General features: G+C 37.6%; 93 protein-coding genes (2 of these 93 cut by a window edge). 39 read left to right on the top strand and 54 right to left on the bottom strand.

All coding sequences use genetic code 11. The features are described 5' to 3' along the window. From LUD75_RS10300 to hemL, 5 genes are all read left to right on the top strand, one after another. Nucleotides 1-823, top strand: partial view of a transketolase gene (locus LUD75_RS10300; RefSeq protein ID WP_232705585.1) — the 3' portion only. Its footprint begins 29 nt before the window's first position; the window shows 823 of its 852 coding nt (coding positions 30-852); its start codon lies off the left edge, out of view; its stop codon occupies nucleotides 821-823. Nucleotides 824-844: 21 nt separating this feature from the next. After that, complete coding sequence (locus LUD75_RS10295) at nucleotides 845-1,798, top strand: transketolase family protein (protein WP_232705584.1); 954 nt, start codon at nucleotides 845-847, stop codon at nucleotides 1,796-1,798. Between the two features lie 641 nt (nucleotides 1,799-2,439). Then, on the top strand, nucleotides 2,440-3,354 hold the full coding sequence (locus LUD75_RS10290; RefSeq protein WP_232705583.1) for a pyridoxal-phosphate dependent enzyme: 915 nt from the start codon (nucleotides 2,440-2,442) through the stop codon (nucleotides 3,352-3,354). A 314-nt stretch (nucleotides 3,355-3,668) separates the two neighbouring features. Continuing rightward, nucleotides 3,669-4,733 carry a glucosaminidase domain-containing protein gene (locus LUD75_RS10285; RefSeq protein ID WP_232705582.1) on the top strand — a complete coding sequence of 355 codons (1,065 nt, stop codon included), beginning with the start codon at nucleotides 3,669-3,671 and terminating at the stop codon, nucleotides 4,731-4,733. Between the two features lie 69 nt (nucleotides 4,734-4,802). Then, a complete protein-coding gene (gene hemL / locus LUD75_RS10280) occupies nucleotides 4,803-6,083 on the top strand; it encodes a glutamate-1-semialdehyde 2,1-aminomutase (RefSeq protein ID WP_232705581.1) in 1,281 nt (426 codons plus the stop codon). A gap of 88 nt (nucleotides 6,084-6,171) precedes the next feature. Here the strand turns inward: hemL and LUD75_RS10275 are convergent, their stop codons facing one another. The 7 genes from LUD75_RS10275 to LUD75_RS10245 form a co-directional block, all read right to left on the bottom strand. Then, complete coding sequence (locus tag LUD75_RS10275; RefSeq protein WP_232705580.1) at nucleotides 6,172-7,140, bottom strand: RelA/SpoT domain-containing protein; 969 nt, start codon at nucleotides 7,138-7,140, stop codon at nucleotides 6,172-6,174. Between the two features lie 198 nt (nucleotides 7,141-7,338). Then, nucleotides 7,339-8,553 (bottom strand): hypothetical protein, encoded by a 1,215-nt coding sequence (locus tag LUD75_RS10270; protein ID WP_232705579.1) that lies wholly within the window; start codon nucleotides 8,551-8,553, stop codon nucleotides 7,339-7,341. After that, the gene (locus LUD75_RS10265; protein WP_232705578.1) at nucleotides 8,537-11,137 is read right to left on the bottom strand and encodes a DUF2339 domain-containing protein; all 2,601 of its coding nucleotides are present in this window, start codon (nucleotides 11,135-11,137) and stop codon (nucleotides 8,537-8,539) included. Before LUD75_RS10265 ends, LUD75_RS10270 begins: the two co-directional genes overlap by 17 nt. Before the next feature lie 704 nt (nucleotides 11,138-11,841). Continuing rightward, on the bottom strand, nucleotides 11,842-12,903 hold the full coding sequence (gene namA, locus LUD75_RS10260) for an NADPH dehydrogenase NamA (RefSeq protein WP_232705577.1): 1,062 nt from the start codon (nucleotides 12,901-12,903) through the stop codon (nucleotides 11,842-11,844). Nucleotides 12,904-13,178: 275 nt separating this feature from the next. Then, nucleotides 13,179-13,634: a DUF1569 domain-containing protein gene (locus tag LUD75_RS10255; RefSeq protein WP_232705576.1), complete on the bottom strand. Its 456-nt coding sequence runs from the start codon at nucleotides 13,632-13,634 to the stop codon at nucleotides 13,179-13,181. Between the two features lie 3 nt (nucleotides 13,635-13,637). Beyond that, on the bottom strand, nucleotides 13,638-14,759 hold the full coding sequence (locus tag LUD75_RS10250) for a tetratricopeptide repeat protein (RefSeq protein ID WP_232705575.1): 1,122 nt from the start codon (nucleotides 14,757-14,759) through the stop codon (nucleotides 13,638-13,640). Next, a complete protein-coding gene (locus tag LUD75_RS10245) occupies nucleotides 14,756-16,318 on the bottom strand; it encodes an AraC family transcriptional regulator (protein WP_232705574.1) in 1,563 nt (520 codons plus the stop codon). Before LUD75_RS10245 ends, LUD75_RS10250 begins: the two co-directional genes overlap by 4 nt. Nucleotides 16,319-16,551: 233 nt before the next feature. Here LUD75_RS10245 and LUD75_RS10240 point away from each other — a divergent pair, with 233 nt between their 5' ends. Then, nucleotides 16,552-18,546, top strand: coding sequence for a GEVED domain-containing protein (locus LUD75_RS10240; protein ID WP_232705573.1), 1,995 nt, complete (start codon nucleotides 16,552-16,554; stop codon nucleotides 18,544-18,546). A 120-nt stretch (nucleotides 18,547-18,666) separates the two neighbouring features. Further along, the gene (locus LUD75_RS10235) at nucleotides 18,667-20,277 is read left to right on the top strand and encodes a CTP synthase (protein ID WP_232705572.1); all 1,611 of its coding nucleotides are present in this window, start codon (nucleotides 18,667-18,669) and stop codon (nucleotides 20,275-20,277) included. 73 nt (nucleotides 20,278-20,350) lie between these two features. Here the strand turns inward: LUD75_RS10235 and LUD75_RS10230 are convergent, their stop codons facing one another. Further along, nucleotides 20,351-21,094 carry an SDR family oxidoreductase gene (locus tag LUD75_RS10230; RefSeq protein WP_232705571.1) on the bottom strand — a complete coding sequence of 248 codons (744 nt, stop codon included), beginning with the start codon at nucleotides 21,092-21,094 and terminating at the stop codon, nucleotides 20,351-20,353. Between the two features lie 145 nt (nucleotides 21,095-21,239). On the opposite strand from LUD75_RS10230, the gene LUD75_RS10225 reads away from it, so the two are divergent. From LUD75_RS10225 to LUD75_RS10215, 3 genes are all read left to right on the top strand, one after another. Continuing rightward, nucleotides 21,240-21,548: a helix-turn-helix domain-containing protein gene (locus LUD75_RS10225; RefSeq protein ID WP_232705570.1), complete on the top strand. Its 309-nt coding sequence runs from the start codon at nucleotides 21,240-21,242 to the stop codon at nucleotides 21,546-21,548. A gap of 174 nt (nucleotides 21,549-21,722) precedes the next feature. Next, a complete protein-coding gene (yidC, locus tag LUD75_RS10220) occupies nucleotides 21,723-23,501 on the top strand; it encodes a membrane protein insertase YidC (RefSeq protein ID WP_232705569.1) in 1,779 nt (592 codons plus the stop codon). 348 nt (nucleotides 23,502-23,849) lie between these two features. Continuing rightward, the gene (locus LUD75_RS10215; protein WP_232705568.1) at nucleotides 23,850-24,512 is read left to right on the top strand and encodes an RNA methyltransferase; all 663 of its coding nucleotides are present in this window, start codon (nucleotides 23,850-23,852) and stop codon (nucleotides 24,510-24,512) included. Between the two features lie 9 nt (nucleotides 24,513-24,521). Here the strand turns inward: LUD75_RS10215 and LUD75_RS10210 are convergent, their stop codons facing one another. Genes LUD75_RS10210 through LUD75_RS10200 form a run of 3 tightly spaced genes read right to left on the bottom strand, consistent with a single transcriptional unit; the run spans nucleotide 24,522 to nucleotide 26,007 of the window. Then, complete coding sequence (locus tag LUD75_RS10210; RefSeq protein ID WP_232705567.1) at nucleotides 24,522-25,055, bottom strand: hypothetical protein; 534 nt, start codon at nucleotides 25,053-25,055, stop codon at nucleotides 24,522-24,524. Between the two features lie 16 nt (nucleotides 25,056-25,071). Further along, entirely contained in the window at nucleotides 25,072-25,650 is a 579-nt protein-coding gene (locus tag LUD75_RS10205; RefSeq protein ID WP_232705566.1) for a hypothetical protein, read from the bottom strand. A gap of 6 nt (nucleotides 25,651-25,656) precedes the next feature. Continuing rightward, a complete protein-coding gene (locus LUD75_RS10200; protein ID WP_232705565.1) occupies nucleotides 25,657-26,007 on the bottom strand; it encodes a hypothetical protein in 351 nt (116 codons plus the stop codon). Nucleotides 26,008-26,293: 286 nt separating this feature from the next. Between LUD75_RS10200 and LUD75_RS10195 the strand changes: the two genes are divergently transcribed. Continuing rightward, a complete protein-coding gene (locus tag LUD75_RS10195) occupies nucleotides 26,294-26,854 on the top strand; it encodes a hypothetical protein (RefSeq protein ID WP_232705564.1) in 561 nt (186 codons plus the stop codon). Next, complete coding sequence (locus LUD75_RS10190; RefSeq protein WP_232705563.1) at nucleotides 26,848-27,708, top strand: DMT family transporter; 861 nt, start codon at nucleotides 26,848-26,850, stop codon at nucleotides 27,706-27,708. The genes LUD75_RS10195 and LUD75_RS10190 overlap by 7 nt, the downstream gene beginning before the upstream one ends. Before the next feature lie 6 nt (nucleotides 27,709-27,714). Here the strand turns inward: LUD75_RS10190 and LUD75_RS10185 are convergent, their stop codons facing one another. From LUD75_RS10185 to tsaD, 5 genes are all read right to left on the bottom strand, one after another. Continuing rightward, entirely contained in the window at nucleotides 27,715-28,407 is a 693-nt protein-coding gene (locus LUD75_RS10185; protein WP_232705562.1) for an RsmE family RNA methyltransferase, read from the bottom strand. A gap of 100 nt (nucleotides 28,408-28,507) precedes the next feature. Next, entirely contained in the window at nucleotides 28,508-29,410 is a 903-nt protein-coding gene (locus LUD75_RS10180; protein ID WP_232705561.1) for a DUF808 family protein, read from the bottom strand. Between the two features lie 129 nt (nucleotides 29,411-29,539). After that, nucleotides 29,540-29,944, bottom strand: coding sequence for a hypothetical protein (locus LUD75_RS10175; RefSeq protein ID WP_232705560.1), 405 nt, complete (start codon nucleotides 29,942-29,944; stop codon nucleotides 29,540-29,542). 56 nt (nucleotides 29,945-30,000) lie between these two features. After that, the gene (locus LUD75_RS10170) at nucleotides 30,001-30,558 is read right to left on the bottom strand and encodes a hypothetical protein (protein ID WP_232705559.1); all 558 of its coding nucleotides are present in this window, start codon (nucleotides 30,556-30,558) and stop codon (nucleotides 30,001-30,003) included. 67 nt (nucleotides 30,559-30,625) lie between these two features. Then, a complete protein-coding gene (tsaD, locus tag LUD75_RS10165; RefSeq protein ID WP_232705558.1) occupies nucleotides 30,626-31,642 on the bottom strand; it encodes a tRNA (adenosine(37)-N6)-threonylcarbamoyltransferase complex transferase subunit TsaD in 1,017 nt (338 codons plus the stop codon). Between the two features lie 5 nt (nucleotides 31,643-31,647). Between tsaD and LUD75_RS10160 the strand changes: the two genes are divergently transcribed. The 3 genes from LUD75_RS10160 to LUD75_RS10150 all read left to right on the top strand — a co-directional run bounded on the left by LUD75_RS10160 (nucleotide 31,648) and on the right by LUD75_RS10150 (nucleotide 37,328). Continuing rightward, entirely contained in the window at nucleotides 31,648-36,297 is a 4,650-nt protein-coding gene (locus LUD75_RS10160; RefSeq protein WP_232705557.1) for a translocation/assembly module TamB, read from the top strand. 127 nt (nucleotides 36,298-36,424) lie between these two features. Beyond that, the gene (locus tag LUD75_RS10155) at nucleotides 36,425-36,895 is read left to right on the top strand and encodes an AsnC family transcriptional regulator (RefSeq protein ID WP_232705556.1); all 471 of its coding nucleotides are present in this window, start codon (nucleotides 36,425-36,427) and stop codon (nucleotides 36,893-36,895) included. Nucleotides 36,896-36,959: 64 nt separating this feature from the next. Beyond that, entirely contained in the window at nucleotides 36,960-37,328 is a 369-nt protein-coding gene (locus LUD75_RS10150) for a hypothetical protein (protein ID WP_232705555.1), read from the top strand. Between the two features lie 141 nt (nucleotides 37,329-37,469). Here the strand turns inward: LUD75_RS10150 and LUD75_RS10145 are convergent, their stop codons facing one another. Beyond that, nucleotides 37,470-38,036 carry a HupE/UreJ family protein gene (locus LUD75_RS10145; protein ID WP_232705554.1) on the bottom strand — a complete coding sequence of 189 codons (567 nt, stop codon included), beginning with the start codon at nucleotides 38,034-38,036 and terminating at the stop codon, nucleotides 37,470-37,472. Between the two features lie 63 nt (nucleotides 38,037-38,099). On the opposite strand from LUD75_RS10145, the gene LUD75_RS10140 reads away from it, so the two are divergent. Together LUD75_RS10140 and LUD75_RS10135 are read left to right on the top strand one after the other, a co-directional pair. Further along, nucleotides 38,100-38,603: a DUF6702 family protein gene (locus tag LUD75_RS10140; protein WP_232705553.1), complete on the top strand. Its 504-nt coding sequence runs from the start codon at nucleotides 38,100-38,102 to the stop codon at nucleotides 38,601-38,603. A 56-nt stretch (nucleotides 38,604-38,659) separates the two neighbouring features. Further along, entirely contained in the window at nucleotides 38,660-39,076 is a 417-nt protein-coding gene (locus LUD75_RS10135) for a VOC family protein (protein ID WP_232705645.1), read from the top strand. A 341-nt stretch (nucleotides 39,077-39,417) separates the two neighbouring features. Here the strand turns inward: LUD75_RS10135 and LUD75_RS10130 are convergent, their stop codons facing one another. Further along, nucleotides 39,418-40,824, bottom strand: a complete 1,407-nt coding sequence (locus LUD75_RS10130) for a tetratricopeptide repeat protein (protein WP_232705552.1) — start codon at nucleotides 40,822-40,824, stop codon at nucleotides 39,418-39,420. Nucleotides 40,825-40,972: 148 nt separating this feature from the next. Next, nucleotides 40,973-41,545 carry an ACP phosphodiesterase gene (locus LUD75_RS10125; protein WP_232705551.1) on the bottom strand — a complete coding sequence of 191 codons (573 nt, stop codon included), beginning with the start codon at nucleotides 41,543-41,545 and terminating at the stop codon, nucleotides 40,973-40,975. Nucleotides 41,546-42,073: 528 nt separating this feature from the next. On the opposite strand from LUD75_RS10125, the gene LUD75_RS10120 reads away from it, so the two are divergent. Genes LUD75_RS10120 through LUD75_RS10110 form a run of 3 tightly spaced genes read left to right on the top strand, consistent with a single transcriptional unit; the run spans nucleotide 42,074 to nucleotide 44,576 of the window. Beyond that, the gene (locus LUD75_RS10120) at nucleotides 42,074-42,967 is read left to right on the top strand and encodes a hypothetical protein (protein ID WP_232705550.1); all 894 of its coding nucleotides are present in this window, start codon (nucleotides 42,074-42,076) and stop codon (nucleotides 42,965-42,967) included. After that, complete coding sequence (locus LUD75_RS10115; protein ID WP_232705549.1) at nucleotides 42,967-43,794, top strand: hypothetical protein; 828 nt, start codon at nucleotides 42,967-42,969, stop codon at nucleotides 43,792-43,794. Before LUD75_RS10120 ends, LUD75_RS10115 begins: the two co-directional genes overlap by 1 nt. Next, nucleotides 43,791-44,576 (top strand): hypothetical protein, encoded by a 786-nt coding sequence (locus LUD75_RS10110; RefSeq protein WP_232705548.1) that lies wholly within the window; start codon nucleotides 43,791-43,793, stop codon nucleotides 44,574-44,576. Before LUD75_RS10115 ends, LUD75_RS10110 begins: the two co-directional genes overlap by 4 nt. Nucleotides 44,577-44,649: 73 nt before the next feature. Here the strand turns inward: LUD75_RS10110 and radA are convergent, their stop codons facing one another. Beyond that, complete coding sequence (gene radA / locus LUD75_RS10105) at nucleotides 44,650-45,993, bottom strand: DNA repair protein RadA (RefSeq protein WP_232705547.1); 1,344 nt, start codon at nucleotides 45,991-45,993, stop codon at nucleotides 44,650-44,652. Nucleotides 45,994-46,143: 150 nt separating this feature from the next. Between radA and LUD75_RS10100 the strand changes: the two genes are divergently transcribed. Next, nucleotides 46,144-46,644, top strand: coding sequence for a peptidylprolyl isomerase (locus LUD75_RS10100; RefSeq protein ID WP_232705546.1), 501 nt, complete (start codon nucleotides 46,144-46,146; stop codon nucleotides 46,642-46,644). Nucleotides 46,645-46,767: 123 nt separating this feature from the next. Here the strand turns inward: LUD75_RS10100 and LUD75_RS10095 are convergent, their stop codons facing one another. From LUD75_RS10095 to ahcY, 6 genes are all read right to left on the bottom strand, one after another. Next, on the bottom strand, nucleotides 46,768-49,512 hold the full coding sequence (locus tag LUD75_RS10095; RefSeq protein WP_232705545.1) for a M4 family metallopeptidase: 2,745 nt from the start codon (nucleotides 49,510-49,512) through the stop codon (nucleotides 46,768-46,770). Between the two features lie 228 nt (nucleotides 49,513-49,740). Further along, nucleotides 49,741-52,482: a M4 family metallopeptidase gene (locus LUD75_RS10090; protein WP_232705544.1), complete on the bottom strand. Its 2,742-nt coding sequence runs from the start codon at nucleotides 52,480-52,482 to the stop codon at nucleotides 49,741-49,743. A 139-nt stretch (nucleotides 52,483-52,621) separates the two neighbouring features. Next, nucleotides 52,622-54,064 (bottom strand): aminoacyl-histidine dipeptidase, encoded by a 1,443-nt coding sequence (locus LUD75_RS10085; RefSeq protein ID WP_232705543.1) that lies wholly within the window; start codon nucleotides 54,062-54,064, stop codon nucleotides 52,622-52,624. 107 nt (nucleotides 54,065-54,171) lie between these two features. Then, nucleotides 54,172-54,732 carry an acetate uptake transporter gene (locus LUD75_RS10080; RefSeq protein ID WP_232705542.1) on the bottom strand — a complete coding sequence of 187 codons (561 nt, stop codon included), beginning with the start codon at nucleotides 54,730-54,732 and terminating at the stop codon, nucleotides 54,172-54,174. A 167-nt stretch (nucleotides 54,733-54,899) separates the two neighbouring features. Then, on the bottom strand, nucleotides 54,900-55,292 hold the full coding sequence (yiaA, locus tag LUD75_RS10075; protein WP_232705541.1) for an inner membrane protein YiaA: 393 nt from the start codon (nucleotides 55,290-55,292) through the stop codon (nucleotides 54,900-54,902). Between the two features lie 364 nt (nucleotides 55,293-55,656). Next, on the bottom strand, nucleotides 55,657-56,970 hold the full coding sequence (gene ahcY, locus LUD75_RS10070) for an adenosylhomocysteinase (RefSeq protein ID WP_232705540.1): 1,314 nt from the start codon (nucleotides 56,968-56,970) through the stop codon (nucleotides 55,657-55,659). Between the two features lie 247 nt (nucleotides 56,971-57,217). On the opposite strand from ahcY, the gene LUD75_RS10065 reads away from it, so the two are divergent. Beyond that, the gene (locus tag LUD75_RS10065) at nucleotides 57,218-57,748 is read left to right on the top strand and encodes a pyridoxamine 5'-phosphate oxidase family protein (protein WP_232705539.1); all 531 of its coding nucleotides are present in this window, start codon (nucleotides 57,218-57,220) and stop codon (nucleotides 57,746-57,748) included. Nucleotides 57,749-57,938: 190 nt separating this feature from the next. Here LUD75_RS10065 and fabF read toward each other — a convergent pair whose 3' ends face one another. The 17 genes from fabF to LUD75_RS09980 form a co-directional block, all read right to left on the bottom strand. Then, nucleotides 57,939-59,174, bottom strand: coding sequence for a beta-ketoacyl-ACP synthase II (fabF, locus tag LUD75_RS10060; RefSeq protein WP_232705538.1), 1,236 nt, complete (start codon nucleotides 59,172-59,174; stop codon nucleotides 57,939-57,941). A gap of 118 nt (nucleotides 59,175-59,292) precedes the next feature. Then, the gene (locus LUD75_RS10055) at nucleotides 59,293-59,733 is read right to left on the bottom strand and encodes a PaaI family thioesterase (RefSeq protein ID WP_232705537.1); all 441 of its coding nucleotides are present in this window, start codon (nucleotides 59,731-59,733) and stop codon (nucleotides 59,293-59,295) included. Between the two features lie 59 nt (nucleotides 59,734-59,792). After that, a complete protein-coding gene (locus LUD75_RS10050) occupies nucleotides 59,793-60,503 on the bottom strand; it encodes a hypothetical protein (RefSeq protein ID WP_232705536.1) in 711 nt (236 codons plus the stop codon). A 246-nt stretch (nucleotides 60,504-60,749) separates the two neighbouring features. Further along, nucleotides 60,750-61,511: an SDR family NAD(P)-dependent oxidoreductase gene (locus LUD75_RS10045; RefSeq protein ID WP_232705535.1), complete on the bottom strand. Its 762-nt coding sequence runs from the start codon at nucleotides 61,509-61,511 to the stop codon at nucleotides 60,750-60,752. A gap of 13 nt (nucleotides 61,512-61,524) precedes the next feature. Then, a complete protein-coding gene (locus LUD75_RS10040; RefSeq protein WP_232705534.1) occupies nucleotides 61,525-62,526 on the bottom strand; it encodes an NADP-dependent oxidoreductase in 1,002 nt (333 codons plus the stop codon). Between the two features lie 44 nt (nucleotides 62,527-62,570). After that, nucleotides 62,571-63,164, bottom strand: a complete 594-nt coding sequence (locus LUD75_RS10035; RefSeq protein ID WP_232705533.1) for a TetR/AcrR family transcriptional regulator — start codon at nucleotides 63,162-63,164, stop codon at nucleotides 62,571-62,573. A gap of 137 nt (nucleotides 63,165-63,301) precedes the next feature. Next, complete coding sequence (locus tag LUD75_RS10030) at nucleotides 63,302-66,460, bottom strand: GEVED domain-containing protein (protein ID WP_232705532.1); 3,159 nt, start codon at nucleotides 66,458-66,460, stop codon at nucleotides 63,302-63,304. Nucleotides 66,461-66,468: 8 nt separating this feature from the next. Beyond that, entirely contained in the window at nucleotides 66,469-67,332 is an 864-nt protein-coding gene (locus LUD75_RS10025) for a T9SS type A sorting domain-containing protein (RefSeq protein ID WP_232705531.1), read from the bottom strand. Between the two features lie 152 nt (nucleotides 67,333-67,484). Then, nucleotides 67,485-68,624 carry a hypothetical protein gene (locus LUD75_RS10020; RefSeq protein ID WP_232705530.1) on the bottom strand — a complete coding sequence of 380 codons (1,140 nt, stop codon included), beginning with the start codon at nucleotides 68,622-68,624 and terminating at the stop codon, nucleotides 67,485-67,487. An 11-nt stretch (nucleotides 68,625-68,635) separates the two neighbouring features. Beyond that, nucleotides 68,636-70,153 carry a helix-turn-helix domain-containing protein gene (locus LUD75_RS10015; protein ID WP_232705529.1) on the bottom strand — a complete coding sequence of 506 codons (1,518 nt, stop codon included), beginning with the start codon at nucleotides 70,151-70,153 and terminating at the stop codon, nucleotides 68,636-68,638. 259 nt (nucleotides 70,154-70,412) lie between these two features. Then, nucleotides 70,413-72,071 (bottom strand): ELWxxDGT repeat protein, encoded by a 1,659-nt coding sequence (locus LUD75_RS10010; RefSeq protein ID WP_232705528.1) that lies wholly within the window; start codon nucleotides 72,069-72,071, stop codon nucleotides 70,413-70,415. A gap of 155 nt (nucleotides 72,072-72,226) precedes the next feature. Further along, nucleotides 72,227-73,330 (bottom strand): tetratricopeptide repeat protein, encoded by a 1,104-nt coding sequence (locus tag LUD75_RS10005; RefSeq protein WP_232705527.1) that lies wholly within the window; start codon nucleotides 73,328-73,330, stop codon nucleotides 72,227-72,229. Beyond that, nucleotides 73,323-74,762: a helix-turn-helix transcriptional regulator gene (locus LUD75_RS10000; RefSeq protein ID WP_232705526.1), complete on the bottom strand. Its 1,440-nt coding sequence runs from the start codon at nucleotides 74,760-74,762 to the stop codon at nucleotides 73,323-73,325. Before LUD75_RS10000 ends, LUD75_RS10005 begins: the two co-directional genes overlap by 8 nt. A gap of 147 nt (nucleotides 74,763-74,909) precedes the next feature. After that, nucleotides 74,910-76,355, bottom strand: a complete 1,446-nt coding sequence (locus tag LUD75_RS09995) for a TolC family protein (protein WP_232705525.1) — start codon at nucleotides 76,353-76,355, stop codon at nucleotides 74,910-74,912. Next, nucleotides 76,333-79,527 carry an efflux RND transporter permease subunit gene (locus LUD75_RS09990; RefSeq protein ID WP_232705524.1) on the bottom strand — a complete coding sequence of 1,065 codons (3,195 nt, stop codon included), beginning with the start codon at nucleotides 79,525-79,527 and terminating at the stop codon, nucleotides 76,333-76,335. Before LUD75_RS09990 ends, LUD75_RS09995 begins: the two co-directional genes overlap by 23 nt. A gap of 95 nt (nucleotides 79,528-79,622) precedes the next feature. Next, a complete protein-coding gene (locus tag LUD75_RS09985; RefSeq protein ID WP_232705523.1) occupies nucleotides 79,623-80,708 on the bottom strand; it encodes an efflux RND transporter periplasmic adaptor subunit in 1,086 nt (361 codons plus the stop codon). 162 nt (nucleotides 80,709-80,870) lie between these two features. After that, a complete protein-coding gene (locus LUD75_RS09980) occupies nucleotides 80,871-81,254 on the bottom strand; it encodes a hypothetical protein (protein ID WP_232705522.1) in 384 nt (127 codons plus the stop codon). Nucleotides 81,255-81,397: 143 nt separating this feature from the next. Between LUD75_RS09980 and LUD75_RS09975 the strand changes: the two genes are divergently transcribed. Beyond that, on the top strand, nucleotides 81,398-82,009 hold the full coding sequence (locus LUD75_RS09975) for a 4'-phosphopantetheinyl transferase superfamily protein (RefSeq protein ID WP_232705521.1): 612 nt from the start codon (nucleotides 81,398-81,400) through the stop codon (nucleotides 82,007-82,009). Here the strand turns inward: LUD75_RS09975 and LUD75_RS09970 are convergent. The 3 genes from LUD75_RS09970 to porU all read right to left on the bottom strand — a co-directional run bounded on the left by LUD75_RS09970 (nucleotide 81,985) and on the right by porU (nucleotide 89,471). After that, nucleotides 81,985-84,240 carry an FUSC family membrane protein gene (locus LUD75_RS09970; protein ID WP_232705520.1) on the bottom strand — a complete coding sequence of 752 codons (2,256 nt, stop codon included), beginning with the start codon at nucleotides 84,238-84,240 and terminating at the stop codon, nucleotides 81,985-81,987. The two genes, LUD75_RS09975 and LUD75_RS09970, sit on opposite strands and share 25 nt — an antisense overlap. A gap of 123 nt (nucleotides 84,241-84,363) precedes the next feature. After that, nucleotides 84,364-85,494, bottom strand: a complete 1,131-nt coding sequence (gene porV, locus LUD75_RS09965; RefSeq protein WP_232705519.1) for a type IX secretion system outer membrane channel protein PorV — start codon at nucleotides 85,492-85,494, stop codon at nucleotides 84,364-84,366. Nucleotides 85,495-85,538: 44 nt separating this feature from the next. Beyond that, nucleotides 85,539-89,471, bottom strand: a complete 3,933-nt coding sequence (gene porU / locus LUD75_RS09960) for a type IX secretion system sortase PorU (protein WP_232705518.1) — start codon at nucleotides 89,469-89,471, stop codon at nucleotides 85,539-85,541. A gap of 160 nt (nucleotides 89,472-89,631) precedes the next feature. On the opposite strand from porU, the gene gldJ reads away from it, so the two are divergent. Then, nucleotides 89,632-91,239 (top strand): gliding motility lipoprotein GldJ, encoded by a 1,608-nt coding sequence (gldJ, locus tag LUD75_RS09955; protein ID WP_232705517.1) that lies wholly within the window; start codon nucleotides 89,632-89,634, stop codon nucleotides 91,237-91,239. Nucleotides 91,240-91,326: 87 nt separating this feature from the next. Further along, nucleotides 91,327-92,598, top strand: coding sequence for a UDP-N-acetylmuramoyl-tripeptide--D-alanyl-D-alanine ligase (gene murF / locus LUD75_RS09950; RefSeq protein WP_232705516.1), 1,272 nt, complete (start codon nucleotides 91,327-91,329; stop codon nucleotides 92,596-92,598). A 21-nt stretch (nucleotides 92,599-92,619) separates the two neighbouring features. Here the strand turns inward: murF and LUD75_RS09945 are convergent, their stop codons facing one another. Continuing rightward, nucleotides 92,620-93,231 (bottom strand): NUDIX domain-containing protein, encoded by a 612-nt coding sequence (locus LUD75_RS09945; RefSeq protein ID WP_232705515.1) that lies wholly within the window; start codon nucleotides 93,229-93,231, stop codon nucleotides 92,620-92,622. A gap of 37 nt (nucleotides 93,232-93,268) precedes the next feature. Between LUD75_RS09945 and LUD75_RS09940 the strand changes: the two genes are divergently transcribed. Further along, nucleotides 93,269-93,655, top strand: a complete 387-nt coding sequence (locus tag LUD75_RS09940; protein WP_232705514.1) for an SRPBCC family protein — start codon at nucleotides 93,269-93,271, stop codon at nucleotides 93,653-93,655. Here the strand turns inward: LUD75_RS09940 and LUD75_RS09935 are convergent. The 3 genes from LUD75_RS09935 to LUD75_RS09925 form a co-directional block, all read right to left on the bottom strand. Further along, nucleotides 93,652-94,704 carry an anhydro-N-acetylmuramic acid kinase gene (locus LUD75_RS09935; protein ID WP_232705644.1) on the bottom strand — a complete coding sequence of 351 codons (1,053 nt, stop codon included), beginning with the start codon at nucleotides 94,702-94,704 and terminating at the stop codon, nucleotides 93,652-93,654. The genes LUD75_RS09940 and LUD75_RS09935 overlap by 4 nt on opposite strands. A 60-nt stretch (nucleotides 94,705-94,764) precedes the next feature. Continuing rightward, on the bottom strand, nucleotides 94,765-95,298 hold the full coding sequence (gene lptC / locus LUD75_RS09930) for an LPS export ABC transporter periplasmic protein LptC (protein ID WP_232705513.1): 534 nt from the start codon (nucleotides 95,296-95,298) through the stop codon (nucleotides 94,765-94,767). 80 nt (nucleotides 95,299-95,378) lie between these two features. Then, on the bottom strand, nucleotides 95,379-96,659 hold the full coding sequence (locus LUD75_RS09925) for a hypothetical protein (protein ID WP_232705512.1): 1,281 nt from the start codon (nucleotides 96,657-96,659) through the stop codon (nucleotides 95,379-95,381). Between the two features lie 335 nt (nucleotides 96,660-96,994). Here LUD75_RS09925 and LUD75_RS09920 point away from each other — a divergent pair, with 335 nt between their 5' ends. The 8 genes from LUD75_RS09920 (at nucleotide 96,995) to LUD75_RS09885 (ending at nucleotide 105,727) form a co-directional block, all read left to right on the top strand. Next, a complete protein-coding gene (locus LUD75_RS09920) occupies nucleotides 96,995-98,101 on the top strand; it encodes a DNA polymerase III subunit delta' (RefSeq protein ID WP_232705511.1) in 1,107 nt (368 codons plus the stop codon). A gap of 78 nt (nucleotides 98,102-98,179) precedes the next feature. Then, nucleotides 98,180-98,668 (top strand): hypothetical protein, encoded by a 489-nt coding sequence (locus LUD75_RS09915; RefSeq protein ID WP_232705510.1) that lies wholly within the window; start codon nucleotides 98,180-98,182, stop codon nucleotides 98,666-98,668. A 156-nt stretch (nucleotides 98,669-98,824) separates the two neighbouring features. Further along, entirely contained in the window at nucleotides 98,825-99,457 is a 633-nt protein-coding gene (locus tag LUD75_RS09910; protein ID WP_232705509.1) for a TetR/AcrR family transcriptional regulator, read from the top strand. 34 nt (nucleotides 99,458-99,491) lie between these two features. Beyond that, nucleotides 99,492-100,790, top strand: a complete 1,299-nt coding sequence (locus LUD75_RS09905) for a TolC family protein (protein WP_232705508.1) — start codon at nucleotides 99,492-99,494, stop codon at nucleotides 100,788-100,790. A 21-nt stretch (nucleotides 100,791-100,811) separates the two neighbouring features. Continuing rightward, nucleotides 100,812-101,927: an HlyD family secretion protein gene (locus tag LUD75_RS09900; protein WP_232705507.1), complete on the top strand. Its 1,116-nt coding sequence runs from the start codon at nucleotides 100,812-100,814 to the stop codon at nucleotides 101,925-101,927. An 86-nt stretch (nucleotides 101,928-102,013) separates the two neighbouring features. Continuing rightward, complete coding sequence (locus tag LUD75_RS09895; RefSeq protein ID WP_232705506.1) at nucleotides 102,014-103,594, top strand: DHA2 family efflux MFS transporter permease subunit; 1,581 nt, start codon at nucleotides 102,014-102,016, stop codon at nucleotides 103,592-103,594. A gap of 113 nt (nucleotides 103,595-103,707) precedes the next feature. After that, a complete protein-coding gene (locus tag LUD75_RS09890; RefSeq protein ID WP_232705505.1) occupies nucleotides 103,708-105,210 on the top strand; it encodes a T9SS type A sorting domain-containing protein in 1,503 nt (500 codons plus the stop codon). A gap of 115 nt (nucleotides 105,211-105,325) precedes the next feature. Then, nucleotides 105,326-105,727 carry a hypothetical protein gene (locus LUD75_RS09885; RefSeq protein ID WP_232705504.1) on the top strand — a complete coding sequence of 134 codons (402 nt, stop codon included), beginning with the start codon at nucleotides 105,326-105,328 and terminating at the stop codon, nucleotides 105,725-105,727. A gap of 224 nt (nucleotides 105,728-105,951) precedes the next feature. On the opposite strand, the gene LUD75_RS09880 is transcribed toward LUD75_RS09885, so the two are convergent. Then, nucleotides 105,952-106,713: a helix-turn-helix transcriptional regulator gene (locus LUD75_RS09880; RefSeq protein ID WP_232705503.1), complete on the bottom strand. Its 762-nt coding sequence runs from the start codon at nucleotides 106,711-106,713 to the stop codon at nucleotides 105,952-105,954. A gap of 78 nt (nucleotides 106,714-106,791) precedes the next feature. Between LUD75_RS09880 and LUD75_RS09875 the strand changes: the two genes are divergently transcribed. After that, the gene (locus LUD75_RS09875; protein WP_232705502.1) at nucleotides 106,792-107,352 is read left to right on the top strand and encodes a sugar O-acetyltransferase; all 561 of its coding nucleotides are present in this window, start codon (nucleotides 106,792-106,794) and stop codon (nucleotides 107,350-107,352) included. A 17-nt stretch (nucleotides 107,353-107,369) separates the two neighbouring features. Beyond that, the gene (locus tag LUD75_RS09870) at nucleotides 107,370-108,020 is read left to right on the top strand and encodes a DUF1349 domain-containing protein (protein ID WP_232705501.1); all 651 of its coding nucleotides are present in this window, start codon (nucleotides 107,370-107,372) and stop codon (nucleotides 108,018-108,020) included. Between the two features lie 65 nt (nucleotides 108,021-108,085). Here the strand turns inward: LUD75_RS09870 and ligA are convergent, their stop codons facing one another. The 3 genes from ligA to LUD75_RS09855 form a co-directional block, all read right to left on the bottom strand. Then, the gene (gene ligA / locus LUD75_RS09865; RefSeq protein ID WP_232705500.1) at nucleotides 108,086-110,086 is read right to left on the bottom strand and encodes an NAD-dependent DNA ligase LigA; all 2,001 of its coding nucleotides are present in this window, start codon (nucleotides 110,084-110,086) and stop codon (nucleotides 108,086-108,088) included. An 80-nt stretch (nucleotides 110,087-110,166) separates the two neighbouring features. Further along, nucleotides 110,167-110,952: an AraC family transcriptional regulator gene (locus LUD75_RS09860; RefSeq protein WP_232705499.1), complete on the bottom strand. Its 786-nt coding sequence runs from the start codon at nucleotides 110,950-110,952 to the stop codon at nucleotides 110,167-110,169. Nucleotides 110,953-111,040: 88 nt separating this feature from the next. Then, nucleotides 111,041-111,997 (bottom strand): aldehyde reductase, encoded by a 957-nt coding sequence (locus LUD75_RS09855; protein WP_232705498.1) that lies wholly within the window; start codon nucleotides 111,995-111,997, stop codon nucleotides 111,041-111,043. A gap of 232 nt (nucleotides 111,998-112,229) precedes the next feature. Here LUD75_RS09855 and LUD75_RS09850 point away from each other — a divergent pair, with 232 nt between their 5' ends. From LUD75_RS09850 to LUD75_RS09840, 3 genes are all read left to right on the top strand, one after another. Beyond that, nucleotides 112,230-113,792 carry a M20/M25/M40 family metallo-hydrolase gene (locus LUD75_RS09850; RefSeq protein WP_232705497.1) on the top strand — a complete coding sequence of 521 codons (1,563 nt, stop codon included), beginning with the start codon at nucleotides 112,230-112,232 and terminating at the stop codon, nucleotides 113,790-113,792. A 124-nt stretch (nucleotides 113,793-113,916) separates the two neighbouring features. Beyond that, entirely contained in the window at nucleotides 113,917-114,657 is a 741-nt protein-coding gene (locus LUD75_RS09845; RefSeq protein WP_232705496.1) for a glycerophosphodiester phosphodiesterase family protein, read from the top strand. A gap of 225 nt (nucleotides 114,658-114,882) precedes the next feature. Continuing rightward, nucleotides 114,883-115,343 carry the 5' portion of a 3-ketoacyl-ACP reductase gene (locus tag LUD75_RS09840; protein WP_232705495.1) on the top strand. It continues 253 nt past the right edge of the window, so only the first 461 of its 714 coding nucleotides appear in the window; the start codon lies at nucleotides 114,883-114,885; the stop codon falls past the right edge of the window.

The following is a 115,343-nucleotide window of genomic DNA, read 5'->3' as shown; positions in this document are numbered from 1 at the left end:
CCTTTCAACGCAGATCAGAAGAGACATTCTTAGAATGGTTCACGCTGTAAACAGCGGTCATCCGGGAGGTTCTCTTGGCTGTACAGAATATTTCGTAGCACTTTATGGAGAAATTTTGAACTACAAATTACCTTTCACGATGGAAGGTAAAGGCGAGGATTTGTTTTTCCTTTCCAATGGTCATATTTCGCCGGTATTTTATAGTACTCTGGCAAGATTTGGATTCTTTCCGGTTGCAGAATTGGCAACTTTCAGAAAACTGAACTCTAGATTGCAAGGCCACCCGACAACTCACGAAGGTTTGCCAGGGATCAGAGTAGCATCGGGATCATTAGGTCAAGGCCTTTCTGTAGCTCTAGGCGCAGCTCAAGGCAAAAAGTTGGATGGAGATGATTCTTTGGTTTACACACTACAAGGTGATGGCGAATTGCAGGAAGGTCAGAATTGGGAAGCTTTTATGTATGCCGCGGCAAAGAAAGTCGACAATATCATTTCGACAATAGATTACAACGGAAGACAGATTGATGGCGATACAGACAATGTCTTGCCGTTAGGAGATCTTCACGCAAAACTGGAAGCATTCGGATGGATAGTTTTAGAAGAAAAAAACGGTAACGATCTGGAAGCTGTAACTGCTATTTTGAACAAAGCAAAATCAGAAACAGGAAACGGAAAGCCAGTCGCTATCTTACTTCATACAGAGATGGGAAGCGGTGTAGATTATATGGTGGGAAGCCACGCTTGGCACGGAAAAGCACCAAATGATGAGCAGTTGGATACAGCTTTCAAACAATTGTATCTTGAAGCACCAGCTGATTATTAATCCGTTATAACTACAATCAAAATGAAATATACATACACAGAAAAAAAAGATACACGTTCAGGCTTCGGAGCTGGTTTGGCAGAATTGGCTGACACCAACCCAAATGTTGTTGCACTTTGCGCAGATTTGATCGGCTCTCTGAAGATGGAGAAATTTATAGAAAAAGCACCGGAAAGATTCTTCCAGACTGGTATTGCTGAGGCCAATATGATGGGCTTGGCAGCAGGTCTTACGATCAACGGGAAGATTCCTTTCGCTGGGACTTTCGCCAACTTTGCAACATCCAGAGTTTACGATCAGATCCGTCAGTCAATTGCTTATTCAAACAAAAATGTAAAAATTGCAGCTTCCCACGCCGGAGTTACTTTGGGCGAAGATGGCGCCACACACCAGGTTTTGGAAGACATCGGAATGATGAAAATGCTTCCTGGGATGACGGTGATCAATCCTTGCGATTACAATCAGACCAAAGCCGCAACTCTAGCCGTAGCAGAGCACGAAGGCCCAGTTTATCTGAGATTTGGTCGTCCTGTCGTTCCCGTTTTTATTCCGGAAGATATGCCTTTCGAGATCGGAAAAGGAATTCTTTTGCAAGAAGGTACTGATGTAACGATTGTTGCAACCGGACATTTGGTTTGGGAATCTTTGTTGGCAGCAGACGAGTTGGAAAAAGAAGGTATCTCTTGTGAGATCATCAATATCCACACAATCAAACCGTTGGACGAAGAAATCATCCTTAAGTCTGTAGAGAAAACCGGAAAATTAGTTTCTGCAGAGGAGCATAATTTCCTTGGCGGACTTGGAGAATCAATCGCCGGAATGTTGTCCAGAAGAAGACCAACACCTCAGGAATTTGTAGCCGTTCACGATACTTTCGGGGAATCTGGAACGCCTGCAGAATTGATGAAAAAGTACGAAATCGATGCAGAAGCTGTCGTAAAAGCAGTGAAAAAAATCATCGAAAGAACTAAATAATTCAAAGCAATTATATCATACAAAATCCACCATTTTCGGTGGATTTTTTTGTTATTATGAAATTTTCAGGAGCTTAATCCCGCTTTCCGCTGCAATCTTTTTTGCTTCATGATTTGTTGCAAATATTCATCATACTACATGCAAAAAAGGATTTTCGCTGCAATCGGGGCTATGGGTTTTGTCATCCAAATCAAGTTTTCATATCAGTTGAACATATCAGAATAAATTTTTATTTCGGTGTTCGTTTTCAAACTTTAAGATTGCAGAGATGTTTACTAAATAAAGCAATATTAAAAACCAATATGCCGGTGCTTCGCACCTTTCTCTTTGCGTTGTCAATGTTTCTACCAAGATTTCAGGTCTTCGACCTTTTTAGGAAAATTATCTTTTAAGTTGAGAATTATCTTTTGCGTTGTACAGATCAATTATGCTTGGAGATTGTGTCAATTAGAAATGAGATATAAATTCTTATTATGCTTTCTAAAGCAACGAAGTTGTAAAATGTTGGTAGAAACCGTCAATATATAATAAAAAGGTGCGAAGCACTGACATCTTGGTTCCAGCGTAGGAAAAAACAATCAATTATTTCACTAATTAACTTTTATCATCCATCCTTTCATTGGAAATTTTTACTTTTGAAGATGCTTCAAATCCCGGAACATAAAATCCCCATCACAGTACTCAAAACCAATTTTGATGTCAAGATTTTCATCAAAAGGGAAGACCTCATTCACCCAACAATTTCCGGAAACAAATTTTGGAAACTGTTCCTTAACGTCAACCAATATCTGGAATCAAAACCTGAGAATCCTTTGTTAATAACTTTTGGTGGCGCATTTTCAAACCACATTGCTTCGGTTTCTGCATTCGGAAAAGAGTTTGGAATCAAGACGATTGGAATCATCCGCGGAAACGAATTGGAAAACAATTGGCACGAAAATCCAACACTTTCCGAAGCTTCAAAAAACGGAATGGATTTTCATTTTGTATCAAGAGAAGATTATCAGAATAAAGAAAAGATCACGGAAGAATTTTCAAATCAATATCCAAATTCGCTGATTATTCCAGAAGGTGGAAGTAATGAATCGGCAGTGGAAGGTGTGCAATATATGCTGGGAAACGACACCAAAGATTTTGATTATCTTTGCACCGCAGTTGGAACCGGCGGAACAATTGCCGGAATTTCCAAATTTGCGGAACCTGGTCAAAAGGTTTTAGGCATCAAGGTTGTAAGAGATGATTCGCTGGAAAAGACAATTCTGGAATGGAGCGGAAAGGAAAACTTCGAATTGGTAAATGCTGATGAAAACCGTTATGGCAAAATATCAGAAGAGAATGTCCGTTTTATAAATTGGTTCTTTGAGAAATATCAGATTCCGCTGGATCCGATTTACACAGGAAAGCTGATAAAGACTATTTTTGAATTGGCAGAAAAAGGATTTTTCCCGAAAGGTTCAAAGATTCTAGCTTTTCATACCGGCGGATTGCAAGGCATCAAAGGCGCGAATTTGTTTTTGAAAAGCAAACGAAGAATTCAGATAAACGAATTTCCATAATATTGTCATTCCGTAGGAATCTAAATTATGAGATTGAATTTGTTGAATGGCTGTGTCTAGAGTGAATCCGTCATACCACTTCGTTGGGTTTTCTATGGAATGACAAAAATTCTTTTGGTAGGGAAATGTTGAAAAGAATTTAGAAACCCATAGCCCCGATAGTAACGGTTACCCCACAGCAGGCGATGGATTTAGCCTTGGCGCGAGGAGTAATAGTGGATAGCGGGAAACAGCTCCAAATAAAAAATATTAAGTAACTGTTCGACGTAGTCAAATAGCTCTTGAAAAATTAAAATATTTTGTAAAAAATAAATATGAGAAAGTTATTAGTGATTGGTTTTGTGAGTGTTTTAGGCTTGGTGAAATCTCAAACCTGGAAGACGGAAGACCAATACATCCAGAAATTCGCGCCGTACGCGGTGGAAGAAATGGAGAAATATAAGATTCCGGCGAGCATCACCTTGGCTCAGGGACTTTTGGAAACCGGCGGCGGACAAAGCCGTTTGGCACAACTGGGGAAAAACCACTTCGGAATCAAATGCAAAGAAGACTGGACGGGCAAGACGATGAGCCACACAGACGACGCACCCAATGAGTGTTTCCGTGTGTATGAAGATCCGAAACAATCGTACGAAGACCACTCGGTTTTCCTGGCGACCAGAAAATATTACACAAAACTTTTTGACCTTAATCCGAAAGATTACAAAGCCTGGGCGCACGGATTGAAGAAAGCCGGTTACGCCACAAATCCGAGATATGCGTATATTTTGATTGATAAAATTGAGCGCTATAAACTTTACGAGTTTGATAACACGAGCAAAGATGAGGTGTATTATGCGATCTTGAAATTGTATCCTTCTCTTAATAATGACGCGGTTTTTATGGCTCAGCTGAGTCAGGAAAGACAGAATGACAAAGTGACGCCGCCGACTATAAAAGTGGATTATTCTCATGGTTCTTACGCTAATCAGCAATCGAAAGTTTCTGATATTGTAGATTCCAAAACCAGAACTGCACTTCTGAAAAATATTCTCGTGAAAAATCATCCGAATGATGGTGTGAAATTCTTTGTAATGCCAGTTGATGCTGATATTTCTGAAATATCAAAGAAATTCGGGATCAGCGAAAAACGTCTGATGAAGTACAACGAATTGGAAAGTTCTAAACTGGCGAAAAACGACATTATCTTCCTGGAAGGTAAAAATTCATCTGGCAACAAAGCGACTTACAAAGCCGGAACTGGCGAAACGATGCACGATATTGCTCAGAAATTTGCCATCAAGGAGAAAAAACTGTACAGCAAAAACAGGATGAACCAAGGCGAACAGCCAAAATCCGGACAATTGATTTATCTTCAGAATAAGAAACCGAGGTCTTAGAATTTAGAAACCAGATGTTAGAAATTAGATTTAAAACTAACAACTATCAACCAACAACTATCAACAACAATGTTATACCAAAGAAGTTCAGCGCTTTTTGAAGAAGCGTACAAATATATTCCGGGCGGTGTGAATTCGCCGGTTCGTGCATTCAAATCTGTGGGTGGCGTTCCACTTTTTATGAAGTCTGCGAAAGGTGCTTACCTGACCGATGAAGACGACAGAAACTATATCGATTACATCAATTCTTGGGGACCAGCGATTTTGGGGCACACGCATCCCGAAGTTTTGGAAGCTTTGAAATTGCAGGCTGAGAAAGGATTTTCTTTCGGAGCGCCAACAGAATTGGAAACTGAGATTGCAAAGTACATTGTAGAAAATGTCCCGAATATCGACCAGATCAGAATGGTTTCTTCCGGAACTGAAGCTTGTATGAGCGCAATTCGTTTGGCAAGAGGATTTACTGGAAGAGAGAAAATCATCAAGTTCGAAGGTTGTTACCACGGACATTCGGATTCGTTTTTGATTCAGGCGGGAAGTGGAATGGCAACGTTTGGAAGCCCCAATTCGCCAGGTGTAACGCAAGGAACTGCGAAAGATACTTTGCTGGCTGAGTACAATAATTTTGAACAAGTTGAAGACCTTTTCAAAGCGAATCCAGAACAGATTGCCTGCATCATCGTAGAACCGATTGCCGGGAATATGGGTTGCATCTTGCCGGAGAATAATTTCCTTGAAAACCTAAGAAAAATCTGTGACGCGAATGGTGCACTTTTGATTTTTGATGAGGTGATGACGGGATTCCGATTGGCATTTGGTGGCGCACAGGAAGCTTTAAATGTGAAAGCCGATTTGGTGACTTACGGAAAAGTGATTGGTGGCGGATTGCCAGTAGGTGCGTTTGCTGGACGAAACGAAATTATGAATTACCTGTCGCCAAGAGGAAACGTTTACCAAGCCGGAACTTTGAGCGGAAATCCTTTGGCAATGCGAGCTGGACTCAAAACGTTGCAATTGATAAAACAAGACCCAGAATTTTATAACAAATTAGCAAAAACCACAGAGACCTTGGATTTCGAGATTGGAAAAATCCTGAATGAGAAAGGCATCAAACACAGAATCAACCGAAAGGGAAGTATGATGTCGATTTTCTTTGATGTGACTTCTGCGAGTAATTTTAATGAGGTGAATAATTCCAATATTGGCTTGTTCAACAATCTTTTTCATCAGGTTTTGGAACAGGGAATCTACCTTCCGCCAAGTGGCTATGAAACTTGGTTTATTTCGTCTGCAATTGGCGATGCGGAGATTGATAAGACGCTGGAAGCTTTTAGGAATTTTCAGTATTAGATAAAGAAAACCTTTCCGATTTTGGAAAGGTTTTTTTGTTTAGCGCAAATATCAGAATTGCGGAAATAAAAAATAATCTCCGCTCTTTTTATTTTTTCTCTCTAATCTTCGCATATTTCTCTGCATCTTCAAAACGCATTACACTGCGAATTAAGCCAGCAAATGAATAGTATACGCCAATATCTTCTCTAGGATTCACTGTATTGTTCTTAAGCGCTTCCTTTTCAGCAATCATAACTTCATCTTTCCTTCTCACAATCAGATCTTCTAATTCTTCTGAAGTATCAATTCCAAATTCTAGAATCTCTTTCAATAGTTCACTGTAAGGTTCTTCATCCTTCCGATTTTTGATGGGTAAATTCTTATCTAAAACTATTTTTAGCGTATCAACATTTAGCTTTTCGGATTTATTATAGTCAGTTTTGATTTCCTCATTATATTTCTCACGTTCATTTAATAAACGTTCGTATTCTAAATCCACCATTTCTAATAAAGCAGAAACCCTTCCAATAGATCTAAGTATTTCTCTAGGTGCACTAGTTTTATCCTTATACTGAAGAATATTTGATGTTTCAGCCCAATGATGTTGTGATAAAGTTCTAATTTGAATTTCTCCTGTATATTTTCCAAGGTTTTTGTACAAAGGAACTTTTAACCATTCATCTTTTATTTTAATTGTTAAATGTTTTGATGAATAACCAAATTGATCAGCAGAAAGCTTTTCATCAGTATTGTACTCCTTTAATATTTCGAAATTGTCATTAATAAGTCTTACTATTGATTCAACATCCCTCTTAAAAAGCATCAAAATTCTAAAACCAATTAGATCTTGAAGCTCAAGTATACTTTTCTTCATTGTAAATCTTCCACTTTCGTGTTTTTCCGAGAGTGAAGCGAATGCTTTGATTCTTGATTGTATTGGAGTAGCTAATTTAATGTCATTTTCATTGATTAAAACTGAAATCTGATCTATTACAGCTTTCTCGAATTTTTCAAATTCCTTAATATGATCTTCGTATTCAATTTTCGCTACATCTATATCTACTTTTTTTGCCATTGTTATTTGTTTTTTTTCGAATGTATGAAAGATTATTTATTTAATATATACTTTTTTAATTTTTAAAGTAAATTATATATTTAGATTTATATAAGGTCGCATCTAGGTGTAACGTAACTTTTCTGTTCATATATAAGATAAGCGTGGCTTGCTACAGCAAAAAGAAAAAATTTTCAATATGCTGAGTTTTTTTCTAATCTAATTCTTATTCATATCCTTAATCAATCCCAAAGCAAAATAACCGATAAGCAAAGCTGCTAAAACAATGCAAATCCACATAAACAATGGCGTTTGCCATAAAGTTTTTGCTTGTTCATTTGGTTTTGACTTATCCAGTTTTTCTAAATTCGAAAGCGTTGCGTCGGGATAATTCTGATTAAAATCAATTCCGGAACTGGCCAAATCATATTGCGGTTCCGACCACGCGGAATCGATTTTTAAAGTGTAATTTCCATTCGTTTTCAAATCGGTTAAAATACTGACCGGCGACTGGAAAAGCTGGATTTTTTTGATTTCCAAAACCGGATTGTCTTGATTGTCAATTTCTACAATGAATTCTTTTGCGAGAAAACTTTGAAATTCGAATCTGTTTTTACTTTTGGAATTCAGTTGAAAAGAACTGATATTTTCTTCAAAATGCTCCGTGTTTCTTTTGTGGATTTTTGTTTTATTAATCAAAATCCTGGCGTCACGCAGATAATAACTCGGCGAAGAAATATCGAAACCGATTCCGTCAATCACTTGTGGATTTGGAAACGAAATTATGACTCTTGTTTGCTTAAGTTTTTTATTGGTTTCAAATTTTTGAGTGAAGTTTTGTAATTCAATTTTAGATTGATCAGCGGAATAATTTTCTTCCAAACCAGCTTCCAGAACATTGATTGGCAAAGAATTTTTATCAATGAAATCGAATTTCAGAAACTTGTAATTATTCAATGGAAAAGAAAAATTTCGCTCTACAGACGTTTTTCCGGCCTCGCTTAGGTCAGTTATGATTTTATTGCTTACCAATCCAAACCATTCCTTCTGATCGTTGCTTCCGCTGATACTGTATTTTTTATCGACGTCTGTGTTGGCGATTTTAAACGTCAGATTATCAAGATTCAGTGCGTTTTCGTTGGAAATAATAATGGATGTCGCAACATTCGGAACTGCAGTTTTTGAAATGATGGAAAAGTTTTTGAAGCTGGAATTACTCGATTTTCCATTATAAATAATATAAGGAACTTCATTATTTTTAGAATCGAAAATCCTTACGAAATCCAGATTACTCTGAGATGCAGAACGAACTTCCGGCGTCAGCAATATTTGATGCAAACTATTTTCAGAGACTTTGTTTATTTTTCCCTGATAATTTTGAGCCGATGAAATTCCGATGATTAGACAGGAAAAAAGACTAATTAATTTCTTCATCGTTTGGATTTTTAGGTTCGTTCTTTTCATTTGTTTTTTCAATTTCGTCAGGAATTTCCGGTTTGGTTTCATCAATTACCAGTTTTTTAATTTTTTGATAAACGAATGAAATAATTAAAATCAAAACACCCAACAGAATGAATGCAATGATTTTTCCGGTTTCCGAAACATTTTTGATGTCGTAGAAAAAAAGTTTGATAATCGTAATGCCTAATAGAGAAAGTGCAATAATTCGTAGTTGTTTGTTCTGCTTTTTGATGCCGATAATCAGGAAAACGAAAGACAAAACGCCCCAAAGAATCGGATAACCAATTTTGATGATTTGAACTTTCGCAGCTTCGAATTTATCATCGATAAACAATTCCTTGTCATAATTAAATTCGCCAGCTTTCATTACAGGGAATTTTGCCAATTCTGAGCTGGAAACGATTTCATTTCCGAACATCAGTCCGTGAATCATCACTTCATTACTCAAAACATAAACGATGAAAAATGCGAAAACCCATAAAGCAATTTTGTGATTGAGAAGCGCTGAGAATGAATTTTCATTTCTGAATTTAATCAAAACATAACCGAAATATGCCAGACAAATCAATAAAATATAATGAATGAAATACGCCGATTTGGAAGAAAGATTCAAAGTGTAATTTTCTCTCAATTCGTTGAACGGCAATTGGAAGAAAAATGCGATGTACAATAGAAGATTGGCCGAAGCTAAAATAATGACAAAGCTGTTCCACAGTCTGCTTTTCAACTTTAATATAAAATAAATCAAGCCAACGCTGAAAATAAAATGATACAAAACACAAAACGAAATTCCAGAACTGTAGTTGGAAATGTAATCTTCTGTCTGATAACTGATTTCCAGCATTCCCGTGAAATAGCCAACCAAAATCAGAACACCCAAAATGATATTTCGATAATCTGCCGGATAGAATGTGAAGCCGAAAATTTCAGTCGTATCATTTTCTTTTTTTAATAAAATATAACTCAAAATCAATGAAAATACGGAAACGATTCCTGTGATGAACATTCGGTTTATGAAAGGTTTTAGTTCCATCAAATTTCCGGAATAATATTTTTCCCAATCCATTATCAAGCTGATCAGCATCAAAAGCTGGACGATGATTGCACCAAGTTTGAACGTGCTGATCTTTGATTTCTGAGACAGCCAGAAAAGCAAAACTGCTTCTCCAGCCCAGAATAAAGTGATGTAATTGCCTTTGAACTGGATTGGAATGGCTAATGTAACGAAAGTCAAAGTCAATCCCAATAAGAGATAAATTGCATTTCTGTCCAATCCGAATTTTCTGTATAAAAACAGGGCGTAAACCAGATTGTACAAAGCCAGCGCAACCGTAAACAGACCTTTTAACTCCGGTTTCCAGTTTTCGATAATGGTAATTCCCATTCCGAAATAGAAAAAGGTGTTGGCAACTATGATAAAATATTCCAGTTTTGTAAAAGTTCCTTTGTTCCTGAGATTATTGATGACCGTCGCAACGCTGAAAATAAGGTAGAAAATCGTAGCAAAAAACAAAGCACCACGATACGGTAACTTGTCGTCGTAGAAACCTTTTCCAAACCAGGCTGAATAAAGCAGACAACTGAAAATAAAAGCCAGTAAAGTAACCAAATTCCATTTCTTAAAATAAGCAATCATCAGCATTCCGATATTGAGAATCGCAATGTAGGTGAAGAGAACTTTGTAATTTCCTTCTCCCGTGCTCACCATAAACGGAACGGCAAAACCGCCAATCAGAGACAGAATTGCGAGTTCTTTTCGGTCATAAGAAACGGAAACAAATACACTGAAAATGGTAATGACAACCATTATAATAAACGCCACCGTCTGACTGAACAAATGATAATCGTGGAATGCAATTCCAATCGTGAGATAAAAAATACTAATCGCTCCAGCCACAAAAACCGAACTGAAAGCAGCATAGTTTTTCTTCAGTCTGTGCGCAACACCCATTACAAGTGCACCTGCCAAAACACCGATTCCTACACGCGCAGGCTCATTGATCCAATCTTTATCAATGGCATATTTTACAAAGAAACTGATTCCGAGAACCAAGATCAGAATCCCGATTTTATTAATCAGATTTTCTCCAATGAATTTCTCAATATCCGGATTGTTTTCCTTGAAGTTTTCAATCCAAGATTTTTTTGGCGTAGAAATTTCTCTGAAATCACCATCCAAAGCCCTGATTCTATCTTGAACAGAGAATGCGACTTTTTGCTCTGTTTGAGGCGTTTCAATTTCTGAAGATGGAGATTTTTTTTCTACAACAGGAATTGGTTTTTCAATAATTTCCGGTTGTTTTTCTTCTGTGATCTCTTCTACGACTGGAGGTGATTTTGGAACTGGAACAATGATTTCCGGTTTGATTTCTTCTTTAATAATCGGAATTTCAGTTTCGATCTTGCTAACAGGTTTGGTGTTAATTTCTGCCTTCAATGCATTCAATTTTTCCTGAATCTGCTGAATTGAATCCTGAGTTGCTTTATGATTGGAAGTCGATTTGCTGTGAATGACGATCACAAAAACCAAAATGAGCAAAAGTAAAAATATTTCCATGGCGTGTTTTCTGTAAACAAATATAAGTAAATGAAAGATACAACTAAGTTTGTTGATCCTGACAAGTGTTGCACAGAAAACAAAAAACTTTCCAGAAGAGGAAAGTTAATTTATGATTTACAGCTTTTGCGCTGCTGCGATTGCGGATTAAGTCTGAATATTTAAATATATTTATGAAATAATTTAAAATAATCCTCTAAATATTTTTTATTAATGAAAATAATTGATATTTTAGCAGTTCTATAATGAAATATGTTTTTCGTTAATGGCCGTTCTTTTTCGGAGGACGGCTTTTTTGTTTTATTGATTTTCTATCATCTTCTCAAAAATTCCTGGAATCCAAATGAGTAATAATTGATAAGTACAAATTAATCCGATAAATAATTTTTTGAATACGAAATCTTGAACAGATACAACGTCTTCTTTTAATTGTTTTCGATTCTCCAATTTTTTACTTGTTTCAAATACATTCACGAAGTTTCTCATAAATTGCAATATCACAATTGAAAGAGAAAATATCAGCAAGACGAAAAATAGCTTGTTTGATAATCCGTTGAAAAAATAATTAAAAACAAAAAAGAGTAAACCACAGAAAACAATTGAATAGATATAACTTGGTTTTACAACTCCATTATTATACTTCAAATAAAAAACATAGCTCACAAAAATAAAAAACAGAGAATGTAAGATTTGTGCAAGTATCATTACTTCGCTGGTTTCGCTCTCAAATACTGATGCGGATAGAAATTTTCCTCATCATTTTTCCAAGCTGCCTGAACTGCAAAATATGGATTTCTCAGAATTTCTCTTGCCAGGAAAATCAAATCTGCTTGTCCGCTTTCCAGGATTTCTTCGGCTTGTTCTGCTGTGGTGATGAGTCCAACTGCAGCTGTATCTATTTCTGCAATTTTCTTCACATCTTCTGCCAATGGAACTTGGTAACCTGGACTTAATGGAATCGTTACGCCATTGATATTTCCACCGCTGGAAACGTCTATCAAATCTACATTTTTGGTTTTCAAAACTTTGGCGAGTTCTGCGCTGTCGTTCACGTTCCAGCCGTTTTCTGCGTATTCTGTTCCTGAGATTCTCACGAAAAGTGCGATGTCGTTTGTGATTTCAGCATTCACTGTGTCCACAATTTCCATCAGGAATCTTGCTCTGTTTTCTGGATTTCCACCGTATTCGTCGGTTCTTGTGTTGGAAAGTGGAGATAAAAATTGATGAATCAAATAGCCGTGCGCACCGTGGATTTCTATCACATCAAAACCTGCGTCAACCGCTCTTTTTGCTGCTTTTCGGAAATCTTCTACCAATTCTTTGATTTCTTCAACAGTCAATTCGTGTGGTGTTCTTTCTGAATGATGGAACGGAATCGGACTTGGTGCGATGGTTTCCCAACCTGCTTCCAAATCCAATTGGCGGTTGGTTTCTGTGGAGATAGAACCTTTCCTGCCTGCGTGAGCCAACTGGATTCCGATTTTGCTTTCCGAGTTTTCGTGAACGAAATCCACGATTTTTTTCAAAGCCAAAGCTTGTTCGTCGTTCCAAATGCCGAGACATTTGTTGGTGATTCTTCCGCGCGGTTCTACGGCTGTTGCTTCTAAAATGATAAGTCCTGCGCCGCCTTGTGCACGACTTCCGTAATGCACGAAATGGAAATCATTTGCAACGCCTTCTTGCGCAGAATACATACACATTGGCGACATTACGATTCGGTTTTTCAGTTCTATGTTTCTGAATTTTATAGGTGTGAAAAGTTTCATTATTATTGATTAATTTATAATAAGGTTAATGATTGGATTTGCAGCTGTTTTAGAGATTTCCTAAACAGAGGAAATGTTCAAATTTGATGACCAATCTTGTTTTGATGCCGAATCTGCAGCCCGACCTGAGTGGAGCTCATTTTTTGCGTATGGCTTCACTTTCTTTTGAGATGAAAATCTCCGGCAAAAAATAGCGGGAACGGAGGGCGGAAATAGCTGCCATAAAAATAATGACAAATTGCTATCCGACGTAGTCAAAAGCTGCCCAAATATTTCTAAACGCCAAATTGCTGCAAATGATGGTCCAGGTGTTTGGCCATCATATTGTTCCACTCGGTAGAAGTGAGTTTTCCGAAGTTGAAACTTTCTTTCCCTTCGAACGCCTCTGCTCCCAACTGCTGGGTTTTTTGGATGAATCCGATGATGCGTTTTCTCTCGTCCTCGAAGCTTTTGTTGTCTGTTATCACGAACATTGCGGACGTTGGCGAGTTGTGTTTGTACGGTGTTTCGCTCACGACCGTTGATTTGACGAAGCGTTTCAGAATCCATTTGGTGATGAGGCCTGGTTTCTTGTGTTTTTCGGATTCGTAGATGAGTTCGTAGGTGATGTTGCAGTGTGCCAGCATTTTGTCTACGGACATTACGCCCCATTTTGGGAAAGAATCTTCCGTAAGCGCATTGATTCTCTTGATGAAATGGCTCGTATCGTTTTGGTCGAAAATATTCTTCATTATTTAGTTAGTGATTTTGTTGATTTGATTCAGCTTTTCAATTAATAATTTGTTGCGTCGCTTGTGTTTGATAAAATTAAGAAGAAACCAAATAAATACGGCGGCAGAAATGGCGATGATAACGGAACTTATGATTCTCATTCTGCCTTTTTGCTCCTCGATTTTTTTGTTGTTTTCCTGATTCAGCACATCGATACTTTTGTTGAGAGAGGCGAGTTCGCTTTGTTCCCTTGCAAATTTGGTCTCGATGTACAGTTTGTTGTAGACTTCATAATTGTTCCAATCTTGAAGTGCGAGATAATTGTCCGAAAAACCTTTGTAAATTCCTTCACTCAGGACAAGGTCGCCGACTTTTTTGGACAGATTGACAGATTTTTTCAAAAGCTCAATGGCTTCCTGATGTTTTCCAAGAACGGTAAAATTCTCCGACAAACCTTTGTAGGCGAAAGCTTCCAAACTCTCTGCGTGAACGGCTTTGGCGACTTCTGCGGATTGTCTGAAGTACTTTTCTGCCTCATTATATTTCTTTAGATAGAAATAGCTGTAGCCGACATTGTACAGAATGACGCTGCTATTGGCGATGGAATTCTCGTAATTGCCGACTTTTTTGATGTAATCCAAAGCGGTGAAGAATTTCTCCAAAGCCAACTCGTTGTTATCCTGGTTTTTATAAACCAAACCTCGAACTGCGGAATTTAAACCTAAATAAAGTGTCTTGAATTTCCCGTCCGGCAAGGTTTGGCAAAGCTTGTAATATTCGTCCAGAGATTCCATCGTTTTGCTGTAAAGTCCCATATTTTGATACTGCAACGCAATGGAGTTTAGGATTTTTATTTTTTGTTCAGGATTGGAAATTGATTTGCTGAGTTCTTTCATTTTCAAAACACAATCCAAAGATTTGTCGAAGTCGCGTTTGGACATATAAACCCGAGAAAGCAGCTGATACAGCTTTATTTTGTTATCAATATTGTCTTCCTTTTTAAGCATTTTCTGAACTAAAACCAACGCGTTATCCGGATTTTCATAGACATAGGAAAACGCTTTTTTGTACAATTCTTCATTGTACTGGGATTTGAAAATTCCGGTAAATGAGAAAAGGATGAATATGAAAAGGAAGCGTTTCATTTTTTGTTCTGTGTCAGTTGCTGAATGTAAGTGTTTGGCGAAATGCCGGTTACGGATTTGAAAACGGTTGTAAATGCGCTGTGGGACGAGAATCCTGCTTTCTCTGCCAGATAACTCACTTTGTAATTAAGGTAAGCCGAATCGGTTTTCAAGAGATAAGCGATGTAGTTGATTCTGAGTTCGTTGATGTAGTTGTTGTAATTTTTTTCTTTGTATTTATTAATGACTTCCGACAGATATTTGGTGTTTGTTTCCAGTTGTCCAGCGAGCACGGCGAGTGACATTTCCTTGCTCAGGAAGTTTTCAGATTTCTCGAATTCCTCAAGTCTTGCCAAGATATCTGCTTCTTTTTCTTTGGAGATAACGACTGGTTTTTTGGAGATTTCAGTTTCGGTTTTTTCTGTTTTAATGATTTCTTTCTCTTCGATTTTCTTGCTGAATTCCTGTTGTTTCAGGTCGAAATCGATTTGTTTCTGGATGGATTTTGTCTTTCTCTTTTCAGAAATGCTGAAGAAAATAATGGCTGCGATTCCAATCAAACAAATGATGGAAATGATTAGAATATTCGTTGTGAAGTTTTTGTGAGAATCTTCAATGCGTTGATTTTCGTATTGGTCGTTCAGCTTGACGAGATTCCGGATGGCTTCTTTTTTATTTTTATCGAGTTTATCGGTTTGTTCTTTATAGATGGAATAATATTTTTGATAAAGTGCTTCATTTTTTAAGGCCAAATAATTCTTAGACAAATCATCGTAGATTCTGTTTTTGAGCGCATCGTAGGATTTATTCTGAATCAATTCCAAACCTTGATTCAGATTTTCTGTAGATTTTTCATAATCTTTTTTAAGGAAATGAATCCTTCCCAAATTATCTAGATTGAAAGCTCTCAAGAAAACATATTGCGGTGTTTTATTAAGTTTTGTCTGAATTTCATTCGCCGTTTTCTCAGCTTTATCAATTTGATTTTGAGAAATATAGAGAAAAGTTTCATAAATCTGATTTTCTATCGAAATGATAAAATCCTCATCCGAATTTTTCAACAACCCATTACTTTTCTTCAGGTTTTCCTCCGCTTCTTTCCATTTTTTCTGAACCATCAGATTCGATGCATTCAATTGATAGATGTAAGCCAACAGATTTTCAGGGTAACGCTGTGATTTTATCTTCGAAGCATTATCTACCAGATTTTGCGAAATTCTGATGGATTGTTTGTAAAGTCTCAATGATTGATATTGCTGAGCCAAGGCATAATCGGCGTAGAAAGAAGCATTGTCGTTTCTGTTTTTCTTCAGATTTTTACTAATGGATTGTTCGATGGATTTTGCGTAATCTCCTTTGAAATTGTACGCTCTGGAAGTTAAAATTTGAACACGTTTTTTGATGAGTTCAGATTCTTTATTCTCATCGATGTTTTGAAGGATTTGAAATGCGTTATCGGGATTTTCGTAGAGACTTTTGTAAGCCTTATCGAGAAGTTGCAGAGTTTCTGGGTTGCTTTGCGCCGAGGTCAAAATGACGCCGGAAAAGAATAAAAACCACAAAAAAAATCCTCTGAACATACTACAAAAATAGTTTTTTTATTTGTGAAATACACGATTTTTAATACTTCATTAATGAAAATTGCTGTTATTTTAGTTATTTTTAAATACTTGTCAGTCAATCGTTTAAAATTTTAATACTTTCTAAATTCGTGAATTATAGAAGTAGAACTTTAGGAATTGATATTATTTTGATATAAAATTGTAGAAATAAGTTTGAGAAAAATTTCACATCTAAATATTTAAAAAGAATTATGAAAAAAGTCTATCTACTTTTATTGGGCATCACAATGTCCTCAGTAAGTGCACAGCAAATGGAGTTCAGATTGATCGACGAAATGGGTGCTCGTTTTTATGATGTCAATGACAGCGGAAACGCCATCCATTCCGGTGCTTATTACAATTACACAACCAATACGACTACCTCTACAGAAGGTGGGCAGGCTACCAACCGTATCAACAATGCTGGTGATGTTGCCGGAGCTACTTCGGTTGCAATCTCGGAAGAAGAAAGTATTGCTTACGCAGCTTACAGAAAAGGCGGAACCTGGAGCACGATTGGCTATTTCGAAGGGGAAACGCCAAGCAGCAGTTCATTTGCCAATGCCAATGATATTTCACAAAACGGCAAGTATGTAACAGGACAAATTGGTGCAACCGGATTTACAAGCTGGCCTTTTCTTTATGACACAGAAACGAATACATTGACCAAACTTTCCGGTGAAGGGAACTACGTGAATGGTAGAGGCGAAGCTGTCAACAGCAGCGGAATAGTAGCAGGTTTTGCAGACAGAGAAGACCTTGTGACCACCGGAACTTTCTGGATGCCGGCTTATTTCGAAGCTAATGGCACCATCCACTACATCGATATGGCAAATCTTGAATCAGGCGAAGCAGCAGATATCAATAATGCAGGACAAATCGTAGGTTACAAAGGTGGGAAACCTTTCATCTATGATATCACAACCGGTATTTACAAATCTTTCAATCCGCCTTCAGGTTTTGAAAAAGCAGTTTTTACCTCTGTTTCAGAAAACGGAATTGCATTGGGATATGCTGGTGATGCTGGTAATAGAGAAGTTATTATTTACCACCCATCATTAGGTTCAGGACCAATTTTCCTGAAAGATGTTCTGGCTAGAAATGGCGTGAACATTACAACGTTTGATACGAAATTAGGAACCGGAATGAATATCTCTCCTAATGGAAATTTCGTTTGTGGATTTGACAACACAATTCCGCCTTTCTTTGCCGGCGGATGGATTGTGAATCTTAATAATCTTTTGCTTGGAACAAATGATTGCAGAATCACTTGCCCGGAAAATATCGAAACAACGATTGCAAATGTAACTCAAACTTCTGCAGCCGTTAATTATACATTGCCAATCGTTTGCGGATCTTCATCTTCAACTGGTTTGACTACAGTTTTGGTTTCAGGTTTCGAATCAGGAGCTCAATTTCCAATCGGGAAAACAGATGTTGTTCATAATCTTATAGATGCAGACGGAAAAGTAGTTTACGTATGTTCTTTCCAGGTTACAGTGAATGATTTGTATTGCTCAAGTGCGCCGCAATGGGGAACAGATGCTATTAGCAAAGTTCAGTTTGCCGGCATTGATAATTCTTCAGATCCGTATGCAGTGACACCAAACGAATATTATCTGGACAAAGTAGGTGAAGTTTACAGAGGCAGCGAATATCCATTCGTTTTGGAAGCGAATACAAATAGCGGATATGATTACGCAACAGTTTTCGTAGACTGGAATCAAAATGGAAGTTTCACAGATGCAGGTGAAGTTTACGAAGTTGGAGCAATGACTTCTGACGGCGCAGACGGCGCACAGATTACAGGAGATATTTCTGTTCCATCTACTGCCCTTATTGGCAAAACGAGAATGAGAGTTGTTCTGAACTGGGATGTTTCTATGACAAATCCTTGTGACAATACAGATGCATTCTTCGGACAGTCAGAAGATTATATGTTGGACGTCAAAGAATCACTTGCAGCTTCTGATATTAACAAAGCGAATGTTTCTATCTATCCAAATCCGGTTAAGAATGTTCTGAACTTCAACGGCGCAAAAGATATTTCTAAAGTTGAGGTTTACAATGTTGCAGGACAGAAAGTAAAATCTGTAGAGAAATTATCTGACAACAAAATTGAATTATCTAATTTGACCAAAGGTACTTACATCATCAGAGCCAACATTGACGGCTTGATCAAGTCCTTCAAATTCATCAAAGAATAGTTATAGTTTTTAATAGTTTAATCGAAAAGAGCGGGTAGATTTTCTATCCGCTCTTTTTATTTCTTGACTCAGAATTGCAGGTTAACTCCAGATGCTTTAACTTTGCACAAACCTAATCTAATGAGTAAAAAAGAAACGAAATACATCTTTGTGACAGGAGGTGTGACATCGTCACTGGGTAAAGGAATAGTCTCCGCTTCTTTGGGACTTTTATTAAAATCGAGAGGTTTTAAAGTAACTATCCAAAAACTTGACCCTTATATCAATATCGATCCGGGAACCCTGAATCCTTACGAACACGGCGAATGTTATGTGACCGAAGACGGTGCAGAAACTGATCTAGACCTTGGTCATTACGAAAGATTTCTGGACAGTCCGACTTCCCAAAACAACAATGTTACAACAGGAAAAATCTACCAAACCGTTATCGAAAAAGAGCGTAAAGGTGACTTCCTGGGAAAAACCGTTCAGGTGATTCCGCACATTACCAACGAGATCAAACGCAGGATCAAGATGCTTTCCAAAAAGGATTATGACATCATTATTACAGAGATCGGCGGGACAGTTGGTGATATCGAATCGCTTCCTTACATAGAGAGTGTTCGTCAGCTGCAGTGGGAATTAGGCAAAAATAATTCGATGGTTATTCATTTGACATTGCTGCCTTATTTAGCTTCAAGTGGTGAATTGAAAACCAAACCTTCCCAGCATTCCGTACGTCAATTGATGGAAAGCGGGATTCAGGCTGACGTTTTAGTTTGCAGAACAGAGCACACCATTCCAAAAGAACAAAAGGCAAAATTGGCTCAGTTCTGTAATGTTGGCTTAGGAAACGTGATCGAATGTATCGATATGGATACGATCTACGAAGTACCATTATATTTACAGAAACAAAATTTCGACGAGGTTGTTTTACAAGAATTAAATCTTCCGGTAGGAAAAGAACCAAATCTTAAAGACTGGAAAACTTTCCTTAAGAAATATAAAAATCCAAAGAAAACCGTAGAAATAGCATTGGTTGGGAAATATGTTTCGCTTCAGGATTCTTACAAATCTATTGCAGAAGCTTTTATCCATGCAGGTTCTGATATGGAAACCGAAGTGAAAATCAAATGGGTTTACAGCGGCGATATCGAGGTTGATGGTGCCGAAAAATTATTGAAAGATGTTGATGGTATTTTGATCGCGCCAGGTTTCGGAGATCGTGGAATCGAAGGTAAAATCCAGGCGGCCAGATATGCAAGAGAGAACAAAGTTCCATTGTTGGGAATCTGTCTCGGAATGCAGATTATGACCATCGAGTTTGCCAGAAACGTCCTGGAACTTAGCAAAGCCAACAGTATGGAATTCGACACTTCTACACCGGATCCTGTAATTGCATTGATGGAAGAGCAGAAAAATGTAGTGGACAAAGGTGGCACAATGCGTCTCGGCGCGTGGAAATGCTCTTTGAAAGCTGGTTCAAAATTAGCAGAAATTTATGGTGCTAAAACCATCTCAGAACGTCACCGTCACAGATATGAGTTCAACAGTGACTACAAAAAAGACTTCGAGGAAAAAGGTTTGGTTCCGACAGGCTTCAATCCGGAAACAGAACTGGTAGAGACTTTGGAAATGAAAGACCATCCTTTCTACGTTGGTGTTCAATATCATCCGGAATACAAAAGTACGGTAGCAACGCCGCATCCATTATTCAAAGCATTTATTACTGCTGCGATCAAAGGAAAATAAGATTTAGCTTAAATATAAAACCAGCTGCGAATTAGTTTTCGCAGCTGGTTTTTTTATTAATAATGTTGATTAATTATTTCCTTGCAAATGTTGTGTAACCACCGTCAACCAACAATTCCGTTCCGCTGATGTAGCTGGCATCATCAGACGCTAAAAACAAGACTGTTTTTGCAATTTCGCTAGGATCGCCTAATCTGTTCAAAGCTATTATTGAAGGGAAATGATCCCTGATTTCACTGGTTGTTACTTTCTCCAATCCTTCTGTTTTCACGGCGCCAGGACTTACGATGTTCACTCTGATTTTTCTGTCAGCCAGTTCGTTTGCTGCGATCTGAGCGATTTTGTTCAATGCGCCCTTTGTGGAGGAATAAATGCTTGATCCCAAATTCGCGGCCGTCGCAACTGTAGATGATGTGAAGATAACTGAAGCGCCGTCTTTCAGATAAGGCAATAATTTTTGTAAAGTGAAATAAGGTCCTTTAACATTGGTATTGAACTGCGCATCAAAGTCAGCTTCTGTCGAGTCTTGGATAGAGCTGAAGACGGCGATTCCCGCATTGAGGTAAAGAACATCTATTTTGTTTCCGCTTTCTGCAATGGCTTTTTCCAAAGCTGAAATACCTTCCAGATTTGAAGTGTCAGAAACCACTGTTTTCAAATTGGAACTGTTGATTCTTGAAGCTGCATTTTGAAGATTTTCTTCATTTCTTCCGGTGATCCATACATTGGCTCCAGCATCGATGAATGCCTGTGCGGTTGCAAATCCGATTCCGGTAGTTCCACCGGTGATGATAACGTTTTTATTCGTGAAATTCATTTTGATATATTTTAATATTGTGATGCAAATTTACATCAACAAAATATCTTTTCGTAACTTTGTAACTAAAAGTAACAGTAACATTTGAGTAACAAAGTAACTTATGACCTGCACAGATTTTAAAAACGAACACAAAAAAGAGATTATGGCAGTCCACGACGCTATGGACGTCCTCAGCGGAAAATGGAAAATCTCCATCATTTCCTCCATCTGCTTCTACAACAAAAGAAGATTTTCTGACATTCTGAATGATGTAGAAGGTATCTCAAACAGAATGCTGAGCAAAGAATTGAAAGATCTGGAAATGAACAAACTTTTGGAAAGGACAGTTTTGGATACAAAACCGATTTCCGTCCAGTATCAGCTCACCGATTATGGACTGAAATTAAAAAGCATCATCAACAGTCTTTCCGAATGGGGAGCGGAACACAGAAAAGTCATTATTGGCAAATAATTGAAGGATTTATTTTATGAAAAAGTAATTTCTTTCCTTAATCGTCTTTATAACAGAATCTGAAAAATAAATCCTATTTTTGCAGACCAAAATGATGTAGATTTTTGAACTGTCAGTCTGAGGCTCTCGAAGACTTTCAAATAAAGAATCTTAAACTTTAAACTAAATTCTATAATGCAGCAAAACAACGGATTAGATAAAAGCCAGCTGATAAGTTTCGGTATTTTTTCTATGATTCTTATCGGTTTTATGTTTTATTTCCAAAACCGAAACGCAAAAGCCCAACAGGAACAATTGGCTATCGATGCCAAAAAAACTGAGCAAACCACCAAAGCAAAACCAATTGCTACCAACCTGAATGCAGCGACAGTTACGCCGGCTTCCGTTCAGAAAGTCAATCTTCAGAATGACGAGTTAGCTCTTGAATTCTCCAGTGTTGGCGGACAGTTGAGTTCTGTGAAACTGAATAAATATGAAGCTTTCGGAGGAAAACCTCTTTATCTTTTCAGCAACAACAATGCGAGCTATGGTTTCCAGTTCAAAGATAAAACAGGAAAAGTCTTCAATACAAAAGATCTTGTTTTTGCACCGACTGTTGCCGGGAATTCTGTAACCTTAAGTTCAAAAATCGGAACTGCTGTCATTCAGTTTGTTTATACACTTAAGGCTAAATATACCGTTGATTTTCAGGTGAAAACACAAGGTCTGGCAACATTGGTAAACGATGGCAAAGCTGAATTTATCTGGGATTACACCGTAAAAGGTGCAGAAAAAGGAAGATCGCAGGAAGAGACTCACACCGAGTTTTCTTACGCTTTCAACAATTATAAAGACTACGATTACGACGCTCGTACAGATATGGATGAGCCGGATGAAACCCTAAACTGGATCGGGGTGAAACAGCAGTTTTTCTCCGCCGTGATCGAAGCTAAAAACGGATTCACGAAATCAAAAGGAAATCAGGAAGTCATTGAAGAAGGCGAATTCCTGAAGAAATTCAATTACAACGGTCAGGTGACTTTGGCAGGAAATGAGCTGAATCAGGATTTCACTTGGTATTTTATGCCTTTGGATATCGATCTTCTTAAATCTTACGACAAAAACTTCGACGAGATTCTGCCGTTAGGCTGGTCATTCATCGGATCATTGAACAGGTATGCGTTCATCCCGATGTACAATTTGATCTCATCTTGGGGCATTGCAGCTGGTTGGGTTATTTTCCTGATGACGATTATCATCAAATTAATTTTGTCTCCGGTAATGTTCAAACAGCACAAGTTAAGTGCAATGATGAAGGTCATCCGTCCGGAAATTGACGAAGTAAATGCAAAATACAAGGATGCAGATCCAATGAAAAAACAGCAGGAAACGATGGCTGTCTACAGGAAAGCCGGCGTGAATCAAATGGCGGGTTGTTTGCCGGCATTGGTTCAGATTCCTTTGTTCTACGCACTCTTCCGATTCTTCCCGAATATGATCGACCTTCGAGGCAAAAGCTTCTGGTTTGCACCGGATTTGACAGCTTATGATGATGTGATCAAATTTGGTTTCAAAGTGCCGTTATTAGGCGAACATTTGAGTATTTTCGCTTTAGCTTGTACAGTGGTGATCTTGATCTACACCATGATGACTTCCGGAAACATCCAACAGCCACAACAGGAAGGAATGCCGAATATGAAAGTGTTGATGTACATCTTCCCGATCACATTCCTGTTCTTCTTAAACAGTTCAGCATCCGGTCTATCTTGGTATTACTTCGTTTCGAATGCGATCAACATTGTGATAATCCTGGTCATCAAATATTTCATACTCGATGAGAAAAAGATCCACGCACAGATCCAGGCAAACAAACAGAAGGAACCGAAAAAAGAAGGTAAGTTCCAGAAGCGAATGAGAGAGATGATGGAGCAGGCGCAACAGCAGCAGGCACAACAACAGAACAAAAAGAAATAAATAGAGAGGCGGTAATTTTTTACCGCTTTTTTTATGAAATAAACTGAGATATTGAAAGTTGCATTTTACAATCGTGAAATTTTTTAGGAGCTTAATCCCGCTGTCCACTATATCTTTTTTGGCTTTCAGAAATGTTAGCATACCAACGACGATCTCGATAAAGCCAAAAAAGGATGCCGTTCCCATCGGGGCTAGGGTGTTGCAGATTAGTTCAACATTTGTCGTCCAAATCAAGATTTCAAAACAATCAACACAAAACCTTGAATGTTCCTCATGTTTTCTGGTTTTGATTAACAAAGAAAATTCCCGAAATTTACGCCCTCAACTCAGAACTTTAAATCCAAAACCTTGAACCCAAATTCTACCTACGAATATCTAAAGCAATTCCTGACCGAAGAACGCCGTTCAAAAATCGAACATTATGCTCAGGAAAGTTCCGACTTTGTGTTGCCGGTAATGGAAGATATCTACCAGTTCCGAAACGCTGCTGCAATTGTAAGAAGCGTAGAAGCTTGTGGCTTTCACAAAGTTGTGGCAATGGAAAAAGATAACTTCTTCGATCCAAATCTGAAAGTCACAAAAGGTGCAGACACTTGGGTTGAAGTTGAAAAAATGCCGAGAACGATAGAATCGCTGAAAAACATCAAGAATCGAGGTTACAAAATCGTCGCCGTTTCTGCAGAGAACAATGCAAAAATGCTCCCGGATTATAAAGTTGAAGAACCAATTGCTTTGGTCTTCGGAACCGAGTGGGAGGGAACTACAGATGAGTTGTTGGATTTTGCCGATGAAACTTTAGCAATCCCGATGTTTGGTTTTACAAAGAGCTTCAACGTCTCTGTCGCCGCCGCAATCTGTATGTACGAACTCAAACAGAAACTCCTGAAATCCGACATTGATTATAAATTGTCTGAAGAAAAATTGCTTCAACTAAAAATCCGCTGGGCTGTCAATTCTATTAAAAGTGGGAAGGAGATTTTGGAGAGGTATCAGAGCGAAAATTTTTTCTAGATAAAAATTTTATCGATTTTCTTTAATGTAATTTCTAATTTCCTCCAGACTTTCTTTGAAGTTTTCTAAACGATGATTGTCATTAACTTCGATTAGATGCACATTTTCGAGATTCTTTTCAAACAGCCATTTCTGATTCAAAACGCTATCACTTTGAGTTGCAATTATCATAGTGTTTTTAGGATTTCGATATTGTTTCAGCTGAGGTAAAATCTCTTTAGGAAATTCGAAATCTGCAATTCTTTCATCAATGTCCAGCAGTGGACTGCTCAAAATTAAAATTGATTCTTTGCCGTGTTCCAATAGTCTTTCTCTTAGTTGATATGCAAAATTGGCACCTGTAGAATCTCCAAACAGAATGGGTTTGTTGGTGTTTTGGAGTTTAAGTTCAGCTTTATTCAATAGCTCATAAATATTACTTTCATTCTTCCATTCTATAAAATCGTATGCAAATTCATCTTTGAAATATTCTTTAACATTGAGGAATTTTCTGGAATGCCTGTCTGAACCCAATCCGTGGATGTAGAGAAATGTGGTCTTCATATTTTTTTAAGAATTTTTAATTAATATCAATATTTCTCTCCAATAAGTAAAAATTATAATTCGTCTGATAAGGTGTGGAAACTGTAATTTCATATTCTTGCAAATTAGATATTTCCAAAAATCCATCAAAGCAGACTTTTATATTCTGCTTCCAGATTTCTTCAGAGGAATGAAATCTTAGTAGGTTGGAGGAAATGCCCCAAGTTTGATCAAATTCTCTTTTGCTTTCAACATCGAAACTACAAACAATCAGGATAAACAAATCACTGTTTTTTGTTTCAAAATCTTTGACGACCACTCTGTTGTAATTTTGGAAATGATTGTCATCTTTTGTAAACTGAAATTTCAGTTCAACTTTGAAAATAGATTGATCAGCGATATTTACAATTGATAAATCCGTTCTTCCATTTTCTCTTGGATGTTCCGCGAATGCTCTCCTTTCGGAATTAGAATAAGATTCATTAATTATCTCTAGAAAAACATTTCTGATGAAATTTTCCTGTTTAAGGTTTGGATAATTTTGATTGATTTTTTCTAACTTTTCTTTGAAGTTTTCTGAATTAATTATTTCAGAAAAAATATTTTTAAAATTCATATTTTATTAAATAATTGCTAAAAATCCATACAGTTGATCTCTTGTCAATGCACCGTCTATAAAATAATTAGTCTTTCCAGTAATGTCGGAATTGTTTATTTTAAATCTTACTGCGCCGTATTTCGTTTTCTCCTTTACATCCTTGCCATCTACGAAATATCGAAAAGTGCCGTATTTGCTTTTTTCCTTTATTTCATTCCCATCGACATAGAATTTCACGGTTCCATATTTGGATTTTTCTCTTAATTCCGGACTGTCAAGATAGAATAGAGTTTTCCCAAATTTCTTATCTTTAATTTCGTTTCCCTCAATGTAAAAAAGCGTTTTTCCGTATTTTTTGTCTTTGATTTCCGGCATATTATTTTTTTTAATGATTCAAAACTACCAAAAACCAGCATTTCAAATCTTTCCCAATTTTGCCCAATATTTTTCTTATTTTTGATTTGATGATAACCAAACTCAAAAAACAATTCGAAGATTTATATTTTCGGGAAATCTCCACGGTGAAAGGAATCGAAAACCTTTCAAGATTTCACATTTCGGTGTTTTTGCAAACAGTTTTGTCATCCTTGGCAGGTTCTTTTCGGAAGATGATTCAGATGTAAGAAAGGACTTTAAGGATTTGGAGAAGTCTTTTAAAACGATGAAAAAGGAGTTTGAAAATCATTATATTTTTGCAATTTCCAGATATTCTGTTGCAAAGCTTTTCATTTTATTTTCGCAGAATTCTGACGTTCTAAATGATTTTATTGAAGAACAAATGCAGTTAGCAATCAAAGAAAATTTTGACCATTTGCAGACTATTGTTTTCAAAGTTCATTTTGCAGATGCTCTGAATGTCATTGGAAAATATAAGCAGGCTGAAGAATTATTGGACAGTTATAATGAAGATAATTTCGATTCGATTTGGATAATGTATTATCCCGAAAAGTACAAATATCTTTTCTCGGTTACCAAAATAATGAGTCTTCTAGGGTTGTGTAAAATTAGGGAAGCGACGCACTATTTTAATGATTTCAAAATCAATTGGAAAGACAGGCATCTTACTTTTGACATCGCATCATATATCAGGATTCAATATTTTACTTTAGGCTATTTCCTGGACGAAGTGAATAAAAAAAGTTATCTCCAAAACCTGCAAAAAGAAATCGAAATCTCTGCTTTCAAACGTTGGAATCAAATTTTTGAAAGATTGAAATGCTAGGTTTTCTGATCATTTTCATCGGACATTTTTCATACGGAATTACCAACGTGCTTTGGAAAAATCCAAGGGAAGTTATTGGCACATATCCGCTGATTGCCATGCGGAGTATTGGATGCATTCTTATTTTTTCAGTGATTTTTTCAGTTTGTAATTTTTATGGGATTATGAGGTTTCCAAACATTAGCATGATGAAATTTCTGGAGATATTTGGACTTTGTGCAGTCAATTCTCTTGGTTTGGTTTTCTATGTAACGTCTCTGAAATATGGCAGTGCAAACAAAGTCATCGGATTCAGCAAGTTGAATGTAGTGATTTGGATTCTCATCAGTATTTTTATTTTTCGTGAAGAGATATCGAGTAAAAAACTCATTTTGGCACTTCTCATTACGATCGGAATTTATCTGATTGATTCCTCGAAAGGTTTTGAGAAATTAAAGCCATCAAAAGCATTGTGGTTTACGATTTTGTCTCGGATTTTTTGGTCAACCGCATTTCTGTTCATTCCATACATCAAAGAATTTGGGATTCTTTTCTTTTGCATTGTTTTGGAATTAGCCGTTTTTGCAGTAAGTTTCACAATATCAATTTTTCAAAAAGATCAATTTGAAATCAAAAATGCAAATGCCAAAACGCTCCGGGAAATTACTTTTTTAATTATTCTTGACAGTATCGGAACATTGAGTTTGAACTTTGCAATCGCAGAAATCAGCATTTTTATGTTTGCAGTTTTAGCATTGCTAGAGCCAATTGTCGGATTGATTTTTGCAAGGATTTATTATCAGGAAAGACTGGAATTACAGCAAGTATTGGGAATTAGCCTATCGCTTGCTTCCTCTTTTATCCTTTCATTGTAAAAGGCTCTAGAACATCTTATCATAATTCCACGCAGCAACAAAAATCCCAGCTGTTTCTGTCCTCAATCTCTGATTTCCTAATGAAACCGCTTTGACACCTTTCTCCGCCAAAAGCTGAATTTCCTTATCCGAAAAATCACCTTCCGGACCAATCAGGAATGTGTAATTTTCCATTGTTGGAAGATCATTTAAAGAAATTCGATTGAGGTTTTCATTACAATGCGCTACGAATGTATTTTCTGGATCTAAATTTTTCATAAACTCAGAAAACTTCTGAAGGTCATTAATTTTTGGAAAGTGAGAACGCAGACTTTGTTTCGAAGCGCCAATTGCCTGCTTTCTCAGTTTATCAATGCTGATATTTTTACGTTCGGTCTGTTCGGTTAAGATAAAACTAACTTCTGAAATCCCCATCTCAACAGCTTTTTCTAAGAAAAATTCGATGCGGTCGATGTTTTTTGTCGGCGCAATCGCAATGTGAAGTTTTGGTGAGAAATCAGGCAGATTTTCTTTGACCTCGGAAACGTTGAGTGTCACTTTTTTGCCTTCAAAGATCAATGTTCCTTTGGTAAGATTTCCTTTTCCGTCGGTCAGGTAGATTTCTTCACCTTCACGCATTCTAAGGACTTTCACGATGTGCTGCTGCTCATCAGAATCAATTATAATGTCGGGGAAGATCTGTCCAAAGAAAAGTTTCATTTTATATTAATTTTAAATTTTAACCATATAGTCAAAAATAGCCATTTATCCTGCTTATTGATAGTGAAAATATTTTCTATGTGTCTATGTGGTTCAAATATTATTTCTTAACAGGTTTCACTGCAGAAAATATCTTTTTACCAACCGTCATCAGTAATACCGCAGCGAGTCCAAACACAATCCCCAATCCAAATTGTGTCACCTGCTCAGGAACGTTTGCCGGAATATTTTCTGAAACCCAATGATGAACGGCATCGATGTAATGGTGAAAAATCCCGCCAGAAACCAAAAGCAATGCAATTGTTCCGACAACACCCAAAACTTTTATGACAATTGGCAAAGCTTTGATGAGAACCTGTCCAAGTCCATTGAAGAAACCTTTGTTGTTGGATTTTTTTTGCAGGAAAAATCCAGCGTCATCCATCCTAACAATCAATGCGACAAGTCCGTAAACTCCAACTGTTGCGATGATAGCCACAAAAGAAACACTGATGATCTGGGTGATCAAAGGATGCTGTTTTTCCAGCGCAGTTCCCAAAGCGATAATGACGATTTCCAAAGAAAGGATAAAATCGGTCTTGATTGCCGAACTGATCTTCGACTTTTCCGAATTTTCGTCCTCTTCTGGCAAAGTGCTTTCTTCGACTACCTCGTGACCTTTCTTTTCGCGGTGAAATAGAAATTCGACGATCTTCTCCATTCCCTCGTAAGCCAAATAGACACCGCCAAGAATCAAAATATAGTTGATGGCCGGCTCGTACAACCATTTCAGAAGAAAAATCAGAGGAAGAATGATCAGCTTGTTGATGAAAGATCCTTTAGTAATTGCCCACAGAACCGGGATTTCACGGGACGAAAGGAAACCGGTTGCTTTTTCTGCATTTACTGCAAGATCGTCGCCGAGGATTCCAGCAGTTTTTTTTGTTGCGAGTTTGCTGGTTACTGCGATGTCGTCCATCAATGCACCAATATCATCTAAGATTGCGAAGAATCCTGAAGCCATAACTTTTTATTTTGATGCAAAAATAAGTTTTATAGTTTAAAATTCAATGGTTAAAGTTTGGAATTGATGAGCCTTTTAACGGTTTTTAAATCTTGGCAAAGTTGAGAAAGTGTTTCACCTGTGATCTACTTAAAACGCTATTTCATTTTCGCTTAAAAATGCAACACCAGTTTTTATTGTCGTATAGATATCTGTATCACACTCCCGCAGAGAACACAAATAGACTTCTTCTTTCCAACTGCCGTTGATGAAAATGAGATTTAGATATTCAAATTTTCGCAAGTTATTTTTGATGGACAAGAAATCGCCTTCTTTTGGTTCGTAAGGAAAGCTGAAAACATTTTCAGAATTGATTTTTTCAAGAATTTCTTCTTTGATATTTTGCATATAACCCGTTTCAGAGCTTGTCAGTTCAAAATCTGCCGACTCTTCCGGTGCTTCATTTCTTCCCGTGATGGTTTCTAAAATCCAGTAATATTTTGAATTCTTTTTGGAATGTGTTCCGAGTTGTTTTTCTTCTAATAATATTTTCATAGATTTTATTTTGGGTTGAAGCTGTTATCGTAGTATATTTTATCCGATTAAAATTTTTATTTACTCAAAGTTTTATGACGCCAAACAGCAATTACATTTGTATCTGCGTGATGTTCATCAGGATTATTAATTAATAATTGTTCCTTGATGTAAAATGCTTTTTCATAGTTATCAATTAGACCTTTTTTGTTCAGTTCCGATGGTAAAAATGTTTCATCAAAACCTCCACAATTTGTCAAGGCACTTATTGCAAAATCTTGATCTAATAAGTCGTAACCAATGAATTCATAATCAATCAAATTGATGGACTCGCATTTTTCCTTAGGTTCAACCACAACGGCAAGTAAATTATAGTTTTCTAATCTAATTAATCTTTTGAAAACATATTCTAAATCTGTGAAAAATCCGGTCTGGTAATTAACAAATGTATGAATGTGGTTCCAGTCATCCTCGTTATCATAATCAGATTCTACAAGTAATTCATTTAACATTCCATCTAATGAAACAAGTTCGTCAAGGTGATGCATTCTTGACCAATCTTTATATTTATCCCAAGAAAAATGATCGTAATTGTCTTTATCATATTTTCCTCTGATTGTATAAAGTAATTCCATTATAAAATGTATTTGTGGGGTTTAGAAGTACAATAATTAATATTTTTGGATGAAGGTAAATCAAATTCTACAAATCATACTTCGCCGTCGCCGTCGTCCTGATATCCGTAAACTCGCCGCGCTCATATTTCAGTTTGGCAACGATGGCAATCATCGCAGCATTGTCTGTTGTATATTCAAATTTTGGGATGAAAATGTTCCAGCCTAGTTTTTCTTGATTAATTTCCATCGTCTTTCTCAAAGCTGAGTTGGCAGAAACGCCGCCGGCAATCGCAACATCTTTTATATTAAGGTCAACAGAAGCTTTTTCCAATTTTTTCATCAGGATTTCGATGATCGATTTTTGGACAGAAGCGCAAAGGTCATTCAGATTTTCCTTAATGAAATCCGGATTCTTCCGTACTTCTTTCTGAATAAAATATAAGACCGAAGTTTTGATCCCACTAAATGAATAATCATAATTCTCAATTCTCGGTTTGTTGAACTGGAAAGCGTCGGGATTTCCTTCTTTCGCCAGCTTATCGATGATTGGTCCAGCCGGATAATCGAGGTCGAAGATCTTTCCGATCTTGTCAAACGCTTCGCCCGCTGCATCGTCTATCGTTTTTCCAATGATCTCCATATCGAAATAATCTTTTACCAAAACAATCATCGTGTGACCGCCAGAAACCGTCAAACATAAAAATGGAAAAGTCGGCGGTGTTGGATTGGCATCATCAATAAAATGTGCCAAAATATGCGCCTGCAAATGATTCACTTCGATCAAAGGAACATCCAGACTCATCGCCAGAGATTTGGCAAAAGAGGTTCCAACAAGCAGAGATCCAAGAAGTCCGGGACCGCGTGTAAAACCAATCGCGCAAATCTCATTTTGTTGTATATTTGCTTTGGAAAATGCTTTTTCCACCACAGGGATGATGTTTTGCTGATGCGCTCTGGATGCCAACTCGGGAACCACACCACCATACTCGTTGTGGATCGCCTGATTGGCGGCAATGTTGGACAGGATTTTGCTACCGCTGATAATGGCTGCAGAAGTGTCGTCACAAGAAGACTCGATACCTAGAATAATAGATGCACTCATAATAGATGGCAAATTTAGAAAATAAAAACACAACAAACGAAGATCCTGCTATTGACCAGCCAGTCAAGAAGAAAAGAACACCGCTTTTCTGGAGGATCGTCAATTCTATACTTTTCGGAATCATCGGACTGGTGGTTCTGCTTTTCATTGCAATCAATCTTCCGATTACCAAGCGGTACATTGCAGATGAGGCCATCAAGCTTCTGAACAGCGATTTCAAAATGAGAATGTCGGTGGAAAGCGTGGAGGTCAATTTCTTTGGCGATGTGAAGATCAAAGGCCTTAGAATTAAGGATTATAAGGAATATGAGTTTGTAAAAGCGAGGGAATTGCGCGCCAAATCTGATTGGTTTGCGTTGGCTTTCAATACGAGAGATCTTAAATTCAACCAAGCTACGATCATTGATCCAGTCATTCGGGTGATTACTTACAAAGGCGACAGCATCAGTAATTTTATTCGGTATGTTGATAATTTCCGGTCCGATACGCCAACTGATCCTACGAAACCGAAGTTTAAGATGAATATGAAAATCGATCTCATCAACGGGATTGCGAGCATCGTGAACGAAAACAGTCCGGGCGAAGCGGGAAGATGGCTGGATGCAAGAAAAGTAAACCTAAATGTGACTTCTTTGAAAGTAGAAGGCGCAGATGTTTTTGCTGATATTAGAAACTTCAGCCTGATCACAAAACGCTACGGAAAAGAACATGTTGTAGATACATTTTCTACCAACTTTGAAATCACGAAAAAGCATTTGAAGTTCGGGAATCTGACGATCAATACCGATCATTCGCTGTTACAAGGTGAAGCGGTGATGAACCTGGATCCCGAAACCAGATTTGCAGATTTTGGGCATAAGGTAAGCTGGGATCTGAAGATCATTCCGGGAAGTCAGATCAGTGGTTACGACCTCAGTTATTTTGTGACCGATTGGGATAATTACATGCCGATCAATATTTCCGGAACGATGACAGGTCCGCTGAATGATTTTGCTTTGAATAATTTTTTGATCCGCTCGCAGGATGTGAACCTTAATACAAAGAGATTAAAAATAAATGGCGTCATTGATAAAAAATTCTTTATCGAAAGTAAAAATGTATCCGCGGATTTCACTTACAAGGCTCTGAAGGCTTCTTTACCGAAATTCATTGCTTCGAAGCTGGGGAATATTGCGGATGATTTTGGAAGGATGAAATACAACGGTTCTGTAAAAGTAAATCCAAAACAAATCTTTGCCAGCGGACAGGTGATTACGGGAATCGGTCAGGCTAAGATGAAGGATTTCAATCTGGTAGATTACAGTACAAAACGTCCTAAATACAGAGGTTATGTGGATGTGAAAGATTTGAACGTCACAGCATTAACCAAAAATAAACAGGTTGGATTGATCTCGGGCAAATTCAATGTTCAGGGTGAAGGTTTTGATGTGAATACGATGTACATCAAAACTAAATCTGATGTTGCTCGTATCGAACTGATGGGCAAAAACCTAAATAATATCGCCATCGATGGTGTTCTTAATAAAAAACGATTCACCGGAAATGTAGTTGCTAATGACCCAAATGCGAAAGGAACGTTCAAAGGAATTGTAGATTTCAGCACCAAAAGATTGTTTGCCGATTTCAATGCGGATATTCAATATGTGAATTTAAGATATTTTGGAATTAATGCAGGCGACACCAATTCTGTAAGCGGACTTGTGAACGGAAAAGTCTCAATGACGAATTTGAATGACCTGAATCTTGATGCTGATATCAAAGGATTGACACTCAATTCAAGCAAACAAAAACTCCACATTCCGGATTCTAAACTGAAAGCATTTTTCGAAAACGGCAACCGAATTGTTTCTGTAGATGCGCCCGGAACAGTGACTGGAAGAATATCCGGAAGGTTTGACCTGGAAGATATCGGGAATATGGTGACCAACAGTATTAATAAAATAATGGTTGGCAATCCGCCAAAGAAAACGTACAACGGACAAAGTTTTGATTTTGATTTTGACGTGAAGCAAGGTTTGGTTTCTTTCTTTGTTCCGGATTTGGAACTTAAAAACGGTGCTAAGGTTGCCGGAAATTACACTGGAAGTACAAACGACTTGATTCTTAATGCCGATGCGTCTCAAATCAAATATGTTTTAACAGGCAAAAAAGAATTGAGTGAAGCCGAAAAATTTCTGGCAGAAACCGATGCTACTTATCAGCCAGACTTAAACAAAGTGAAAGACAGTGCAATGGTTGACAGTCTCAGTTTGAGAGTCAATACGGCTGACCTCAATCAACAATTACTGGCAACTGTAAAAAGAGCGCAATACGGCAACAATGTTTTGCAGGATGTAAAACTTTCGGCCAACAACGAAAATTCTCAGGTTTTACACATCGGAACAGTTTTCAAGTTGGGAACTCTAGAAGATGAGACGGCAAAACAAATGAAGGAATACGCGGTCAACATCAACCAAACTACAAATCCTGCTGGAGATTATGTTTTGAGATTTGAACCAACAACTGTAAAGCTTAATGACGTCGCGTGGAGTGTAGATACAAGTCCGGAACTCAATCATTCCATCACTTATCGGAAAAAAGAAAAGGACTTTTTAATACAAAATCTAAGGATCTTTTCGGATGAAAGTGAACTTCTTGTGAAAAGTGCCGATTTCAAATCTGCAAAAGATTTCACGGCCGATGCGGAAGTTAAGAATCTGGATATTTCCAAACTTTTAGCTTTCGGAAGCGGTAAAAATCCAATGGACATTAAAGGAACTGCTAATGGAACAATTCTGATAAAAAAATCGGGTAACAATCTGGAACCTCTTGTGGATCTGGATGTGAATGATATTTTTATGAATGGAAAAGCAATGGGAAATCTTGAAACGAAGATTACCAAAAGCGAAAAACCAAATGTTTTTGATGTCAGCATTCAGGCATTATCCTCAGAATTTTTAGGAAAAAACACACTTGATGTTACCGGAACTATTGACAATAATCCATCATCACCTGTTTTGGATGTGGATGCAAAAATGAATGAATTTGATCTGGCATTTGCGCAGCAGTTTGTGAAAGAAATCTTTGGAAACTTCCGTGGAAAAGCAACCGGCGATCTCAAGATTTCCGGACCTTTGAATGATATTGACTACAGTGGTGATCTCGCTTTGAAAGGCTTTGGACTTAAACTTCTCTTCACGGGTGTAGATTATTCTTTTGATGATACCGTGATCAATCTTTCGAGAGGTTTGGCGCTTTTGAATAATATCGGAATCAAAGACGGACGTTCCAATTCTAAAGGGAATATCTCCGGATCTATTCAGTTTGAGACACTTTCTTCGTTGGGAATCAACTTAATTATGAGGGCAGATAACCTTTTGGTGATCAATAATAGTCAGGAAGATAATGATCTTTTTTGGGGACGTGTTTATGGTCAGGGTGATATTTATGTCAGCGGACCGGTTTCAGGATTGGAGATCAGTACGCCAAATGACGGATTGAAAGTTCTGAATAATAGTACTTTTACCTTCAACAGTGCATCTAAATCTAATGTTGATGAATTCAAAATTTTAAGATTCCTGAAAAGAGATGACGAAGGTAAATTCTCGGTAGAAAAAAAGAAAAAATCGGGTGCCAATATGCTGATGGATTTTGATATCAGTGTAGACAAGGGAACTTTGGTGAATGTTTTGGTAGGTGATGAAGTAGGAAGTATTGCCGTAAAAGGCGATGCAGATCATTTGAAATTCAGAATGGAACGGAGCGGAAACATTACGATGAACGGCACTTATACGGTGGACAACGGAACATTCGTTTCTAAGGCAATTCTTGACAGAACTTTTCTTATTGCAAAGAATAGCATCATCCGATGGAGTGGTAGCCCTACGACTCCGGATCTGGATATTACCGCAAATTATACCAGACCAATTACCAATGCCGGAGAATACTTGGGAATGTCTCTTACGCAACCGATTAACGTGGTTCTGTCAACAAAAATCACAAATACACTTACGAAACCTGACATAGAATTTGGCGTTTCTGCACCGGACAGTTCTTCGGAAGTAAGAGAAACTTTGGCAACCAAAATGAATAATCAGGATGAAAGGACGATTCAGTTTGGGTCCGTTCTGGTTTTGAATAGTTTTAATGTGGTAAACAGCGGCGGATTGGATTTTAACTTACAAAATACAGCGATCAACACCGGTTACAATATGTTGTTCAAACAGTTAGGATCGGTTCTAAACACGATTAGTAGTGCATTTCAAGTCAATCTTGATTATATCAGCGGTGACATCAATTCAAATACCGCCGATCGTGCCAATACCAGTGTGAGTCTGGCATTGTCTCCGAGAATCAAGGTGAAAACAGGATTGGGAGTTCCGGTTACCAAAATGGATAATACGACCAATAATTACTTATCCGCTGAAGGCACTATTGAATATGACTGGAGCCGACTCAATAATGGAAGCAGATTACTCAGAGCTTATTCAAAACCTTCCAATCTTGGTCTGGGAACGGCAAACTCACTGAATCAGAGTTATGGCGTTGGGGTTGTGTACAGTAAAAGTTTTAATTCTCTCAAATATATCTTCAAAAGACGTGAAAGAATAAAAAGAGACTCGGCCGATGTTGAGCAGAATAAAGAAGATTCCTTAAAAAAGAAGCCATTAAAATGATAATTATCAGCATATTTGATGATTTTGTTAAAAGCTGTTAATGTTTTAATATTTGTTTTTAGTTAAATTAATTTTTTTTAAATTTGCAAAAAAATTAGATATATTTTAAATAAATAACAATATAATAATGAACTATCAATTAGACGATATCGATAAAAAAATTCTTGATTTCTTAGTAGAAAACACAAGAATGCCTTTTACGGAAATTGCTAAGCAAATGGACGTGTCCGCAGGAACGATCCACGTAAGAGTAAAGAAAATGGAAGACGCAGGAATCATCTTAGGATCATCTCTTAGCATCGATTACAGCAAGTTGGATTACAACTTCACTGCATTCATCGGTATTTTACTTACAAAATCAAACCACACACAGGAAGTTTTGAAGCAGTTGGCTTTGATTCCAAACGTGGTAGAGGCTAGTGTAACATCCGGAAAATACAATATCTTCTGCAAAATGAAAGCAAAAAACACAGAAGATGCTAAGAAAATCATCTATCAGATCGATGACATCCAGGATGTAATGAGAACAGAAAGTATGATCTCTATGGAAGAGTTCATCAGTGATAAGAACCGTTTGATAAACGCGGTTAGTATATAGTTAGTTAATAGAAATTTCTATAGAAAGAGCTTATTCGTAAGCTCTTTTTTTATATTTTTATCCGATGAAACCAGCAGACAGAAGCTTCAAAAACAACAAAGACTATTACCTTTTTTTCGGATTGATTATCCTGGTGTTTTTCCTCAGCATCAATACCGATTACGCCGAATATTCGCTTCATCAGAAGATCAATATTCCGGGTAATTTTTTCTACTATACTTTTGGTGTAGATGTTTTGGTGATTGTCAGTTGGATTTTGATTTTACTTTACAGAAAAGCCGGCGTGATTCTTTTCCCGGTGTTTGTGGCCATACACTTTGCACTTCACAATTACTTTCTCAGCACATTTCTGTACTCGGATGTGACTGTATTGTTCCTGTACATCGGTCTTGGCTTGCTGGCGATCATTCCCAGATGGAATGTTTTGAAGTGAATTGAGTAGTAATCATTTGACTTCGTCGATATTTTTCTCTTCGCCTTTTTTCAGCGACAAAAAAAAGATTTCCGATCAAGTCAGCTACAATCTTTAGGTGTCAAAAATACATTATAATTTGTACATTCTACATTGTACAATTTAAAAAGGCATTCTCTCCAAAGCCATTTGCAAGGCCACAGCTCCGGCAGCAGATGAGGTGATCAGAAGCCAGTCCCGTTGATTTAGTTTGGTAAATTTCGTGACAAGCGTGAAGATGATCAGGATAATCAAAACCATCGCAATTTGTCCCAACTCCAAGCCGATATTGAAGCCTAAAAGCGGTACTGTAATGCCTTGTTCTTTCGCCAGCATCATTCGCGCAGTGTTCGCAAATCCCATTCCGTGGATCAAACCAAAAAACAGGGCAAAATAATATTGATAAGGATGTTTTCCTTTAAACAAAATATTATCCAGAGCAGTAATCACAATTGTGCAGGGAATCAAAAACTCAATCCAAGCGCTTTTCACGCGGATAATATCAAAGCTGGATAAAGCCAACGTAATGCAATGTCCAATGGTAAAAGCCGTCACCAAGATCAATAGCCGTTTAAAATCTTTGAAACTGTAAGCTGCAATTAGAGCCAGAATAAATAGCTGATGATCCAAAGCATCCAAAGAAATAATGTGATCCCAGCCCAGCTGCAAATAAAATAGAAAATCCTTCATCGTTCAATTTCTGAAAACCGTACGAAAATAATGATTAATTTTGACTTCAATTACTTTCTAGAGATGAAAAAACAGCTTTTTATATTTTATATTTTATCATTCATCATTTATAATTTATCATTCACGTTGCATCCTTACCACGTGGGTTCGGTAGAGTTTAATTATAATTCAAAATCCAGGACTTTTGAGGTTACAGGACGTTTTTTTATGGATGATCTGGAAAATGCACTCAACAAAAAGTACGGAAAGTCAGTTCATTTCCTAGATCCGAAATACAAAGCTGAAATCAACAAAGAATTAGAAAATTACGCCGCAGAATATCTGAAATTAAAGGCTGATAATCAATTTGTAAAGGTAAATTATGTAGGTTTTGAAGAAGATCACGAGAGTGTCAATATTTATCTGGAATCTGAGCCATTATCTGTTCCGAAAAAAGTAGAAACTGCAGTCAGTTTTCTTTATAATCTGTATGATGATCAGATGAATATCATCCATATTGTCATCAACGGCCAGAGAAAAAGTGAAAAACTGAATTATCCCGACCGCTATCTCTATCAGCAATTTTAACATTAATAATAATCAGTATAGGTATGAAAAAATTGATTTTTCTTTTATTATTTTCGATGTCACTCAATGTTTTCTCGCAAAAAAAGGAAAATGCTACTCAGCTTCCATTGGGTGCTTTTTCGGTTAGCCTAAATGTAAAAGATCTTCAGGTATCAAAGGAATTCTATGAAAAACTTGGCTTTTCCCAAATGGGCGGTGATCTGAAACAGAACTATCTCATTATGAAAAACGGAACCACGATTATTGGTATTTTCAAAGGCTATTTTGAAGGGAATATTCTGACTTTCAATCCCGGCTGGGACGAGAATGCGAAAGAGGTGGATCCGTTTACAGACGTCCGCGAAATTCAGAAAAAACTAAAAAGTGACCAAATTAAATTAAAAACGCAAGCTGACGAAAAAACAAAAGGCCCGGCCTATATCGAATTGACAGATCCGGATGGGAACAAGATCTTGATAGATCAGCATCGATAAAATTTTAAATATATAATTAGGAAAAATAAAAAGCTTCGAATCTGTTGGATTCAAAGCTTTGTTTTTTTTATCAGCTGTTTGATATGAATTTTGAAAAATCAGCTGATCATCGTTTGAAGAATTTGTACATTAATCTTTTAAGATCTGCATTCTCCCGTGTGTTTTTAGAATCTGAACGAGCGCTGTTGAGCAATAAATTTAGTCAGTAATGAATTACTGTTTTCCAATCATTGGCAAAGATTGCTATTTAACATAATATCTGCAATAATTAACCTACAACATGTCTACTACATCAAGTTAATATATTGATTCTCAATGCTTGAATTCTTAAGTGAATAGTTTTAGAAATTCATCATCCAGTTATTCAGATCAATATCTGAAGAGATATTCAGTTGCTTGCGAAGTCTGCTTTTCTTCATTTCTACGCTGCGTACGGAGATGTGTGTACATTGTGCGATCTCTTTTGTGGAAAAATTGAGCTTTAAAAATGCACAAAATTTTAATTGTCCACTGGTCATTTCGGGATATGCCATATTCAGTCTGTAATAGAAATCCGGATAGACATCTTTGAAGCGGCTGAGGAAAGAAGAGTCATTGCATTTTGCAAGTTCCAGTACTTCTGCAAAAGCGTCATTCACTTTGGATTCCAATTGATCCAGCTCTTTTTCTTTTGCCAAGAGATGAACTGTCGTTCTTACCCGCCTTTGTCTTTCTCGTCGGAATCTTTTGACGTACTTGACTGTAAAATACATTTTCACGACGAAAAAAAGAATAATACCTGCAATTATCAGATACATATTTTTGTACCAGCCAGTCTTTTCGCTCTCAATAATATTCTTCGAAATATGGTCAGTTTCTATCTTTTCTTTTTTTCTAATAACATCGTAAAGCTCTTTTGACTTTTTGGAATAATAGCTGTAAAGTCTGTCGTCTCCCAGTTTTTCATAGATGTTTGCCATATCATCATAGATGTACTGCAGTCTATAAATGTCCTGTGCTTTTTCGAAAATTGGTAATGCTTTTTTGTAATAATAAATGGAACTGTCCGGCTGATTCATTTCCAGATAGGTGTTTCCAATCCCATACATACCAAAAGCCTGGTTTATAGAGTCGTTTTCTGATTTTGCAAGTTGGTACGCTTTGCGGCTGTAGTAGAGCGCTTCTTTGTGCATGTCCAGATCAATATAAGTGTATCCTACGCTAGAATACTGTATTGCGAGCCAGCCGTTTCTCTTTTTTGGATCTTTAATTTTGTTGTAAAACTCTACGCTTTTGAGATCATTTTTAATGGTTTTTTCCGGCGACTGATACTGTAGATTCATGATTTCCGACCGGCCTGCATAGATCTGTCCCATCGAGCTGTAGAACTCATCATTGTCTTTGACTTTTTTGCAAAGTACTTCTGCGGCACTACTTGTTTCATTAGCTTTATCAAAAAAACCGAGGTAAGAAAAAGCTAGTGCTTTGGCTATCAGAGCCTGAACAGAGTGGTAGTCATCATTTTCGCTGCTGGCAAGATCCAGGAGTTTGTCTGCAGCTTCCAAAGCTTTTTGCTGCTCTCCAAGTCCTAAATACGAATTGATGATGGCTTTGAGTGACTTTGCTTTTCCTAAGTAATATCCGGACTTTTCTGAGATACTGTAAGTGTCAAGACTTGTTTTCAAAGCCTGATTTCTATCGGCGAGCTGGAAAGTTCCGATAATAATGCTGTCTATTTTTTTAGGAGTGTAATTTTGTGCTGTGGTCAATGTGCACAAAATTGAAAATAGAAATAGTATTAATTTTTTTGTAGGTCTCACAGTTATGATGTAGCTGCAAAAATATTAAAAATTCAAAGATAAATGTATATTAATATAGAATATTTACAATAGGGTTTTAGGGTATTAGATTTGCGGTCTAAATGATTCCAAAGTTGTTTTTGCATTCGGCAAGAATGTCGGGAAAGAATTGATCAAAGCAGGTCTGCAGTTCAGGTTTATGTTGTAGGAAAGCATCGAAAACAGGAATGTCCTTTTCAAGATATTTTGCCTTATGCAGTACGTTTTGCATACTGAATTTGATACCCTGATCCTGTCGGTAGTTAGTCAGCCAGTCATCGTGCTCCATTCTTATGAGCATTTTTTTGTAATGTTCAGGCAACCATTCTTCATTTTCCCACAGGATTTTATAAGCTTTTGCAGAATGTATTTTTAAATCCTGCTCGGTGTAGAGATGTGCTACAAAATAGTCAAAAGCTACATCCACAAAGGCACCGGAATAAAGTCTTACCAACGGACTGAAGATTTTTTTGGCTTCAGAAACCGCAGGATGTGCATCTGTAAAAGTATCGATTGCCCGATGAAGTTTGATTCCTTCCTGAATTTCTGGAGGAAAGTTTTCCCGTTCGTTATTTTTTATAAAATCCGCAATCATATTGCCAACAAGTTGTCCGTCGGAAAATGATAAAATGGAATGGGCAAGATAATTCAAATGCTGTGTTTTTTTTGTTTGAGGTTTTAAGACTCTAATTTACTACAATCATTTCTTAAAATACGAATGTGTTTAAAATATGTTTGCGGGATTGTGCACTTTGCTTAATAATTACTATAAGATTTTTCTAATTAATATTTTTTAGTTGGTAATGAGTATTTTCTGCAAATTATGTGGCGTTTATTAATAAATTTTTATGGCTGGTTAATTAATAAAATGAAATATAGCAGTTATCAAAATAAAAATATATTGCAAAGCGCTTCTAATCGCAATCAAACACTCAGTTTTTTAAAAATTTAATTTTTTTTGTAAGATTATTAAAAATTTAATAATTGTCGATTTTGCACTCATAATTATATTTTTAAATATAAACTGTAATTAATGATTTTTTGTTTTCAATATTTAACTAAATATTTAAGGCTTTATTAATTATTTTTAATTATTTTTATAAAAATATTAAAGTTCGAATAATTTTAGTATTATTGCAAACTTTAATTTAAAATTATTTTTATTAAAAAAAACACACAAATGAGACGACTTATATTTATTCTGTATGGTCTGTTTTTTATTAATGCCAATGCTCAAGTAGGCATAAATACAGATCTTCCCGATGCATCTGCAATCCTGGATGTTACAAGTTCAAACAAAGGTTTATTGATTCCCAGAGTTACGCTTAATAGTACCGCTGTCAAAGGTCCTATTACTGCAACGCCAAAAGATGGATTGCTGATTTACAATACTGGAGCCACTTTATCAAAAACTCTTTACAGCTGGGACGCGTCAGCTAATGCTAATACTGGTGGCTGGAACAAACAACTTTATTTTAAGGAAACGCCAAAAGTTGCTACAATTGGTCTGATTGCAAACGTGGCAAAGCTAAACAACCGTGATCAGGGACACGATGATTACCTCGTGAACGGTCCAGCAGCAAACAACTATAAGATCATTAATTCCGGATATATTCCCGGACTAAGTTTCAGAATGGGAACGACCGTTTTGCAGCCCTATGATACAAGTAGTGGAACTGGCCCGCATTGGGACATCATCACGGGACCTGGTGTTTATAAAATTGAAATTTCTTACCTCATCGCTGCTCCTACGCCGGATGCTGGCAGAGGAACTGCACTTTCCGGAGCTTACTGGAATATGGGTTATTACAGTGACCTTTATGTGCAGCCTTATAATCCTAGTACCAATACGGTCAGCGCTTTTTCTTATTATGAAAGAACTGAAGGTTCTACATTATCCAGATTGAGTCCGGAAGAACACAGGGTTACTTTTCAGCATATTTTTTCATCTTCAAACGATACCGATTACTTGTCACTTACCGTGAAGATTGGTAGAAAAACAGGATCCTCACATCAGGATTTGGTTAATGTTTTAGCCAGCGGTACAATTATTAAACTAACAAAACTAAGATAATGATGAAAAAAATAATGATTAGTATTTTGATTATGATCTTTAGTCAAACGGTCAAATCACAAGTAGGGATAGATCTGCAGACGGTAGATAATTCTGCTGCGTTAGAAATGTCTAATAGTAAAAACAAGGCTTTTTTGCCACCCAGAGTCAATATTACAAATCTTGTGAGTAATACAACGCCCATTGCAAATCCTGTAGAAGGTCTGATTGTTTACAATACCAGTTCTGTTTTGCCAAAAGGATATTATATATGGAATAACAGCAGTTGGAGCCTTTTGGCAACCAAAGAAAATTCTGTAGCAAATATGCTTGTGAGAAATACAGCTTCTACCATTATGCTTGCTGGTTTGGCGAATGATACTTTTGCGCCTGTTGTAGGTGGTACTTCTACTTTCAACAGTATTACGGGAGCTTCTTACACGCCTGCAACAGGTGTAATGACGGTTCCGCCCGGTAATTATTCTGTACAGGTGGTCTTCAATATTCAGGTTGCTGATGAGAATCCTGCTGCCGGAATTGGAAATACTATTAAAACACATCTTCATAATTATGCTGCCAAACTTGTTGACAGCACAACGCCGGCAACGATCTATGGCAGTTTGATCAAGGACAATCAGACATCTAATACAAGTGCTGCTACAAATCCAAAACAGCATGCTGCTGGTTTTCTGTTCAGTTTTTCAGTCGCTACTACGACTTCGTTTGTACTGAATCTGGCTCACACTTCTGGTGGCAGTTATTCCAATGGAGTAGGCGGTAATACGCCAAATAATGGAAGAATAACAGTACTTAATTCATTTATTCACATTCAAAGTTCAAAATTATGATACGCTCAAAATTATTTATTTTAGCCATTGTGTTTTGTGGCTTCAACCTAGCGACAGCTCAAGTCGGAATCAATACGGCCGCAGATGCATCAGCCGCATTGGATGTAGCATCTACAGACAGAGGTGTCCTGATTCCGCAATATTCATTGACCAGTCTTTCCAGTACATCTTCTCCTGTCGCATCTCCGGCAGAAGGATCATTGATTTACAATACAGGCGGAACATTTCCGAAAGGAAATTACTATTGGACAGGTTCTCAGTGGGAAAAGCTGTACATCAATAATGAATACGATCAGATTTTAAAAGTAGAAAAAAAAGGAGCTACAGCGGTCATTGCAAGCGGACCAACAGCCAGTAGCATTATTTCCTTTGACACAACAGGAATTATTAATACTATTCCAGGTGTTACTTTTGCGGGTGGTTCTACAATCAGTTTACCAGCTGGAACTTATAAGATTGATGTAAGTTTCGACGGTGCTGCTCCGACATCCACCAACTCCACAGTTTTTATTGCTGGCAATCATTTGTATGTGGTGAGTGCTGACATAGTAGATAATTCTGGGACACCAATTCCATTGAAAGATCTGAAAGTTGCATCGATAGTTAGTGGTGTAGGTACCATTAATGGCGGTATTCAGGGTTACAGATATTCCTATGTCTTGACTTTGGCGTCGACAACAGTCGTGAGGCTCAGATTAAGTCATAATGACGGTGCATCAAACTCATCTCCAACCAATGTGAGTAATGCAGGTATTGTAGCCAGTTTCTACAAATTTTTATAGTAATATTCCAGACCTTAAAGACAGCAATATTTGTGACTCAGGATTATTCTTGAGTCACATTTTTTTTATTAATTTAAAATAAAGACTCCACAAAATCCTCAATCTTACTGATCTCCTCAACCTTGATTCCGAATTTTTTCTTCGGAAGTTTATTAAGATTGGAAATGAAGATCTTTTCATAACCCAATTTTTCAGCTTCGGTAATCCGTTGTTCCACTTGGGCAACCGGACGGATTTCGCCGCTAAGTCCTATTTCTCCAGCAAAACAATAATGTTCGGAGATTGCAATATCTTCATTACTGGATAAAATAGAAGCGACTACAGCCAGATCCAAAGCTGGATCATCTGTCTTGATTCCGCCAGTAATATTAAGGAAAACATCTTTTGATCCGAGTTGAAAACCCGCTCGCTTTTCCAGAACAGCCAAAAGCATATTCAGTCTTTTGGAATCGAAACCGGTGGAACTTCTCTGCGGTGTTCCGTAAACTGCTGTCGATACCAACGCCTGAATTTCCAATAACATCGGACGATTGCCTTCAAGCGTTACCGCAACTGAATTTCCGGAAAGTTCCTCAAATTTCTTGGTAATAAGAATTTCTGAAGGGTTTTTGATTTCTTTTAAACCACTGGAAATCATTTCATAAATTCCAATTTCCGACGTAGAGCCAAAACGATTTTTGTTAGCTCTCAACAATCTGAACAGGTGATTTCTGTCACCGTCAAAATTAAGAACCACATCTACCATATGTTCCAAAACTTTCGGTCCGGCAATTTGTCCGTCTTTTGTAATGTGACCGACAAGGAAAACCGGAATGTTATTTTCTTTGGCAAACTTGATGATTTCGTTTGAACATTCGCGGATTTGAGAAACTGTTCCGGGCGAACTTTCGATCAGCTGCGATTGCAAAGTCTGGATAGAATCGATAATCATAAAATCAGGCACTAATTTCTGAGCCTCGTGAATGATCTTTTCCAACGACGTTTCTGTAAAAAGAAAACAGTTCGGATTTTTGACTTCTGCCAATCTGTCGGCGCGCATTTTAATCTGAGAGGCACTCTCTTCTCCGGAAACATAAAGTATTTTTTTCTTCATCTTCAAAGCTAATTGGAGAAGAAGTGTGGACTTCCCAATTCCCGGTTCTCCTCCGATCAAAGTTACAGATCCCAGGACAATTCCGCCGCCTAAAACACGGTTCAGTTCTTCGGAAGGTGTGATGATTCTTGGTTCCTCAATGGCTTCAACTTCAATGATGTTAATGATCGAAGATTTTGATTTTACAGCCACAGATTTTGTGGTTTTTTCAACGATTTCTTCCACCAGAGTGTTCCATTCGCCACAGGTTTTGCATTGCCCGTGCCATTGCGAATATTGTGCACCGCAGTTTTGACAGAAATAGAGAGTTTTGAGTTTTGCCATTCTGCGAAGTTCAATAAAAATTCGGAAAAGAAAAAGATTCAAAAGAAGTTTTATTTTGAAATTTCATCACTTAATTTTCAAAAGCTTAATTTTGCTGCGGAGACATCAAGAATGAGATCTTCAAAAAATTGTAATATTAAATAATTTAAAATGGCATTAGACAAAAATCATGTAGTAACGCTTAAGTACGTTCTGCATACTAATGATGAAAGTGGAGAGAAAGTGTTTGTGGAAGAAACTTCTGCAGAAAACGCTTTAACATTTCTTTACGGTGTTGGAATGATGATTCCGAAATTTGAAGAAGAAATTAAAAATCTGAATATCGGCGATAAGGCTTCTTTCGAGATTGCACCGGCAGAAGGCTATGGCGAAAGAGATCCGGAAGCGGTTACACAATTGCCTGTAGCGATGTTCGAAGGACAGGAGTTGCCTCCGGTAGGTGCTGTTTTGCCTTTAGCAGACAATCAGGGGAATAACTTCCAGGCGATGGTTGTAGAAGTAACTCCAGAAACTGTAAACGTAGATCTCAATCATCCAATGGCAGGCAAGAGTTTGTTTTTCGATGTTGAGATTCTAAATGCCCGTCCGGCAACAGAAGAAGAATTGGCGCACGGCCACGCTCACGGCGAAGACGGTCATTCCGGTCATTAATCAAAAATTCTTTCTGAATTATATAGCAAAGCACTCAATTTTTGAGTGCTTTTTTTGTGTGTAATAATCTATCTTAAAACAAAAAACTCCCGGGCTTGGGAGTTTTGGTTTAGTTATTTAAAATTATTTCTTAATAAACTTCTGAGTGGTTTTCTCTCCGTTTCTATCGGTCAATTCCAAAATGTAATTTCCTGAAGATAGTTTTTGAGCATTAATCTTTTTGTCAGATGATTTGCCTGTCGCAACCACTTGTCCTGCAGTATTGTAAATCTGGTAAGACAATTCACTGGAATCTTTTGATTGAATGTTGATGAAATCTTTTACCGGATTTGGATAGATGAGAGTTTGATTTCCTTTATTAACATCAGAAACTGCCAAGACTTCACTCTGAAGATTGATTGAATAATCTTCTGTCTGTCCGTAAGTGTTTGTATTACAAGAAGTAGCGGCGTTGTAGGATCCCACAATTCTGAGCCTTACTTTTCCTGTCACTGCTGTTGTAGGGACTGTAAATGTAGCGGAAACCGTGCCTGTAGAGGAAGTCGTTGCAACATTTTCTCCTGTGTTTGTGAAGACACCATTGTTGTTGTAATCCGCATAAATGTAATAACGTAAGTTGTAAGCTGTCGAACTGAATTCCGGTGTCAAAGTGATCGTGTATTGATTTCCTTTCGTCAGATTGGTTGAGATGTAAGAAAAATCTTCATACCCGTTTCCGCTCGTACTTGTGTTGTCAATTGTATTTAGTTTTACATTTTTGATCTTCATAAAGCTGGTGTTTCCGGCTTGAGAAGTACAGTAAGTATTTCCTGTTGCTAAAGTTGTGACAGCTGCATTATTACTGAATTCGGATAAATTTCCGGCTTCGTCTTTTGCTTTAATCTTAAAATTATAGCTGGTGGCTGCAGTAAGTCCCGTCACGTAATAAGTAGTGTTGTAGGTTGAAGTCAGAAGAACATCATCTTTATAAATGTTGTATCCGTCCATTGCAAAATTATCTGTCGCCGCGTCCCATTTGAGATAGGTCGAAACGTGCGTAGTTTCGGAAGCAGTAAGATTTAATGGCGTTGTCGGCGCTATAGTATCCGGAACTGGATTATATTTTGCACCCAAACCTACTGCATAAAAAGCATCTTGTGTTGCAATAGCCTCCGCCGAAGCTGCTCCATACAAATCGATTGCCGCCTGAATGCCATAATCTCGGGCATTCATATATGTAGCGTTAGCTGTCAGGTAATTGGTTTCTAATCGGTAAACGATTTTGGCTGCTTTTTCAAATCCGATTCCGGTTACTGAATAAGATTTTCCAATATCATTAGTTCCTGTTTTACCCTGAACTAATACATAGTACCAATGGTTCAAAACGCCGCTGTTGGTATGAACGCCGCAGTAATCATTCGTGTTTTGACCTGGTGTGATGCATCCTTCAGCTACTGTTGCCGGAATCCAGTTGAGTCCGCGGTACGTGTCCGGCTGTCCTGCAGATTTCGGATTGCTCATCGATCTTAGGTAGTACGGAGAATATAATGTGATATCTTCGCCAATGGAAAATGCCTGTTTATTCGGTAAATAAGTGTGTTCCACAACTGCGCCCCAAATGTCGGAAAGGCCCTCATTCATTGCGCCGGATTCCCGGTTGTAAGTTAGATTTGCGGTAAATGCACAAACGCCGTGACCAAGCTCGTGTGCCGTTACGTCAAACGCCGTCAACACATTAAAGTTAGAAGTTCTGTCGCCGTCTCCGTAGAGCATATAGGTGCCTGACCAAAAAGCATTATTTATATTGTTCCCATAATGCACATAACTTCTCAGAATTGATCCTAAGTTGTCATAACTGTCTCTGTTGTGAACATTTTTAAAGTAATCATAAGTTTTTTCAACACCGAAATGCGCGTCCAAAGCTGCATTGTCAAAGGTCGAATTGTTAAATTCTGCAGCAGTCCAGTTGTTATCTGCATCTGTAAAATCTGTGTTAGTGATGGTAGTGCTCTTTTTCAAATTATATGTTCGCACACCGCTTCCTCTTGTGGTGTCATACAAAATATAATTGGTGCCCGACGATGCCAAAGATGTTTCTATCGACTGTGCACCTGTGTAACGCGTATCCGCATTTGCAGGAACCAGGTTGGATAGCGTCGTTTTAAGATTTGAATCCTTGACATCAGAAATCATTTTTTCTGTATCAAGATCTTTTGTTAAAACGTTGTTGTGGGTTGCGTGCTTTATGATGGCGTCGGTCAAAAGAATTTTTCCAGTGGCAGCATCCACATAGATATAAGCTCTGCTCATTGGCTGCGATGCAAAAACATCAAATTTATAAGCTAATGTCAGTTTAAATGTTTCATCTGCCTGCTGCAAAGGAAGAAGGACTAGTTCTCCGCTTGGTTTTTTGTAATGATCAACATTACTTGCGAAATCGTCCCACATATATTTTTCCGCACCTACACTTGTAATTGCTTTGTCTAAGGCTGATGATGAAGAAATACTTGGTGATGTTTTTACATTTTCAGTACCGAAGATTTCACCATTCATGCTGGTAAGACTGCCATTTTTGTAATGCAAATTATAGATTCCGAATTCTACTTTAATATTATTGTAATAGAGTTGGTATTTCTCATCCAGAAAATTGCCTGTCGCATCTTTTTCAAATTTGGAAAGACGAAGTTCGGAATTTGGAGAAAGTTTAAGAACGTCCTTAAACAATTCAGATTTTGAATTAGATTTTAATTTGGCATCGCTTTTAAAAGTCACGAGACTGATGTTGCCATTTTTCTCGGTTACTTTTTTCTCAATGTACTCTTGTCCTTTTAAGTTAGCCGTGAAGCCGAGCAATCCTATAAGACCTAGATTTAGTAAATTTTTTTTCATCTTATATATTTTTTTTACGTTACTAAATTAATTAAAAAATTCAGTACAAATGTTATTTTGATTAATTATTATTAAATAAATTGTGATTAAAGTTTAAATTTGATAATAATTGTTGTGGATGATTGATATATTTGTTTTTGAATAGATAATTAAACACTTATGTGATCAACATTATTAAACAAAAAAAGCTTCCAGATTTGGAAGCTTTGATGAGATTAATTTTAAATTTTATTTTTTGATAAACTTCTGAGTGGTTTTCTCTCCGTTTTTATCTGTCAGTTCGATAATGTAATTTCCAGAAGACAAATTCTGTGCATTGATTTTTTTATCAGCAGATTTACCTTTCAGAACAATTTGTCCGGCAGCACTATAAATCTGATAAGAAAACTCAGCAGAATCTTTTGACTGGATATTGATCAGATCTTTCACAGGATTTGGATATAAAAGAGTCGCATTTCCTTTCGCAGCATCGGATACAGCCAGGAATTTTTTACCGATCAGAGTATAATCCTCAACCTGTCCGTAAGAGAATGTTTCACAAGCAGTCGGCACGGTGTTGAATTTCATAGAAACTCTCATCACCAAAGGCGTATCGAAAGCAATTCCACTAGGAACGGTGATGGTTCCGGTTACAGGTGTATTTTTAGTTCCGGCTTGTGTGAAGGCTTTTTCATTGGCATCATCAAAATCGCCATCTGCATTCCAGTCAATAAATACGGTGTACGCTTCGTTGTAAACAGTGCCTGTCCAAACCGGAGTGATGCTGATAGGATAAGATTTGGATTCGGTAACTTCTGTCGACAGATTTGTAAAGTCCTCATAGCCGGTTGTGCCAGTACTAGTATTATCAATCGTTCCAAAAACGACACGTTTGATTTTTTCATCTGCTGTGCTCGTTCCTGCGGATGTGCAATATTCAACCTGGTTTGTAGTCGTTACAGTGGCGGTGTTGCTTACTGCAGAAATGTTGTCATAAACATCCTTTGCTTTGACTGTGAAATTATAAGTTGTCTGTCTGGTTAATCCTGTCACTTTATACGTTAAAGTAGATATTCTGGCGATTTCAACACCGTCTTTGTAGATGATGTAGCCGTCCATATCTTCATTATCTGTAGAAGCATTCCAGTTGAGATTAGTACTTGTACCTTTGGTATTGCTTGCAACCAGATTTGTAGGAATTGTTGGTGGAGTAGTGTCTGGAACGGCCAGATATTTCGTTCCAATTCCCACCGCATAGAAAGCATCCTGAGTTGCAATAGCTTCCGGGGTTTTGTCTCCAAATAATTCCTTTGCAACCTGAACGCCAAAATCCCGCGCGTTTTTGTAAGTAGAGTTAGCGGTAAGATAAGTGGACTCTAATTTATAAACAATTTTCTCTGCTTTGTCCCAGCCGATTCCCGTTACGCTGTAAGATTTTCCAAGATCGTTGGTTCCTGTTTTTCCCATCACGAGAATGTAAAACCAATGGTTTAGAACGCCGCTGTTGGTGTGTACCCCGCAATAGTCGTTTCCAAAAGATCCGCCAATCGGTGTTGTACAGCCTTCTTCTACAGTTGCAGCTTTCCAGTTGATTCCACGGTAAGTATCTGGCTGTTTTGAAAGGGCAACTTTTGGATTGCTCATAGATCTCAAATAACCTGGAGTAGCAATGGTAATATCTTCACCAATCAAGAAATTCTGTTTTTCCGGAGCATATTTGTGCTCGACTACTGCGCCCCAAATATCAGAAAAACCTTCATTCATTGCGCCGGATTCTCTCTGGTAAGCCAAGTCGGCTGTATATTCGCAAACGGCGTGTCCCAATTCGTGCGCTGTCACATCAAATGCTGTCAACGGACGGAATGTTGAAGCGCCATCACCATAGATCATTTCGGTGCCAGACCAGCCAGCATTCTCATAACTACTGCCGTAATGCACGTAGCTTTTCAAGACTGCACCAGCATTGTCATAACTATTTCTGTTGAAGGTTGTTTTGAAGTAATCATAAGTCTTCTCAACGCCCCAATGTGCGTCCAATGCAGCATTGTCAAATGTAGAATTATTATGTTCCGCAGTGGTCCAGTTGTTGTCGGTATCTTTAAAATCTACACCTGAGCTGATGGTAGAAGATTTCTTAAGGTTATAAGTTTTCACGCCATTTCCTCTGGTGGCGTCTTGCAACACATAGCTTCCGGAGACCAATGTGGTTTCGATCTGTTTCGCACCGCTGTATCTTGTGTCTGCATTTCCGGTTTCAAATACCAGTGGATTTTTGTACGCAGTTGCAATGCTGATCGGCGTTTCCTTTTTTGAATTAATTTGAATCAGATTATCGTTTTGATGTTTTAGAACAGCATTGGAAAAAATAATTCTTCCGTCGATTGCGTCTACATAAATAATCGCTCTGCTGATTGGCTGTGCAGCATAAATATCAAATTTATAAGCCAGGAAAAGTTTGATCTCTCCCTCATTGGTCTGCACGGGAAGTAGAACCAATTGTCCTTCCGGTTTTTTGTACTTATTTTCTGCAACATATACAGCATCTTCCCACATATATTTCTCAGCTTTCACGCTATTCAAAGCTTTCTGAAATGCATCAGCAGCAGTGATCTGTGGATTGGTTTTAGCATTTTCTGTAGAGAAGATTTCCCCGTTCATACTGGTCAGCTTTCCTTCTTTGTAATGAAGATTGTAACCGCCAAATTCTACCGGAATATTATTGAAAAACATTTTGTATTTCTCGTCCGAGAATTTTCCTTCGGCTAAATTTTGACTTAATCTTAATTCTACATTAGGCGCTAATTTCAGAACTTCGGCAAAAATCGAGTTGGCGGAAGATGAGGTCAGATTGCTGTTTTGATTAAAAGTAACAAGGCTCAGATTGCCTTGCTCATCTTTGATTTTTTTATTGATATAATTCTGAGCCGTAAAAGCACTTGTGGATCCTAAAAACAAGCCCAGAACTCCTAAACATAGTAATTGTTTCTTCATATGCACTAATATTAATTTGTTTGCTAAAGTAGTTAATTTTTGAATTAAATTAAATATCGACTGTATTAAATTATTAAATTTTTAATTAATATTAAGTAAAATAAAAAATCCGGCATTTCAGCCGGATTGTAATATAAGGTTATTTCTTGATCGGAATGTTTTTCAAAATTTCCTGCGTGTACTTCCAGAATTTCTGAACCGAAGCAACATTCGCTCGTTCATCCGGCGAGTGCGCGCCTTTGATCGTTGGCCCGAAACTTACCATTTCCATTTTCGGATAATTGGCACCGATGATGCCGCATTCTAAACCGGCGTGGCAGGCAACAACCATTGGTTTTTCTCCAAAATTATTTTCATAAAGATCCGTCATCACTTGGATGATTTCTGCATCCGGTTTTGGTTTCCAGCCTGGATATGAACCACCAAACTCTGTTTTCAGACCATTGCTTTCAAATGCAGATTTCAGCTGGTTTGCAACTTCCCATTTTGTAGATTCAACGGATGATCTGGTTAGATTGAGGATTTTGATTCCGCCATTTTTTAATTCGACTCTTGCAACATTGTTGGATGCTTCTACCAATCCTTCTACATCGGGACTCATCCGGAAAACGCCGTTGTGAGCGGCATTTATTGTAAAAATGACTTTCTTCGAATCTTCAAAACTGATCGCATTTTCAGAAGAATCTGTTTTTTCGATATTGATAATTAAATCTTTTTCTAATGAAGCAAATTCTTCTAAAATTTCAGATTTCAGTTGTTCTGCTTTTTTCAGAAACTCAGAAGAATTTTCTACTGAAAATATTGAAACAGCTTCTCTAGGAATCGCATTTCTCAAACTTCCGCCATCAATCGAAACTAATTGAATTTGATTTTCTAAAGCTAAAAATAAGAATCTTCCAAGAAGTTTATTAGAATTTCCAAGACCCTTTATGATATCCATTCCGGAATGTCCACCTTGCAAACCTTTGATTTCAATTTTAAAAGTATTGTCTTTAACTTCATTTAAATCAAATTTAGTAGACGCTGTTACATCAACACCACCGGCACATCCGATGTCGATTTCGTCATCTTCCTCGGTGTCAAGGTTTAATAAGATTTCGCCTTTCAATTGTCCGGGTTTCAAAGCTAAAGCGCCGGTCATTCCGGTTTCTTCATCAATTGTGAAAAGTGCTTCCAAATCTGGATGAGCAATGTCATTACTTTCAAGAATCGACATTATGGTCGCAACACCCAAACCGTTGTCAGCGCCCAAAGTGGTTCCTTTCGCTTTTACCCAATCACCATCTACAAACATCTGGATGCCCTGAGTTTCGAAGTCAAAATCGACGTCGTTGTTTTTTTGACAAACCATATCAAGGTGGGATTGCATCACTATTTGCTGACGATTTTCCATTCCGGCAGTTGCAGGTTTTGTGATGATGACATTTCCTGTTTCGTCAACTGTCGTTGGTAATCCAAGTTTTTCCCCGAATTCCTTTATGAATTTGATAACTTTTTCTTCTTTTTTCGAAGGTCTTGGAACGGAATTAAGTGCTTCGAAGTTTTTCCAGATCACTTTTGGTTCCAGTTGAGAATATTCCATTTTTTTTGAAATTTTTAAGTTAGCAATTTACTAAGAAAAGTATCAGGAGACAAGGATGAATCGATAGAAGTGCTCGGCGATTGCGTAGTTTTAGTATTTTGAAACTGTTATAATGGCAAAACTTTTCTTCCTAGTTTTTCATTAATGACTAAAGCTGCTGCTTCATAAAACGCAAAAGATCCACAAAGAATCCCTTCGTAGCCGGCAATTGTGTGGATGTTTTCGTTCCCGGTAAAACTAGCTGCGGACAACAATGCAAAGAGTAAAACGAGAGAACCAAAAATAAGCTTCCCAATGGTATTTCCTTTCAATGTGCCTATGAATAGGGCAAATGTAAATAATCCCCACATTCCTAAATAACATCCCATCGAATTTCCGTCAGGCTTTGCAACGCCTATCAAAGGCAAAAGCCATAACGTAACCAGCGAAATCCAGAAAAATCCGTAAGAGGTAAATGCTGACATTGCAAATATGTTCCCTTTTTTCCATTCCATAATGCCCGCAATCACTTGCTGCAAACCACCGAAAAAGATGCCCATTCCCATAATCATGGCATTGAGTTCAAAGAAACCAGCATTGTGGATGTTTAATAAAATAGTTGTCATTCCAAAGCCAAAAAGTCCTAATGGTGCAGGATTGGCAGTCGTGTCTTTGATAATTTGTTCCATAATTATTAATAAGAATTATGATGAGTTAGCGTTGGCTTAAAATAATGTATTTTGGGTATGTTTTATAAAAATTTATTTTACAATTTACAAATTTTGACAGAGCTGTTATTTTTATGAATATAATAAAAAAGCTCTCAAATATTTGAGAGCCTGTAATTTATATGAGTTTAATCTTCCATCATATTATCACGTGTATTTTTCTGCACGGCAATCGCTCCGAAAAGGGCGAGCAAAAATGCAAAGGCGTAAAATCCTTTTTCACTTGGAAGAATCGTCGCGTTCCAAAGCCCAATTACAAGTAAAACGATCGATGATAATGTGGCGAACCAACAAAGTCCGTAATAGATATCGGTTACTTTGATATTTTCCATTTTGTCACGAACGGCTTTCTGTAAAGAAACTACAGCAAATAAGCCGTAGAGCAGGATGGTGAAGTAGTAGCCTTTCTCATTCAGTTCCATTTCGGCGCGGGCAAGTCCTGTGATGAAACCAATCATTCCTGCGCCCAAGGCGACCCAAGATGCCGCTACGAAAGCATTTGACACTTTTTGTTTTGCCATTAGTTTTTGTTTTTTAATGATTTTATAATATCAAATATATTCTTTTTTTGATAAATCAATTGAAGTCGTTGAGATTTGTTGAGAAAATTTCTATCAAAAGAGAAAACCCATAGCCCCGATAGTAGCGGTTACCCCACAGTTGGGTTGGAGAATTGGTGGGTTTGGGGTTGGAGAGCGATGGCGCGAGGAGTAATAGCGGATAGCGGGAAATAGCTCCTGATTGGGTGGGGGAGTTTGAGGGTTTGAGAGTCGGAGAGTGAATGAGTTTTAGAATGTTGTAAAGATAAAAAAAACGCCCCAGAAAATTCTGAAGCGTTCTTATTATATTTTCGTCATCCATCTTCCGACTTCTGACTTCCAGCATTTAGTATCTGTAATATTCCGGTTTGAAAGGTCCTTTCACGTCAACGCCGATGTAATCAGCTTGTTCTGGTGTAAGGGTTTCCAATTCTACGCTTAATTTCTTAAGGTGTAATTCTGCTACTTTTTCATCCAAATGTTTTGGCAACATATAAACTTCATTTCCGTAAGCTGCAGAGTTGGTCCAAAGTTCGATTTGAGCTAAAGTCTGGTTACTGAATGAGTTAGACATTACAAAACTTGGATGGCCAGTTGCGCAACCAAGGTTTACCAATCTTCCTTCTGCAAGAATAATTACTTCTTTACCTTCGATGGTGTAGATGTCAACCTGAGGCTTCACTTCAGATTTTGTGTGACCGTAGTTTTCGTTCAACCAAGCCATATCGATTTCGTTGTCGAAGTGACCGATGTTACAAACTACTGCTTTATCTTTCATTTTAAGGAAGTGGTTTCCTTTTACGATGTTGAAGTTTCCTGTAGTTGTAATGATGATATCAGCATTGTCAACAACTGTGTCCAATCTTTTCACTTCGTATCCGTCCATTGCAGCTTGAAGCGCGCAGATTGGGTCAATTTCAGTCACAGTCACGATAGAACCAGCTCCTCTGAAAGATGCTGCAGTTCCTTTACCAACGTCTCCGTATCCGCAAACTACAACTCTTTTTCCGGCAAGCATAAGGTCTGTCGCTCTTCTTACAGCATCTACTGCAGATTCTTTACAACCGTATTTGTTATCGAATTTAGATTTGGTAACAGAATCATTCACGTTGATTGCAGGCATTACCAAAGTTCCGTTTTTCATTCTTTCGTACAATCTGTGAACACCGGTTGTGGTTTCTTCAGAAAGTCCTTTGATGTCTTTTGTGAATTCCGGATATCTGTCAAAAACCATATTGGTCAAATCTCCACCGTCATCAAGAATCATATTCAATGGTTTTCTGTCTTCACCAAAGAAAAGAGTCTGCTCGATACACCAGTCAAATTCTTCTTCGTTAAGACCTTTCCAGGCGTAAACAGGAATTCCGGCAGCAGCAATTGCAGCAGCGGCGTGATCCTGAGTAGAGAAGATGTTGCAAGAAGACCAAGTTACTTCAGCACCTAGTGCTACCAAAGTTTCGATCAAAACTGCAGTCTGGATTGTCATGTGAAGACATCCTGCGATTCTAGCGCCTTTAAGTGGTTGCAATGGTCCGAATTCTTCACGGATAGACATCAAACCTGGCATCTCAGCTTCCGCCAAAGTGATTTCTTTTCTTCCCCATTCTGCTAAGGAAATATCCTTAACTTTATAAGGAACGTATTGTGTTGTTGTACTCATATTTATAATGAAATAAATTTAAAATCAGTTTTTTAAACTAAGTTGCAAAATTACAATATATAATTAAGATATAAAAATTAAGAAGTGTGATCCATTATATGAAATTATACATTAACCAAAATTATTTATTCTAATTCTAAATAACTACTTTTGCAAAGTAATGAACGCTGATAAACATTGATTTTATCATTTTCAATTGATTTTCATTAACATCCAAATTAATATCTATTCAAAATAAATTTACATTATGAGTGAAAGTACACATACACAAGAAGCGAAGAGAGATGCAAAACCGGTTGCTCCAAAAGTAAAAGAATTAATCGCCAGAACACTTAGCGTTACGTTGGCAACTGTAGATGCAGAAGGAACGCCGAATGCGAGCTACGCGCCGTTTGTGGAGATTGACAACAAATTCTATATTCTGGTTTCTTTTATGGCAAAACACACGAAGAATCTTTCGGAAGGTAGAAAAGTTTCTGCAATGTTCATCGAGGATGAGTCTACGACGAAACAGGTTTACGCAAGAGAAAGACTGACTGTTGAGGTTTCTACTTCTCAAATCGAGAGAGATTCTGCGGACTGGAACAATGTGGTTGGAAAACTGAAAGAAAGACACGGAAAAATAGTAGATGTTTTGAACGAAATGACAGATTTTATCTTAGTTGCGCTTCATCCTGTGAAGGGTGCGTACGTGAATGGTTTCGGAAGTGCTTATTTTGTAGATGCGAATCTTGAAATCATGGAACACAGAAACGATATCAATCATACACAGAAGTAATAAAGATTTCTACTATATAAAAAGGCTTAGTGAAAACTAAGCCTTTTATATTTTAAATAATTTTAACCACATAGACACATAGTTTTTAAAAACTTAAAGATTTAGCTTAAAAAGGAAAAATAGCTTTTCTATTTAATTTTGATTATTTAATCTTTAAGACTCCTTTATCTATGTGTCTATGTGGTTTATTTTAAATCTTCCTAAATATAACCGTCGAGTTATGTCCTCCAAAACCAAAAGCATTACTCATCGCAATGTTGATTTCTTTTTCCTTAGGTTCAGTCACGATATTAATCCCTTCCGGAATATTCTCATCAAGATTTAAAATATTAATCGTCGGTGGAATAATGCTGTTCTGAATCGCTTTGATACACAATATCGCTTCAACCGCGCCGGCTGCTCCCAGCAAATGTCCCGTCATAGATTTGGTTGCGCTGATATCCAGATTCGGACTTCCTTTGAAAACTTTGGTAACGGCATTCAGTTCTGCCAAGTCTCCAAGTGGCGTAGAAGTGGCGTGTGGATTCAGATAATCGACTTGATCGAAAGTGATGTTTGCATCTTCCAAAGCCAGTTCCATAGATTTTGCAGCACCAATTCCTTCCGGATGCGGCGCGGTCATATGGTAAGCGTCGGCGGTCATTGCAGCACCTATCAGTTCTGCGTAGATTTTTGCACCTCTTGCTTTGGCGTGTTCATATTCTTCCAAAACCAATGCGCCGGCACCTTCTCCCATTATGAATCCGTCACGTTCCACATCATAAGGTCTGCTTGCTGCTTTTGGATCGTCATTTCTTGTAGACATAGCTTTCATTGACGAAAATCCGCCTACAGAAGCCTGAGTGATAGGCGCTTCCGAACCACCGCTCACAATGATTTTCGCTTTTCCCCAACGGATGTAATTGAAGGCATCCATAAACGCAGTATTTGCTGTCGCACAAGCAGAAACCGTCGTGTAATTGATTCCACGTAAACCATATTTCATCGAGATCATTCCGGAAGCCATATTCGCAATCAGTTTCGGTACAAAGAACGGACTGAATCTTGGTGTTCCATCGCCAGTAGCAAAGGCAACGACATCATCTTCAAAAGTTTGCATTCCGCCTTGTCCTGTTCCCCAAATGACGCCAATGTCAAAAGGGTCGATGCTCGCTAAGTCCAAACCCGAATCTTCCATTGCTTCAGCAGAAGCGTAGATTGCGAATTGTGTAAAAAGGTCGCTTCGTTTGATTTCGTTGCGATCCAGATATTTGTCTGGTGTAAAGTTTTTGACCTCAGCCGCAAACTGCACTTTGAATTTTTCCGGATCGAAGTGCGTGATGGTTGCAGCGCCGCTTTCTCCCGCTAAACTGTTTTTCCAAAAGGTTTCGACATCATTTCCCAAAGGCGTTACAGCTCCCATTCCGGTAATTACAACTCGTTTCATTGATTTAATTTTAAATTTTAAATATTGTAGGCAGATTTGATCGAAGAAGATATGTTCTCAGGTTTCTGCCATTATCTTTATTCCTTAAATATTATGTTAGGAATAAGAATCTCCAAATTTAGGCATTTGATTTCCTAATTTCGGTTTTAAATAGATTGGATGTTCCTTTGGCGATCAATCTTGTTTTTTCGGCATTCCAGATTTCGCAGGTAGCATTGACAAACTGTTTACCCAATTTCGTGATGTGTGTTTCCGCAATGATATTTTCACCTTCTTTCGCAATTCCAAAATAGTCAATGACATTATTGATGGTTGTATAAAAAGTTGGCTCGTTCAAAGAGAACATTGTCGCTCCTAAAACGTCATCGATAATCGCTGCAGTCACGCCGCCGTGCAGATTCCCAATAGGATTCAGCCATTCCCGGCGGATCGTGTACTGGAATTCCAGATGTCCTTTTTCGACAGAGATTACAGTCGGTTTCAGCCAGCGCATAAAGGGCGACGGCGAATCTGCGAATTCTTTCCCGATGAGGGTTTTCATATGTTCTAATGGATTCATTGGTAGGTGTTAGGTTTTAGATTCCAGGTGGCAGAATTTAGGTTTTAGATTTAAACTATTTAATTATTCCTCAATAATTGTCGGATTGAAACTAAATGTCCGAACAGTACAACCGGAACTATAAAAGTCGGAAGCCAGCTGAAAGGGAAATTTAAAATGGCAATATTTGGTTGTTCAAAAGCAAATTTCTGTAAAGGAGAAGGTGCGGAAAGCAGAGCATTAACGACGATATTCAGCAAAAGTCCAAGACAGATGAAGTTCCAAATCAATAATACGTTCCGGCTTAATTTCTTCTTTGTGAAAACTAAATAAGCTATTACAGGCGCGGAAATCCCGGCAAGAATATCGTAGTTTCTGCCTTCAAAAGTCATTAATTCCGGAATAGCTTTGTTGATGAAAAGCCAGAAGAGAACTATCTCCACAGGAATTCTTACTATATTAAGATAAGTAATGTTTTTAAGCGGCAGACTGTCTGTGAACCGTCTTTGTTTTGAAGTTGCAAATAATAGCGTGATGATCAAAATCGGAGGCAAGATTCCCAATAGCATTATCTTTGGTGGCAGCGACTGCAGATGGGTATTGTAGATATTATTTAATGTTAAAACCGCTTGCAGAAGTAACCAAACAACTAATCCAACTGTAATTAAACCTGACTTTTTCCGGATTATTTCCAGGCTGGAATTTTTTATGATCCCAATAAATAATAACAACGTCGCAATCGTTGTAAGTCCGAAAGTTACTAAGATGTATGGTGGTAAATTGGATATCATAAAGTTGATTTTAAATACAATTTAGCGGTCAGTTCGTGATTCATCAGGAATCTGGTTCATCTGACTTTCTACGGAATGGCAAAATAGTGTTTTTATTTGGTATATTGTTTTTATGTCAAAACCGCAGCCCGGCCTGAGTGGAGCTCATTTTTTGCGGATTATTAACGTACAATTAAAAGGTAATCGTTGAGGCAAAAAATAGCGGGAACGGAGGACGGAAATAGCTGCCCAAATAATTGTTTTGATTTACGAAACGATTTCTTCGATTCCTACGTGGTTCATCAATTTCAGAGCTTCTTCTGGTGATGATAAATATAATCTGTACATATCTTCTGTCTGCCCAACGCGGATTTCGAAGGTGTCTTTTTCTAAAGCAGAAACCAGTTCCTCAGCAACCAAAGTTGGTGATAATCCTGCTTTACCTCCAATTGGTGCAGAGAATTCGGTGTCTACCAATGGTGGCATCAATTCAAAAACTTTGACATTGGTTTCTTTGCTCAAAGCCAAACGAAGATATTGGGTGTAAGAATGCAGTGCTGCTTTGCTTGCGGAATAGCTTGCCAGACCGCTTGGAACGAAAGCTACAATGGAGGAAACATTCACGATGGCTGGGTTTTCCTGCTTTTTCAGTAAAGGTAAAAGTTTCTCATTAAGTCTGATGATTGACAAGTAATTGGTCAGCATTTCGTCTTCCGCTTTTTCAAAGGCGTTGGCATTTTCTGCGATTAGATTGTAGACCGAGGCACGTCCGGCATTGTTGATGACCATGTTCAGTTGAGGGAAATCTGTGTTGATTTGTTTGACTAACTGCGCCACATCTTCCGGATTTGACACGTCGGAAACCATTGTTTTTACATTATTAAGTTTTGAAGCGGCTTGGTTTAAGCGTTCTTCATTTCTTCCGGTGATGATAACGTTGTTGCCTTTTTCAGACAATAATTTTGCGATTTCGAATCCGATTCCTGCGCTTCCGCCGGTGATGAGGATGGTGTTGTTGGTTGTGTTCATAATGATGATTTTGTTATTTGATTTTAATAATGATTTTTCCTTTTGCTTTGCCACTTTCCACATAATTGATTGCGTCGTTGGTCTGTTCGAAAGGAAATATTTTGTCTATGATTGGTTTGATGATTCCGGATTCTATGAGTTTTGAAATTTGTGTGAGTTGATTTCCATTGGCTTGCATAAAAAGAAAGGAATAATTGATGTTTTGCTTTTTCGCTAGTTTTTTAGTTTTGAAACTTAAAAGGGAGATTGCCAATTTCATTAAGAAGTTCAGTCCGATTTCTTTAGCAAAATCTTTATCCGGCGGTCCTGAGATTGAAATCAATTTTGCTCCTGATTTTAATATTCTAAGCGATTTTTCTAATGTTTTTTGGTCTTGGCTGTTAAGCACCAGATCGTAATCGGTAAGAGTGTTTTCGAAATCCTGTGTTTTATAATCGATGACAACGTCGGCTCCGAGTTGTTTTACTAATTCAAAATTCTTTTCACTCGTCGTTGTTGCTACAAAAGCACCCAAATGTTTTGCCAATTGGATCGCAAAAGTTCCAACGCCACCTGACCCAGCTTGGATAAACACTTTTTGTCCTTTCTTGAGATTAGCTTTTTCAATAAATGCCTGCCAAACCGTCAAACCAACAAGTGGAATAGAAGCGGCTTCTTCCATCGAAATATTCTTTGGTTTTGGAGCCACAAAGTTCTCATCAATGGCGATGAATTCTGCAAATGTCCCAATTTGGAAGTCGGGAACGCGAGAGAAAATCTCATCACCAACTTTGAAATTTTTTACGTTTGAGCCAACCGTTACAACAATTCCTGCGACGTCGTGTCCTAATATCAAAGGGAACTTGTAAGGTAGCAACAGCTTGAATTCGCCATTTTTCAGTTTGCTGTCCAATTGATTGACACTTGCTGAGTAGATCTCTACCAGAACTTCATTTTCTTTGATTTTTGGCTTTGGAACTTCCGTGAGTTCGAGCTGATCGGTTTTACTGTAATGTTTTATTGTGAATGCTTTCATAGTATTTATTTAATACCAATCGGTATATTTCTGTATAAATTTTTTTATCTGACTAATTCTGTATCGATGATTTTAATGATTCTTTCCAAAGCGTTGTTTAGATGATTTTGACTGTTTGTAGTTTTCGAAAGTAAGATTCCGCCTTCTATGAGCATTATAAATAAATTGGCATAATCTGCCGAATTTATGGAGTCGATAATTTCATCCTTGGATTTTCCTTCTTCCAAAATTCTTGCAATTTTTTCTGACCATCCGGCGAAGCTTTTTGCAACTTCATTTTTAAGGAAAGGCATTGTGTCGTCGGCTTCGACAGCCGTGTTCATTAGTGGGCAGCCACCTCGGGAAAAATTGCTGTCCCACGAATTTTTGTAATAATCCAGAATGGCAATCAACTTTTCTCGGCTGGTCATTTCTGGTTGCAAACGACTGTCAAGCGCTGCTGAGAGGCGTTTTGCATTGTAGAGAAAAACTTCTTTTGCGACTTCATCTTTGTTTGCAAAATTACCATAGATGCTGCCTTTCGTCAATCCTGTAGCTTCAGAAATATGAGCCAGAGACGTTCCTGCATAACCTTTCTTGTTGAAAAGTTCTGCTGTACTTTCGATGATGAACTGTCTGGTTTTTTCTGCTTTTGACATTTTGTAACTGAATTGACTTTGCAAAGATATACAATTTAAATACCAATCGGTATATTTATTAAAATTTAATTTAAATCATTAAAAAAAACCCGACAATCGAAATCGCCGGGTTTAAACTTAATAAAATGAAAAAATTCTTATTTTTTGATTATTTTGAATGTTTCCGTGGTTTTATCTGAAGTCACTTTCAAGATGTAAACGCCGCTTGTGTAAGTCGATAAATTCAGCTGTACATTTTTAGCTTTAGCATCCTGAGAAAGAATTTTCTTGCCGGATAACTCAAAGATCTCCACTTTGGAAAGGTTTGATTTCCCTGAAATGTTTAACACATCTTTCACCGGATTTGGATAATAAGTGAATTCTGCCTTACTGATATCCGAAACACCTAATTGTGTGTAAACTGTAATTGACAGAAGTTCACTTTCACATTGACCGTTGTTTTGGCTTACATAATAAGTCGTGCCATTTACCAATGGTGTAGTTGCAGGAATTACGGTTTCGTTTTGGTTGGCGTACCAAGTCAGGCTGGTTCCGGTAACTTCTAAGTTTGCTATAGTCTCTCCTAGAGTGAAATACTGTGTTGCTTCACCCATTGGTGCATCCGGAGCAGGAATGATTGTTACATCAACCTTAACTCTTTCCGATTTACATTCGCTGTCGCCAGTGTTGAACTTCCAGTTGTAGAAGAAATAATAGTTGGAATTGGCTCCACCATTGTTGATGGTACCTCCTGTGATTTGTCCCACATTTCCTAATGCATAAGGGAAACCTGTGTGTTGCGTAGCTAATTCTCTTACTAATGACGGGCTGGATTCCATTACCAATCTGTAGTTGTCACCAGCAGGGATTATAAAACCAAGCGGGATTTCAAAACGTACAGGATTAACTGCATTTCCTGCAGGCAATGTCAGGGTTTTGCTGTAAACTTCATCCCAGTTTTCATTGACAAGTTTTACGGTGATTGGTCCGCCTTGTGTATCAGCAATGTAAACGTCTACTGAATTTAATGTGATGATTTCGTTGGTGTTAAAAACCAATCCCCAAGGTTTTGTGTTCTGGCTAATTTGAGCTGCGCCCAAAGACTGAGGTGCTGGTCTTGCGCCTGTTAAGAATTGTCCGCTTGTTGCCTCTGCCCAGAAAGAAGTGCTTTCAGAAAGTTTTGGTGTTGTGAAATTTAGTCCTGAGCCAATTGGCGTAGTTGCAGTTTCTGATGTGAACCAGAATACTTGTCCGCCGCTGGTTTGTGCTGTCAAGACTGCTGCTGTTCCTTCACATGTTTGGGTTGAAGTTGTTGCGATGGTCAATGATGGTGCTACACAATCAGAATTGATGATGATGGTGTAATCCTCTGCTTGTCCGTTTTCGTCACTTCCACCCCAGTTATCGGAGTTACAAGGATCTTCGGCATAAAAACCGTCGCCGCTGCTTTTCATGATTCTCATTCTGGTTTCACCTGACAGGGCGTGATTTGGAATTAAAATATTTCTAACCAGCTGATTTCCATCTTCTCCTGTAGTATCTTCTATTGTTCCGATTTCGAAACGTTCTCCCGGATCATTCAGATTTCCATTGTGATTTAAATCAATAAAAACAGTAAGCGAGTTTGCCCAGCCTCCATCTGTATTTCCTTCAAGAGTGATTTCATATTCTTCACCTTTGTCTACAGTGGCTTTCATTTCTAAGAAATATTCGTGATCCGGTGAAGATTTCGATGCAGAAGTACGGTTGTCTATTCCTGCAAAATTCACATAAGTAATTGGTTCTGTACCATAATCATAGGAAAGCGGTCCGCAGTAACCATCATCTGTTGGTGTTGGATTGCTGACGTTCAAGGTATAATCTTCAGCTTGCCCAAATTCGTGTTCTCCACAAGGATTCGTTGCATAACTGCCTCGGTTTTTGATGATACGCAGACGCGTGTCGCCCAAAGGTGCATTGTTTGCCACTACAAATGGGAAAACAAGTTCTTTATTGTCTGTTCCTGTAGAATTTGAAATGGTTCCCAGTTCATACATTTCTCCTGCATTATCCAGAACATCATTTTTGTTCCAGTCAACAAATAATGAATAATAATCTGTATAATTGCCCCCAGTATCACCTTCTACGGTTAGATTATAAGTCTGACCTCTTTTTAGCTGTGCTTCTTTATCTAAGAAATATTCCTGAGATAGGATAGAGGGGATTTCAGTGGTGTTATTAATTCCTGCAAATTTTACGTTGGTAATAGGCAAAACAGTTTCTGCGGTGTAAGTACAGTAATCATCCGGAACAGGAATCACGGAGAAGGTATAATCTTCTGCCTGTCCAAAATCGTAGCTGCCACAAGGATCTGCAGCATAGCTTCCTCTGTTGCTGATGATTCTCATTCGGGTCGGGCCAAATGTCACATTCATAGGAACCACAAATGAACCCCAAAGCTGACCGTCAGATCCATTAGAATTCTGAAGGCTTCCAACTTCATATTTTTCACCGTCATCTGTCAAAATTCCGTTTTTATTCCAGTCAATGAAGACAGTGAAGAAGCTTTCAAAATCGCCGCCTGTATTGACAGACAATTTGATGATATGCTCTTGTCCGTGCACTGTAGTTCCTATTTTATCCAAGAACAATTCGTGAGCTTCGGTTGAGTTTGCAGAAGTTGTATTGCTGATTCCTGCCACATCTACAAACGTCATCGGTGTCACCGTAGCTGCAGTGTAGCTACAATAAACGTCCGCTCCGGCACCAGCTCCGGTAATCAAAACATTATCAAAACTGTAAGTGTCCCAGACTGAATAAGTTGATTCACTATCCACAGGACTATAGTTGCTGTTTCCTTCTTCAAAAACCGTAACGATTCTAATTTTTAAGTTTGAAGCGCCTTCTGTCCCCGAAACGGAATAAGGTCCAAAAGTTTCAATTTCGTTTTGCAGCGTCGTATGGTGCGGTTTTGCTACCACCTGCCACGTTGCTCCTGAATCTATAGAAGACTGAATTTCAAAAAACTTCGATGAACCATTTGTACCGTCAATGTCAATGGTAAATTTGATGTCAGAATATCCGGCAATCGAAGTAGAGAACTGCACGCCTGCCGTTCCCGAGTTTATACCTTGTTCCGGAAATGTGTGAATGGTGTGTGTGCCATCAAAGAACTCAAGGCTGCCATTTCCCTGTGTGCCTCCAATTTTTTCTTCAACACCTATGCCTTCGCTGGGTGATGCGTTTCCATTTTCAAAGTTCCATAGCACAATTGTGTTTTGTGCGAAGGAAAAATTAATTAAAATTAAAAGTGTAAAGAATGTATATAATTTTTTCATTTTTTTTCTTAGTTTTTGATTAATTTTTTAGTGAACGATTTTCCGTTAAACGTCTGAATTTTCAATAGATAAGTTCCTTTCAGAAGATGTGAAATATTCAAATCAGTTGTTTTATTACCAAAAGTTTTAATGCTCTTTCCGGTTAAATCAAACAATTCAATCTGAGTTATTTTGCTTGCATTATCTAATTTTAAACTAAAACTATCTTTAACAGGATTTGGGTAAATGACTACTTTTGAAGAATTAATGACTTCAACATTTCCTAAAACAGTGTCTTCTCCTTCGATACTCATAATGAATCTCGAATTGTCAATCTGTCCTATCTCACCTACTTCAGTCGCTTCAAAAATGCCGCATGCATCAGATTGTATATAAGATGGCGCATCGTCCGTAAAACCATTTGCGCCTACCCACAATGCCGAACCTAGCGGTTCTCCATCGTAATGGATTTCCATCACCACCTCGGAACCGGCAGGAATTAATGTTTCCAAATCGACATCTATGGTATGCGTATCTGATTGTGTTACAACAACAACTCTGGTAGCTTTCAGCGTCAGTTGTCCTGTGGGATAGGCGCCTTCGGATGTGTAAATATTAAGTGTGACCGGAAAGCCGTCTGGTGGCAGATTCAAAACATTTTGAATTGCAAAACTTACTTTGTGAACCTGGAAATCATTTTGGATGTCATAATCATTTAAGAAAAAACTACGACTCACGCGGTTTTCCAGTGAATAGGCATTTCCATTGATATTGCAGGATGCAGACGAACTAAAGTGGGGATTAAATGGAATCTGAGAATGGGACACTGTAATCTGTGCTCTCCCAAGTCCACAAATTCCCAAAAAAATTAAGGGCGTAAAAAAATTCTTCATATCTACTTTTTTTAAATTTTGATAGTCGAAACTATAACAAAATAAGCACTAAAAGAAGTCTTTACTGTGATGAATACCTGAAAATTTCAAGATTTTGAGCAAGGTTTTATTTTACAAATTAATGATAATCAGATGTTTATGTAAAACATCCATTATTTGGACTCAGAATCCTGATTTGATTTCAAATCTTTCATTTTGTTCTTTAATTTATAAGATTTTACCGTGAAAAATAAAATAAAACTTATAATTAATACTAAAAAGATAAGAATGATATAGATTTTCTTTTCTGAAAAAGTGAACCTTTCCGAACTGGAATTTTCGGTTGGTTTGTTGATGATATGTGTGATCGAATTTTTTTCTGCCTCAGAATATTTTTTTTTGGTTTCAGTATATAAATTGCTGTAATGATTGTATTTCGGAATATCATTGACTGCTAGATAATTCTGAGAAAGCAGTTGGTAAACTTCCACATCCAAACCCGACTGAGACATTTTTGTCGCTTTTTCTAAAATTTTATTGAGAATATCAATAGATGTTTTATAGTTTTTATTAAGTGTATGATATTTTGCCCAGGCAATTTGCTGAGAAATTTCGATGTCATCAGCCAATGGGATTTGTTTTATGATCGCATCACTTTTCAGGAGCGATATTTTTGCTGAGTCTGCGTTTTTATTTTCTATAAAACAAAGCGATTTGTGAAGATGCGCAATACAAAGATTGGTTTTGGCAACATCATTATTTTTAAGCTTATTGTAAACGTTGATCGCCTTGTTAAAATACTCAATTGAATAATCGCAATCCAAGGTTTCCTGATAGATCATTGCCTTGATGGAATAATTATTTCCGCGCAAATACTGCAGAGAATCCGGCAAGGCGTGTTGATTGATAATTGCCTCAGCCTGATCCAGATAGCTGTGTGTTTTGTCGTTGATCTGCAAAATCTGGTATTGATAACCCAAAAGCGATAACGCACGGACTTCGTTGACATAATCGTTCTTAATTTCTGCCATTTTCTGAGCTTTCAGCAGCGATTCTATAGATTTTTGGATGTCAAATTTTTCACTGTAAGCTGTTCCTAAAATTATCAGAGAAGAAAGTTGAAGGTTTGAATTTTCAGGCGAGTTTTTGTAAACTTCTTTTGCAAGTAATATTGATTTTTCGGGATCGGAATAAATGATTTTATTAGCTTTGGTCAATTTTGCTGCCGGTCCATCTTGTCCTTTTGCAGTTTGGCCGATTCCAAAAAGCAGAAAAATAAGGGAGATAAAAGTAAATTTAGATGGATAAAACATTTTCTGACAAGCTAAACTATGGAGTTGTGTACTGAATTTTCTTTTTTGATGAAAGTTATAAAATTTGTAGGCGAAATGCCTAAAGTATTTTTAAAAGCCAATGTAAAAGTATTCCTCGAATTGAATCCGCACTCTTCTGCAAGCGAACTGACTTTGTAATTCTGGTATTTGGGTTCCGATTTTAATTTTCGGATGATGTAATGAATTCTTAAGTCGTTGATGTAATTATTAAAATTCTGACCTTTCTTTTTATTAATAATCTCCGACAGATATTTTGTATTGGTATCCAGGTTTTTTGCCAAAAATTGTAAGGAAACTTTCGGATTGATGTATTTCTCGCCTTCTTCGAATTTTTTAAGTTTATCCAAAATGATCTGTTCTGTCTTTTCCGAAATAATATAGAGGTTATCTGGATTAACTTCCTGAATTTCAATTGATTTTAAATTATCTGTCTCATTCAGATTCTGCATGATTTTCTGAAACTGAGCATATTCTTTCTTTACCTTAATGTGATTCGCATAAGCCAAAGCCAATCCTGCCAACGCAACACCCAAAATGATCAATACCCACAATAATGATTGATTGGAATCATGATTTTCTACATCCAGACTGTCTGCCTCATTTGCCAAAAGCACCCTTGTATCTTGGTTTAATTCGTAGATGGAATCATTTAATTTCAAATATTGCTCATTGAAGATTTTATAATTTTCCAGATCATTGGCAGAATAGTGAACCTGTGCGAGATTTCTGTAAACATCTTTTTTCAGCAGGAGATTTTTGACTTTTGGCAAAACTTTAGCAAGTCCAGAGACAAAATACAAAGCGCTGTCAGTCCGTTTCTTTTGCAGATAATAGCTGCTTAATCCATTTTTCGCCCTTAACTCCAAATCTTTAAAAGCTGGAAATTGACCGGATAATTTTAAATTCTGATTGAAATAATGTTTTGCAGAATCCAGTTCATTTTTAGCCAAATAAAAATCTCCCAATTTTGAATAAATCAATTGCAAAGATCTTGAAGCCGTTTTTTGATCGTCAATCTGTTGAAATTTTGCGCTGCTTTTCCATAAATTATTTTTTCCTTCTTCATCTTTTGATATTGCGAAATTCAACAAGCCTTTTTCCAATTGAAATCTGGCTTCGGTGTAATTTTGTTGTTCTGAATCGGTTATCGCAGACAAAGGATTCATTGCCATTTCTATGTTTTCTGACGCTTTTTTATTCAGTTCCAAACCTCTGTAAAAGTTGGCGAGCAAGATATAAGTGTAAGCTTTGAAGTTCTCAGATTGTGAAGTTTCAGACATTTTTTTTGCCTGAAAAAGAGGCTTCATTGCTTCTTTGTAAAGATTTTGATTAAGATAATTATCAGAGATCATCAGGATTTTCGATTCTCTATTTAGCAAACCTCTGGATTCTGGCGACAAAGATTCTGCATCCTGCGTATTCTGCGCTCTGATAAATATGCTGAAAATGATAAATAAGATAATACTTGGCTTCAATCTGATAGGGTTGCAGTATGTAAATTTAGTCAAATTTTCAAAAATTCGCTTTTTTAGAAGGGTTAAGTTTTAGTAACAAACAAAATGATCCAAAAAAATTGGCGTTATTTATTAATATTAAAAGCGCATTTCCAATTCGTCTTTATGTTAATTCTCTGGCTAATTTCGTTTAATACGATTTGCTTTTTTGTTAAAACTGAAACTTTGCTTTAAACCAACCAAAAAATAAGTATCGTTCAAAGAAAACCCGGAAATCAAAATTCCCGGGCTTAAATTAAATAATTGAAAAATTTTACTTTTTGATAATTTTATAAGATGAAGATTTACCGTCTGATAAAACTTTAATAATGTAATTGCCTTTCTGTAAATCGGAAACATTAAGTTGTAATTGTTTCGAATCCGAAATTTGATTACTTATAACTTTTCCGGTAAGATCATAAATCTGGACAGAAGATATGTTTGAATCTCCGGAAATATTAACCACATCTGAAGCTGGATTTGGGTAAACACTGAATTTGGTTTTATTAAAATCGGTCACAGCCATTGCTGCATCTGCTGTTACACTCCACAATTCGTAGCCGCTGTCGTTATACTGCGCTCTGAAATAAAGTTTGTTGCCTAATGCTGTAAAACCAGGAATCTGTGCCAATGCAAAATTATATGGCGTTGTAGGATCCGGCATTAGCTTTTTTGTGCCAGCAGCAGTTCCGTCAGATTTCCATAATTGGTAATACTCGTCGAAGTTATCAAGCCCTCTAAAATATAAAGCACCATTCACTTCAGCGAATGTCATTGCCGCCTGATTTGGATTCATAGAACCGTCTGGTCCAGGGAAAACATCCAGATATAAATGCGTTCCCGCTGTGGTTCCATCTGTCGCCCAGATCTCTGCACCGTGCGTACCGTCGTCTAAAGTAAACAGTAACTTGTCTTTATAGATGAAAGTCCTGAATTGTGGAATAACAGCACCAGCTATTCCCGGTTTCACATCTTTCAAAATATGAGTTCCTGCTTCTGTTCCGTCTGTTGTCCACATTTCCCTTCCGGCTTCAGCACTGTAAGCCGTAAAAAGTAATTTGTTATTGAACACAATGAAATTGCCAGCCAATGAATTTCCGTTTCCTGAAGTAGCAATATCTTTTACCATATATGTCCCTGCTTCGGTTCCGTCTGTTGCCCAGATTTCGTTTCCATTGGTTCCGTCATCTGCACTGAAATAGATTTTGTTACCGAAAGTAGTCAAGCTGGAAGGTCCGGAACTCTCAATAGGATTGATGTCTTTTACGATATGAGTTCCAGCGGAAGTTCCGTCGGAAACCCAAAGTTCAAGTCCTTTATCACCATTGTCATAATCAAATCCATCAATAGCACTGAAGTAAAGTTTATTATTAAGCACTGCAAAATTCGATGGGTTGGAACCGAATTCTCCCGCTCTTAAATCGCCAATCATTACAGTTCCCGCTTCAGTTCCGTCTGTTTTCCAAAGCTCTGTACCGTGCACGCCGTCTTCGGATCTGAAGTACAAAGCATTTTGGAATTCGATAAACTCGAAAGCGTACGATCCGCCGCTTCCGGGGAACATATCTTTTACGATTTTTGTTCCTGCTGCAGTTCCGTCGGAAGTCCAAAGTTCGTTTCCGTTGGCTTCATCCGTTGCAGTAAATAATAGTTTTCCGTTGAATATTTTAAAATTGGAAATGTCGGAACCGTTTTCTCCGGGATAGATGTCTTTCAGAAGTTTTGTTTCGGTTCCGTCTGTGATCCAAAGTTCTCTACCATTCACGCCATCATCGGCCGTGAAAAATATCTTTGAATTATAATTAATCAAGTCCGTCGGCATAGAATCACCGGAAGGATTGATGTCTTTCAACATTGTAAAAACTGGTGTGGTCTGCGCACTGATTTCCATAAAGGAAACCAATAGCGCCGCTAAAATAAATCTGTTTCTCATATCTAAATAATTTCTTTTGAGTAAAAGTAGAGCGTAAATCCGATAAAGAATAGCACTACACTTTTAGATATGTGAAATTTCAAGAATATGAAAGTTTTAAATTTTTAATTAATTGATTATGTGGTATTTAAAATAAATTAATTTTACGTTAAGAATTATTTACTGTGAGTGCTTTTATCTGTTATTTTTGATTTTTTCACAAAGAAATATCCAAACAAACCAATTATTATAATTAAAATACCTGAAAGTATGAAGATGATAGTGTTAAATCGATCTTGTTTAGCCTCAAAAATTTTCTGTTTGTATTCATTGCGTTTTTTGATAAGTTCATTAACCGATTTGATGTTTTCCAAATCAAATTTTGACTGCGTCAGTTCGTGCAGCTTTTCGTAATATAAATGGTTTTCGAAATCTCCAATTGCTATAAAATTATTAGACAAAAGTTTATAAATGCGGGTTTCCATTTCGGTTTGATTTACCTCTTTTGCAAGCTTCAAAGCATGAAATAAAGTGTCGTTGGCTGTCTTGAAATTCGATTTGCCGGTTTCTATCTCAGAAAGTCCGACTAATGCATTGCATTCCAAAGATTTTGCACCATTTTTTTGTGCATCTGCGAGTCCGTTTTTAAAGCTGACTTCTGCAGAATCTTTATTTATCGACAAGTAGCAATAACCTTTTTGATTGTAAGCCTGTCCCAGATTCGCAACCGCAAAACCTTTTTTATCTTTTTTAAATGCCGCAATCGCTTTATCAAAATGTTTGATAGCATAACCACAATCCAGGCTTCGTTTGTAGAGAAAACCTTTCAGAAGATTGATGTTCCCAATCAGATACTTCATAGAATCCGGCAGATAAACAGTTTGGGTCAGTTTGTCTGCTTTGTCCAGATATTTCCAGGCTTCTTCCCGCATTTCAATTCGGGTGTATTGATTGCCAATGAGTCCCAAAGTTCTGATCTGATTGGCATTATCTTTTATTTTTTCTGACAGTTCATTCGCCTTCAAAGCAAAATCGATGGATTTTTTATAATCATTCATAGCCGCATAACCGTTCGCTATTAAAATGTTTGAAGAGATCCTGTAAGAATCCGAAATATCTTTTTTCTTTAAAAGTTCTTCTCCAATCTGAATGGTTTTCTGTGGATTTTTGAACATAAAAGTATTGGCAACACCTATCAGACTGTCTATTTTCTTATTATTCTGAGCAAAAAATAATTGCCCGAAAACCGTTAAAATAATAACTATAAAAAATCTAAGCATTCTCATCTGACTCTTTTTTTATAATTAATTTGATGTAAGAAGCCGGTGAATTTCCCGTAACCTGTTTGAAAACCGTCGAAAATAAACTGTGCGAAGAAAAACCGGCTTCTTCCGCCAGATGACTGACTTTATATTTCAGATAAACCGGATTATTTTTTAATTTATTGATGATGTAATTGATTCTGAGTTCATTAATGTAAGAATGAAAGTTTTTATTTTTATGCGTATTGATAATCTCAGAAAGATATTTGGTATTTGTGTTGAGGTTTTCCGCCAGTTGATTTAATGAGATTGAAGAATCGGTATATTCTTCATTCCGTTCAAAAAGTTCCAGTTTTTCCAAAAGAAATCGAATTGTCTTGTCCGGAATTACAATTTTCCCTCCACTTTCAGGGATTTTATTTTCATTAATAAATCTTAGCCTCTCTTCGGAATCCATTAATGCTTTTTCGACATTGATTTTTTTCTGCTCGAGTTTTCGGTTCAAGAAATAAGCGATGATCAATACAGCGAATATTGCGATTAATATCAGGTAAATGATATTCTTTTGATAATTTGATTTTGCTTCTAAAATCTCGTCTTGCTTATGATCTATCTTGCTAAGAAAAGAAATTCTGGCACTTTCCTTAACTGAATTCAATGAATCCTGTAATGCAATCTGAAGCTTGTAATAATCGCGATATTGATTCCAATCTTTTGATTTTTTGTAATTCTCAGCCGCTAATTTATAAATCTCGCCTTTAAGCCAAAGATCCTGAACGTTACTTTCAATCGGTTTTAAATGATTAATTTCTTCATTTGACTGGCTAAAATCTTTTTCCATAAACCTAATCTTCGAAAGTGTATAAAAATAATAGGGTTCAATATTTCTAATTTTTTTTGCGAAATATTGAGCAGAATCATTTTTTCCAATATTGCAGTAGGAAAGAGCATAATAAAAATTCATCAATTCCTGATTGCTCTTTTGCTTTTCTGAGCTTTTAAGATATTTGATTGTCTGTTTCCAATTTGATTGAGAATAAGATTGAATTGCTTTGTCATAATAAATTAGCGTCATTTCATCCTTGATCAGATAAAGCTGAGAAGATTCAATTTCTAATTCATTGCAAAGCCTGTTCAGTAAACTGTTTATTTTAATATCATTTTTTGGATCACCAATTTTTTTTGAAAGCTCCAAAGATTGGAATAGTTTTTCAGTTGCGGAATTGTAATCGCCTGCGAGTAAGTTACTTTCTGTCAGTAGAATTAAGGCTTGTAACTTCTCTTTATCAGTCGAACTGTTTTTCAAAAGGAACTGAGCAATAACGCCCGACTCTTTTGGCTTTTTATAAAGCAGAGCTTTGGATTCGGCAAACAAGGATTCAGCGTCCCGCGTATTTTGCGATTTGATAAGTAGGCTGAAAAATATAAAAAATATTAAAGTAGGCTTCAATTGGATAGGGTTGCAACACGTAAAGTTATGTAAATTTTCAGACAATGTATTTCTATTAAGTCATCTAGTGAAAATTTTGAGAAATCATAAAAAATGCTCCCGAAAAAATTCCGAAAGCATTCCAAATATAATTAGTTAGTGTGTTTGTTACTTCCAGCCACCGCCTAAGCTTTTGTAAATATTGACAACCGTACTCAGCTGTCTTTCTTTTGCTTCGATGAGTTCCATTTTGGCATCCAGCGCGTCACGCTGATTCATCAAAACTTCAAGATAATCGGCTCGAGAGTTTCTGAATAATTGATTCGCAATGCCGATTCCATCATCCAATGCTTTGGATTCCTGAGCCTTCAATTCGTAGTATTTATCGAGGTTTTTGATCTTCGACATTTGATTGGCAACATCGATATAAGCGCTCAAAATGGTTTTGTCGTATTCGTACAACGCCTGAATCTGTTTTGCATCAGCGGTTTTAAAATTTGCCTGAATGGCGGACTTATTAATCAACGGTCCGGCCAATTCGCCAATCATACTGTAAGCAATCGATTCCGGCATTTTCAACAAATAGGAAGGATTGAAAGCTTCCAAACCAAGAGCCGCATTGATTTCCAGACTTGGGTAGAATTCTTTTCTCGCAGATTCTACATCCAGTTTTGCAGATTGTAACTCTAGTTCTGCTTGTTTGATGTCGGGACGATTTGCCAGTAACTGAGACGGAATTCCTGTGTAAACCGTTTGCGGAACGATGGACATAAAACTTTCCTTAGTTCGTGCAATCGGCTGCGGATAACGTCCCAATAAGGCGTTGATCTCGTTTTCTTTTTCCGTAATCTGCTGTTTCAGATCATATTCTGTCGCACTGGATTTTGCCAGTTCAGCCTCGAATTTTTTAACAGCCAATTCCGTAGTCGCCATCGCTTCTTTCTGGATTTTCGCCACTTCAAGTGCTTTTTTCTGCAAATCCATATATTGATGAATAATATCAAGCTGATTGTCAAGCGACAATAATTCATAATAATTGTCCGCAACTTCTGCAATTAAACTTGACAACACGAAATTTTTGCCTTCCACTGTTGATAGATAATGTGCAACGGCGGCTTTTTTCTCAGTTCTGAGTTTGCCCCAGATATCAATTTCCCAATTCGCTACCAATCCACCTTCGAAATTTCCTAAGTTTTCGGGAACTTCCTTTCCGTCGGTTATTTCTGTCGAAGCATCACCGGCGCCCGTACTCGTGTATCTCCCGACTTTTTCTACGCCTGCGCCCAATTTTGCAGCGACTGTCGGACTCAGTTTTCCGTTTTTGTACAGCACATCGCTTTTTGCAATTTCGATTTGCTGAAGTGTAATCATCAATTCCTGATTGTTTTTCAGGGCTTCGTCGATTAGGTTGACGAGATTCGGATCTGTAAAAAACTGTTTCCAAGGTGTGATTCCGGAATTGTTTTCAGCAACATTTTGATTGTCAAAATTCTGAGGAATCGTTTCTTTTACCTGATCCTGAATTTTCGTTGCCATCGGCGCTTTACATCCAATTAACATTAATGAAATAGATGCAATTGCTATAATATTTTTATTTGTCTTCAAATTTTCCATCGTGTTGGTAAGGTTCAGTGTTTTCTGTCAGAGGATTTTCCTCTTCGTAATAAGTAAGTTTGGACTTCGCGGCAATGTTGGCGAAAATGTAATACAATCCAGGAATGATCATCAATCCGAAAATAGTTCCGATCAACATTCCGCCAGCCGCGGCAGTTCCGATTGTTCTGTTTCCAACCGCGCCTGGTCCATTTGCTAAAGCCAGTGGAATCAATCCTGCGATGAATGCAAAAGAGGTCATCAAAATCGGACGGAATCTCAAAGATGCACCTTGCAAAGCTGCTTCTTTTGTCGAAAGTCCTTCTTCTGCTTTTTTCTGGACTGCAAATTCGACGATCAATACGGCATTTTTCCCGAGTAATCCGATGAGCATTACCATCGCCACCTGAGCGTAGATATTATTTTCCAATCCAAAAAGATCAAGACATAAAAACGCTCCGAAAATTCCTGTTGGTAAGGATAAAATAATTGGCAAAGGCAGAATGAAACTTTCATATTGAGCAGAAAGAATCAGATAAACAAATCCAAGACAAACAAGGAAAATGTAAATAGCCTCATTTCCTCTGGAAACTTCATCTTTGGAAATTCCCGCCCAATCGATTCCAAAACCTCTTGGCAACGTTTTGTCCGCAACTTCTTGAATTGCTTTGATCGCATCACCAGAACTGTAGCCTGGCGCCGGTGTTCCGCTGACTTCGGAAGAATTGTACATATTGTGTCTCGTGATTTCGGATAATCCATACACTTTTTCAAGATGCATAAAATCTGAGTAAGGAACCATCTGGTCTTTATCATTTTTAACATAAAGCTTCAGAATGTCGCTTGGCAAAGCTCGATATTGCGGACTTGCCTGAACAATCACCTTATAAGGTCTGTCGAAACGGATGAAACTTGTTTCGTAATTGGAACCGATCAAAGTGGAAAGATTATCCATCGCTTTTTCAATCGTAACTCCTTTTTGTTCAGCCAGATCATTATCAATTTTCAACATATATTGAGGGAAACTTGCAGAGTAGAATGAGAAAGCTGATCCTAATTCCGGACGTTTTTTCAGTTCTTTCACAAAATCATTACTCACAGTTTCCATTTTGTGATAATCACCGCTTCCGGCTTTATCCAAAAGTCGAAGTTCAAAACCACCCGCGGCTCCATAACCGGGAATGGATGGTGGTTGGAAGAATTCGATGTTGGCACCTGGAATTTCTTTTGCTTTTTGTTCTAATTGTTCAATGATTTCTGTTGCGGATTCCTTTCTTTCGTCCCAACCTTTTAGATTAATCAGACAAGTTCCTGAGTTAGATCCGGTTCCTTCTGTCAAAATTTCGTAACCGGCTAATGATGAAACGGATGAAACGCCATCAATATCTTCAGAAGCTTTCTGCAGCTGCAATGCGATCTGATTTGTTCTTTCCAAAGTTGATCCCGGAGGTGTTTGGATAATCGCGTAAATCATTCCCTGATCTTCACTTGGGATAAATCCTGTCGGTAATTTATTACTCAGGAAAAAAGTTCCGATACAGAAAAGAACAAGCAAAGGCAGCGTTACCATTTTTCTGGTCACTACTTTATTGAGCAAGCCATGATATTTGTTGGCACCAACAGTAAAGATATTGTTGAAGCCATCCAAAAATCTGGTAACCGGTGTTGTTTTTTTCTCTTTTCCGTGGTTATTTTTCAGGATTAATGCACATAAAGCCGGTGTCAAAGTCAAAGCGACAACGCCTGATAAAATGATGGATGAAACCATCGTAATAGAAAACTGACGATAGAAAACCCCAACCGGACCGGACATAAACGCCACCGGAATGAAAACCGAAGCCATTACCAAAGTGATCGCAATAATTGCCCCGCTGATCTCGTGCATCGCTTCTTCAGTTGCCTTGAGCGGTGAGAGATGTTTTTCCTCCATCTTGGCGTGAACGGCTTCTATCACTACAATCGCATCATCGACCACAATCCCGATTGCCATTACCAAAGCAAAGAGTGAAATTAGATTTAATGTAATTCCAAATGCTGACATTATGGCAAATGTTCCTATTAATGAAACCGGAACCGCAATGGTCGGAATCAATGTTGAACGCCAGTCGCCCAAGAAAAGGAAAACTACAATGGCAACCAAAATAAAGGCTTCGAATAATGTATGAATTACCTTTTCTATTGAAGCATCCAAAAATCGGGAAACGTCATAACTGATCTCGTAATGCATTCCTTTCGGAAAATTATTTTTTTCGAGGTCAGCCATTAATGATTTTACATTTTTGATAACATCGCTGGCATTGGAACCGTAAGATTGTTTAATGGTGACCGCAGCAGAAGGTTTTCCGTTCAAAGTAGAGTAGATGTCATACATTGAACTTCCGAATTCCACATCCGCAACGTCTTTCAGTCTTACAAATTCGCCATTCGGATTGGATTTTAGAATGATGTTTCCGTAATCTTTTTCATTGCTGTAACGGCCTGGATATTTCAAGATATATTCAAAGGACTGAGAACGTTTTCCGGAACTTTCACCTGTTTTTCCTGGCGAAGCTTCCAAACTTTGAGAATTCAAAGCTTCCATCACTTCATCAGCCGAGATATTGTAAGCCGTCATTCTATCGGGTTTCAGCCAGACGCGCATCGCATATTCACGAGTTCCGAGGATATCAGCTTCACCCACACCTTTTACTCTTTTTAGTTCAGAAAGTAAATTGATGTCTGCAAAGTTGAAAAGAAATTTCTGATTTGCTTTCGGATCATCACTGTAAAGGTTGATATACATTAGCATATTCGGTTCCTCACGGGTGATTTTTACACCTTCACGAACTACCAATGGCGGCAATTTATTAATGGCGGAAGAGATATGATTCTGAACGTTGATGGCGGCAACATTCGGGTCTGTTCCAAGATCGAAAACCACTTGGATAGACGCTTCACCGTCATTTCCGGCGTCGGAAGTCATATATTTCATTCCAGGAATTCCGTTGAGCGCTCTTTCCATAGGGATTACCACGGATTTGATGAGCAATTCGTTGTTTGCGCCCGGATATTCTGCCGTGATGTTTACTTTTGGCGGAGAGATCGACGGGAACTGGGTCACAGGTAATTTTACCAAAGATAAAATCCCTAAAAATACGATGATCAAAGAGATCACGATTGACAGAACTGGTCTGCGAATGAATTTCTTAAACATAAAGAATTATTTTTTTAGATAATAGATTAGAGACAAATAGATTATAGACATTCAGTCGAAATCGTTTATCATTCATCAAATTATCATTGATGCATTTAGTCTGCTTTTAATTTTAATGATTGTAAGACTTTCTTCGGATCCTGGAATTTGGTTTCCACTTTCTGGTCGTCTTTCACTTTTTGTACGCCTTCCAGCAGGAATTTGTCATTTTCATTCAATCCTTCAGAAACCACATAAAGATCCGGAAGATTGTAAGCAACTTTGATGTTTTTTGAACTCACTTTTCCATTTTTGTCAACTACGAAAACATAGATCTGATCCTGAATTTCGTAAGTTGCTTTTTGAGGAATGAGGAGTGCATTTTTCAATGGAACTGTCATTTGAACTTTTCCGGTTTCGCCGTTTCTCAATAATTGATTTTTGTTAGGAAATTTGGCTCGGAAAGCGATATTTCCTGTTTCGTTATCAAATTCGCCTTCGATATTTGCAATTGTTCCTTTGTCTGGAAGCGGTTCTCCATTTGCCATTACCAGAGAAACCTGATTGGTTCCTCTTTCTGCGGAATGCGTTTGGTAATTAATATATTCCGGCTCCGAAACATTGAAATAAGCGTAAACTCCGGTGTTGTCTGAAAGGCTTGTCAATAGATCACCTTCATCAATCAAACTCCCCAATTTCAACGGAATTCTATTGATGAAACCCGAAAAAGGCGCCTTCACATTGGTAAAGTTGAGGTGGATTTGAGCAAGTCTCATTTCGGCATTTGCCGCGTCCAGTTTTGCTTTGGACATCGCTCTTTCATTTTTCGAAACGATGTTGTTGCTTGCTAAAGTACTGGAGTTCTGCAATTCGATTTTTGCCTGTTCTACTTCTGCCTGAGCTTTCAAAAGTTCTGCCTGATAAACTTGAGGCATAATTCTGAAAAGCGTTTGACCAGCCTGTACAAATTGACCTTCGTCTACATATATTTTCTCAAGGAAACCTTTTTCTTGAGCTCGGATCTCTATATTTTTCAGGGATTGAATCTGCGCGACGTAATCTTTTGTGATCACAGTATCCATTTTTACAGCAGTCGTTGTAGGATAAATTACTTTTTCTTCTTTCTCTTCTTTTTTGTCTTTGCAGCTAAAGATCATCAGCAATGCGCTGAGAGCAACAGAAAATGTGACTCTTTTGTACATAATTTTCATTTTAAATAAATTTTATTTTTTTAATCGGGGATTGAATTAATGATCAAAAAGACCATCAATTTCAGTGAAATATGGAATGCAGGAAATTTCAAAAACAACAAGGCATGTTACCGCTTTGGAATAAGGGTAATTTTGTTTTTGAAAAAGCGAAATTTAAATACGGATAGAACGCAGCAGAATGAACCTTTTTATCGAATAGATAATCGTTGCAGGCTCGTGAAAGCTTTGCTTATTTCGTTTGAAATAAACGTTTAAAAGATATCCCAGGCCGAAAACAGCTAAAACTGCAATGGCATTCAGAGAATTTGAAAAACTTAGATCGAGATTGACTTCTTCCGGAGAATCCAGAGAATCATTTGCCTGCTGAAAAGAAGCCTTTTCCAAAGACTTATCGATGTGGTGTTTTTTCGCAAAAGAAAAAAGCTGGGAAGAAATATTCTGATTTCCAAAATCTGGCTGAAAATCAAGTGACTGCTTGTTCTCTGCCGTAAACAGCAGAAAAATGCACATCAACAAATATATAATTCCTTTTTTCATTTTGATACTGCAAATTTACTCGCTTAAATGTTAACAACATCTTAAAAATGAAAATTTAAGGAATTTTTAAGTTGCGGGTTTATAATTTTTGTATTTTGTGAAATCATTACCTTTGTCATTATTCAATTAATTAGAAATATCCAATGCCTCTCTACAAAGATCTTTCAGACGATGTTGCCACAATTCTGATTTGGGAATATGACAAGAATGAAGTGTTAAATCCGGATATTTTGCTGGAACCTGAGAATCAGAACAAGATTTTGGGGTATCATCCTAATAAAATTGCTGAAGTTCTGATGGTAAGAAAAATGCTGAAATCGGTTCTACCAAATCATAAAATCCTTTATAAAGAAGACGGCGAACCTTATCTGTTTCCCAATGATCTGCAGATTTCCGTAAGCCATTCCTTTCCGCTGGCAGGCTTGGCAATTTCCAAAAATAAAATCGGAATTGATATTGAAAAAAGAAAGGATAAAATCAAAAATATCCGTCACAAATTCATTCTTCACGAGAATAATTTCATTATTGATGAAGAGGAAGTGGATTTCCTGACAGCAATCTGGTGCGTGAAAGAAGCGCTTTACAAAATCCATCACAGCAAACATTGGTCATTAAAGAAACATTACGATGTTTTGCCTTTTGACTTAAAGGAAGAATTATCTGTAAAATGCAGAGTTTATGACGATGAGAACGAAGATTTCTTCAAAGCGAAAATCAATTTTTTTGATAATTACTGTTTCGCCGTCGTAGATTGATAGATTAAGTATTCTTCAATGATTTTTCTTTGGTCTTTCGCCACATCATAAATCAATTCCAAAAGTTCTCTGATGTTTTTGATCTCTGTCAAATGGCTGACTGTGAAAGTTCTCTCGTCAGAAATTGCCTGATTTTCAAGATCTGCTTTTCGTTTTTCTAATAAATCAGAAACGTGATCTTCGGGCTTTATTCTGCTGTCAAATTTATTTTGCTCATCCAAATCTTTTTGAAAAAGTAGGGAAGAAGTGCGCAATAATTCTGCGGAGATTTTAATTTTCCAGTTTTGAAAATCGATTTCAGGAAATTCGTGACCGGATTTTGCATATTGCGATAGTGATGCTGTGTAAGCGGTAATCAAATGCGTTGTAGTGACGAATTGATGAACCGTTTCCAGTTTTCTCTGTTGATTTTTCGGGTCAGAAATCATTCTCTGGAAATTGTCGGAAAGGTTGGCCAAATCGATGATTGCATTTTTTCTGCTGATTCTGAAATCCTGATCCTGAAGCTCTTTTTTCATAAAATGATCCATAATCAATCGGAAATAATCCAGATTGCTTTTGGAAGATTTTTTCATTAAATCTAAGTTCTGTGTGTGTTCCCAGACCGGTAAAATAAAGTAAGCCACTAAAAAAGTGACGGCGCCACCAATCAAAGTGTCGAGAATTCTGTCTTTAAAAATAACATTCACATTTCCAGGTCTTAAAAAGTTGAAAGAGAGGAAAATATAGATCGTCATAAACAGAACTGCCCAGAAATATTTTGATTTTAATAAACTGAAACATAAGATCATACTTAATAAAAGAATGACTAAAATTGCAGCCGGATCTTTAACAAAATACAAAATAATGTAGGCAATCACACCGCCGGCGATCGTGCCGAATAATCGCAGAAGATTCCGGTGTTTCGTGGTAGAGTAGGCTGGTTTTAAGATGGCAATGATGGTAATGAGAATCCAGTACGAATGCCCGATTCCTAAGATTTCAAATCTTGAAACGATATAACCGATCAGTAATGCAATTGTAACCCGAATGGCGTGGCGGAAATGTCCGGAATTAAGCGAGAAGTTTGAAAATAAAACTTTCAGATTCATTTTTTCTTCCTTCGGTAAAAACTTGGAATAATCCAGTCCGGAAGATAAACTTTTGGCCAGTTTTTTATCCTGAGAATGAACGGTCAGGATCGTTTTTACTTCATCCGTAATTTCGGTAATTCTCATCAGAACCTGACGCATCATCATAAAATCTTCCAAAGTTTCTGAGGAGAATCTCTGTGATCTGTGGTCAAAGAAATCGTCGTAGATTTTCTTTAATTCATTATCAAAATTAGTGACCTGCCGAAATGCCAAACCACTTTGCAGTGAGATTCCCAGATTAGTGATTTCGTCTGCCAGTGCCAAAAGGTAATCGTGGATCTTCTGAAGCAAAGTGGTGTCTCCAAAAACCTGATTCATCCTTTTATAATCATTTTCAGAAGTCAATAGTTTATCAAAAAGATCAAAAGAATTAAGAAACATCAGCATCAAAATCCGGCTTTGCGTCGTAGATTCGTTGACGATCTGTCTGGTTTTAAAAACAATTTCTCTGGTGTCTTCCTGGTGATTTTTAATCTTGATCTGCTGAGTAATTAACTGATTCAGCAATGCTTCGAAGTCAGGGTTTTTTGTATAATATTTGGCTTTAATTCTCAAATAATCGGCCAATTCAAGATAATTTTCACCAACCACCTGGCTCGCCAATTTATACGGCTGAAGCTTGGAAACAATCATAAATATGATGAAAAACCAAAGACAGCCAAGAAAGAAGATAAAAGAACTTTTGAGAATATCTTCACCCGTCAAATGCCCATCAATAAAGATACTGAGCACAACAAGTGCAATAGATCCGAAAGTTGCCAACCGCAATCCGTAAACGCCAATCATCGAAAAAAAGAATCCGAAGATGATGATTTCCAGATAGACTGCAATCGGAAAATCCTTGACCAGACTTGCAAAAAGTGCAATGATAAAGAATGAGAAGATGGATAAGATTAATGTATTCCTTCTTCTAATGAATGGTCCTTGCTGATCCGTCAATCCTACAAAACTTGTCCCGAGCGGAAACAGAAAATATTCTTTCAGCAACCCAAACTGCGCCAAGATGATGCTTGGAATCACTATTGCCAAAGCGATTCGAGCTCCGGAATAGATGTATTGGCTGGTTAAGAATTTTTTGAGTTCGGAACTATAGTTCATTTTGCAAATTTACGGAAAGTCTAAATTAAAATAGATATGTATGAATTTATGTTAATGCTAAAAAAAATGCCAAAGCGTGAAGCCTTGGCAAAATTTATTTAAATGATATTGAAATCAATTTAATTAATAATCCTGTGCATTGTAAGTTTCGCTACCGATGTTCCATGTTAAACCAAATCTGAGTGTATTATCCAAAGCCGAGTTGATTTTTGATGTGTTGATCAGGTAAGAAAGATCCAATCCAAAAGAGGCATATTTGAACCCGACACCCACAGTTGCGTATTGTCTCGCACCTTGCTCAGGTGCTTCTGTAAAGTAACCTGCTCTAAGCGCAAAAGTCTCGTCATAAGAATATTCTGCCGCACCGCTGAACATAATACTTTTCTTGTTTCCGAAAGATTTTCCGATCCCTTCGATCACACCTACATTTGGTACATCACCTGTAGTTTCGTCTGGTCCCGGAACTAAGATTTTGGAAGCCTCACCACTTAAGCTGAAACGGTTTTGGTCATCAATTAGTAAGTCATAACCCAAACCTAATCTTGCCATTGTCGGAAGATAAGATCTTGACTCTTCATCGCCAGTATAATCCAGTCTTGGTCCTAAGTTTTGAACAGCCCAACCGGCTTTTACTCTACCTTCGTAACCACTGATACTCTCGTGTTTTGGAGACATATAGTATCCGGAAACATCTACTGCAAAAGTGTTCGCAGGTTTCAAAGTACTGTTTGAGTTGAATCCGCCGCCGATATCTGATCTGATGAATCTACCAGTTACGGCCATTGAGTAGTTGTCAGTTAGTTTCAAACCGTAAGCAACGTCAATTGAGAATTCGTTTGGTTTTGCAGTACCACCTTGGATTACTTCATTACCTACAAAATCTGTCAAATCTACATCACCCATATTGAAGTAGTAGATACTGGCACTCAAAGTAGAACGCTCATCATCACCCAAGAATGTGTAGTAAGAACCGTAAAGCAAGAAGACATCACTTGTAAGCTTACTCATGTAAGGTGTATAATTGACGCCAAATCCGGAAGAAACTTTTGCAAACGGATATTTTGCTGCGTTCCAGAATTGAGAAAAAACATCTGTAGAGGTTACAACACCCTGATCTCCCATACCACCTGCTCTTGCATCTGGAGAGATTCTCAGGAATGGAGCTCCGGTAAGTACCGGCTGAATGTTTTGAGAAAAAGCAAAAGCACTTGCGCTAATTCCTAATCCTAAAAATAATCTTTTTGTTAAATTCATTTTTGTTCTTTTAAGGTAAAGTTTACCGATATATAATGTGTTTGTTATTTTAATAAAACCATTTTTTCAACAGCTGTTGCACTTCCGGAACATTTTTCCTGATTCTGGCTGCGTGCAAATATCTTAAAAATATATGTACCCTTTGCAACGGTATCACCAAAATCATCTTTTCCGTCCCATTCTATGGCTTGTCTTGGTGTTCTAAAGCCTTGCAGGAATGGTTCTGCCGTAATACTGGTTGACAGTGTTCTTACTATTTTTCCGGTAATAGTGTAGATTTGAACATTCACATCCAGGATATCATCACAATTATGCTCAAACTGTACATAAGTTTTGTTTGTAAAAGGATTCGGCCAGTTGAGAAGTCTGTTGACCACTAATTTTTTTTCGGATTCGTCTTTTACTACAAAGTTTAACGTGGATGAAGTTGAATTATTGTTGATGTCCCAAACTTTAAACACCAATTGATGTTCTCCAGGCGTTAGATTTCTTAGAGGGAAAGTTACAGAACCTTTTTGATAGTCAGCAAGGCCTGTCGTATTACATCCATTACCATCTCCCGATGTGAAGTAATCGTTGACAGAAGTCGTATTCACAACATCACCATCCAAAACAAATGTGAGATCGTGGCCAATTCCCGCTCCTGTAGAATTGATTCCAAAATTATCTTTTAAACAAGCCAAAAGCATAGGATTCTGATCTGTAATTCCACCATTTGCAAAATTAGTATTGTTCATAAACAGATTTGCTGCCGGTGGTTCCGAATCATTGATTCCATCAGGATTAATATCTCCAACAACCTGTGGCTGATTTGTGAAAACATCATAAGCATTTGATTTTGCATCTAGGAAGTTTTCTGCATAGGCAAGAATTCTTCCTTTTACAGGCTCTCCATTGACAACTGGTATGTCGTAATTTATGTCTTTTGGAACATAAAATTCAACGGTGTAAATTCCACTTTCAACTTTTCCTGATGCTTTTACAATTGCGCTTGGTTCCTCATCGTAAGTCATCTTAGGATTCATCTCTGGAACATTGTCATTATTCAGTGTTGTCTTTTTAATTTTTTTATCAAAAATGTTGATAGCAACACGGCCGTTGAAGTTTGTATCTGTACTTCCATCTGCTTTTTTTACATGTCCCTTAATCTTCACAAAATCTAAGGCCCGTATTTTTCCAGGTGTAGGTGTCTCTATATTATCAATTTGCAAAAGTCTTTTTGGTCTGCTCATTTTCATTGCGGGATCACCAAGGAAATTTACTCTTAAAGGATCTGAAGAAGCTTGATATGTTTCATAATGTTTTTTTCTTGCATTGAGATGTGCATCACCAATTGAATGGAAATCGTCAGATTCTAGAGCAAACATATTATTTGTAAAAATTGGTGTAAACTGTCGTCCATAGACAACTGATATAGCGCGGCTAGATGTGATCATTGTAGCTGCACCACCGGCACCAACTTTAATTAGCTGTTCACCTGTAGAGTAAGTGCCGGGATCGTCCCAAAGCGTGAATTCACAAGTGATAGTCGACACAAAAGGAAATCTGCTATAAACAGAAGTGAAGTTATTGAACCCCTGAACTTCTGTTGAAGTCAAGACTCTTTCCTGAGCCCATCCATTGATACCGCCATGTCCAAAATAAAAAAGATAAAGGCTGTTACCAACATCATTTGAAATGGCTTGATTGACTTGTGGATATCTCTGTCCGCCTGCACTTGTTATAGCCGGAAATGCGTCGAGATATAATTTTCGGATGTTATATTCGGGTCTATTGGTAGTGGAAAAATTTTGTGTAATTGCGTAATCTACCAGATAGTGGAATGGCCCTTTTATACCGGTAGGAATGTCATTTCCTTCATAATCGTCATCGGCAACAAAATCGAGTTTCATTCTCCACTCTCCAAATGGATTTGATTGTCCCGGTAGTGCATTGTTGTAAGCTAATATTTTATCAATCATTATTTTAGCTTCCTGTAAATTATCTGCCGGTATTCTCCCAATTGGCAGATCCGGGACTTGGCTTAAATCTGTCACTGTCTGGGGTTTTGTCATCACAAAATAATCATCAGTAACATAGGAACTTTTTACGTCCTTGCTATTTTCACTTTGATAACTTGGGATTACATCTGTATTATTAGCAATACGATTTTTAAAATCATAAGAAGTATCACCCAGGAGTAAAACATATTTTAATGTTGTAAGTTTCGTAATAAAATCACGGATCGCCGTAATATCTTTGCTTCCACTGCTGAATTCATTGTAGATTTTATTAACATCCACAATCTCAACCTTATATTTAGATTGATGGTATGTAGCAAGTCTTTGTGCCTGGCTAAAGTAGCTCGGCTGCGTAATGATCAGATATTCTACATTTTGAAGTGATGAGTAATCCTGATTGTCAATTTTTCCCACGAATCCCGGTTCGTATGCTGCAGAGTTTTTAAAAGCTGCAAATTCATTATTGAATATATTGCTGTTGGCTAAATATCCAAAATTGAAAACGCTGTTTTGAGAATTCTTGTTTGTAACTTTTTTTACATTGGTAACATCTGACACATCCCAAACCTGATCTATTCCCGATGCATTGGCAATAGAAAATCCGTATAAATCACCGGATTGCTCATAGATTTCATAATCTCTGAAATTCATCTGAGAATTATTAAAATTGAGATCTTCCTTGTACTGAACCTCTGCGTAGTCGAAATAAAAAGAAGCATTTGGATTGGCACTGGTATTTGATGTATAATTAAACTTGACGTTATTTCCACTCTGTCCGAAAAGTGTACCTTCAAATCGCATTGTGTCATAACTGTCTGTTCCTGCAGGTGCTCTTTCCTCTTTTAGACCATTTACGTCAAAACTAACTTTAGCAGATTGTGCATTGTAGGCAATTACCTGTGTTTTAAATCTAATGACATCATCTGCACGAATAGGACTTCTGGTAGTAAATGTTAATTCCTTAGTTCCAGGGATTACATCACCAGTCCATATTCTACCCAGTTTCATTAGATTAAATTTTTCTTCATTAACGAATTGATAATCATCATATCTGGTAATCAAATCTGCAGGAAGTGAGGTATTGACTGTTTCAACTCTTTTACCTGGACCAATATCGAAATTTATAAAATAGTAAGAAAAATCTTCATATATATTTACGAAATTATTGGATTTGTCATCACGGAACTCTGTTCTCTTATTGCCACTTCCATTTGTTCTGCTGAATAGATTGTACCCATTTGGACCTTGCGCGTAGAATAATGCGTAATCACTATCATTCCAGACTCCATCTTCTTCACCAATGACCTGTATGGCGTCCTCTTGCAAAGCAGCAAAACGACTGTCTGTATTAAATTCAGGAAGCATCAATCCACCATTACCATAGATTCTGAAATTTTTAGGATTAATATTATTTACATTAATTCCGTTTTGCTGTAAGAATTGTTTTGTGATTTTAAAAATTCCCGACTTGTCAACCTTAATTTTATAGAAATTTCCGGATTTCAGCGGGTTTTCAGTTGTTCCAACTTTAGTGGCGGGTTTTCTCAGTTCAGAAACATTTTTAGATGTCTGTTCTACATTGAAAGAAATCAGTTTGTAAATTTTGTTGTTTTCAACTTTTAATGCTTCAACACTTACGCCAGCACTTTCAGCATTTTCCGATTCATTGAAATAGTAATTTACGCTCGTTTTAGGATTTGTGGAAATGCTGTTGATATTAAGATCTTTGATATCTTTTGCAGATAGTATTTCCCAAACAAGCTGATCAATCTTGACTTGGTTGCTGGTCTTAATACTTGTATTCACAAAAATTGACCCGGATTCTACTCTGTAGCTTTGATTGGTAAAAAAAGGATAAGTAAATTTCTCTGTTCCATAATCCATTTCTTTATAACCATCCCAATTGAGAGTGATCTTTTGAGCGTAACAAAATGCAGAAATTATGAAGAGAACGAAAATATAAAATTTGAATTTCATCAATGTTATTTTATTTAATAATACAAAATAAACGATTTTTTTAAAAAAATGGTATATAATAAAATTAAATTATCTGCGTTTTATCAAAAAAAGACAAACATTATTTGATTAATTAAAGAATTTCTATTTTCTTTGTACTTTGAAAATTTCTATATCTATTATGAAAAAAATCAGGCTGTTTTCGATAATTACTTTAAGCGCAACAATGTTTTTGGTAAGTTGTGGAGGAGGAGGAAACTCGAAGAAAGGTGGCGGGACAAAAGGTTTTGTAAGTAAAACCGGTTGGAAACCCAACGAAAAAGACGGGTGGTTCTTTTCTGGTAAGCAACAAAAACAAAAAGGATCCGTAGGGATGGTTTATGTAGAAGGCGGTACTTTTACCATGGGATTGGTGGAGGATAACGTGATGCATGACTGGAACAATACCCCAAGAAGAATGCAGGTGAGCTCTTTCTTTATCGGTGATACAGAAACAACCAATTCTGAATATAGAGCTTATACTACTTGGCTCAAATTTGTTTTCCCTTCTTCAGATCCTAGTTTCAAACATATTTACAGCGGTGCATTGCCAGATACTTTGGTTTGGAATAACAAGCTTTCCCGTAATGATTATGCTGAAACATATTTCAGATCTCCAGAATATGATTACTATCCTGTAGTTGGTGTTTCTTGGCTGCAGGCTACAAAATACTGTGACTGGCTTACAGAAAGAGCCAACGAAAGAGTTCTAATGAAACAGGGCGTTATCGCGAAAGATCTTTATTCTGGTGATAAAGGTGCTACTGCCGGAGCTACTTTCAATATGGATAAGTTCAAATCCAATGATCCGGAAATGGACGCTTACATTGATAAAGATAAACTTCAGAAAAGAAGCGGTATCAAAACTGCAAACGAAAGAATTGCTGCGGCAAACAGAGGTTCTACTTCTGGCGTTGTAGAAAAATTCAGACTTCCAACAGAAGTTGAGTGGGAATTTGCTGCTCTTGGTCTTCAAAAAGAAAGAGATTACAACAACTATTTGGGTAAGAACACAAAAATTGACGACTTAAAAGGCAAAAAAGGTAGAAACAGAGGCATGTATCTTGAGAATTTCAAGATGGGAAGAGGAGATTACTCCGGAGTTGCAGGTTGGAAAAATGATGGTTCTCCTACAACTGCAGATGTGAAACAATACCCTTCCAACGATCTTGGAATTTACGGAATGTACGGTAACGTTGCAGAGTGGGTGGCAGACATCTACAGACCGATGATCGATGAGGAATTCAGTGATTTCAACTATTTCAGAGGTAATGTTGTAAAGCAAACTGTTAAAAATGAAGACGGGACTTACAAAAAAATTACCAATGAAGATGTAAAATATGATACACTTGCAGATGGCCGTTTGGTTTACAAAGGTCTTCCTGGAGAGTATGAAAGAAAAGTAATTGATGATAACAGTAACTACAGAGATGGAGATTACCAGTCATCATTGGATGCAGGAGGAACTGCACCAAGCGACAGTGCTGCATTTAATATGTACAATTCTGCAAAACCGAAATTTATTGTTAATAAAAACGGAAGTATAGTTATACAGAAAGAAAAAGCAAAAGTAACGACTCAGGTTTCTGATTTGAGCAGAGTAGTGAAAGGAGGATCTTGGTTAGATTCAGCTTATTGGTTGGATCCGGGACAAAGAAGATTCAAAGATCAGACAAAAGGTTTTGGTTGGGTAGGTTTCCGTGTAGCGCAAGATGCTAAAAACAGCAAAACAAAACGTACAAAAAGATAATTAATCTAAGTACATTATTATACAAAACAGCAGAATTTTCTGCTGTTTTTTTTGTCTAAAATCATCCCATTTGTTTATTTTTGATTTATGAATATCAGTGAATTTTATCCAATCTATCTGCAAAGCAAAAACGTAGTAATTGATAGCCGAAAAATAAAGCAGGGAAGTATTTTCTTTGCTTTTTCAGGAGATAATTACAACGCTGCGGAAAAAGCTAAAGAAGCGATTGACAAGGGTGCTTTGGCAGTGATTGTCGAAGATGAGAATTATTTTGATCCTGAAAATAATATTTTTTATGTTCCCTCAACTTTAGTATTCCTGCAGCATTTATCCATATTGCACCGAGATCAGCTTAGTATTCCAATCATTGGTCTCACTGGAAGCAACGGTAAAACCACAACCAAGGAATTAATCAGCGCTGTTTTGGCAAGCAAATTCAGAACACAATTCACTTTTGGGAATCTTAACAATCATATTGGCGTTCCCTTAACATTGCTTTCTATCACAAAAGAACACGAAATTGCGGTCATAGAAATGGGTGCCAATCATCAGAAAGAAATCGAAATGTTATGCGAAATTGCCAGACCAAACATCGGTTACATCACCAATTTTGGCAAAGCACATCTCGAAGGTTTCGGCGGCTATGAAGGCGTGATAAAAGGAAAATCTGAATTGTATAATTATTTGATTAAAAATAGTCAAACGATTTTGGTTAATGATAATGATGCAATTCAAAAAGAGAAAACTGAGAATTATTCTCCAAAAATAACTTTCGGAACAATTGATTCTGATTACCAATTTGAACCAATTTACAAAGATCATTTTGTAGGCGTTAAATATAATAATACAGAGATTTTTTCCAATCTGACAGGCAAATACAATTACGATAATATTTCCGCAGCAGTCGCTTTGGGATTGCATTTTAATCTGAATATTGACGACATCAAAACAGCAATCGAAAATTATTTTCCATCCAATATGCGTTCTCAGATCCAAAAAAAGGGAAATAAAACTTTAGTTTTAGACACCTACAACGCAAATCCGAGCAGTATGTTGGTTTCTCTCGAGAATTTTAAATCATTTGAAGGCTCCAAAACCATCATCATCGGCGATATGCTGGAGTTGGGTGAGGAAAGTCTGAAAGAACATCAGACCATTATCGATTTTGCAGCGTCTTGTAATTTCGACGAAATCATAACGGTCGGTCCGCATTTCAAATCCGTTTATCCATCGGTCAATGCGTTTCTGAATACTTCGGAATTAATTGAAAGACTGCAGCTGATGCCGATTAAAGAACAAAATATCCTGCTCAAAGCTTCAAGAGGAATCGCCTTAGAAAAAATCATTGACTTTTTATAAATAACAACAAATCCTCAATTATTATTGAGGATTTTTACTTTTAAAGTCGTTGAGAATCAGTTTGATATTGTAAAATGTGGATGGTAATATTTCAGTTTCAATTTCGGCTTCATTTTTCCAGCCCACTTCGCTGATGCCTTCTTCAATTTGTGGCTTTGGCGTGCCATTTCCGTTGTAAAACATTTCAAACCAATAAGTTGTCTTCAAGACTTTTTTTCCGTCTCTTTCCGTATAAATATGATACGTAGAATTGATGAAATCCTTCAGCTCCAGATCAAAAATGCCGCATTCTTCTTCCACTTCTCTTACCGCCGCCAACTCTCTTGACTCGCCGACTTCAATTTTTCCTTTTGGAAGATCCCATTTTCCCAGGCGGTGAATGAAAAGAATTTTATTTTCGGGACTCAGAACGATGCCGCCTGCAGCTTCTATATTTCTGAAAAAACCTTTGAAATCCGACCAAAGTTGATCAAGATCGTGATGATAAATATTCAAACCTTGAGATGGCGTATTCGTAAGCAGATCGATGGCAAATTCAAAGCTATGCGTTCCATCGTAATTCAATGTTTTCGGGCTGTCCTGAGGCTCTTGGCTCAAAACTATTTTTTTTTCATTGATAAAAACTTTATACATTTGTAAGGCTTTTGATATTAATACAAAAATATAAAAAATGAATTTAGAAGGACGAAAAATTATAGTAAATAAATCTGCATCAGAATTGGCAGGAATGTTGAAAAATCCTGAAGATTACAAGGATTTGATGCCGGAAGGACTACAAAGTTTCGAAGCAAGGGAAGATGGTTTCAAATTCGGATTGAAGGGAATGCCGGAAATCGCTTTGAAAATTGATAATGTATCTGATAAAGAAGTCGTTCTGAAATCTGCAAGCTCTAGTCTGGACTTCGCTCTGACAGGAGCAATGAATCCTTTGAACGAAAACCAAACCGAAGTTCAGTTGTTATTTGAAGGAAAATTTAATCCGTTTATCAAAATGATGGTTGAAAAACCACTTCAGAATTTCATCAATTCTTTGACAGATAAGATCGAACAGCTTTAATTCGCAATCAATCCGGACGAATGATCCGTCAAACTTCCGGTAGCTGAAGACAAAACATTGTTGAGATTTAAGGATCTCAAAACACCCATAAAAGCAAAAATCAAAGCTTCTTTATATTCAATAATTTCTCTTGCAGGAATTTGGATCTCGGTTTTGGTCTTTGCTTTTATCTTTTCTATGAGATACCTGTTGTAAGTTCCACCGCCGGTTATCAACACATTTTTAATCTCAAATTCATCTAATATTTTCGCAATCTGTACCGCAGAATGTTCAGTAAAAGTGGCCAGAAGATCTTCTGTTTTTTGATTTTTAATTGATGATAAAACCTGCGCATTGATCCATTCGATTCCCAAAGATTTTGGCGCTTTTTCTTCATAGAATTTTAACTGATTAAGATCATTCAGAAGTTCGTAATCAATGATTCCGGATCTTGCCAGATCGCCATTTTCGTCATATTTCTTTCCAAGCTTCAAAGCGAGATTGTTCAAAATAATATTGACGGGACAAATGTCAAACGCAATTCTTTTTCCTTCCCGCTTGAGAGAAATATTGGAAAATCCACCCAAATTCAGACAAGCATCAAACTCAGAAAATAGAAGCTCATCGCCGATCGGAACCAAAGGAGCGCCGTTTCCGCCAAGCAGAACATCCTGACTTCGGAAATCGTAAATGACGGTTTTGTTGGTTTTAATTTTAATTGCACGTCCGTCTCCAATCTGCAACGTGAATTTATTTCTTGGCTGATGAAAAACCGTGTGACCGTGTGAAGCGATCAAATCAAGTTCGGTAATTTTATTTTTTAAAATAAATTCCTGAGTTTCTTCACCAAGATAAAATCCGTATTCGGAATTCAGTTCCAGCAGTTTTTCGCTTGACAGATTGATGGCGTTTTTTAAGTTGTTTTCCCAGTCAAAATCGTAAGCGATTGTTTCGCACTTCAGGATTTCGAAACTCCAATTAGAATTGCTTTTCGTGAATTTAGAATAGCAAATATCCAAACCGTCGAGGCTGGTTCCGGACATCAAACCGATTGCGTGAAACGTTGACATCATAAAAAAGTACTTATTAAATATCTAAATTCTAATCTCTAACTTCTAAAATCTAAAAAATTACTTGCTGGTCGCCGGTAAATTGGTAGAATTGAAACTTCCGGAATTGTTGAAAAATGTATATTCCGAAAAGTCGTCCTTCGCCACCATTCCGTGTGCGCCAACCAGGATATTGCCATCTTTGTCGGAAACAAAAACAGTGTCTTTGGTGTACATTTTTTTTGTCCGTTTGTCCCAGTTGATCGTTTCTGTCACAAAGGTTTGGCCTTCTGTAGTAATGATTTTCACTCTTCCTTTGGCGAAATAAAAGTCCTTTTTGATATTGTTTTTCGCATACTTTGCCCAGATTTTACCGGGAACTTTCGGATTCTTTTTATCGAAAAATTCTAAGTAAATTCCTTTTTTAGCTTCAATGTAAGGCGAATCTATCAATTCGTATTGCTCGATCAAGGGAGCTTTGAATCTTACTTTCACAACGCCGGAATCTCTCTGGATAATGGTTCCGTTGTGAATAACTGTTGACGCAAAATTGGTTTTCTTGTTTTGGTTGATCTTTGTAAGATCTTCTTCGCAGGACTGAATAATAAAAAACATCAGCAACCATAAAAGTTGTGATGTTTTTAGATTTAATATTTTAAAACAATAATCCTTCATAGATTATCTGATTTCGTTCATTAATTGTAAAGTTTCTTGTTGAACCATTTATCTGCGAAGTTAACGCCTATTCTCAAGTTAACAAAATTTTGACGGATCATATTGTTTTCCAATGTTCCTCGTTTGCCAACTTCCAGTCCAAGATCGATGCTGCTCATACGGTTGATTGTACTTTTCTGGAAAGGTAGTGATACACCCGCTGTGATCGCCATTTTGTTGATGTTGGTTCCGTTGAGCTGTATGCTTCCTTTCTCATAGTACGCCCCATATCTGTAGATGATTCTGGAGAAGTATGAACGGAAATTGTTGAAGTTTGGCAAGTACCAGCCACCGATTGAATATCTGTAAGAATCCTGATAAGCCAGTGTAGTCCCAAGGAAATTAAAGTTTTCTCCTTTTTTGTAATCCACCTGAGTTCCTAAAAACCATTTGGTTTCTTTACCGTAGCCAATACCCAAAGATCCTTCTTGCGGAAGAAATTTCTTGTCGTAATTTGTCTGCTGATCTATAATAGTTTCGTAAGCTTTTGTGTCGCCTAGCAAATAGAAGTATGTACTGTTGGTGTACATATTTTTCATATTTCCGCTGTTTCCTAAAGTATAAGTTGCACCTACTGTCAATTTATGATCGTTGGCCATTTTCTTTTGGTAAGTGGTTCCTAAAGTAAAATTAAAAGCTTTCACTCTGTAACTGTTGGAATAACCGCTAATCAATTCTGCTCCTGTAAAAGCTACCTCTTCAATATCATAAAGCTTTCCGAAGTAGAAATTAGATCTCAAACCTAATGCAAATGCCGGCGTAATCTGATAGGATAGTGCTGCCTGAATCGTATTCACAGAACCTTCTCCGTGGAAGCTGTGTACTTCAGTAGTAGCATCTGAATCAGTCAATGTTTCTCTGGTTGCGATATTGTAACTTTTTGAACTGTATGGCTGGAAACCCATTCCAAATTTCACTTTTCTGGAAATAGGGAATGCAATGCTTATGTTGGAAAGATAGGTAGAATGCTTTGTGGAATTGATATTATTGAAGTCAGACTTGTAATAGTTATTCTCGTTTGTGCCTTCTACCTTGATGCTCGTCAATTCCAGATTGGTATTGGCAGCGGGGTTTTTGAAGTTAAAACTGTTGTTAAAATCCCACACGTAAGCCGTAGAGATGCCACCCATTGCATTAATGTCAACTGTATTATCATATTTCACATCTCCAATCCCATAAGCTCCGTAAGGCGAGTTTCCAATACTTTGCGCATTCAGGAAATATCCTGCAACCAATGATGATAAAACAAAAATTCTTTTCATATGTAGATATTGATTGTTTTTTTAAAGGTCATATAATTTTTTGCTCAATCTCCATCAGTGTTTTATGACTTGAATTTTTGCGATTTCGCCCTTTAAAATTTCAATCCGCAAATATCTTAATTAATAATGAATTGCAAAAATATAATTCGGTTAAAGTTTGTTAAGTAATTTCGATGATTGACGGTTTTTTTACGACTGATTACGCTTATTTTTAGATTGATTTGAATTTAATTTCCAAATTCCCTGACCTGAACTTGATTTAACAGACATTAAAAATCACAAAACTTCCAGCTTCCCACATCCTACTTACTGCCGAATATATTATATTTGTGCTTATGAAATGGGAACAGATCATTGGGCAGCACGCTCTCAAAAATGTTTTGCAAGACAGTATTGATAACTCCAGAGTCGGGCACGCACAACTTTTTTTAGGAGAAGAAGGTTACGGTGTTTTGCCAATGGCATTGGCGATGGCTCAGGCTATTTTCGAAAAAGAAAATCCCGCATCTTCACACAAGATTGAAAACCTGAATCACCTCGATCTGCATTTCAGTTTCCCCGTTTTTTCGGAGAAGAATGTATCGCTCAGCAAAAGGTATTTTGACCAATGGCGCGAAATGGTTCTAGAAAATCCCTATTCCTCTTTTGACGACTGGACCAGTTTTCTCGAATCCGAAAACAAACAGTTTTTCATCTCTGCAGACGAAGCCGAAGATATCGGACAAAGATTTACCCTTAAAAGTTTTGAAGGCGGAAGCAAAATCCTCATAGTTTGGCGCGCAGACAAAATGAACGATTCTGCAGCCAACAAGATCCTGAAATTCCTGGAAGAGCCACCAAAAAATACTTACATCATTCTTTGTGCGCCAACTGCCAACGATATTTTGCCGACCATTTTGTCACGTTGTCAATTGGTAAATGTTCCAAGAATTAATGATGAAGATGTCATCAATCATCTTCCAAATAAACAAACTGCAAAAGAAGTCGCTTATCAGGCACAAGGCGACTGGAATCTTGCGAAATTCCTTTCCGAAAACAATGCAGGCGCTTCGGAGTTCGAAACCTTTTTTATTCAGTGGGTGAGAAATGCATTTCAGGCGAAAAAGAAACCTGAGGTTTTGCGTGAGATTGTAAAATGGGCTCGTCAAATATCGGAATGGAATCGTGAGAAACAGATCAAATTTCTAAACTATTGCATTGAGATTTTCCGTTTGGCAATGCTTCAGAATTACGGCAATGACAATCTGGTTTATAAAAAACTTTCTGAAGGCAATTTCAACTGGTCCGCGTTTTCAAAATTCATTCACGGCGCAAACATTGTTTCCATCGTCGAAGAAATTACAGATGCATCCTATCACATTTCCAGAAACGCTAATTCTAAAATCGTTTTGACGGATATGGGAATCAAGCTGACGAGATATATTCATAAAGCTTCGAGCTGATAATTAAATATAAATTTCTGTTTATGAGTTTGTTATGATTTTTTTTAATTAAATTTATATCAAATTAATAATCAGATCATGAGAAAAGCAATCCTCCTCACTTCAGTTGCATTAGCGAGCGGCGTTCTGTTCACCAATCTTTTCAATTCGATGGTCATTTCTGATGCTGCCAGAAGTGATATTCCAAATTCCATCGTAGCCGCAAGAGAATATTTCAAAACTGTAAATCCCGGCGATTTCTTCAAAATATTTTCTCCGCTGACCCAAGTTTTCACCTTGTTATCCTTGATTTTATTTTGGAAGACAGGAAAGTCTGTGCGATTATTTCTTGGGATTGCTTTGCTGTGTTCGATTTCGGGAGATATTTTAGCTTTCACTTATTTCCATCCTCGGAATGATCTGATGTATCTTTCGCAGCCGATTCTCGATACAAAAACGCTTAAAACAATTTCATCAGAATGGAGTTCTATGAATTGGCTGCGGTCTTTTGTGCTTTTTATAGGCGTTGTGTTTTCCTTTTTGGCAATAGATAAAGTTTATGCTTTAAAACAAAATTCAGAGTTCTAATTTTAATTTTTCTTAATAATAATTAGTTAAACCTTTTTAAAATCAAACACTAGACAATTATTTATAACATCTATTTTCTGTTCATAAAAATTTAATCAATCAAACATTTGTTTGATTGATTTTTTGTTTTAACTTTGCAGCGTTAAAATTAAGGATATGCCAACAAAAGAAGAACATATAATGATGGTTGCGGAGAAACTCTTCGCTGCCAACGGCTATAATGGGACTTCTGTAAGAGATATTGCATCGAAAGCAAAAGTGAATGTCTCTATGATCTCTTATTATTTCGGTTCCAAGGAAAACCTGATGGAAGAGCTCTTCAAATGGAGAATGGAAGAAGGCTTAAACTTTACAAAAACAATTTACGGAAATCAGGAATTAACGGAAATTGAGAAACTGGACAGTTTCATCGACAGTTACGTCGGAAGAGTTCAAAAGCTGAAAGATTTCTTTTTACTAGTACACGCTCAGCAGATCATTAGCCAGAACAAAAATATTCAGAATTTCCTAAAAGATTTCAAGATCAGTTATATAGAGATCAATCAAAATGTGGTGGAAAGCGGACTTGCAAGTGGAATCTTCACAAAAAGACCTTCCTACCATTTGATGCAATGTACCATTACAGGAACTATTTTCAATGCCTTGCACGGAATCAAGATCTACAAAGAATATCTGAAAAAAAACAATACAGATTTCGACGAAAAACAATATGAAAGCCAGTATTTTCAGGAAGCCGCTGCGCACGTGAAAACGGTTGTCAGAAGTCTGGTTGGTTATCATGAAAATTAAACTACACTCAATTATAATATCAATAATGCAAACAATGAATCAATTTTTAACAGCAATTATTCTTGTCGGAACTTTCGGTTTCTTTTCTGGTCAGGAAAAACGAACCATAAGTCTGGAAGAAGCGGTTAAATTAGGGATCGAGAACAGCAAAAATCTAAAAATAGACCGCGCTCAGATCGAAGAATCTACAGCCAACCTTTTGGCAGCGAAGAACAAACAATTACCGGAACTGACGGTGTCTGGCAGTTATTTGTATTTACCACTAGAACCACACGTGGACCTGAAGATCCAGGGAATGGCTGGCGGAGGACCAAAAGTGAGCAATGTGCTTTATGGTTCTGCCAACGTTTCAGTCCCAATCTACTCAGGCGGAAGGATCAAATACGGAATCAAATCTGCAGAATATCTGGTTGAAGCTTCAAAACTGAATGCTGAAAATGATAAGAATGCCATTGCCTACAACATTTCTCAAGCCTACAACAATTTGTTCAAAGCGAATGAAGTGGTAAAACTTCTGAAGGAAAATTTGACCTCATCTCAAAAGAGAGATCAGTCTTTCATTAAGTTGGAAAATAACGGCGTGATCGCAAGAAATGACCGTTTGAAAGCACAACTTCAAACTTCGAACATCGAATTGCAATTGATGGAAGCCGAGAACAATTACAGTATCGCAAACATCAATATGGATCTGCTACTAGGACTTCCTGACAACACAGAAATTGAGGTGGATTCCAATTACATCGGTGAGGATGACCTTACGAAACCGGATGATTATTACTTGAATTTGGCCAGAGAAAACAGAAATGATCTGAAAGCTTTGGACTATCAAAGAAAAGCAGCAGCGCTTGGAAGCAGATCTGCAAAAGCGGAAAATCTTCCTTCGATTGCTTTCACAGGTGGTTATGTAGCCGCGGATGTACCGAAACTTTTGACGATTTACAATGCTGTAAATGTAGGAGTTGGATTGCAATATAATCTTTCAAATATCTGGAAAAAGAATTCCAGCTACATCCAGTCCAAAGCTAGAGAGCAGGAATTGGCAGCGAACAATGATTTGCTTAATGATAATGTGACCTTGGAAGTGCGACGTGATTATCAGAATGACCTTTACGCCCACAAGAAGATCGATGTTTATCAAAGAGCGTTGGAGCAGGCAGAAGAAAATTACAGAATCACACTTAACAAATATAATGCAGGATTGGAAACCATCACCAACCTTTTGGATGCCGACACCGCGAAGATCACAGCAAATGTAAATGTTGTGACTTCAAAAGCAGATGCAGCTTTGGCTCACAAAAAATTATTACAAACTACAGGAACTATCAATAACTAATTATAATAAACTATCAATAAAATGGCTCAAGACAATATAAAATTCGAGCAGGGTGAAGTTCCTGTGAAAAAGAAAAAAAGTCCGGTTTTCTACATCGTTCTTACAGTTGCAGTTTTGGCAGCAGCTTTCTTCGGTTTCAGACAATACCAATACGGACAAGCCCACGAGGAGACCGATGATGCACAGATTGCAGCAGACGTAAGTCCAGTGATTTCCAAGATTTCAGGTTACATCTCTGAGGTTAAAGTGAAAGACAATCAATTCGTGAAAAAAGGAGATACATTAATCATCCTGGATAACAGAGATCAGACAATGGCAGTTTCTCAGGCAGAAGCAGCTCTGGGAACAGCCCAAAGTAATGTGGCTTCTGCAAAGGCAGGTTCTACAGCTGCAGCTTCAGGCATCAATAATTCCAGAGCAGCCGTTCAAACAGCCAATGCACAGATCGAAGCTGCAAAAGTGAATGTTTGGAGAACGGAGCAGGATATGAAAAGATATACTGAATTGGTAAAGGATCACACGATCACGCAACAACAATACGAGCAGGCTTCTGCAGCGTATCAGACCGCTCAGAAACAGCTTCAAGTTTTGGTAGATCAGAAAAATCAGGCCAATGTTCAGACTGGCGTGGTGACTTCTCAGTCGAATGCGACTTATCAGAATATCGGTATCGCCAATTCTACTTTGAAACAAAGACAAGTGGAAGTGGAAACGGCTAAATTGAACCTTTCCTACACAGTGATCACAGCGAAAGAAAGTGGTTACGTTTCTAAGATTCCTGTTCAGGCAGGACAGTTTATCCAGGCTGGTTCTCAATTGTTCAGCGTGGTATTGAGCAATCAGAAATGGGTGGTTGCCAACTTCAAAGAAACACAGGTTGAAAAAATGGTGGAAGGACAAAAAGTAGAGATTGAGATCGATGCTTATCCTGACCAGAAATTCCAGGGAACAATCAGCTCTTTCTCTCCGGCAACTGGTTCTGCATTCGCATTGCTTCCTCCGGACAACGCCAGTGGAAACTTCGTGAAAGTAGTTCAGAGACTTCCGGTGAAGATCACGTTTGACAATCTTAATGAAGATATTATGAAGAAACTACGCGTTGGAATGAACGTTCAAACGACGGTTTCCCTTAAATAATTAAAAAATTAAGAGATTTTGATATTAAGAAATTCGATAATCTCTCAATTCCTGAATTTCAAAATCTCTTAATAAAAAATAAAACAATGCAAGACGATTCATTAGTAGAATATGGATTCCGCAGAACCATTATTACCATCACCGCCATTATGTGCGCCCTTCTGGAGATTGTGGATTCCACGATCGTGAATGTGGCCCTAAATGAGATGAAAGGTAATCTTGGCGCCACACTTTCCGAAGTGGGTTGGGTCATCACCGCTTATGCCATTGGTAACGTCATTATCGTTCCGATGACAAGCTGGTTGTCTCAGCAGTTCGGAAGACGAAATTATTTTGCGGCGTCCATCATTATATTCACGATTTTTTCTTTTCTCTGTGGTAATGCCACCAACATTTGGGAACTGGTATTTTTCCGATTGATGCAGGGAATTGGAGGTGGAGCACTTTTGGTGACTTCGCAGACGATCATTACAGAATCCTATCCGGTAGAGAAGAGAAGTATGGCTCAGGCGATCTATGGTCTGGGTGTTATCATCGGGCCAACTTTAGGTCCGCCTTTGGGAGGTTATATTGTTGATAATTACAGCTGGCCTTATATTTTTTATATAAATATTCCTTTGGGAATCATCGCGACATTATTGACGATCCAGTTCGTAAAAAGTCCGAGATACTCCGAGAAACGTTCAGCTTCCGATGTCGATTGGGCAGGGATTGGATTGCTGGCAGCCTTCGTAGGTTCATTGCAGTACATTTTGGAAAGAGGCCACGAGGACGATTGGTTCGAAAGCAAAGCCATCGTTTTCTTGACGATCACGGCAGTTGTAGGCTTCATCCTTTTCATTTGGCGAGAACTCACCTTCAAATATCCGATCGTAGAACTTAGAGTTTTGAAGAATGGAAACCTGAGGATCGGAACCATTATGTCCTTCGTTTTAGGATTTGGTTTGTACGGTTCCACGTTCATTGTGCCACTTTATACACAAAGTATTTTGGGCTGGACAGCCTTGCAATCAGGCGCATTAATGATTCCTGCGGCATTGACCACCGCTTTTATGATGCCGATCATCGGACAGTTGCTTACAAGAGGAGTCAAACAACAGATCTTGGTAGCATTAGGATTATTAATATTCTTCGTCTATAGTTTCTGGGGTTACAAAATTATCACACCAGATACTGGCAAAGACGCCTTCTTCTGGATGTTGATCGTCCGTGGAATGGGATTGGGATTATTATTTATTCCAATTACATCCTTATCACTTAGTACTTTGAAAGGTCCCGAGATCGGTCAAGGTGCCGCTTTCACAGGAATGATGCGTCAGCTCGGAGGTTCATTCGGGATTGCTGCTATCACGACTTTTATCGCCAACAAAAGTGAACTTTATAGAAGCACGCTTGTCGCACATTTGGATGTCAACGACTTGGATGTTCAGCAGAGAGTTGCTGGACTCAAGGCAAGTTTCATTGCAAAAGGAATGGCGCCGGACAAAGCGCTTCAATCGGCCTATCAGATTCTAGATTATGGCGTTACGAAACAGGCTACAGTACTGTCTTATATGGATGTTTTCCTTTATCTGGGATTGATGTTCCTCATCTGTATCCCATTCGTACTATTCGTAAGAGAACGCAAAGGCAAGGGCGAGAAGATCGACCTTAGCTCAGCGCATTAATATTTATTTTTTTTTAGTTATTTGTGTAAAAACTCAGGATCAGAAATGGTTCTGAGTTTTTTCATTAAATATTAGCAAAAATGTTTTTTTTATTCATTCGTAAAAGCATAGTTTTGCAAAAAATAATCATGAAAAAAATTTTTACTTATTTATTTACTATTCTTTCGACTTTCTTTTTTGCTCAAAATGATGGTACATTAGATACTAATTTTGGAACTTCCGGCTTTTTGAAATATGATAGTCAGTCATATGGTACATGTTTAGAATTGGATTCTAATCAAAATCTGATTGTAGGTACATACCGTAGTCAAACATTTAAATTCTATAGGTTTTCACAAATTGGACAATTAGATGCTAGTTTTGGGTCAGAAGGTGAAGCTGGTATTTACTTAGGAGGACAAAATGCAGTTTTATATGATATGAAAATATTGCCAAATAACAAAATTATGGCAGTAGGGTATTGGAACGACGGTAGTAATAGGGTAGATTTTATTGTTATTAGATTAAACGCAGATGGCTCCTTAGATACCTCATTTAATAATACTGGAAAATTAACAATTGCTTTTGGAACAGGTGAGGATGTAGCAAAAGCAGTAACAATACAATCAGACGGTAAAATTTTGGTTGCAGGTGAATCGTTTACCGGTTCGTACAAAGATATTGCAGTTGCAAGAATTAATACTAATGGTACATTAGATACAACATTTAGTGATGATGGTAAATTGACAACTGACGTTTTGGGTAACGATGATTATGTAAGGGACATTGCAATTAATAAAGATGGTAAATTTGCTGTTACAGGTTATAGTTATGGTCCTTCTAGCGCTGCAGATTTTGCAGTTGTTAAATATAATACAAACGGTTCATTAGATACATCATTTAGCGTAGATGGAAAGCAGGTCATTACCCTAGGTCCTAACAATGATAATCCCATTGGTATAGCATTTCAGAATGACAACAAAATAATTGTTGGAGGTGCATATTTCAGTTCAATCAATAACAGAGACGATTTTGCAATAATAAGATTGAATGCAAATGGGACATTGGATACAACATTCAACGGTGATGGTATTTTTAGTACAGCGATTGGTAATTCTGATGATACACCACAATCAATGAAATTACAAAGTGATGGTAAAATATTATTATTAGGAAATTATCGTTCAGGCTCGTATACAGATATTGCTTTGATAAGAGTTACAAATACTGGCTATTTAGATCCTACATTTGGAACCAATGGAATTACAAAGCAATCTTACATGAACGGGTCTTACTTCCGGGATATGGTGTTGACAAATAATGGCAAGATATATCTAGTAGGCTATGCTAATCTTGATATTCTATTAGCTCGTTTCAATTCATCAATTATTTTATCTGCAGCTGATAATAAATTTAATGAAATTGAATTATTTCCTAATCCAGTTGTAGATGTTCTGAACTTTAATCAAAATATTGAAAAAACTGAGTTGTATTCCTTAGATGGTAAATTAATCAGAACTGACAATAATATTGACAGACTTAATTTAAATAATCTTCCAAAAGGTGTCTATAACTTAAAAATGAATATTGTTGGCAACCAAAATGAAGCAGTTGTCAAGAAGATCATTAAGAAATAAGCACTTACAAAATTAATAATCTGTAAAAACTCGGTTTCAATTTGATTCCGAGTTTTTTTTGGCACTGATTTTTCTGCTGATCGTTTATCGCTCAATTACCTCAAAACCAAATCTTATGCTGCCTCTCGCTTCTCAACTGATCTATCTATTCGTCATCGCACTTCCCGTCGCTTGCGTCGCCTGGACGGTCACTCACGAGGAAATTTTCCGAGAACCGAGGGAATATTGCCAAAATGTTTGTGGCACTGCCAAATCACTGGCGAAGCGAAAATTCTTCTACCTCTTCACCTGCGAGTACTGTTTCAGCCATTACATTAGTTTCATATTTCTCGTCATCACGCAGTACAAGCTGCTTTACGACGATTGGCGCGGTTACCTGCTGGCATTTTTTGCGCTCGTCTGGGTCGCCAATTGGTATATGAGTCTCTTCGGCTACCTGCGCCAAAGCCTGAAAGTCGAGAAGATAGAAGCCAACATCAAAGACATCGACCTCAAAGAACTGGAAAGCGAAAAGTAATGATTTAAATCATCAGGAGCCGGGAACCTGCTGTCCGCTGCAATCTTTTTTGCTTCACGTTTTGTCACACTGAATTTCGCGCAGCCTATGCAAAAAAGGATTTACGCTACCATCAGGGCTAGGGAGTTTCCACCGTATCCAAGTTTTTCCATCCCAATAAAAATCACTCAAACCCTCCAACTCTCCAACTCTCCAACACTCAAACCCTCAAACCCTCCAACTCATCATATCCACCGCAACTTCGCCGCCATCACACAGGCTTCTGTCATATTCCCGACACGCAGTTTCTCCAGAATATTCTGCCGATGCCGATTCACGGTATTGATGCTGATGAAAAGCAACTCCGCAATCTCCTTACTTCGTTTGCCATCCTGAATCATCTTCAAAATTTCCTTTTCCCGACCCGATAGAAACGCAGAATTCCCGGCCTCTGTCTGATGAATGACCGAACTGTTCGCCGTATTGATGATCATCCCGTGATGAAGAGACGAATGCAGAAAATCAAAATGATAAAGGCAAAGCGCCAGTTCCACATTTTTATCATCCGCGTTGGTGAAGTAAAACATCTTGTGGAGAATCGCTTTCTGCTTTTGGTTGTCAGCAATTCTCAATCTGCTCACCACACAATAATCTTTGTGCTCCTCAAAAGGAATGGTCTTAATGAATTGAAAAAACTGCAGCTCCAGCAAATGCTTCTGCAAAACATCTTCAGCATTTAATTTCGCAAAAAGTTCTTCCTCCCAAATGCTCTCAATTTCCTGAAAATCTTTATCCTGAAAAATCGTCAACTCATCCGCCAATTTCCCTGAATAAACATAACTTCTATTATTTTGAAGGTCGCTCAAAACTGCAATGCCGTTCTCTAAATCCACAAAATTCTGTGAAATTTCCTGACATTTTTGAAGCTGTAAATTTTCGCTTTCAAAAGTGGAAGAGAATTCCTGTTGGAGGAGTTTTTCGTTGAGGTCGGATTGGATGGTTTTCATTAAAGAAATGGTTATTTATCAGTATTGGTTTGCAATTTTTAAGCTTGTAAATTTGCCCTTTATCAAAATAAAAATACAATGAATAATCTGAACGAAAAAGAAAAAATGCTGAACGGAGAAATCTATGACGCGTCAGACAAACATCTCACCAAAGAAAGAAATATCGCCAAAGACCTCTGTTTTGAATACAATCACCTTCAGCCTTCCAAGCTCAAAGAAAGAAAAGCATTAATCAAAAAACTCTTCGGCAAAACCGGAAAAATGTTTCATATCGAACAACCTTTCTACTGCGATTACGGCTACAATATCGAGATTGGCGAGAACTTCTACACCAACGTGAATGTTGTAATTCTTGATTGTGCAAAAGTCACTTTCGGAGACAACGTGATGATTGCACCCAACTGCGGATTCTACACAGCTGGTCATCCTTTCGATGTCGAGCAGCGCAACAAAGCTTTGGAATATGCTTATCCAATCACGGTTGGAAACAATGTCTGGATTGGCGCAGGCTGCAGCATCCTTCCCGGCGTCACGATTGGTGACAATACGGTGATAGGAGCGGGAAGCGTGGTGACGAAAGATATTCCTGCCAATGTTTTAGCGGTCGGAAATCCTTGCAAAGTCATCCGTGAACTATAAAATCAATCAAGATTAAAATGAAAAAAATAATACTGTCCTCCATCATATTTCTGAACTTGTTTTCAGGATTAAAAGCCCAATCTCTTGAAAAAATGACCTGGTTCAACGAGCCTTCTCAGTGGGAAATCAAAGACAAAAAACTGATAATGAACGTCACGCCACAAAGTGACTACTGGCGGATTTCACACTACGGTTTTACGGTCGACGACGCGCCATTTTACTATTCAACTTACGGCGGAGAATTCGAAACCAAAGTGAAAATTACCGGAGATTATAAAGCCCGCTTCGACCAAATGGGACTGATGCTGAGAATTGATGAACAAAATTACATCAAAGCCGGCGTAGAATTCGTGGACGGAAAATTCAATCTGAGTACCGTCGTTACTCACAAAACCAGCGACTGGAGCGTGATTGTTTTAGAAAAAACGCCACCATTTGTCTGGATAAAAGCAGTACGAAGACTCGATGCGGTCGAGATTTTTTATTCCTTCGACGACAAAGAATATGTGATGATGAGAAATGCCTATCTGCAGGACAACACACCTGTACAAGTCGGATTTATGGCGGCAAGTCCGGATGGAAACGGCTTCAAGGCTACTTTCGAAAACTTCTCGGTCAAACATCTTCCCGACCATCGCCGGTTGGAATGGCTGAAGAAAAATCAGTAAAATATGGAAACCACAGAAGTCAAAAAAGGAATATTTAATTCTTTTGTGACTTTTGTAGTTTACTCTTAACCAATCAAATCCAAAAACTCCTGTTCATCAAGAATCGTAATCGTCCCAATATCCTGAGCTTTTTTCAGTTTGCTTCCTGCTTTTTCACCAACCACCAGATAATTCAGATTTTTAGAAACCGCAGAAATATTTTTCCCGCCGTGTTTCTCCACCATTTCTTCCGCAGATTCTCTTGTGAACAGCGATAATTTTCCAGTGAACAAAAACGTTTTTCCGTCCAAAGCATTCGATAAAACTTCATTTGTATTTTCTCCTTTTTCCAGCTGAACGCCGTAGGATTTTAATCTTTCAAGCATCAGAATATTTTCAGGATTATTAAAGAAATCAACGATGCTCACCGCAATTTTCATCCCGATATCTTCCACCTGACATAATTCTTCAGCCGTTGCTTTTCTCAAATCATCAATCGTGTTGAAATTTTTCACCAATTTCTTCGCAACCGTTTCACCAACGTGTTTGATGCCAATTCCAAACAACACTTTTTCAAACGGAATTTCCTTTGATTTTTCAATGCCATCAATGATATTCTGAGCCGATTTTTCAGCCATTCTTTCCAGAGGCAGAATCTGTTCTTTCGTTAAAGCATAAAAGTCTGCAGGATTTTCAATCAGTCTTTCTTTGTATAACTGCTCGATGGTCTCACTTCCCAGATTATCAATATTCAAAGCCTTTCGGGAAACATAATGAATCATTCTTCCTACCACCTGAGGCGGGCAATGCAAATCATTGGGGCAGAAATGAATTGCCTGGTCTTCCAATTTTATCAATTCAGTTCCGCACTCCGGACAGTTTTTGATGTACTCGATTTCTTTGCTGTCTGATGTTCTTTTTTCCTCGTTGACGCCGACGATTTTAGGAATAATTTCACCACCTTTTTCCACATACACAAAATCGTGTTCGTGCAAACCGAGTTTTTTAATAATATCTTCATTGTGAAGAGAAGCACGTTTTACGGTCGTTCCTGCTAATAAAACTGGTTTCAGATTCGCCACAGGTGTAATTGCTCCGGTTCTTCCAACTTGGTAAGTCACCTTTTCAAGTTCAGTTTCTACTTTTTCGGCTTTAAATTTATAAGCCATCGCCCAACGTGGAGATTTGGCAGTATAACCAAGCTGTCTCTGCTGTTTTAATGAATTGACTTTCAGTACGATTCCATCAATTTCAAAAGGCAAATTATGTCTTTCCGTATCCCAGAAATTGATAAATTCTTTTATTTCATCTAAATTTTTGCAGAGTTTTGCCTGAGCCGAAATTGTAAAACCCCAATCGTGTGCTTGATGAAGCAGTTCCCAATGACTTTCCGCCGGAACTTCCTGCGACACAAACTGATACAAAACCGAAGATAATCTCCGTTTTCTCACTTCACCGCTGTCCTGCATTTTCAGACTTCCGCTTGCCGTATTTCTTGGGTTCATAAAAAGGTCAAGACCTTCTTCCTCACGCTGTTTATTGATTTTATCAAAGTTTTTTCTCGTCAGATAAATTTCACCACGCATAAAAAAACGTTCAGGAAAATCTCCAGCTAGTTTTACCGGAATATCTGAAATGGTTTTCACGTTGGAAGTGATTTCATCACCTTGAAAACCGTCGCCACGCGTAACAGCCTGTACCAGCTTTCCGTTTTCATACAAAATAGAAATCGAGGCACCGTCATATTTTAATTCAGCAACAAATTCTACAGGTTCATCAATCGTTTTAATGATGCGTTTTTCCCAGTCTGCCAAGTCATCAAAATCGTAAGAATTATCTAAAGAGTACATTCTAAACTGATGCTGAATGGTCGGGAAAATCTTGGTCACACCGCCACCAACACGCACGGTCGGAGAGTTGTCATCGTGAAATTCCGGATGTTTGGCCTCCAAATCCTGAAGTTCTTTTAATAATAAATCAAATTCAAGGTCAGAAATGCTCGGCTCATCCATCAGATAATAGTTTTCATTATGCTGGTTGAGTTCTTTGCGGAGCTGTTCTATCTTTTGTTGAATGTTTTCGGACATTGGGAATTAATTTTTACAAATGTAGGCATTAGAATAAAAGTTCAAAAGTGAATTCTGAACTAAACGTGCTTTGGGAAAAATCAAACCAAAACTTCACTCGGAGATATTCCAAATTCTTTTTTGAAGGCAAAAGAAAAGTGCGACAGGTCTTCGAATCCTAAGTCCAGATAAATATCGTTGGGTTTTCGTTTTTCATTTCGAAGCAAAAAATGAGCTTCCTCAAGTCGTTTTTGAGTCAGCCATTTTCCGGGATTTAGTCCAAATATTTTCTGGAAATCACGTTTGAAGGAAGACAGACTTCTTCCCGTCAAATAAGCGAATCTTTCCAGATGAATGTTGAACCGAAAGTTGCGGAGCATAAATTCCTCCAGATCAATTTTTTCCGGTGCGCCAAAGTTGAAGAAGACATTCGACAACTCAGGATTGTTCTTCAGTAATATCAATAATAATTCTTCCCGCTTGATATCGGAAAAATTATCGTCTATCTTTTCGCCGTCACCATAATATGGCTGCAAAGAATCTATAAAATTTCGAATCAATGGACTTTTTTCCAAATTTAAAAACGAATCATTGCTGGAGAATGCAGTCGCTGAAAAAGGGTTTCGTTCAAGGAATTTTTTAAGGAATGCTTCATCAAAAATGATGATTATTTTTTCGAAATCGTCATCATTTTTATATTTGGTATATCGCACCAAATGATTTTTTCTGGCAATGTAATAATCGCCTTCATTCACTTGGTAGTTTTTGTTTCCATTGAAGGCTATCATAGAACCTTTCATCAAAACAATGAAAAAATGCTCTGGAATAAATTGTTCCGGCGAAATTTCCGGACCCAAATGACAGGATTGGATGTTGTTAAATTTCAAAGTATTGAGATTTGTCTTAATGTAAAATTACAATTTGTTTCAAGAAAAAAGTACGAATGCAAGTTACATTCGTACTTTTCGGGTTAGATTATTTCAAACTGTCAACGCTCGATAATATGGCTTCATCACGGCTTCGTGGCGTCCAGCCTAAGATGGTTCTTGCTTTTTCGTTTGACATTTGTTTATAAAATTCTGGCGCTGGCTTTTCCAAGTTGGCAATATGCGCAGATTTTTCAGGTCTTTCTTTTTTGATTAATTCTGCAACATCGGAGAAACTAATGACGCCATCCGAACTGGCAATGAATCTTTCGCCAACGGCTTTCGGACTTTCCATTGCTTTGATATGGATATCTGCCACATCGCGTACATCCACGATTCCCATTGTGAAATTACCACTTTCTTTGGTAGTACCGTTTATAATTTCAATGACCGCAATATCCAGTGATGCGGAGGTGATTTCGCCCAAAACCGGTCCGAAAATCCCAACCGGGCAGATGACAGAAAGTTCCAGACCTTTTCCTTCATTTTCCACATAATCCCAAGCGGCTTTCTCTGCGACCGTTTTCGACTTGATGTAGGCAGGAAGTGGAACATTGGTGTCGGTCCAGTCTTCTTCTGTAAAAATATGACCTTTGACATCGATGCTGTAACCAATTGCAGCAAAAGAAGAGGTTAAAACAACACGTTGTACGCCAGCTTTTTTTGCGGCTTTCAAAACGCGCAGTGCGCCATCACGAGCTGGTATTATCAATTCGTTTTCATCTTTTGGTTCTCCTGCGGGAAACGGCGATGCGATGTGCAGGACGTAATCAGCACCTTCCACGGCCTCATCCCAGCCTTTATCCTCAGAAAGATCGGCTTCAAAAAACTGAAGATTCTCAAAATCCGAAATGCCGCCTTCTTTCAAAGCGTTGATGATGATGTCTTTCTTTGAAATGGAGCGAAGTGTGGTTTTGACATTGTAACCTTTCTGTAACAATTGTAAAATCGTGTGAATTCCGACAAAGCCAGTTCCTCCCGTTACTAATACTGTTTTATTTTTCATTTTCTAAAAATTTATTGATGCAAAATTCCGAAATAATAATCTGGTTTACTTTGTTTAAAAGTTCAATTTTTCTTTGTTGTGAAGTTTACAGCTGTTACAAAATTATTCAAACCTGTTTATTGATTTAATAGACAAGCTGTTAATTGAAAAGGTAAAAGTAGTTGCATTTCTGGGTTTATCAGACATCATTTCTCCCGATTTTACTATCTTTATCGTCATCAAATAAAAAGATATGAAGCGAAACACTTTGTTCACGATGTCTGCCGTTTTCTTTGCAGTCCAATTTTCTAACGCTCAAACCAAATCAACAGAAAAACTCAATCCGATTGTCGAAAGTTTTGTCAACGAGGCCAACAACAATTCCCAACTCGAGGAGATGGCCTATGAACTTTTGGATGGCATCGGACCAAGATTGGTAGGAACGCCAGAAATGCTTTCCGCCAATAATTACACCGCCGATAAACTGAAATCTTGGGGCATCGAAGCAAACCTTCAGCAATTTGGAACGTGGAAAGGCTGGCAACGAGGAACCACACACGTGGATATGGTTTTTCCAAGAACAAAAACTTTGTCGGCAACGCAATTGGCTTGGAGTCCATCAACCAAAAAAGCTGTTGAAGCGGAAGCGGTAATTCTTCCCAAAGTGACTTCCAAAGCCGAGTTTGACAAATGGTTGCCATCGGTAAAAGGAAAAATTGTTTTGATGGCGCAATATCAGAAAATTGGCCGTTCCGATGAGCAAATCAAAGAATTTGCAACGCCAGAATTATACGACAAACTGAAAGCTGAAAAGCAACAAGCGACCAAAGATTTTCAAGAATACATCAAAACTATAGGCTACGACAACAACACGTTGCCAGAAGCTTTGGAAAAAGCAGGTGCATCGGGCATCGCGATTTCCAACTGGACGGGAATTATGAGCACCAACCGTATTTTCGGAGCCAAGACCAAAAAGATTCCAATGTTCGATATTGATTTGGAAGATTACGGAATGCTCTATAGAATGGCGGAGAAAGGCGCGAAACCGAGAATCAAAATCGATACACAATCCAAAGTTCTTCCAGAAGCGAAATCCTTCAATACCATCGGAATCATCAAAGGAAAAGAGAAACCAAACGAATATGTCATTCTTTCTGCTCACTTAGATTCTTGGGACGGTGCGCAAGGTGCAACAGACAACGGAACCGGAACTTTGACGATGCTCGAAACAATGCGAATCCTGAAAAAATATTACCCAAATAACAAACGAACCATCATCGTCGGACTTTGGGGAAGCGAGGAGCAAGGATTGAACGGCTCACGTGGTTTCGTTGCAGACAATCCTGAAATCATCAAAGGTGTGCAGGCGGTTTTCAATCAAGACAACGGAACGGGTAGAGTGGTGGACATCAGCGGACAAGGTTTCAAAGATTCTTACGCGTACATCGGAAAATGGCTGGATGCCGTTCCTAAAAAAGTGAAGGACAACATCAAGACCAACTTCCCGGGAATGCCTGGTGGAGGCGGTTCCGACCACGCTTCTTTCGTTTCGGCTGGCGTGCCTGGATTCTCTTTGAGTTCACTTAACTGGGGCTATTTCGGTTACACCTGGCACACGACCAAAGACACTTATGACAAAATTGTCTTTGATGAGTTGAAGAACAATGTGATTCTGACAGCCACTTTAGCTTATATGGCTTCCGAAGACCCAGAATTCACTAGCCGTGAAAAAAGAGTAATGCCAAACGACGAAAAAGGCGAACCAATGAAATGGCCAGTTGCACGAGAGCCGAAGAGAACAAGCAACGATGAATAATAATTTCCAATCGTGCTAAGCTGAGGTTTTAACGAAGTTAAACTTTGTGCCTTAAAATCATAAGTTTTATATGATTAAATCTTAGTGCCTTTGCGTTAAATTTCAATTCTCAATAATATTAAAAATGAAGAAACTAATTCTAGGATTAACGATTTTAAGTTCAATAATAATGAATGCCCAAACCCAAATCATCGCGCACAGAGGCTATTGGCAAACCAATCCGCCAACGACAGAAAATTCTTTGAAGGCTTTAGAGAATGCGCAAAAGCTGAAAATCTACGGCGCAGAATTCGATGTGAGAATGACCAAAGATGGCGTTCTCGTCATCAACCACGATGAGCACCACGGCAAAATGGAAGTCTCTGAAACGGACTTCAAAACATTGGAAAAACTCAAACTTTCCAATGGCGAGAAGTTTCCCATTTTGAAAGATTATTTGAAACAAGGTAAAAAAGATTCGTCTCTCAAATTAATTGTTGAAATCAAACCTGCAAAAACGCCAGAAATTGAAAACGAAATTGTGAAGAAAACCATTCAAACCATCAAGGATTTGAAGTTGGAATCTCAGAGCGAATTCATTTCTTTTAGTTTGAATGTTTGTAAAGAAATCAAAAAAGTAGAACCGAAATTCAAAGTACAATATCTGGAAGGAAATCTTTCGCCTCAACAGATAAAAGCCGAAGGATTGGACGGCATCGATTATCATTACAGCGTGTTCGAAAAGAATCCAACGTGGATTTCAGAAGCGAATGCCTTAGGATTAATTACCAATTCCTGGACTGTGAATGACCTTGAAGTTTACAAAAAACTGAAAGAACAAGGTTTGAAATTCGTCACCACGAATGTTCCAGACCAATTGAAATAGGTTTTCATCGCAAAGTCGCAATTAATTTTTGTGATTGAGATATTAAAAGTCGCAAAGTTTTTTTTGCGACTTTTTTTGACATTTGTAATTCAATCAAGTTTGCGCCTTTGCGATAAAATCCACCGTCTTATAGACTTACCAAATGATAAGATTTCATTAAATCTAATTGCAATGTTTCTTTTCTAAACAATCGTTTGGTAAATTTGCACCTTCAAAATGATTACAATGAATTTAAAAGGAAAAAACGCCATCATCACTGGTGGTGGAAGAGGCCTTGGGAAAGCGGTTGCGCAAATCCTAGCCAATGAAGGCGTGAACGTCGGCATCACAGGAAGAAACGAAAATTATCTCAAAATAACAGCAAACGAACTGAAAGCAACTGGCGTGAAAGTAGCCTACGCCGTTTTCAGTGTGGACAACGAATTGGAAGTGAAAGCCGGAATCGAGTCGCTGGCAGAGCAACTTGGCGGTGTGGATATTTTGGTCAACAACGCTGGAGTAGGCGACTTTGGAAGCATCGAGGAAATGCCTTCTGAAACTTGGGAGCAGGTCATTAAAACCAATCTTTTCGGTGTTTATTACGTGGCGAAAGCGGTTCATCCTTTCTTGAAAGAAAAAGGTCAGGGTGATATCGTGAATGTAGCTTCCACAGCAGGTTTGAAAGGTGGACCGAATATGTCAGCCTA

Source organism: Epilithonimonas sp. JDS, assembly GCF_021261315.1.
Classification (GTDB): Bacteria; Bacteroidota; Bacteroidia; order Flavobacteriales; family Weeksellaceae; genus Epilithonimonas.
The sequence above is the reverse complement of the archived record's forward strand: the minus strand, read 5'-3'. Positions and strand labels throughout refer to the sequence as shown.

Bases quoted from the DNA above. Each gene is read 5' to 3' on its own strand.
- LUD75_RS10295 (WP_232705584.1), top strand. From the start codon at position 845: ATGAAATATACATACACAGAAAAAAAAGATACACGTTCAGGCTTCGGA.
- LUD75_RS10290 (WP_232705583.1), top strand. From the start codon at position 2,440: ATGCTTCAAATCCCGGAACATAAAATCCCCATCACAGTACTCAAAACC.
- LUD75_RS10285 (WP_232705582.1), top strand. From the start codon at position 3,669: ATGAGAAAGTTATTAGTGATTGGTTTTGTGAGTGTTTTAGGCTTGGTG.
- hemL (WP_232705581.1), top strand. From the start codon at position 4,803: ATGTTATACCAAAGAAGTTCAGCGCTTTTTGAAGAAGCGTACAAATAT.
- LUD75_RS10275 (WP_232705580.1), bottom strand. From the start codon at position 7,140: ATGGCAAAAAAAGTAGATATAGATGTAGCGAAAATTGAATACGAAGAT.
- LUD75_RS10270 (WP_232705579.1), bottom strand. From the start codon at position 8,553: ATGAAGAAATTAATTAGTCTTTTTTCCTGTCTAATCATCGGAATTTCA.
- LUD75_RS10265 (WP_232705578.1), bottom strand. From the start codon at position 11,137: ATGGAAATATTTTTACTTTTGCTCATTTTGGTTTTTGTGATCGTCATT.
- namA (WP_232705577.1), bottom strand. From the start codon at position 12,903: ATGAAACTTTTCACACCTATAAAATTCAGAAACATAGAACTGAAAAAC.
- LUD75_RS10255 (WP_232705576.1), bottom strand. From the start codon at position 13,634: ATGAAGAATATTTTCGACCAAAACGATACGAGCCATTTCATCAAGAGA.
- LUD75_RS10250 (WP_232705575.1), bottom strand. From the start codon at position 14,759: ATGAAACGCTTCCTTTTCATATTCATCCTTTTCTCATTTACCGGAATT.
- LUD75_RS10245 (WP_232705574.1), bottom strand. From the start codon at position 16,318: ATGTTCAGAGGATTTTTTTTGTGGTTTTTATTCTTTTCCGGCGTCATT.
- LUD75_RS10240 (WP_232705573.1), top strand. From the start codon at position 16,552: ATGAAAAAAGTCTATCTACTTTTATTGGGCATCACAATGTCCTCAGTA.
- LUD75_RS10235 (WP_232705572.1), top strand. From the start codon at position 18,667: ATGAGTAAAAAAGAAACGAAATACATCTTTGTGACAGGAGGTGTGACA.
- LUD75_RS10230 (WP_232705571.1), bottom strand. From the start codon at position 21,094: ATGAATTTCACGAATAAAAACGTTATCATCACCGGTGGAACTACCGGA.
- LUD75_RS10225 (WP_232705570.1), top strand. From the start codon at position 21,240: ATGGCAGTCCACGACGCTATGGACGTCCTCAGCGGAAAATGGAAAATC.
- yidC (WP_232705569.1), top strand. From the start codon at position 21,723: ATGCAGCAAAACAACGGATTAGATAAAAGCCAGCTGATAAGTTTCGGT.
- LUD75_RS10210 (WP_232705567.1), bottom strand. From the start codon at position 25,055: ATGAAGACCACATTTCTCTACATCCACGGATTGGGTTCAGACAGGCAT.
- LUD75_RS10205 (WP_232705566.1), bottom strand. From the start codon at position 25,650: ATGAATTTTAAAAATATTTTTTCTGAAATAATTAATTCAGAAAACTTC.
- LUD75_RS10200 (WP_232705565.1), bottom strand. From the start codon at position 26,007: ATGCCGGAAATCAAAGACAAAAAATACGGAAAAACGCTTTTTTACATT.
- LUD75_RS10195 (WP_232705564.1), top strand. From the start codon at position 26,294: ATGAAAAAGGAGTTTGAAAATCATTATATTTTTGCAATTTCCAGATAT.
- LUD75_RS10190 (WP_232705563.1), top strand. From the start codon at position 26,848: ATGCTAGGTTTTCTGATCATTTTCATCGGACATTTTTCATACGGAATT.
- LUD75_RS10185 (WP_232705562.1), bottom strand. From the start codon at position 28,407: ATGAAACTTTTCTTTGGACAGATCTTCCCCGACATTATAATTGATTCT.
- LUD75_RS10180 (WP_232705561.1), bottom strand. From the start codon at position 29,410: ATGGCTTCAGGATTCTTCGCAATCTTAGATGATATTGGTGCATTGATG.
- LUD75_RS10175 (WP_232705560.1), bottom strand. From the start codon at position 29,944: ATGAAAATATTATTAGAAGAAAAACAACTCGGAACACATTCCAAAAAG.
- LUD75_RS10170 (WP_232705559.1), bottom strand. From the start codon at position 30,558: ATGGAATTACTTTATACAATCAGAGGAAAATATGATAAAGACAATTAC.
- tsaD (WP_232705558.1), bottom strand. From the start codon at position 31,642: ATGAGTGCATCTATTATTCTAGGTATCGAGTCTTCTTGTGACGACACT.
- LUD75_RS10160 (WP_232705557.1), top strand. From the start codon at position 31,648: ATGGCAAATTTAGAAAATAAAAACACAACAAACGAAGATCCTGCTATT.
- LUD75_RS10155 (WP_232705556.1), top strand. From the start codon at position 36,425: ATGAACTATCAATTAGACGATATCGATAAAAAAATTCTTGATTTCTTA.
- LUD75_RS10150 (WP_232705555.1), top strand. From the start codon at position 36,960: ATGAAACCAGCAGACAGAAGCTTCAAAAACAACAAAGACTATTACCTT.
- LUD75_RS10145 (WP_232705554.1), bottom strand. From the start codon at position 38,036: ATGAAGGATTTTCTATTTTATTTGCAGCTGGGCTGGGATCACATTATT.
- LUD75_RS10140 (WP_232705553.1), top strand. From the start codon at position 38,100: ATGAAAAAACAGCTTTTTATATTTTATATTTTATCATTCATCATTTAT.
- LUD75_RS10135 (WP_232705645.1), top strand. From the start codon at position 38,660: ATGTCACTCAATGTTTTCTCGCAAAAAAAGGAAAATGCTACTCAGCTT.
- LUD75_RS10120 (WP_232705550.1), top strand. From the start codon at position 42,074: ATGAGACGACTTATATTTATTCTGTATGGTCTGTTTTTTATTAATGCC.
- LUD75_RS10115 (WP_232705549.1), top strand. From the start codon at position 42,967: ATGATGAAAAAAATAATGATTAGTATTTTGATTATGATCTTTAGTCAA.
- LUD75_RS10110 (WP_232705548.1), top strand. From the start codon at position 43,791: ATGATACGCTCAAAATTATTTATTTTAGCCATTGTGTTTTGTGGCTTC.
- radA (WP_232705547.1), bottom strand. From the start codon at position 45,993: ATGGCAAAACTCAAAACTCTCTATTTCTGTCAAAACTGCGGTGCACAA.
- LUD75_RS10100 (WP_232705546.1), top strand. From the start codon at position 46,144: ATGGCATTAGACAAAAATCATGTAGTAACGCTTAAGTACGTTCTGCAT.
- LUD75_RS10095 (WP_232705545.1), bottom strand. From the start codon at position 49,512: ATGAAAAAAAATTTACTAAATCTAGGTCTTATAGGATTGCTCGGCTTC.
- LUD75_RS10090 (WP_232705544.1), bottom strand. From the start codon at position 52,482: ATGAAGAAACAATTACTATGTTTAGGAGTTCTGGGCTTGTTTTTAGGA.
- LUD75_RS10085 (WP_232705543.1), bottom strand. From the start codon at position 54,064: ATGGAATATTCTCAACTGGAACCAAAAGTGATCTGGAAAAACTTCGAA.
- LUD75_RS10080 (WP_232705542.1), bottom strand. From the start codon at position 54,732: ATGGAACAAATTATCAAAGACACGACTGCCAATCCTGCACCATTAGGA.
- yiaA (WP_232705541.1), bottom strand. From the start codon at position 55,292: ATGGCAAAACAAAAAGTGTCAAATGCTTTCGTAGCGGCATCTTGGGTC.
- ahcY (WP_232705540.1), bottom strand. From the start codon at position 56,970: ATGAGTACAACAACACAATACGTTCCTTATAAAGTTAAGGATATTTCC.
- LUD75_RS10065 (WP_232705539.1), top strand. From the start codon at position 57,218: ATGAGTGAAAGTACACATACACAAGAAGCGAAGAGAGATGCAAAACCG.
- fabF (WP_232705538.1), bottom strand. From the start codon at position 59,174: ATGAAACGAGTTGTAATTACCGGAATGGGAGCTGTAACGCCTTTGGGA.
- LUD75_RS10055 (WP_232705537.1), bottom strand. From the start codon at position 59,733: ATGAATCCATTAGAACATATGAAAACCCTCATCGGGAAAGAATTCGCA.
- LUD75_RS10050 (WP_232705536.1), bottom strand. From the start codon at position 60,503: ATGATATCCAATTTACCACCATACATCTTAGTAACTTTCGGACTTACA.
- LUD75_RS10045 (WP_232705535.1), bottom strand. From the start codon at position 61,511: ATGAACACAACCAACAACACCATCCTCATCACCGGCGGAAGCGCAGGA.
- LUD75_RS10040 (WP_232705534.1), bottom strand. From the start codon at position 62,526: ATGAAAGCATTCACAATAAAACATTACAGTAAAACCGATCAGCTCGAA.
- LUD75_RS10035 (WP_232705533.1), bottom strand. From the start codon at position 63,164: ATGTCAAAAGCAGAAAAAACCAGACAGTTCATCATCGAAAGTACAGCA.
- LUD75_RS10030 (WP_232705532.1), bottom strand. From the start codon at position 66,460: ATGAAAAAATTATATACATTCTTTACACTTTTAATTTTAATTAATTTT.
- LUD75_RS10025 (WP_232705531.1), bottom strand. From the start codon at position 67,332: ATGAAGAATTTTTTTACGCCCTTAATTTTTTTGGGAATTTGTGGACTT.
- LUD75_RS10020 (WP_232705530.1), bottom strand. From the start codon at position 68,624: ATGTTTTATCCATCTAAATTTACTTTTATCTCCCTTATTTTTCTGCTT.
- LUD75_RS10010 (WP_232705528.1), bottom strand. From the start codon at position 72,071: ATGAGAAACAGATTTATTTTAGCGGCGCTATTGGTTTCCTTTATGGAA.
- LUD75_RS10005 (WP_232705527.1), bottom strand. From the start codon at position 73,330: ATGCTTAGATTTTTTATAGTTATTATTTTAACGGTTTTCGGGCAATTA.
- LUD75_RS09995 (WP_232705525.1), bottom strand. From the start codon at position 76,355: ATGGAAAATTTGAAGACAAATAAAAATATTATAGCAATTGCATCTATT.
- LUD75_RS09990 (WP_232705524.1), bottom strand. From the start codon at position 79,527: ATGTTTAAGAAATTCATTCGCAGACCAGTTCTGTCAATCGTGATCTCT.
- LUD75_RS09985 (WP_232705523.1), bottom strand. From the start codon at position 80,708: ATGTACAAAAGAGTCACATTTTCTGTTGCTCTCAGCGCATTGCTGATG.
- LUD75_RS09980 (WP_232705522.1), bottom strand. From the start codon at position 81,254: ATGAAAAAAGGAATTATATATTTGTTGATGTGCATTTTTCTGCTGTTT.
- LUD75_RS09975 (WP_232705521.1), top strand. From the start codon at position 81,398: ATGCCTCTCTACAAAGATCTTTCAGACGATGTTGCCACAATTCTGATT.
- LUD75_RS09970 (WP_232705520.1), bottom strand. From the start codon at position 84,240: ATGAACTATAGTTCCGAACTCAAAAAATTCTTAACCAGCCAATACATC.
- porV (WP_232705519.1), bottom strand. From the start codon at position 85,494: ATGAATTTAACAAAAAGATTATTTTTAGGATTAGGAATTAGCGCAAGT.
- porU (WP_232705518.1), bottom strand. From the start codon at position 89,471: ATGAAATTCAAATTTTATATTTTCGTTCTCTTCATAATTTCTGCATTT.
- gldJ (WP_232705517.1), top strand. From the start codon at position 89,632: ATGAAAAAAATCAGGCTGTTTTCGATAATTACTTTAAGCGCAACAATG.
- murF (WP_232705516.1), top strand. From the start codon at position 91,327: ATGAATATCAGTGAATTTTATCCAATCTATCTGCAAAGCAAAAACGTA.
- LUD75_RS09945 (WP_232705515.1), bottom strand. From the start codon at position 93,231: ATGTATAAAGTTTTTATCAATGAAAAAAAAATAGTTTTGAGCCAAGAG.
- LUD75_RS09940 (WP_232705514.1), top strand. From the start codon at position 93,269: ATGAATTTAGAAGGACGAAAAATTATAGTAAATAAATCTGCATCAGAA.
- LUD75_RS09935 (WP_232705644.1), bottom strand. From the start codon at position 94,704: ATGTCAACGTTTCACGCAATCGGTTTGATGTCCGGAACCAGCCTCGAC.
- lptC (WP_232705513.1), bottom strand. From the start codon at position 95,298: ATGTTTTTTATTATTCAGTCCTGCGAAGAAGATCTTACAAAGATCAAC.
- LUD75_RS09925 (WP_232705512.1), bottom strand. From the start codon at position 96,659: ATGAAAAGAATTTTTGTTTTATCATCATTGGTTGCAGGATATTTCCTG.
- LUD75_RS09920 (WP_232705511.1), top strand. From the start codon at position 96,995: ATGAAATGGGAACAGATCATTGGGCAGCACGCTCTCAAAAATGTTTTG.
- LUD75_RS09915 (WP_232705510.1), top strand. From the start codon at position 98,180: ATGAGAAAAGCAATCCTCCTCACTTCAGTTGCATTAGCGAGCGGCGTT.
- LUD75_RS09910 (WP_232705509.1), top strand. From the start codon at position 98,825: ATGCCAACAAAAGAAGAACATATAATGATGGTTGCGGAGAAACTCTTC.
- LUD75_RS09905 (WP_232705508.1), top strand. From the start codon at position 99,492: ATGAATCAATTTTTAACAGCAATTATTCTTGTCGGAACTTTCGGTTTC.
- LUD75_RS09900 (WP_232705507.1), top strand. From the start codon at position 100,812: ATGGCTCAAGACAATATAAAATTCGAGCAGGGTGAAGTTCCTGTGAAA.
- LUD75_RS09895 (WP_232705506.1), top strand. From the start codon at position 102,014: ATGCAAGACGATTCATTAGTAGAATATGGATTCCGCAGAACCATTATT.
- LUD75_RS09885 (WP_232705504.1), top strand. From the start codon at position 105,326: ATGCTGCCTCTCGCTTCTCAACTGATCTATCTATTCGTCATCGCACTT.
- LUD75_RS09880 (WP_232705503.1), bottom strand. From the start codon at position 106,713: ATGAAAACCATCCAATCCGACCTCAACGAAAAACTCCTCCAACAGGAA.
- LUD75_RS09875 (WP_232705502.1), top strand. From the start codon at position 106,792: ATGAATAATCTGAACGAAAAAGAAAAAATGCTGAACGGAGAAATCTAT.
- LUD75_RS09870 (WP_232705501.1), top strand. From the start codon at position 107,370: ATGAAAAAAATAATACTGTCCTCCATCATATTTCTGAACTTGTTTTCA.
- ligA (WP_232705500.1), bottom strand. From the start codon at position 110,086: ATGTCCGAAAACATTCAACAAAAGATAGAACAGCTCCGCAAAGAACTC.
- LUD75_RS09855 (WP_232705498.1), bottom strand. From the start codon at position 111,997: ATGAAAAATAAAACAGTATTAGTAACGGGAGGAACTGGCTTTGTCGGA.
- LUD75_RS09850 (WP_232705497.1), top strand. From the start codon at position 112,230: ATGAAGCGAAACACTTTGTTCACGATGTCTGCCGTTTTCTTTGCAGTC.
- LUD75_RS09845 (WP_232705496.1), top strand. From the start codon at position 113,917: ATGAAGAAACTAATTCTAGGATTAACGATTTTAAGTTCAATAATAATG.